Origin of the sequence: Pontiella desulfatans, from assembly GCF_900890425.1 — a bacterium.
Lineage (GTDB): Bacteria > Verrucomicrobiota > Kiritimatiellia > Kiritimatiellales > Pontiellaceae > Pontiella > Pontiella desulfatans.
The window spans coordinates 1-115,343 of the sequence record NZ_CAAHFG010000002.1 but is presented as its reverse complement, the minus strand read 5'-3'; the positions used below and the strand labels follow the sequence as shown (position 1 = coordinate 115,343).

Here is a 115,343-nt window from a genome sequence, read left to right as displayed (position 1 = left end):
GAAACCGACTCGCTCGAGGCAGAGCTCCCCGCCGCAGAAGGCGTCGAGGACGGCGGCGGCTACATTCCCGTGCGCTTCGAATCGCGTGTCACCGAACTCGGCATCTTCGAGCTTTGGTGCGTCAGCACCATCACCGACCACCGCTGGAAACTCGAATTCAGCGTCCGCGACGAGCAGGAATAATTAGAGGAGGAACCACGAAAACGGCAAGGCGAACGAATTATTTAACCGCAAAAGAACGCATAGAACGCAAAAACCGAGCAGTTGAAATCTTTGCGTTCCTTGCGTTCTTTCGCGGTCAATCCCCCTCCCGTTTATCCGTGGTTAACAAATCATGATTACTGATTCGGAAGCACGGTTTGTTGTGGGGATCGATTTGGGGACGACCAACTCGGCGGTTGCCTACATCGACATGCGGCAGGAAGATTCTGTTGCCGCCGTTTTCCCGGTGCCGCAGCTGGTGGCGCCGGGCACGGTGGAGGCGCGCGATTCGCTGCCGTCGTTCCACTACGAGCCGGCCAAGGGCGAATTCGAAAACGAGGAGCACCCGATCGTGGGCGTGCTGGCGCGCGACCATGGCGCGGCGGTGCCGGGACGGCTGGCGGTTTCGGCCAAATCGTGGCTGAGCCACGGTGGGGTCGACCGCAAGGCGGAGCTGCTGCCGTGGCACGGCGCGGACGACGTAAAGAAACTGTCGCCCTGCGAAGCGAGCCGCCGCTACCTCGAACATATTCGCCGCGCGTGGGACCATGCCCGCCCCGACGCACCGCTCGCCGAGCAGGATGTGGTGCTGACCGTGCCGGCCTCGTTCGACGAAGTGGCGCGCGAGTTAACCGTCGAGGCCGCACGCAACGCCGGCCTGCCCAAGCTCTGCCTGCTTGAAGAACCGCAGGCGGCCTTCTATGCCTGGATGCGCGAACATCGCGAGGCCGACGGCATGCAGGCCGGGCAATCCATCCTGGTGTGCGACATCGGCGGCGGCACCACCGACCTGACCCTGATCGAAACCGAAGAGGGCAAGCACGGCGAACTCGCCTACCGCCGGATTGCGGTGGGCGAACATTTGCTGCTCGGCGGCGACAACCTCGACCTGGCGCTGGCGCACCACGCGGAACAAAAGCTCGGCGGCGGAAAGCTGGCCCCCGCCGTCTGGAGCGTGCTGGTCCGGCGTTGCCAGCAGGCGAAGGAAATACTGCTCGGCACCGATGCGCCGGAGAGCTATTCCATCCAGCTGCCTGCGCGCGGGCGTAGCGTGGTGGGCGGAAGCCGGGGGGTTGAACTGGAACGCGCGGAGGCCTTGCGCCTGCTGGTCGAGGGGTTCCTTCCGCAGGTTGCGGCCAACGAAAAACCGAGCGTCCGGCAATCCGGCTTCCAGGAGTTCGGCCTGCCGTATGCGCCGGACGCCGCGATTACGCGCTACCTGACGGCCTTCCTTGCGGAGCACGGGGACGTGCGCCCGGACCATATTCTTTTCAACGGCGGTTTCTTTGAATCGGCGGTGCTGCGCGAACGCCTGCTGGAGGTGCTGGAAAAGGCGCTCGACTGGAAACCGCAAGTGCTGCGGGCCGACCGGCTGGACTTGGCCGTGGCCTGCGGCGCGGCGGAATATGGCCGCGTGCGCCGCGGCCAAGGCACGCGCATCACCGGCGGCCTGGCGCGCACCTACTATCTCGGCATCGGGGTGGATCATGGCGAGCCTTCGGCGGTCTGCCTGTTGCCGGCCGGGCTCGAGGAGGGCGAAACCGTCCAACTGCAAAAACGCACCTTCAAGCTCCGTATCCGCAAGCCGGTCGAATTCCCGCTCTATACGTCCGGAACCCGCACCACCGACCAACCGGGCGACCTGCTGCCGATCGACGAAGCAACCATGCGCCCGATGCCTTCGATCAAGACCGTCATCAATACCGGAAAGAAAAAAAAGGCGGACACGGTTGCCGTGCAGCTTCATGCGCGACTGACCGAGATCGGAACGATCGAGGTGTGGCTGGCCGAAAAGGACGGCAACCGCGAATGGCGGCTGCAGTTCGATGCGCGCGCCGCCACGCAAACGGAGCGCGCGGTGGAGGAAGACACCGCCAACCGCGCGGGTGTGATGGACGAATCGATGGCCGCTTCGAGCGCGGGCGTCATTAAATCCGTGCTGGGGCCGGGGCGCACGGCCGATCCCAACGGACTGCTAAGCCAACTCGAAGCGAATACCGGGCTGGAGCGCAGCGCATGGCCGCCCGCCCTGCTGCGCCGGTGGTTCGAGGAGGTGCTGCCGCTGGCGGATTGCCGGAAAGCCAGCCCGGCGCTGGAGGCGCGCTGGCTCAACCTGCTGGGCTATGCCCTGCGCCCGGGCTATGGCTTTGCCGCCGACGACTGGCGCGTGGCGAATGCGTGGCGGATCAAGCAGGATGCCGTGGCGAACCATCGCAACGAAATGTGCCGCGCGGAATGGTGGATCCTATGGCGGCGCATGGCCGGCGGACTGACCGAACACCAGCAGCTGGAACTGGCCAATCCGTTGATCAAGCAGTGGAGCAGCCGCATCCTCAAACCCGCCGGGCAAAAGCCGGCCAAGCTAAGCAATTTCCAGTTCGGCGATCACGAGAGCGCGGAGGTGTGGCGCCTGCTCGGTTCGCTGGAGCGCTTGCCGGCCTCCAAGAAAACAATGCTGGGCGAACTGTTGCTGACCTGGCTGGAGCGCAAGGGGGCGTCCATCTCGAACGGAGCCGCGGTCTGGGCGCTCGGCCGCATCGGCGCACGCGTCCCCAACCATGGCCCGCTGAACACGGTCGTCCCGGCGGATACGGCGGAAAACTGGGCCGGGCGGTTGATGAAGTTGCACGGGAAAAAGAAGGAGGTGGCCTTTGCCCTGATGCACCTTGCGCGCCATACGGGCGACCGCTACCGCGACGTGTCGGACGACACCCGCACCGACATCGTGACCTGGCTGAACGAACACGGTGCCTCCGGCCGTTTGACCACCCTCGTGCGCTCCGGCGGGTTGCTGGATGCCGAAGAGCAGGACCAGGCCTTCGGCGAGGCGCTCCCGCCGGGATTGCACCTGGCGGGCTGATGGCTTTTTGCCTCTTTTTTTATCATAATTATCTTCCAAAACAGACGGCATACCCCTATATCGACGCTCTTGAAAACGGATTCTACAACGTGGTCGACCGAGGAGTCGGCGGATATCTACGGCATCAAGAACTGGGGCGCGGATTATTTCAGCGTGTCCGATGCCGGCGAAGTGATCGTGCACCCGCACGGCAACGGCATCGGCGTGAGCCTGCGCAAGATTGTCGACGGGCTGACCGACCGCGGGCTCGACATGCCGGTGCTGCTGCGTTTTTCCGACATCCTCGACTCGCGCATCAAGTTGTTGCACGAGGGCTTCGGCCGGGCAATCAAGGATTTTGAATATCAGGGCCACTACCGCGGCGTCTACCCTATCAAGGTCAACCAGCAGCAGCAGGTGCTGGAGGAGATCACCGAATTCGGTGCCCGCTACCACCACGGCCTGGAGGCCGGCAGCAAGCCGGAGCTGATTGCCGCCCTCTCCTACATGCACGACCCCGAGGCCTATCTGATCTGCAACGGCTACAAGGACGAGGAGTTCGTCGAGCTCGGGCTCTATGCCTGCAAGATGGGACTCCAGTGCATCTTCGTGGTGGAGACCCCCTCGGAACTCGAGCTGATCATCGACCGCTCCAAGACGCTGGATATTGCCCCGAACATCGGCGTGCGGCTGAAGCTCTCCACCCAGGCGTCCGGCCACTGGAACCACTCCGGCGGCGAGCGCAGTGTGTTCGGGCTCAACCCCTCGCAGGTGTGCGACCTGGTCGACCGCCTGAAGGAAGTCGACATGCTCGACTGCCTGCAGCTGCTGCACTACCACGTCGGCTCCCAGATCCCCAACATCCGCGACATCCGCGAAGCGGTGGTGGAAGCCTGCCGGGTATACATCGGCCTCGTGAACGAAGGCGCACCCATGGGCATCCTCGACCTCGGCGGCGGCCTGGCGGTGGACTACGACGGGTCGCACGGCGACACCGAGGCCAGCCGCAACTACAACCTCGACGAATACTGCGTGGCCATCGTGGAAAACCTCGCGAGCACCCTGGCGGAATCCGAAGTTCCCCACCCCGACATCGTCACCGAATCCGGCCGCGCCACTGTGGCGTACTATTCCGTCCTGCTTTTCAACATTCTCGACGAAAGCCGTTTCGAGATCAGCGACCTGCCCACCGAACTACCCGAAAACGCCCATGAGTTGCTGCACAACCTGATGGCCGTGGTGAAGGTGGTCAGCCTCCGCAACGCGCAGGAATGCTTCCACGACGCCTTCTACTACCGCGACGAGATCCACGAACGCTTCAAACGCGGCACCATGACCCTGCGCGACCGCGCGCTGGCCGGAAGCATTTTTTGGCACATCATAACCCGCGTGGCGAAGCTGACCGAACAGATGGACTACATCCCCAACGAGCTGCGCAAACTTCCCGCCATGCTGGCCGATATCTACTACGGCAACTTCAGCCTCTTCCAATCGTTGCCCGATGTCTGGGCCATCGACCAACTCTTCCCGGTCATGCCGATCCACCGCCTCGATGAAAAACCGACCCGCGAAGTGGTGGTGGCGGACATCACCTGCGATTGCGATGGAAAGATCGACCGCTTCGTCGGCCAGCACACCACGCGCGACTCGCTGCCGCTGCACAACCTGACGGACGAGGAATACTACCTCGGCGTTTTCCTCGTGGGTGCCTACCAGGAAACCCTCGGCGACCTGCACAACCTGCTTGGCGACACCAACGTGATTACGGTAGAGGTCGACCGCGAAGGACACCTGAACTATTCCCGCGAGCTCGAAGGCGATTCCGTCGCCGATGTCCTCTCCTATGTGGAATACGACCCCAAGAACATGATCCGCCGCATCCGCAAGCTGGCCGAAACCGCCGTTCGCAACGACGCCATCTCCGCCAAGGATCGCCGCCACATCATGGACGCGTTCGAAAGCGGCATGCGCGGCTACACCTATTTCGAACGCTAAGCTGGGTTTGACGTTTCTCGTCCGACGCGCTACGTTTCCCGATCAATTGCCGAAAAGATGATCGGAACAATTCTGTTATGAAGTTTGATACAGCAGCCATCCACGTTGGGCAGGAGCCGGACCAGGAAACCGGCGCGGTGATTCCGCCGGTCTACCTGACCTCCACCTTTGCCCAGCTCGAGCCCGGGCAGACCCGGGGCTATGACTACACCCGCTCGGGCAACCCGGCCTTCGACCGCCTCGGCGCCACCCTCGCGCATCTCGAACAGGCTGAATACGCCACGGTCTTCGGCAGCGGCATGGGGGCCGTCACCGCCGTTATTTCCACCCTCTCCTCGGGCGACCACGTCGTGGCGGAGGAAAACATCTACGGCTGCACCTACCGCATCTACGACAAGGTCTTTAAAAAGTTCGGCGTAACGATCAGCTATGTCGACCTGAGCAACCCGGCCAACCATGCCGAAATCGAAAAGCAGAAGCCGGCCCTGGTGTGGATCGAATCACCCACCAACCCGTTGCTGAAGATCATCGATATCGAAGCCGTCGCGAAAGCCGCGCACGACGCCGGCACGGAACTACTGGTCGACAACACCTTTGCCTCTCCCTATTTCCAGAACCCGCTCGCGCTGGGAGCTGACATCAGCTTGTCGAGCACCACGAAATATATCAACGGGCACTCCGACTGCCTTGGCGGCGTGGTCTGCACCAACTCCGCAGCGTGGAACGAAAAGATGGTCTTTGCCCAGAAGGCGATCGGCCTGAATCCATCGCCGTTCGACTGCTGGCTGATCTCGCGCGGCCTCAAGACGCTTTCGGTGCGCATGAAACAACACGCCGAAAACGCACTGAAGGTTTCCGAATTCCTCGAAGGGCTGGACTGCACCCAAACCGTGCGCTACCCCTTCCTGCCCTCGCACCCGCAATTCGAACTGGCCAAGAAACAGATGCGCGGCGGAAGCGGCATCGTGACCGCGGTCTTCAACCTTCCCTTCGAATCGGTCGTGAAACTGATCTCCAACCTCAAGCTGTTTTCGCTGGCCGAAAGCCTCGGCGGCATCGAATCGCTCATCTGCCATCCGGCCTCCATGACCCATGCCTCGATCCCCAAGGCCGAACGCGAAGCCGTCGGCATCACCGACGGCCTTGTGCGCTTCTCCGTTGGCATTGAAGACGCCGGGGACTTGATCGAAGACCTCCAAACCTCGCTGGACAACGTGTAGAAGCCATGCCGCAAGAAACCCTACGCAACCACCCACTCTGGCGGGCCGAGGATTTGGGCAAACCCATCCCGGACACCAAACACGCCATCTCCATGTGCCTGCCCCGCTGGCAGGATGTGGTTGGCTACGAGGAGAAGGATCCGGCCACCATGGAAAAGCTGAAGCTCGGCTATCCGCGCTTTTTCTACCACCCCCTGGTCGAGCAGGCGTTCGACCAATTCCGCAACGAAGGGGAGCACGTCCAGATCTATGCAACGCACAAGGCGGCGGTGCGTTGCCGCGAATATCTGCTGCACCACCATCCGTATGCAAAAATCGAGTTGCGCGACAACCTGGTTTCCTACCCGGCAGCGTGCGCCGACGATGCAAAGGACTACTGGCAGCATGCCGGCGAAGGCATCTCATCCCGTTGCGCCGAAGCCCTGCTGAACCAGGAACCGCTCCCGGATGCTTCCACGGCACGCAACGAGATCATCGACCGGTTGGCCGAGTTTACGGGTGCGCACAAGGACGACATCTATCTCTTTTCATGCGGCATGTCCGCCATCAACGCCGCCTTCCTTGCCGTCCAACAGATCCATCCCGGCCGACCAACGGTTCAATATGCATTCCCCTACGGCGACACGCTGAAGTTGCAGAATAAAATGGGCCACAAGCCCGCACTCTTCTATGCGCGCGGCGATGCCGAAGATCTCCAAGCTCTGGAAACCGCCCTTCATTCCACGGCGGTCGGCGGCCTGTTCTGCGAGTTCCCGACCAATCCCCTGCTGACCTGCATTGATCTCATCAAACTACGGGAACTGGCGAACCAGCACGGTTTCCCGATCATCATCGATGAAACCCTCGGCGCATGCATCAACCAGAACACCTTGCCCCTTTCCGACGTTTCGGCCATCAGCCTCACCAAGTTTTTCTCCGGCACCAGCGATGTAATGGGCGGCGCCCTGATCATTAATCCGGAAGCTCCGTTCGCCAAACGCTTCAAGGCGGCACTCGAAGCCATCCACGAACCGGAAGCCTTCCATCCATCCGATGCCATCCAACTGGCCGAGGAGTCCCGTTGCTGCCGGGAGCGCGTGGAACAAATCAACCGGAACGCGCTCGCCGTGTGTGAGTTCCTGAATGCCCACCCGGCCGTCGAGTCGGTTTATTATCCGGCCTTCACGGACCAGGAAATGTATGACCGCTTCCGCCGCCCCGACGGCGGCTACGGCGGGTTGTTTTCCTTCGTGCTCAAGGAGGCCGAAAAACACACCGAAGCCTTCTACGATGCGCTCGAAATCACCAAAGGCCCCAACCTCGGCACCAGCTTCAGTCTCTGTTGCCCCTTCACCTTGATCGCGCACTACAACGAGCTCGAATGGGCCGAAACCGCCGGGGCCTCCCGCCACCTCATCCGCATCTCCGTCGGCCTGGAATCCAGCGAAGAACTGATCGCCCGCCTAACCCGCGCCCTCCCCAAAGCGTCTAATTAAAACTCACGGCCGTGAAATCTAATTAGACGCCCCGAGCCGTTGCCCAATGGCGGACATCATCCTGCAATGCAGTTCCCACGCCCGGCGGCCTTGGTAGTTCCGCGGAAGCAACACGGACGGCAGCAAGGGATCTTCAGCAAAGGCGCTGTGAAAGGCCTCTAGCGCCAACCGCATTAAGGCTCCCACTTCCTCATCGCTGCAACTCCCGGCCAATAGATCCAGGTTTTGCTCGGTCGTTTCGCAATAGCGCCGCTGGATATCGTATAGCCGATCCAAGTTCCAGGCCTGATCTGCCACCCTCGAATTAGGCAAACCAAGCACGGTGCGGGATTCGAAGAGGAACGCGAACGAATCCACCGCCGCCGCCTTGACCAAATCATCGAATTGCGGACGGATGTCCCGCGGCGTTACCCAGACGCTCTGTTGCAAACACCCCAGCCTTTCCTGCTTAAGGAACCGACGCAGGACATCGCGATACGGCCGGTCGGCTTCCGGAACATCGTACACCAGCATATACCAGATGGTGTTCCATTTTTTGTCCCATCGCGCCTCGGGATTGAAATAGGCCGGAAGGCTTTCCTTCGCCGCGGGCGTCAGCTCCAGCCGCGGAATCTCCGGACCTTCCTCCTTGCGGTGAACCACCAAGCCCGCCTTTCGCAGGCGATAGGTGGCGTTGCGATAGGCTTTCTTGTCCGGATAGCACGAACGGTTCAACACCGCCCACCCACCGCGCGTCATGAACAATGCCGATAGTTGCAACATCTCCATCAATTCAAGCGCAATCTTGCGACGAACCACGGGAATGCTGATATCCGGATGATGGAACCGCACCCATTTCATGCCCCGAAGCGTCTAATTAAAACTCACGGCCGTCAATTCTAATTAGACGCCTTGAAACGATCGATGGCGTCGGCTTGCAATTGGATGCTGGCTGGAATATCTGTTTGGGCTTGATTTTAGGAGGTAGTCTCATGTCGAAAGTTTTGATTATTGGCGCTGGCGGGGTCAGCGGGGTTGTGGTGCACAAGTGCGCGGCGTTGCCGGAGGTGTTTTCGGAAATCATGCTGGCGAGCCGTACGAAAGCGAAGTGCGATGCGATTGCGGCGCAGTTGGATCGCCCGATCCAGACGGCGCAGGTGGATGCGGACAATGTGCCGGAGCTGGTGGAACTGATCCGGTCGTTCGGGCCGGAGCTGGTGGTCAACGTGGCGCTGCCCTACCAGGATCTGCACATCATGGATGCGTGCCTTGAGACGGGCGTGGCCTATCTGGACACGGCAAACTATGAGCCGGAAGACACCGCGAAGTTCGAATACAAGTGGCAGTGGGCATACCACGACCGCTTCAAGGAGGCGGGCCTCATGGCCCTGCTCGGCAGCGGATTCGATCCCGGCGTGACCTCGGTCTTCTGCACCTATATCCAGAAGCACCATCTCGACGAGATCCATTACATCGACATCATCGACGTCAACGCGGGCGACCACGGCTATCCCTTCGCCACCAACTTCAATCCGGAAATCAACATACGCGAAGTGACCGCGAAAGGCCGCTATTGGGAACATGGCGAATGGATCGAAACGGATCCGCTTTCCGTCAAGCGTTCCTTCGAGGTTCCGGAAAACATCGGCACCCCCAACATCTACCTGATGTATCACGAAGAGCTTGAGTCGCTGGGCAAGCACATCCCCGGCCTGAAGCGCGCCCGGTTCTGGATGAGCTTCGGCGATTCGTACCTCAAGCACCTCGAAGTGCTCGGCAATGTCGGCATGACCCGCATCGACGAAGTGGAGTTCAACGGGCAGAAGATCGTGCCGCTGCAGTTCCTCAAGGCGCTGCTGCCCGACCCGGCCTCGCTCGGCCCGCGCACCAAGGGCAAGACGTGGATCGGCTGCCAGGTGACCGGCGTGAAGGACGGCGAAACCAAAACCGTCACCGTCTACAACACCTGCGACCACCAGGAATGCTATGCCGAGGTGCAGTCGCAGGCCATCTCCTACACCACGGGGGTTCCGGCCTTCATCGGCGCCAAGATGCTGCTGGAGAAAAAGTGGACGGGCGACGGCGTCTTCAACATGGAACAGATGGATCCCGATCCGTTCATGGAAGACCTCAACCAATATGGACTCCCCTGGAAGGTCATCGAAGGCTCGGTCGTGGAGCTCGACTAGATGAGGCTCCGCATCAACCAGGTTCAGGTTCGCCTGAACTACAACGAAGCCGATGTCGTTAAAGCGGTCTGCCGGCAGCTTCGGTGCGGCAAGGAGCAGCTCAGTAATCTGGAAATCCTGCGGCGCTCGCTGGATGCGCGGAAAAAGGACGTGCCCCCGCGCTACATCCTTGCCGTCGAGGTGGATCATCGGGGCAAGCCGCCGATGCAGAAACCGGGGCGGATAGAAAAGGCGCCGCGCCCGGAACCCGCGCCGGAATACCCTGCGGTTACCGCCTCGGCCAATCCGCCGGTCGTTATCGGCGCGGGGCCCGCCGGATTGATGGCGGCGCTGACCCTGGCCCAGGCCGGGCTCAAGCCGCTGTTGATCGAACGCGGCGCGGAGACCGCCGAACGCGAAGGGCACGTGGCCGCCTTCTGGAACGACGGAACGCTCGACACCGAGAGCAACGTGCTCTATGGCGAAGGTGGCGCCGGCCTGTTTTCCGACGGCAAGCTGACGGCACGCTCGAAGGATCGCGCACGCATCCGCCGCTTTTTCGAAACGCTTGTTGCCTGCGGCGCCACCCCCGACATCCTGATCGATGCCATGCCGCACATCGGGACGGACGACCTGACCCAGATCATTCCGGCCATCCGCAAACAGATTTGGGAGCTGGGCGGCGCCTGCGCGTTCAACACCCGGTTCGAGGGGTTGATTATCGAGGGCGGCGTCTTGCGCGGGGTACGGGCTTCCGGCAAAGAGATCCGCACCGACGCCTGTTTCCTGGCCACCGGGCATAGCGCGCGGGATGTCTACCAACAGCTGGCCGCCGATGGGGTGCCGCTCGAAGCCAAGCCGTTTGCGGTGGGCGTTCGGCTAGAAATCCCGCAGCAGCGCATCAACACCGCGCAATACGGCAAATGGGCCGACCATCCGAACCTCGGAGCGGCCAGCTTCCGGCTGACGCGCAAAGAGGAAAAGCTGGCCCGCCGGTGCTATAGCTTCTGCATGTGCCCCGGCGGGGAGGTTATCTCGTGCGCCTCGTCCGAAGGGCTGCTCACCAGCAACGGGATGAGCCTCTCGGCGCGGTCGGAACCCTTCGGCAACGCCGCCATGCTGGTGCCGGTCGAACTCTCCGATTTTCCCTCCTCGCATGTCCTTTCAGGCATCGCGTTCCAGGAAACCATGGAGCGGAAGGCCTTCGAAGCCGGCGGCTCCAGCTATGGACTGCCCGCCGCTCGCCTGGTCGATTTCCTCGCGGGCCGTCTGGGCGAGCTGCCTGGCGAACGCTCCTGCCGCCGCGCCGTGCCAGCGGTGCTTCAGGAAATCCTGCCGGACTTTGTTTCGGACACCCTGCTCTCGGCCCTGCCCGGCATGATGCGCGAGCTGAATGGAACGCCGTTGGAAGAAGCCCTGCTCTACGCCTCCGAAACCCGCAGCTCCAGCCCGGTGCGCATTTTGCGCGACCGCGACGGTCAATCCGAAATCAAAGGCCTCTATCCCTGCGGCGAAGGCGCAGGCTACGCCGGCGGCATCGTGAGCTCCGCACTTGACGGCATGAAGCTCGCCGAACAGTATGCGCTCCCATGAAAACACCCGCATTTATCGTTGATGAACAGTTGATCCGCCGGAACTGCGAAATACTCGCTTCCGTGAAAGCACGAACCGGATGCACCGTTTTGCTGGCGCTCAAGGGCTTTGCCATGTGGCCGCTGTTCCCGGTCATCCGCGAATATCTCGACGGCGTCTGCGCGAGCTCGCCGTGGGAGGCGCGGCTGGGGCGCGAGGAGTTCGGCAAAGAGGTTCACGCCTTTGCGGCCGCCTATTCCGACGCCGATTTTGCGGAGCTGCTGACGCTGTGCGATGAGATTGATTTTAATTCGTTTGCGCAGCTGGAACGTTTCCGTGCCCAGAACACCACCGGCATTAAGCTCGGCCTGCGCATCAACCCCGAATGCTCCACACAGGATCCGGCGCATGCCATCTATGATCCGTGCGCGACGGGATCGCGCCTCGGGATCCGGCGGAAGGATTTTGAAGGACAGGATCTATCTGGCATTACCGGCCTGCACTTCCACACCCTCTGCGAACAGAATTCCGATGATCTCGAAACCACGCTCAAGGCGGTCGAGGAAAAATTCGGGGATATCCTGCCGCAGATGGAATGGGTGAACTTTGGCGGCGGGCACCACATCACGCGCGCGGACTACGACATCGACCTGCTCTGCAAACTGATTAGCGACTTCAAGGAAAAGTACGGCGTGCAGGTGATCCTCGAACCCGGCGAAGCGGTGGCGCTGAATGCCGGAGTGCTGGTTGCGCGCGTGCTGGACATCATCGACAACGACGGGGCGATTGCGATTCTCGATGTTTCCTGCACCTGCCACATGCCCGATGTGCTGGAAATGCCCTACCGCCCGGAAATCGAAGGGGCGGGCCTGCCGAAGGAGAAGGGGCACACCTACAAGCTCGCGGGACTCAGCTGCCTGGCGGGGGATCAGATCGGCGACTATTCGTTCGACGAAGCACTGAAGGTCGGCGACCGGCTGGCCTTCCAGGACATGGCCCACTATTCGATGGTGAAGACCACCTTCTTTAACGGGATCCAGCATCCCGATATCGGGATCCGGCGGAACGGCACCGTCGAGATGGTCCGCGAATTCAATTATGGAGACTACAAGGGGCGCCTATCATGAAAACATTTCTGGAATCGGAAGTACCGGACATGCCGGCGGAGGATTGCCTGTTCCATGTGATTCCCGCGCCCTACGAAAAGACGGTTTCGTATGGCGGCGGCACCGCCAACGGGCCGACGGCCATTCTCGAGGCATCGTACCAGCTGGAAGCCTACGATGGCGAAAGCTGCCCCTGCGCGTTCGGCATCCACACGCGCCCGGCGCAATACAGCCTGGAGTTCATCGAACGGGAAATCGCGGAAGTCCTGAAGCTGGGCAAGATCCCGGTCATGCTTGGGGGAGAGCATACGGTTACGGTCTCCGCCCTCCGGGCGCTGAAGGAGTCCGGAGAACCGTTTGGCGTGATCCAGTTCGATGCGCATGCCGACCTTCGCCGGGAATACGAGGGCGATCCGCTCAGCCATGCCTGCGCCCTGCGCCATGCGGTCGAGCTGGGCATCCCGCTTTTCCAGATCGGCGTCCGGGCGCTCTCGCTCCCGGAAGTGGAGTTGCGGAAGGAGAAGAGCATCCCCTATCTCGATGGGTATGAAATCGGCCGCAGCGGAATCCCCGACAAGCTGTTGCCGGACGACTTTCCGGAAAAGGTGTATGTGACGTTCGACGTCGATGGACTCGATCCATCCATCATGCCGGCGACCGGCACGCCGGAACCCGGCGGACTCGATTGGTTCCAGGCGATGGAATGCCTCGAACAGATTGCGGGGCACAAGACCGTGATCGGGTTCGACGTTGTGGAACTGGCCCCGATTGAAAAGCTGCATGCGCCGGATTTCCTGGTTGCGCGGATGATCTACAATTTCATGGGGCTGATTACCCGCAAGCAGTAGACCGGAAAGCCCTGCTAGGCGCGCTGCCATTCCCGAAGCCGAGAAGAAACGGAGCAATTTTTACTTCCTCCCTCAAACGGTTAGCTTAACGACACTTCAACAGGAGAACTTTCACCATGGAACAACTCAAAGCCGCCATCCGCGATATTCCCGACTTTCCCAAACCCGGCGTCGGCTTCAAGGACATCACCCCGTTGCTCGCCGATCCCGCCACCTTCAAACTGGCCATCGACCTGTTCAAGGAGCGGCATGCCGGCAACCAGATCGACATGGTGGTGGGCATCGAAGCCCGTGGCTTCATCTTTGCCTCGGCCCTCGCCTATGCACTCGGCGCCGGCACCTGTCTGGTACGCAAACCTGGCAAATTGCCCCACGCCGTACACCAGCAGACCTATGAGCTCGAATACGGAACCGACACCGTTGAAATCCATTCCGATGCCTTCAAACCCGGCCAGCGCATTCTGATTATCGACGATGTGTTGGCCACCGGCGGAACGGTTGCGGCAACCATCGACTTGATCAGCACCAACTTCGATGTGGAGATTGTCGAAAGCGACTTCCTGATGGAGCTCGGCTTCCTGAACGGACGGGCCAGGCTGGGCAGCAATCCCATCCACGCCCTGCTGACCTATTGATTTTTTGCACCCCGAAATCCCCTTTCATTTTCCCGAACTTTATACTGTACCATTTTGGTTCTCTTTGTATAATAACGGGCGTTCAAGGAGCTTATTATGATTCGAATTTTCATGATTTCGGTTTTATGTGTGCTGACGATCGGTGCCAGCGCGGAGACCTTCACGATCGATACCGGCCATGCCGAGATCGGCTTTGCGGCCAAGCATATGATGGTGAGCAACACCAAGGGCACGTTCAACACCTTCGAGGGTACGATCGACTATGATGTTGCCAGCAAAACGCTGAAATCCGCCCAAGGCACCATTCAGGCGGCCAGCATCGACACCAACAATGAAAAGCGGGACGAGCACCTGCGCGACGAGGACTTCTTCAATGTGGCCAAGTTCCCGCAAATCACCTTCAAGAGCACCTCCATCAAAAAAACCGGCGAAAACGAATTCGAAGTCACCGGCAACCTGAACTTGCTCGGGATTGACCGGAACGTCGTGCTCCCCGTCACCATCAACGGTCCGGTGGACGGACGCCAAGGCGGGAAGATTATCGGCGTTGAATGCAACACCTCGCTCAATCGGCGCGAGCTCGGCATCGACCACGCCCCCGCAGCCGTGATAGGCGACGAAGTAAAGATCAGCATCGAAGTGGAAGCCGGCACGAAATAATTCCCGAATCTCCTCCCCCAAACAACCGGACGTCCGCCCTCCTTCCCTGGGGCGGGCGTTTTTTATAACCGATCCCTGAATCAGGAGGCGCGGCAGGTGGATGAACACCGCCAATGACATGCTTCACATTTTACTTATTTGGGTGCGGCTTTATCCTGCCATTTAATTATCCTGTCCCGCATTCACATCATTACCGAGGTCCTATGAATCAACTATTCATCAACGAAGTCACCGCCCAACTGAAGGCGCTGGTTGAAGCCGGCACGCTGACAGGCTGGAGCCTGAACGCAACTGCTTCGCGCAGTCTGCAGCGTCTATTTTCCTCCCCCGACGGTTCCGCGCTTTCCTGCCACCAGAGTCGCCGCGTCGATGGGGAGGCCTTCAAGCTTTCCATCTACATCCCGTCCGAAACCGAGGGCATGGTCGGAACCGCAATGATCGACCTCGTGGCCTACCAGCCGATCGAAGATCAACTGAGGGAGGCCATCGCCCTTGCCGTATGCGGACAGAACAAAGCCTGGAAGCTCGCCGCACCGCCGGCCGCCGAACCGGTTGCCGTTGAAACATGCGATCCGGATGTCCGCGACAACCCGGAAAGCGTCGCCGAAAAAATCGAGAACCAGTTCACGGCGGCCTTCGCCGCCACCGCAGGGTGCCACCTGAACTCGGCCGAGCTGTTCGTCAACTACAGCCTCGGAATCCAAACCAACTCCGAAGGCCTTGCCTATGAAACCGAGCTGAGCGAACTCTATTTGGAAGCGGCCATGGAAAAGGCCGGACAGAAAAACGATAAGGAAGTCCACGAGCACACCACCTCCGTCACCGTCGACGACCTGAACGTGCAGGGCTTTCTCCAGGAGTGCGCACTGCAGGTTTCCGTTCTCGGCGACAGCCAGGAGCCGGAAACCCAAGACGGTGCAACCATCCTGATCGGGAAGGATGCACTCTCGCAAATGCTCGAAGCCCTGCTGCAACAGCTCAATTGCACCAACGAATATCTCAAACTGCCTTTCCTCAAGGCCGGCGACCAACTTGGAGGCGGGGAAGGCGATGCGCTGAACCTTAGCCTCGATCCGACGATCCCCTGCATGGTGCTCTCTTCTGCCTACGCCATCGACGGCCTCCCCGCGAAAGGCGGGGCACTGATTGAAGGCAATCAAGTGAAGAACCGTGTGATCGGAAACCGGTTCGGGCAATACCTTGGTTTGGAACCCAACGGACTCAGCGGCAACCTGGTGGTTGAGCCGGGCACATTGGCCAAGGAAAACCTCACGGGATTGGAATATGTGGAAGTCATCAAGTTTTCCTCGTTGCTGATCGATTCCCAGAAACTCACCTGGAGCTCCGAAATCAAACTCGGGAAACACCATGCGGCCGATGGCACCGTCACGCTGGTGAAAGGCGGTGTGGTTTCCGGCAACCTGAAGGACAACTTTACCGGTTGCAAGCTCTCCGCAACCCTCGGCACCGTGAACGTGCCCAAGAGCAGCTATGCCCCGCCCCTGGGCTACCGCGGCCCCGATTCCATGCTCATCACCAAAGGCGTTTCCATCGCCGGCCAGACGAAAGGAGCCGAATAATGAACACCATCCCCTACCCGCTCACCGATGAACTCCGCGCCTTTTTCCCCACCCTTGAAAAGCTGGTCCACACCCTGGAGGCCGGAGCGCAAGACAAGCTCTACGCCTTCGCCGTGCTGGAGGATCTCGATCAGTTCCAGAGCCATGTCAGCCAAACCGAGGCAACCGGACTCACCATGGACCGCGGCATCGTGCTGCGTATCCTCGCCGGCCGGCGCAACTTTGAATACGCAACCAACAACTTCGATGAAGCCGCATTGCTTGCAGCCGCCGAAACGCTGAAAGCCGAAGCACTGGACTATTTCCAAACCCTGGAAAAACCGCCGGTCTACACACCGCCCAGCTGGAGCGACGAACCGCTCGAAGCATTCGCCGAACCGATCCGCGAACAGATCCTGATCGGCGGGGAACTGCCACAAGCCGGAACCCCGGTCCATTTCGGCAGCGCCTACGATCCGTCCCTCTCCGAATCGATGAGCAAGGCCGAAACCGCCGCGCGCTCCAAGGCCATCAAGGAAGCGATCATGAAGGAGGGCGGCGACAAGCTCGCCTCGGCCGGCTGCATGATCCGCCGCAAGGTGAAGACCCGTCTGTTTGCCGACCGCACGCGCATGATGTCGCAGTCGCTCTTCTCGAGCCTCTACTATCTCTACGCCATCACGCCATCCGGCAAAACCGTGCGCGACATTATCGGAGGCATGGCCGGTGCCGAGGCAGGCGCAACGATCCATGAAGAGCTGATTGCCCAACTCGTCGAGACCGCCAACAAGGTTGAACACGCGGAACGGATCCAGCCGGGCCGCTACCGCATCATCACCGGCCCCGATGTGACCGGCGTGATTGCCCACGAAGCCTTCGGCCACACGCAGGAGGGCGACACCTGCCGCCTTGGCCGCAGCTGCGCCCCCGGCCTGAAAAGAAGCGGAACACTCGTTGGAAACGAACACGCATCCATCATCAACAACGCGGGCGTCTTTGCGATGGGCAAAATACCCTACGGCGTGAACGGCACCCACTTTTTCGACGACGAAGGCTTCATTGCCCGTCCGCAGGTGATCCTCGACGAAGGCAAGTTGTCGTCACCGATGAACGATCTGATGTCGTCGCTGGTCGGCGACATCAACGGCCCGTCGCCACGCCAATCGAACGGCAAGCGCGAGAGCTGGAAACGCCCGCTGATGCCGCGCCAGACCAACACCTACTTTACCGCCGGCGACAAAACCCTCGACGAGCTGGCCGAGCTATGCGGCAACGGCTTTATTGCCGAGCACGCGCATGGCGGCATGGAGGACCCGAAGGGCATGGGCCTCACGGCGGGCACGGAATACCTGGAAGAGGTGAAGGGCGGCAAGCGCACCGGCAAGCTGTTTCTCGGCCCGCAGGGCGGACACATCGAACTCTCCGATCCCGTGCCGCGCCTGCTGGGATCGATCCTTGCGAAAAGCGTCATTTCGGAAGAAGACCCCATGAACGAAACGGGAAGCGAACCGATCAACAAATGGGGCGGTTGCGGCAAATACCACAAGGAAAGCGTCGAAGCCGGATGCGGCGGACCCTGGATCCTCTGGGCGGGCATCACCTGCGGGTAAGGGTTGCCGGAAAAGCAAAAAAGCCCGGGCGGAAGCCCGGGCCTGGTCTCTTCCACCTACGGGAAGGATCAGTAGCGTTCGCGGTTTCCACCGCCACGGCCACTGCGCTCGCGGCCGCCATGGCCACCGCCACGGCCGCCTCCATAGCCGCCGCCTCCACCTTCCCGGCGCGGGGGACGCTCTTCGCGGGGCTTGGCAATATTGACCCGCAGGTCGCGGCCATCGAGCGGCTTCTCATTGAACATTTCAACGGCCTTGTTGGCTTCTTCGTGGGTCTCCATTTCAACGAATGCAAACCCGCGCGAGCGGCTGGTGAACTTGTCGAGCATCAGCTGGCACGAAACGACGGTTCCAGCCTGCTGGAACAAGGCCTCTAGGTCATCCTCGGTAGAATTGTAGGAAAGGTTTCCCACATACAGTCTCTTTTCCATTTTCCTATCCCATCTCCCCCACCCGGCACACCACGCCTGTCCCGACTCGTTCGGCTTCCGGAAACCCCGTGGCTTCCCTGACGACCCGCGGCACGTCCTGAATGGTATGCCGAAAGCTTATAACCAAATACGGGGAAAGCAACCCTTATCCCAAGGGTTTACGAAACTCTAACGAAGCAAAAATGCAAAGACCGCCAAGGAGCGTCTTTTTGCGGTCTTTGCGAGGTTCCGAAAGAAAACTAGCTTTCCTTCTGGCGGCTGAAGCGCTTGCGCTCGTTTTCGGTGAGCATCTTCTTGCGCATGCGGATGTTGTGGGGGGTGATTTCGACCAGCTCGTCGGCGGCGATGTATTCGAGCGCCTCCTCCAGGCTCTTCACCTGCGCCGGGGCAATCTTCATGGCGCGGTCGGTGCCGGAGGCCCGGACGTTGGTGAGCTGCTTGGCCTTCTGCATGTTGACGACCAGGTCCTTGTCGAGACAATGCTCGGCAACGATCATGCCTTCGTAGCACTCCTCGCCGGGGTTCACGAAAAAGATGCCGCGCTGCTGCAGCCCATCGATCGCAAAAGCCACTGCGGCGCCCTTGCCTTGGGAGATCAGCACGCCGTTGTTGCGCTGCTGGATTGCGCCCTTGTGGGGTTCGTATTGCAGGAACCGGTGCGTCACGATCGCCTCGCCCGCCGAAGCGGTGAGCATCCTGGAACGCAGGCCGATCAGCCCTCGGGTGGGAATCTGGAAACGGATGGTCTTGCGCAGGCCGTGCTGATCCATGTCGACCATCTCGCCCTTGCGGGTTCCGGCAAGCTCGATCACCTTGCCGGCAAATTCGTCCGGCACATCAATGTGCAGGATTTCGATCGGTTCCTCCTTCTTGCCGTGCTTTTCCTTGAAGATCACCTGGGGTTGGGCAACGGACATTTCAAAGCCCTCGCGGCGCATGGTTTCAATCAGGATGGAAAGGTGCAGCACCCCGCGGCCGCTAACACGGAAGGAGTCGCCACCGGTTTCCTCGACGCGCAGCGCCACGTCGCGCTCGGTCTCCTTCAGCAGGCGCTCGCGAAGATGCCGGCTGGTCACATATTTGCCGTCCTGTCCATAGAAGGGCGAATCGTTCACGCTGAAGGTCATCGAAAGCGTCGGCTCATCGATGTGGATCGGCGGCAAGCTTTCGGGGGTTTCAAAATCGGTAATGCAGTCGCCGATGTCGATATCGGGAATCCCGACGATCGCGCAGAGGTCGCCGCAGGGGACTTCCTCGACTTCATTGCGCCCAAGCCCTTCGAAGGTAAAGAGCTTCTTGATGCGGGTTTGCTCCAGGGTTCCGTCGCGGCGGATGTGCATGAGCGGCTGCTTGGTGTTAAGCGTTCCGCGGTAGACGCGGCCCACGCCGATACGGCCGACATAGTCGTTGTAGTCGATGGAGGTCACCTGCATCTGGACGGGACCCTCGTTCACCTTCGGCGCGGGGATGTGCTCGAGCACCGCATCCATCAGCGGCAGCATCGAATCGCGCGGCCCATCAAGCACGGTATCCGCCCAGCCATCCTTGCCGGAGCAGTAAAGCATCGGGAAATCGAGCTGGTCGTCGTTGGCTTCAAGTTCAACGAAGAGGTCGAACACCAGATCGTGGATCACGTCCGGACGGGCGTCGGGCTTATCGATCTTATTAATGATCACCACCGGCTTCAGATCCAGCTCCAAGGCCTTGTCCAGCACGAAGCGGGTCTGGGGCATGGGGCCCTCGGCTGCATCGACCAGCAGGAGCACGCCGTCGGCGAGGTTTAGCACGCGCTCCACCTGCCCGCCAAAGTCGCTATGGCCGGGGGTGTCGATCACGTTGACCTTAACGCCCTTGTAGTTGACGCTGATATTCTTGGAAAGGATCGTAATACCGCGTTCGCGCTCTAGGTCGTTGCTATCGAGCAAGCATTCCTGCATATCCTCGTTGTCGCGAAATAGCTCAGCCTGCTTGATGATCTCGTCCACCAGCGTGGTTTTGCCGTGGTCGACGTGCGCAATGATCGCGATATTCCTGATTTCCTGGGCCATTCGGAGCCTCCGGCGGAGCCGCGGCTCCGGTAAATTGTTATTGGTTATTCGGTATCGGGTTATGAAATGAGGCGCGAAGATATAGCTTTCCCCCCGGAATGCAACCCTTTCCATCTCCGATTGTTCCACCCAATCCACCCTAAGCTCCACGGCAAATGTTGCAGTTATATTGACGGCCGTCAGCACAACTGCAACACTCCTGTTCATGGATTGGCAGGATTTCCATAACCCGGATATCAGTTGGCCCGTTGTGCGGCGACACGTTGGAGTCGAGTTCATGGAACTTCTGGAGCTTTCCGCGCTCTTCCTTAGCCGGGGCGGCTGGGCGCTTCTCAACCGCTCCTGCTATCCCAGCGACAAAGCCTTCCGCTCCGCGAAATCCCGCTTGCTGAAGCAGGGGCTCGTTGCGGCGCGAAGCACCGGCGGAGAAGCTCCCCGGCTTCATTTGACCGAAACCGGACAAAATGTGATTCCCATCTACTTCCATCCTGAAAAACGCTGGGGGCGTTCATGGAACAAGATTTGGTACATGCTGGTCTACGACGTCCCCGAGGTGGATAGGAAATACCGCAATGTGCTGCGGCAATTTCTTAAACGGAAACATCTCGGCCAGCTACAGCAAAGCGTTTGGATTACCCCCGACGACATCCGCCCCGACTTCGATGACCTCGCCCAGGCAACCAACATCGATGCGTTCGCTTATTTGTTTGAGTCGAGAAGCGTTCTGGGCTTGCCCAGTCGGCAAATCGTGGAAGATTCGTGGAATTTCGAGCAACTCCGCCAACGACAGGAACATTTCCGAGACGTGACGCAAAAGAATATCGCACTGCTTCAGTCGGACCTTCACGCCCCCGCCGATATCTCCCAGCTATTGCGCGCATCGCTCTCCGCCTATCATGCGGCCATGATCGACGATCCGCTGCTCCCCTCCGCGTTGCTCCCGCACGACTATGCCGGAAAGCAGGCCCACGAAGCCCATCGCGCCCTGCTGCTTGAAATCGATAAGCAGGCCGGATGTTGCAGTTAGAGTGACGGCCGTCACAACAACTGCAACATTCATGATGGCCGCGTACTGGGCATCCCTGCGGAGCGAAGTCCCAAGGATTTGAGAAAAGGCTGTATTTCACCGGTCTGTTTCTGCAACATCCCAACCATGATTACGTTTCTTGAAGGCAAACTCGACACCAAGCAGCTCGCACGCATCGAAATGAACATTGGCGGCGTGGGCTACGAGGTATTCATTCCTCTCAGCAGCTACGACCGCCTCCCGCTCGAAGGCGAACACTGCCGGATCCTGACCCACCACCACATCACCGAAGCAGACCAAAAGCTCTTTGGCTTCTGCACCGAGGACGAGCGCGACATGTTCCTGAAGTTGCTCACCATCAGCGGCGTAGGCCCCAAACTGGCGATCAGCGCGCTCTCCGGCCTGCCGGTGCGCGAGCTGAAGAATGCGCTGATCAACGGCGACATCAAACGGATCTCGTCGATCTCGGGCATCGGCAAGAAAACGGCCGAACGGATCGTTGTGGAGCTGCGCGACAAATTCGATCCTGGCGAACAGCTCGATGCCTTCGCCCCGATCGAAGCCGCCTGCGGCGACTCGCGCATGCGCGATGCCGCCCTCGCGCTCGGCGCCCTCGGCCACAAGCCCGACGATGCCGCCAAGATGATCAAGGGCGTTGCCAAAAAACTCTCGCCCGAAATGACGGTGGAAGACCTCATCCGCCTGGCGCTAACGAAATAGCCACGAAGGCCCGAAGGACTCTCCGCCCTCCCCTGCTTCGTGCCCCGTTGCGCACGCCGAGTCTTCGTGGTTATATTCCGTGACAACCGGCGTTCAACTGTGGCTACATAGATTCCAATCATGAACAACGAAATCATTACACCGGACAAGGAGTTCGAGCAGAAGCTTCGGCCGTCGCGCTTCGAGGATTTTACAGGACAGGATAAGATCCGGGAGCGGCTGGAACTCTTTGTGCAGGCCGCACGCCAGCGCGAGGATGTGCTCGACCACGTGCTCCTATCCGGCCCGCCCGGCCTGGGAAAAACAACGCTTTCCTACATTCTGGCCGATGCCATGGACGCGGGCATCAAATGCACATCCGGGCCCGTCATCGACAAACCCGCCGATCTGGCCGGCCTGCTGACCAGCCTGGAGCGCGGCGATGTGCTGTTCATCGACGAAATCCACCGCATGCAGCGCTCGGTGGAGGAATATCTCTATTCCGCCATGGAGGATTTCGTGATCGATATTGTGATCGACCAGGGGCCGAACGCCCGGTCGGTGCGCCTGAACATCCAGCCCTTTACGCTGATTGGGGCAACCACGCGTGCCGGCATGCTCTCCGCCCCCATGCGCTCGCGCTTCGGATTGGTTAACCGGCTCGACTATTACGACGCGGCAACGCTGGCCATCATCATCAAGCGCTCGGCGAAAATCCTGAATGTGGAAATCGAAAACGATGGCGCCATGGAGATTGCATCGCGGTCGCGCGGAACTCCGCGTATTGCCAACAACCTGTTGCGCCGCGCCCGCGACTATGCGCAGGTCAAGGCCGACAACATCATTACCGCCGAGCTGGCCGACAAGGCGCTGAATCTGCTGGACATCGATGACGACGGCTTGGAGGAAATGGACAAGCGCATCCTCTCCTGCATCATCAACAAGTTTGGCGGCGGGCCGGTGGGCATCAACTCGATGTCGGTCTCGGTGGGCGAGGAATCCGACACGATCGAGGAGGTATACGAGCCCTACCTGATCCAGGAGGGCTACCTCCAGAGAACGGCGCAGGGCCGTGTTGCCACGGCCCGTGCGTATGCCAAGTTTGGGCTGGTTCCACCCGAAAAATAGAACCCAACCGAGGGCCGGCGGTCTCGCCGACCGGGCACCGGAGCCGGTGCCCCTTCCCGGATTAATCCACCCGATGCGTGACTTCCACGAGATGGAAGCCGAACTGGGTCTTGACCGGCCCCTGCACTTCGCCAACGGGGGCGCTAAAGACGACTTCGTCGAATTCCTTCACCATCTGGCCGGGACCGAAGGTGCCGAGCGCGCCGCCGTCTGCGCCCGATGGGCACTTGGAGTGCGCCTTGGCCAGTTCGCCGAAATCGGAGCCTTCCTCGATCTGCTTTTTCAACGTCAGGCAATCCGCTTCCGTTGCCACCAAAATATGCCGTGCTACTGCTGAGGCCATGTTTTCTCTCCTGTGTTTTAGGTTGAACCTCGAAGAGTGCATGTTCAGCCTCCGCCACTCAAGCCGGAGCAACGACAAATACGCCGAAAACCGGAAAACCCCCTTCCTAACCGTAATTGAACCACTTTCTTATTGTCATCTTAGTACGACATAGTTTTGTATAGGCAGACAACGGAGGTTTTTTATGAAAGGCGATATTCGCAAGGCATTGGATTATCTGAACGCAAACAAGGTTCGGGCGAACTATTCGGCCGTGCAGGGCTACCTTGGATTCGGCCCGTTCGACAAGGTGGACTGGACCGAGGTGCTCGGCCCGCCGCGGCAATACACCTCTTGGGTCGTACACCGCAGAACCGGACTGCCGGACGGCCACACCCCCGCAGATCTGCATCCCGACCTGATGATTTCCGACGAAATCATCACCAAGAGCAAGCTGCTCCAGGCCGCCATCGAGGAGTTCGATGGCGTGGCCGATGACAGCCTCAGCACACTCAACGTGCACAAGGTGGAAGTGGCCGACTGCCACGGCAACAATGCCGCCGTCGTTTGCCCTTCTTGCAAAAAACCCTATGTCATTTCCGGCTTCTTGAACAAAGGCATCCGCCCCTGCCCCCACTGCGGGAAATCGAAGGCGGTTTTCGCCGATGTCAAGGCGGAGTGGGAAGCCACGCACCAGGACGACATCATCGAACCCGAACAGGTTGCCACACGACTGATGTTCAAGAAGGAATGGCTGGGCTACGATGTCTGGGTCAGCTTCACCGAAGACGACACCACCTATCGCTATCCCCACGACCAGCTGCTGCAAACCTTCATCAGCCGCCTCGGCATCATCGAAGGCACCAAGACCTGGGAGAGCGATGGCGTCTACGGCTTCCCGCGCCTTAGCGGCGAGCAGAAGAAAATGCTCAAGCGCTACATCACGGAAGTCCGCAATGCCCCGGTGGCCACCCAGGCCGCCGAAACGGGGATCATCATCCCCGAGCCCGAAACGGCCGACGATCCGGAAGAGCTGAAGGAATCCTGAACCGTCCACCGGACTGCGAATGCGGCAACCAGCCGCGGCCACGACTTCACCTTTAGCATTGAGCACACGGGGTGTGCTCTGCTATGAACCGCGGCTCGATTCAACAATTTTAAAGGAGAAACAAAAATGGCCATCCATCCAGAAGCAGGAAAACCCGTTGCAAAGGAAAAGCTGACCGACGTCGCCGAGCTGATCAGTCTCTACTACGAGACGCAGCCCGATGTAACCAATCCCGACCAGAAGGTTGCCTTCGGCACCTCCGGACACCGCGGCACCTCGCTGAACACCAGCTTCACGGAAGACCATATCATGGCGATTTCGCAGGCCATCTGCGAATACCGCGCGGGCCAGGGCATCACCGGCCCGCTCTTCATGGGCAAGGATACCCACGCGCTGTCCATCCCGGCCGAAAAAACCGCGCTCGGGGTTTTCGCCGCCAACGGCGTGACGGTGATGATTGACCAGGACGGCGGATACACCCCCACCCCGGTCATTTCCCACGCCATCCTCGCGTACAACAAAGGAAAGACCGAAGGGCTGGCCGACGGCGTGGTCATCACCCCATCGCACAATCCGCCCGACAACGGCGGCTTCAAATACAACCCGCCCAACGGCGGCCCCGCCGATACCGATGCCACCGGCTGGATCGCCGACCGCGCCAACGAGCTACTGGCCGAAAACAACGACGAAGTCGAAAGCCTCTACTATCCCGAAGCGCTCGAAGCCGACACCACCGTCGCCTACGACTTCATTACGCCCTATGTCGAAGACCTCGGCAACGTGATCGACATGGAGGCCATCAAAAACGCCGGGCTGAAAATCTGCGCCGACGCCATGGGTGGCTCCGGCCTGCGCTACTGGAAGCCGATCGCCGAGCACTACGGCCTCGACATCACCACCCGCAACGACACGGTCGACTACACCTTCAGCTTCATGACCGTCGACCGCGATGGCAAGGTGCGCATGGACTGCTCCTCGCCGTGGGCCATGGCCAGCCTCGTCGCCCTCAAGGACGATTTCGACATCGCCTTCGGCAACGACCCGGACTACGACCGCCACGGCATCGTGACCAAATCCGCCGGCCTGCTGAACCCGAACCACTATCTCGCGGTGGCCATCAACTATCTCTACGCCAATCGCGAAGGCTGGAACAAGAACGCTGCCGTTGGAAAAACGCTGGTCTCCTCCTCCATGATCGACCGCGTTGCCGCCGACCTCGGCCGTGACCTTCAGGAAGTTCCGGTTGGATTCAAGTGGTTCGTTAACGGCCTCGTCGACGGCTCCTACGGTTTCGGCGGCGAGGAATCCGCCGGCGCGTCGTTCCTGCGCAAGGACGGCACCGTCTGGACAACCGACAAGGACGGCATGATCCTCTGCCTACTGGCGTGCGAAATCCTCGCCGTCACCGGCAAGGATCCGGGCGAGCACTACCAGGAGCTCGTCGCCAAGTTCGGCGCGCCGGTCTACGACCGCGTCGATGCCCCGGCCAACCGCGAGGAAAAGGCCAAGCTGGCCGCCCTCTCGCCGGAACAGGTCAGCGCCGAAACGCTGGCCGGCGAGCCGATCACCGCCAAGCTGACGCACGCCCCCGCCAACGGCGCGGCCATCGGCGGCCTCAAGGTCTGCACCGAAAACGGCTGGTTCGCCGCCCGCCCCTCCGGCACCGAAGACGTCTACAAAATCTACGCCGAAAGCTTCAAAGGCGAAGAGCACCTGCGCCAGATCCAAAGCGAGGCGAAAGAGATTGTGAACCAGGCGCTCGCATAATGCGTGAACAATGACGGTTGAGCCGTGATTCACTTCGCATCACGCTTCTCACCTCACTTTACACGAAATTCATATCCAGCCGTAACTGCCTTTTAAAACCCACCTACGGCTGGATATAAATTATGGAAAAACCAAGCTTCATAGCCGGAAGAAGCCGGGAATAGGCGATTCTAAAGCAACTACTGGACTCGCCGGACGCCGAGCTGCTTGCCGTATACGGGCGCCGGCGCGTCGGCAAAACATTCCTCATTACCCACTTCTTCGGGAGGTTCACGGTCGAGTTTACCGGCACCAAGGATCTACCCGCAAAACAACAGCTGGCCAACTTCGCAGCCGCACTCGGCACCAAAAAGACCCCGGCCACCTGGCAGGAAGCCTTCCAGTTGCTGCGCAGAAAACTGGAACGCTCGAAGGCCTCCGAAAAACAAGTGGTCTTCTTCGACGAACTGCCGTGGATCGCGTCGCGAAAGTCGGGCTTCCTTCCCGCCTTTGAACACTTCTGGAACAGCTGGGGCTCGCGCAGGGGAAACCTGCTGATCATTGTTTGTGGATCGGCGGCGGCATGGATGATCAAACGCGTCATCCACAACAAGGGCGGACTACACGGGCGGGTTACGCGAACCATGCAGCTTTCCCCCTTCAACCTGTGCGAAGCGCATGAATATCTGCGCAGCCGCAAATTCTCCCACAACTGGTTCCAGACCCTGGAGCTCTACATGGCTCTGGGCGGCGTCCCCTTCTACCTCCACCAGGCGCAGCCCAACCTCTCCGCCGCACAAAACATCGACAAGCTCTGCTTCGAACCGGGCGCACCGCTGCGCAACGAGTTCAACGAAGTCTACGCCTCGCTCTTCGAAAACCACGAACGCCACCTGCAGATCATCAAGGCATTGGCCAAAACCCAGCAAGGCCTGACGCGTGCCGAACTACAGCAAAAAGCGAAGCTCGAAAGCGGCGGAACGCTTTCCCAGACCCTGGAAGAACTCAACCGCTCCGGCTTCATCGGCATCACCATTCCCTTCGGGCGCACCAAGCGCGACTCGCTCTTCCGGCTGACCGATGAATTCTCCCTCTTCCACCAGCGCTGGATTGAAGGCAAGCGGCTCTCGGAAGAGGCCGGCGCGCATTGGATCAAACTCCGCGCCACCCCGCGCTGGAACGCCTGGAGCGGCTTTGCCTTCGAAAACATTTGCCTCAAGCATATACGGCAAATCAAGACCTCCCTTGGCATCGCCGCCCTGCAGACCGAATCCTCGGCTTGGCGCTCCCGCCCGAAGCCAGGGGAAAAGGGAGCGCAAATCGACTTGCTGGTCGATCGCGCCGACAATGTGGTCAGCCTCTGCGAAATGAAATATTCCGCCGCGCCCTTCACCATCACAAAGAAATATGCAGAGGAGCTCCGCAACAAGATGCAGGTATTCCAAACCGCAACCAAAACCCGCAAGGCGCTGCTGCTCGCCATGGTCACCGCCAACGGGCTGGCCGACAACGCCTACAGCCAGGAACTCATCAACAACCGCATCGAAATTGCAGCGCTCTTCGAACCGTAGGCAGGAGCCACACCACAGGAATAACAAGAATGCCGTCGAAAAGGAGCGGGGCAAAACCGCGCCAAGGGAGACAGGGAAGCATGCCCCTGCATACAAGGCTGATTGCCCAAACCACGCTGGCGCCCCACTTTTCAAGATTTTATACCCAGCCGCAACTCGGTTTTTAAACCCACTTACGGCTGGATATAAATTCCGTTCGCTCTCTCGAAAACATCGCGCAAACTCAACTCCCCAGAGAATTCCTGTTGACGGAATTACGCATTACCCGTTACGCATTACCTTCCATGGGCAGACAGAAAAAAAACAGGAATGCCGACATGAGCCCCGACGAGCGGCGCACCGTCGATGCCAACCAGCCCAGTCGCACTGCCTAGGTCAGCCCTGCGCATAAAGAGAGCAACAAACCGACAGCATAGAGGATGAGCATGGTTGCGGACAATTCTGGCAACCGTTCTCGGCGGCATAGCGATACTATGGCAAGGATCGGAGAAATACATAGCGCAAGGAATGTCGGAGCCAGTCCCCATGCAAAAATCAACCAAGCTTCGTAGCCGTCATAATCGAATGTAGTCGAAAGAAAAAAAAGGCCTATTCCGACAGGCACCGACGCTACCGGAAGAACCCACGCCCAAACACCGCACACGGGTTTCTTATTCCTCGGTCGCCCGGGTTTGGGAGGCAGGGCGGGAACAGGTGCGGGAATGGGAACGGGAGCCGGTTCGGGCGCGGGCAAAGTTTCTTCCGGCTCCTCTGGCATTGCAACAGTATCGGTTGCTGGCCCGGGAGCCGCCCCGAGGTTCCGTGCCAGCCTTTTCTTTCGGTGGAATCCAAAAAACCAAATGCCCACTCCGGTGCACAGAAGCACGAGTCCGTAAACGGAGAATGCAAACCGCAGAAGGGCCAGCAACAGGGAAAAAGCCAGAACAAGAGCGAGCATGGCTACCGGCCCACCTGCAATCGCCAAGGGCACGTAGCGCGTAACATCCAAAACCCTGCCCCGCCAGCCACCCGCCGTTACTGGTGTACGTGCAATACTGACCGTCACCGGAATGGAGATCACAAGCGCTACGAGCATCGGAATCAGCATCGCATAGATTTCGCCGGCGGGGTCGGATGATGACGTTGATCCAAAGTAGGCACCGACAATCCATATGATGGTTGTGAGCAGAATTTTAGCTGTGATATTCATCAATTCCATTCATGGCTCCCTCTTCCATACCCTCCATTCAACCGATGGCCATTAGCGAGAACGCCCAATATGCGCATGCCACCGACAGGCTGGCGATGACTAGGGAAATGCCCAGCATACCCCACGCTGCGCTCTCCTTGCCTTTCCACAGCTTGTGCACAACCCCGATCAGAATGGACAGCAATGCCAGCGGAGCGAGAACATAGGAAACCAGGCTGATCCCCCCAAGCTGCATGCACACGAACAGTGATCCCATGTCATCATAAACCTCGAAACCCGAATACAGCACGACGATGGCAAGGTACATCAGGAGCGCTATGCACAACGATGCCACCGCAAAAACCAGCGCAGCCTGCGCAAACGGTGATTTTTTATGGATTATCCCGCTCCCGTCATCGATTTCGATTTTTTCATCCGCTTCCGCTAGGCATGCATTCTTCATGGAAGTAACAAAGCATTCCGCATGCCGATACCCACCCATCTTGAATTCCTGCTTGAAAGAACAAGGCCAATCCCCGATTAATTCAACCATGGGCAGACAAAAGAACAACAATAAGAATGCCGGCAAGAAGCGCGGGCGCGGGGGTGCGGGGCAAAACCGCGCCGAGACGGAAGCATTTCTGGAGAAGAACCGGAAAAAGCCGGATGTGATCGTTACGCCCAGCGGCCTGCAATATACCATCAAGGAGCCGGGCACGGGCAAATCGCCCGACGAGTGGAGCACGGTGGAGGTAAACCAGCGCATCCTGCTGGTCGATGGCACCGTCATCAAGGATACCTACCACGGCACCGAGACCGACACCTTCACAATGGCCGAGGCCATCGACGGCCTGAAGGAAGGATTGCCGCTGATGAAGGAAGGCGGAAAATTCCGATTTGTTGTCCCGCCCGATCTGGCCTGGGGCAAGCGCGGGGCCGGCGACAAGATCGGCCCCTACGCCGCGCTGATCTTCGACATCCGGCTGGAAAAAGTCGCTGAATAATTAAGCAGCCCCTTCAATCGGTATTTTTACACCCATTCAAATCCAGCTATTTACATCGAATCTTAATATATGAGTGCTTGTTTAATGTATTGAGTAAACTGGCGGTTCTGGTAAGCAATCCTCCTTCATACTTAAAACCAAACACAGGGGGAAACATGTTGCACGAACCAGCCGCGAAAGTGGAGAAGGACGCATCGTCCGATTGGAAGGCAAAGCTTGGCATCAAGCTGTTCTGGCTTTATTGCGTTATTTACATGGGCTTTGTCGGCATTGCGGTATTCGCGACCGAAACCATGAAAAAGCCGGTACTCGCCGGAACCAACCTCGCCATCATCTACGGTATGGCGCTGATCGTCTTCGCGATCATCCTCGGCCTGATCTACAACCATCTCTGCACGAAGAAGGAAGACGAGATGAATGCCAAGGAAGAGGAGGCTGCATCATGAATTATGTAGCCAACCCGATCGCCATTGCGATCTTCCTTGCCTTCGTCGGCTTCGTGCTCGGCATTTCGTTCTACTTTGCCCGCAAGGCGAAATCGGCCGAGGGCTATTTCGCCGCCGGCGGCACCATCCACTGGTTCGTCAACGGCGTCGCCTTTGCCGGCGACTATCTCTCCGCAGCGTCGTTCCTCGGCATTTGCGGCCTCATCGCCACCATGGGCTACGACGGCTTCCTCTACTCCATCGGCTACCTCGCCGGCTGGATCGTGGCGCTGTTCGTGGTTGCCGAACCAATGAAGCGCTTGGGCAAATACACCTTCACCGACGCGCTGGACTCCAAGTTCAACTCCAAGGGCATCCAGCTCATGGCGGCGATCAGCACGCTAGCGGTTTCCATGTTCTACCTGATTCCGCAGATGGTGGGCGCGGGCGTGCTCGTGACGCCGCTGCTCGGCCTGCCCCACTGGATCGGCGTCTGCATGGTCGGCGCGATCGTGATCACGATCGTGGCGACGGCGGGCATGACCTCCACCACCTATGTGCAGTTCCTCAAGGGCGGCCTGCTGATCATTTTCTCCACCGTGCTTTCGATTGCGGTGCTGAACAAGGGCCTCTCCACCGAGCCGCGCCCGGAAACCTTCAACCCGCGCACCATCGAAGCCTCCAGCGTTACCGCGGCGGCGACCGCCGAGTACCTCGACCAGACCTTCGTGAAGGTGGTTGAGGACGGCGTGGCCAACTGGTGGATTGCCCTGGAAGGCGGCAAGTTGCTCGAAGCACAGTCCAAGACGGAGACCGCCGACGGCGCCGTGCTCTACAACGGCGCACCGAAGGAAGAGAACAAGTTCAAGTCCGTCGGCCTTGTCACCAAGCTGCCGGACGGCCAGACCGAAACCGGCAAGGTGGGCGTCTTCAAATATTTCTCCACCATCCAGGAATCGGAAGTCGTCCGCTATCCCAAGAGCAAGGTGGCCAAGTTTGATGACGGCAGCGACCACGTGAAGGTCTTCTGCCCCGAGGCGACCGATGGCGCGGAACTGATGATTCCCGGCCAGAAATTCAAACTAAAAAGCGGCATCGGCAAGCTGAACTTCATCTCGCTCATGCTCGCGCTCTTCTTCGGCACGGCCTCCCTGCCGCACGTCCTCATCCGCTACTACACCGTCCCGTCGCAGCGCGATGCCCGTAAATCGACCATCGTCGCGATCGCCGGCATTGGCTTCTTCTACGTGCTGACGCTGTTCATGGGACTCGGCGCAATGACACTCGGCGTGATCGATGTGGAAAGCGGCAACATGTCCGCGCCGCTGCTGGCCAAGGCCTTCAGCCTCGTGCTCTTCTCCATCATTTCGGCCATTGCCTTCGCCACCGTACTCGGCACCGTGTCCGGCCTGATCGTCGCCACCTCCGGCGCGATCGCGCACGACCTGATGGACAACTACATGGGCATCAAGATGACCGACAACCAGAAGGTGTTGGCCGGCAAGATCGCGGCGTTCGTCGTCGGCATCATTGCCATCTGCCTCGGCATTGCCTTCAAGGGCATGAACGTAGCCTTCCTTGTGGGCTGGGCCTTCGCGGTTGCGGCTTCGGCCAACCTGCCGTCGATCATCATGTTGCTCTTCTGGAAGAAGACCACCGCCAAAGGTATTGCCTGGTCGATCGGCGTCGGCATGGTTTCCGCACTGGGCATCATCCTGACTTCCCCGAGCATGTTCGGGCAATACGGTCTCGATCCGGCCAGCGCCATCCACAGCCTCGACAATCCCGGCATCATCTCCATCCCGCTCAGCTTCATCACCCTGGTGGTTGCTTCTCTGATGACGCAGAAGGACAACGAAGGCCTGAAATACGTAGGCTAGTCCCGCCTGCTTAAAACACTATGCAGGCCGGATTATTCCGGCCTGCTTTTATTTGAAAGGAATTCGCATGAAAAAAACAACACTCGTTCTGGCAACCGCCATGATTGCATCGTTCGCATCGGCGGAAGGCGTCATCGAACAGTTCAACAACCTTGGCTACGGCACACTTTCCGGTCGCCTCCAGGCGCTGAGCATGTACCGCGACTTTGAAAACAACGCTCCGGACACCGCCCACTCGACCACTCTGGGCCTTCAGCTCAACTACCTCTCCCCCGAAAAAGAGGGATGGTCCATTGGTGCAACCTACAACGGCGCAGGCGTGCTCGACTCCCAGGACTATGGCACTGCCGCGCACCCCGGCGATGCACTCGTGGCGAATGGACGCGTCAACGTCCTGAACGAAGGCTACCTGAACTACAACATGGAAGCGCTCGGCCTGACCAACACCTCGGCAACCGTCGGCCGCAAGGTCAACAATGCGGAAGTGTTCCGCGCCGACGACTTCCGGCAAAAACCCCGCTCCATCGGCGCACTCCAGTTCGAGTCAAAGGATGTGAAGAACCATCGCATTGCCGGTGGCCACGCCTGGCGCATGAGCAACTGGATCGATGTATACGACCGATGGGACTTCAACGACTTCGGCGACGTGTTCGGCACCGGCTATGATACCGACGGCGTCACCTGGGGCGAAGTCGTAAACAACGGCATCGAAAACCTCGAGGTCGCCGCGTTCGACGCCGTTGCCTGGGATGTGGCCAACCTGTTCGGCCTGCGCGCCAAATGGGACATGGCCGAAAAGACCTCCCTGCTCGGCTACTACCGCAACGAAGTCGACGTCGGTCGCGCGGCGGATCACAAAGCCAATGTCTTCGGCCTCTCGCTGGCACAGAAGGTGGGCGAAGTGAAACTTGAAGGAGGCTACTTCGGCGTCTACGGCGACAACTTGCGTTTCCAGGAAACCACCACCGGCATCAACCATGCGCTGGGATCATCGATGATGCTCTACTCCGGACAGTTTGTTGGCGATTCCCATACGCTCTACGCCAAGGCGGTCACCACGCTCGAAAGCAGCAAGACCACGCTCTACGGCCTCTACAACGCCACCTTCCACGATCAGAGCCAAACCGGCGGTCGTTCCGGCCACGAAGTCAACGTGGTTGCCAAACAACCCATCCCGAAGCTCGACAACCTCACGGTTGCCCTCAAGATTGGCCTTGGCTATCGCGATCTCACCAACGGCACCGAAGACACCATCGCCACCGACACCCGCCTGTTCATCACCTACGCGTTCTAGGATTTACCCCCATACGCGTACCTTTTGGGGCAGATCCATGTGTCTGCCCTTTTTCGTGCCCATGGCGGTTGGGTAGCTCGTTTCCCACGGAAAGGCTACCTCCGGCTAAAGCTCATGACAATCTGGAGGACATACCAGAAGAGCAGCGCGACGGAGGCGAAGAGCTGGAGCGAGGCGGCCACGTGTTGGCCGGGGGCATAGTTGTGGATGATGCGCGAGGTGTCGTAAAGGATCGCGCCGCTGGCCAGCAGCACCATGGCGAACGAGAAGACCAGGCCCAGGTTGAAGCCGAACAGCACCGCGCAGACAATCAGCGCCAGCGCAACGATGAAGCCGATCTTCAGGATCCCGCCGAGGAACGAAAAATCCTTTTTGGTCGTGAAGACCACCAGCGTCAGGCCGCCGAAGATGCCCAGCGTCAGGATGCCCGCCGTTGGAATCACGGTCGCATCGTTCAGCATATAGGTGGCAATCCAAAGGATCGGGGCAAAGATCACCGCCTCGATGATCACATACAGCGTCAGCCCGACATACTGGATGTTCTGGCTACTGGTACTCGAAGCCAGCCCACTGGCCATACGGCCGAAAATCATAAAGCCACCCAGAATCAACAGCCAACCAAACCGCATCGACATGACGCTGAGCAGCATCTCGGCGATCGGCGAGTTGACCATGTAGGCCGTGAGGCCAACGAAGGCCAGCACCGCGCCGGCGAGGTGGGCGTAGGTTTTACGGATGAAGGCCGCCCGTTCATCGGGGGCGGACTGGGCAACGGTGGTCAACTGCTGTGCATAGGGGTTCATAATCCATTCTCCAAGGTTTGGTGCTTCAGACTAACCAAATCCCCGCCCCGCTCAAAAGAATTTTCAAAAAATTGCTCGATCGGCCCAAACCCCATGAAATTGCTCGCCGGTGGAGCCGCGTTTCGGTATAAAGACCGGCTTTAAGAACACCCAGAAAGTTGCAATGCCCCAAGCACCCGCCGAACCATCCAAAACCAAGAAACGCAAGCCGTTGACTCCCAAGGGAACAGATGCATTTTCCGCCCGCGCGGTGCGTTCGTTCATGTCGAAAATCGGCGAGGGGTTGCTGTCGGTGGCGGGCTATGAAGTGGTTGAAATCGACGACGAACCCATCGAGATACCGGTTGATCCGGTGGAGGCGGCGGCGGAAGCCGAGCGTGTTCGCCGCGAGGAGCAACTGGTTGCCTGGCGCGGCGAATTCGAGCAGGCCCTGGCAAAGCGCCGCGCAAAGCAGGAAACCTTTACCGTCGAAAAGGCCACCGCGCTCGAGCGGGTACGGAACAATGCCCAGACCGTCCGGCAGCAGCTGGCCGAGGCCAACAACGAGCCGGTTCCGGAACAGCCCATCGTGCAGCCGGAGCCGATCAAGATCGCCGAACCCGTGGAGCATGAGACGCATCAGGCGGAGCCCGTTTCGGCCGAAACCTACAACCTGCCCTCCCCCGATCTGTTCGACCAACCGAAAGACACCAATTTTATTTTCATCGACCCCGAGGAACTCGAGCGCCAGAAGCAGGCCGTCCAGGATACGCTCGACAACTTTGCGGTCGATGCCACCGTATGGGATGCGGTCGTTGGCCCGCGCGTAACGCAGCTGCGGCTAAAGCCCGGCCTCGGTGTGCGCGTCGAGGCCATCACCTCGCTCAGCAACAACCTCGCGTTGGCGCTGGCGGCGGAAAGCATCCGCATCCAGGCGCCGATCCCCGGCAAACCCTATGTCGGCGTCGAGATTCCCAACGGCAACTCGGCCCCGCTCAACCTGGGCCTCATGCTCCGCTCCGAGGACTGGAAAAAATCCAAGGCGGCCATTCCACTCATGCTCGGCATGGAGCTGGGCGGCGGCCTCTGCATCACCGACCTCGGCGCCGCGCCGCACATGCTGATTGCCGGGGCGACCGGTAGCGGCAAGTCGGTCTGCATGAACACGATTTTGATGTGCCTGGCCAGCCGCTTCACGCCGGACGAGCTGGAACTGATCCTGATCGACCCGAAGCGCGTCGAGTTCGGCGCCTACGAAAAGCTGCCGCACCTCGTGCGCCCGGTCATCACCGAAGCCAAGCTCGTCGTCCCCGCCCTGCAGTGGACGGTGCGCGAAATGGAGGAGCGCTACAAAACCATGGCCGCCGTCGGCGCCCGCAACATTGCCGGCTACAACGCCAAGATGGACGAGCTCGGCCTCAAGCGCATGCCGTTCCTCGTGGTGGTCATCGACGAGCTGGCGGACATCATGCTGACCACCGGCGCGGACGTCGAGACCGCCCTCGCCCGTATCGCGCAGCTTTCGCGCGCGGTCGGCATCCACACCATCATTGCCACGCAGCGCCCGAGCGTGAACGTCATTACCGGCATGATCAAAGCCAACTTCCCGACGCGCATCGCCTTCAAGGTTTCGTCGCAGATCGACTCGCGCACGATTCTCGATGGCCGGGGCGCCGAGACCCTGCGCGGCAAGGGCGATATGCTGTTCAGTCCGCCGGGCATCGGCGTGCTCCAGCGCGTGCAGGGGCCGTGGGTGGACGATAAGGAGATCGCCCGCGTCGTCGGGCACTGCGCCGAACAGCGCGAACAGCGCTTCAAAACCTCCATCACCGATCTTTCGCCGTGCGAGGGCGACGAAGCCTATGCCCTGCGCGATGCCGAGGAGGCCGACCCGCTGCTCGACCAGGCCATTGAAATCATTTTGCGCGACCAGCGCGCCTCGACCTCCTACCTCCAGCGTTGCCTGCGCATCGGCTACAACCGCGCCGCCAACCTCGTCGAGGAGATGGAGGCCAAGGGGATCGTCGGCCCACAGGTTGGCAGTACACCCAGAGAAATATTGATTGATTCGTACTAACCCATGCCCGCAGAGATTAAAACAGATGAATTGCTCGAGGCCATCCGGAAGGATGGGCCGCGCAAGGTTGTGCAGCAATACCGCCACAACCTGCTGCCGAGCCGCGTGCTGATCGATCTCTACAGCGAGCATCCCGAACGCGATGTGCTCCTCTTCCTGGCGCTGTACCCCACCGTGCCGAGCCAGGTGCTCGAGGATTTGGCCGAGGCGTGCCCCGATCCGGAAATCCAGGCGGCCGCCGCGAACAACCCGCGTTGCTCGCACTTGCTGCTGGTGCGCATGGCGCGCGAAGGCGGTGCGCCCGTGCGCGCCGCGCTGGCGGCCAACAAGCTCCAGAACTCCAAGATCACCGCCGAACTGCTGAACGATTCGAACCTGTTCGTTCGCGCGGCGCTGGCCGGCAACGGGGGCATCGGCGCAAACTACCGCACGGCGCTCGCGCTCGACCCGGAGCCGATGGTGCGCAATGCGCTGGCGGGCGCCACCAAACTGCCGCCAGAGCTGGCGCATGCGCTTTCGGCCGACGAGTCCGCCGTGGTGCGCGCCAACCTCTATGCCTATGGCAAGGTGGAACCGGAAACCCTTTTGGGGTGGGCGGAGAGCGACGACGCCGAAGCCCAGCGCCTGATGCTGGCGCGCAGCAAGCCGACGCCGGAAATCGTGAAGGCGCTCAGCCTCAGCCCCGATTCCGTGGTGCAGGAAGCCATCAAGGAGTTGTACGAACCGACCGGCAGCGAGCTGCTGGCCCGCGCGGAATCGGACGACGAAGCCCTGCGGCTGGAGACGGCCCGGCGGGAAGACCTGCCCGCCGAAATCCAGCACGTGCTGGCGAACGATGCGCAGGCGGAGGTGCGCGCGGCGCTGGCGGGAAATCCGTCGATCGACGAGGAGGTGGCGCTGTGCATCGCGGCCTCGAACGACCCGGTCAGCTGCGAGGCGCTGGCCCAAAACGCGGCGCTCCCCGACTCGGGCAAGGTGGAGCTTTGCCACCACGAGTCGGAAGCGGTGCGCATCCGGATGGCCTACCGCGACGACCTGACCGACGAGCTGTTCGACATCCTGGTGAACGACGACGAGCACCTCAACGTGATCGGGCATCTGGCCTTGCGCGGCATCCGGTTCGCCGGCACCAAGCCGGAACGGCTGGATAAGCTGCTGGAGCAAAAGCGCCCTTCGTTGCACCGGTTCGCGGCCGCGGCGGCGATGCTGACGCACGCGCAGGTGCGCAAGCTGATGCGCTCGCCCTGCGCGGAGGTGCGGCTGGCCCTGTGCGACAACCCGATCCTGACCCATGCGGCGGTGGAGGAGCTGACCCGCGACTGGAACAAGGCGGTGGCCACCAAGGCCCGCAAGGTGCTCGCAAAACTCCCGCCGGAAACGGACGAGGAGCCGGAAGACGATGTTGAAGAAGCGGACGGCGAACACACGCTCGTCCGGAAAATTGTGAACTTTTTTAAATAGCGAATAACCAGAGGTTAATCCCATGGCAAAAAAACTCATACCACTGACTGCGCGCGACATTATCCTGCAGGCCGATGCGGAGACGATCCGCGAAGCCTTCGAGGCGCGCGTGAAGATCGACGAGCTGCTCGTGAAGCGCGAGGAGGCCTACCGCCAGATCGAGGAGATCGAGCTGCAGGTGGAGGAACTGGTCGGCGAGGAAGGCGCATTCGTCTATCCGGAACCGCCCGTCCCGGTGGCCGGCTTCAACAAGCCCGTCCCGTCGGCGCGCCCCACCCCGCCCAAACCGAAACCGGAACCCGTTGTGAAAGAGATTCCGGAAGAGGCCGAAGCGGAAGCGGAAGAAGCAGCCGAAGAAGAAGAAACGGCGAAAGCGGACGACAAAAAGAAAAAGAAGTGATTCGTGATTCGTGATTCGTGATTCGTGATTCGTGATTCGTGATTCGTGATTCGTGATTCGTGAATAGCGATGCCCCGAACAGCTCATGCTGCAAAGGGGAAATTACGCATGACTCGTTACGCAAAACCATGTCCAACCAGATCCAGATCAACCAGAAGCTGATGGAGCGCGAGGATCGCCTGGCCGAGATATTCGAGCTGGAGCGGCAGATCCACGGCATCCTCGGTGGCGAGCCCTATCCGCTCGCGCCGCCGGATGGCCTGCCCTCGCGACAGAAGCGGATGAAGCCCAAGCGCAAGGCCGCCCGGAACCAGGCGGCTCCGGTTCGCTTGCGCAAACTGGACCCCGAAACCGAAGCGGCCTACCGTATCGTCTACCGCGAAAACCAGGCGGAAAAGAGCGAAATCCATACGGATGCCCGGCCGCTTGCCCTGCTCGCCAATACCGCCCTGCCCCGCTTCGCCATCGAGCGCATCGAAACGGTACAGGCCACCCAGGACGGCGGATGGGAACGTGTTGAAATCCTTTACACATCCTAATCTTCCATTTCCATAAGGAACCTGCTTAACTCGGTATCGCTTACAAGGAATAAGGGGACAGGCATGAAACGTTCGACGATTGGGATTCTATTGGCCATGGCACTCCTGGCCGGGTGCGCCTCCATAACGCGACTTCCTCCCCCCGCCGACTATTCCTCCCTCGCCGCCATCCCGGGCATGCACGACGTCCGCATATGGGGCGACAACGGCACACTCGCCAACCAGGAGGAAATCAGGAACATCCGGGAACAGGTCATGTCCGACCCGACCTACGACCGCAACGCCCCGGTCCATTTTCTGGCCATATCGGGCGGCGGGCAAAAGGGGGCGTTCGGTGCAGGCATCCTTTCGGGCTGGACGGCTGCCGGAACCCGTCCCGAATTCCGGATGGTGACGGGTATCAGCACGGGCTCGCTCATTGCCCCGTTCGCGTTCCTGGGATCGGACTACGACCACGTAATCCAGGAGATGTATACCAAGTTCTCCACCAAGGATGTGCTCAAGAAGCGCTTCTTCTCCGGATTGTTCACCGCCGACTCCATGGCCAACAACGCGCCGCTAAGGAAAATCGTGAAGGGCTATTTCACGCCCGCCGAAATGGAAAAGGTGGCGAAGGAATACCTGCGCGGTCGGTGGTTGCTCGTTGGCACAACCTATCTCGATGTGCAGCGGCCGGTCATCTGGGACCTTGGCGCCATCGCCGCCAGCGGGCATCCGGATGCCTACGAGTTGATCATCGACGTGCTGCTGGCCTCGGCGGCGATTCCCGGCGTCTTTCCCCCTGTCTATTTCGAAGTGGAGCACAATGGGCAGACCTTCGATGAGCTGCACGTGGATGGCGGCGTTACGACGCAGGTCTTCATCAGCCCGGTTTCGTTCAACATGGAGAATGCCCTGGAACTCGCGGGCTTCCATGGCGAGGCGCACGTCTATTTGATCCGGAACTCGCAGGTTTCCCCGGATGTCGAACACCTGAAACCCAAGACCGTGCCGATCCTTACGCAATCGCTCATCACCTTGCTGCGCGCGCAAGGGCTGGGCGACATGTACCGCATCTACCAAGACGCCGAGCTTAACGACATGCAGTACCACGCCGCCCACCTGCCGGCCAACTTCCGCGACGAGCCGGACGAGCTGTTCGACATCGAATACATGACCGAGCTATTCACCCTGGCCTACGAACAGGCCAAGAACGGATACCCGTGGGAAACCGGACCACCAGAGTTCAAAAACGGTCCGGCCAAGAAACCCCTTTGATTGAAAACATGGCTCGGGATATTTAACGCCCAAGCCTTGGCATTCTGCTCGCCAGCATCGTTTCAAGGAGCAATTCCAAAAAACCGTTCGGCGTTCGTGAAGGTCAGTTCGGCCAGTTCCTGTTTCGGAACCCGGCGCAGTTCGGCGGCCTTGGCGAGCACCAGCCGGACATTGGCGGGTTCGTTCAGCTCCCCTTCGGCCGTGGCCGGAAGAAGGTCGGGGGCATCGGTTTCGATGAGAATGCGGTCGTCCGGCACGGCGCGGATGGCGGCGCCGGCCTTCCGGGCGTTCGGCCGGGTGATGGAACCGGAAAAGGAAATATAGGCCCCGCGCTTCACCAGCTCCGTCGCCACCTCCGCCGAACCGCCGAAGCAATGGATCAGCATGCCGCGCGGCAGCTCGCCAAACCCGTCGAGCAACTCGATCAACCGCCCCCAGGCGCGACGGCAATGAATGGATACGGGGCGCTCCAGCTTGCGCGCCAGCGCGAGCTGGGCCAGGAACACCGCCTCCTGATCCGCGTCGTCGCGATCCTCGATGGCATGGTCGATCCCAACCTCGCCCACCCCGGCCTGCGGATACCGCAAAAGAAGCGCTTCAAGTTTTTCGGCCCATGCCGCCGAACGGTCGGCGATGAACCACGGATGCAACCCGAACGAAGGAACAATCCCGCCGTAGCCTTCCATCAACCCGACCACGCGCAGCCAGTCCGCCTCGCGGCAGCCCTTCACCCCCATGGCAACCACGCCGGCCCCAACCGCCCGCTCCATGACGCCTCCGATGGAGGGCATGAGCCGCTCATCCTGGATATGGTTGTGGCAATCGAAGAGTTTCACGCGGGTTCCTCCGCCAAGAAGTATATCATCCGGCACCCCCGATCGTGGGTGCTGGATGATATACTTACTGGGATCATTACCTGTGCTTGATGTAGTTGAGGGCCTGGCTGACGGGCAGTTCGTCGGAAGCGGGGCCGTTGCGGATGTAGAAGTGCGCCTACCCCCAATGTCCGACCACGGATCGGCGAATTTAAGGTGGAACCTGCGGTTCCCTGTTCCGTGTTCTGGCGGCCAACGAGCCGCCCTTCTATGATGCCGTCGCGGAGCGTAGCCCGTCCCCGAAGGGGCGGCCCGGAGGGCCGAGGGCGGAGCGCAGCGACGGCATCACTTGCGATCATGTTCTGACTGCTCCTCCCATGAATACCTCGGCGGGGGTTCGTTTGTCCAGAGCGCTGTGCTTCCTCTCGTGATTGTAATAGTCAAAGTAGCTCTCGAGTCCCCGATACAACGCATGCCCGTCGGCATAGCATGCGGGGTAGATTTTCTCGTACTTCACCGACCACCACAACCGTTCGATGAATACGTTGTCCAGCGCCCTTCCTCGCCCGTCCATGCTGATGGTGATGTTTTCGTTTAACAGGACGCCGGTAAAGGCGTTCGAGGTGAACTGGCTTCCTTGGTCGGTGTTGAATATATCCGGCTTGCCCTGCGTCAGCGCACACTCGAGCGCATCAACGCAGAACGTACTCTCCATGGTGCTTGAAAGCTCCCAGGCGAGCACATAGCGGCTGTACCAGTCGATTACAGCGCTCAGGTACATGTATCCCTGCCGCATCGGGATGTAGGTGATGTCCGTACTCCAAACCTGATTCACCCGCTCAATGTCCACATTGCGCAGCAAATACGGGTAGATCTTGTGCCCCGGGGCGGGCTTGCTTGTGTGCGGCCCCGGCGTGATGGCCTGAATCCCCATCAGCTGCATGAGGCGGGCGACCCGCTTGTGATTGACATCATAGTCTTGATCACGCAACCAGTCCGTCATGCGTGGATAGCCGAACTCCGGATGCCGCAGATACTGCTCGTCGATCAAACGCATCAAGAGCAGATTCTCCGCCGTTTCCGGGGTGGGGTCATAGTAGAAGCCCGATCTGGGGACGCCTGCGAGCCTACACTGCCGCCGAACCGAATAATCAGTGCCGGGCTCCACCCAGCTGCGGCGCGTTGAAAGGGGCAGGCTCATAGCTTTTTTTCGAGCCACTTCACGTCCATCTTCAGACGCCCGATCTCTTCGTAAAGTGGAGCCGTAAGCTCTTCTTCCGTTTGAGACTGCTTTTTTTTGCCCGATGCAAAAAGCTCCGGGGCATTCGAGAGCAACTGCTTTTTCCAATCCGAGATCTGGTTCGGATGGACCTGATATTCCGATGCCAGCTCCGCCAATGTCTTCATGCCCTTGATGGCATCAATCGCCACCTTGGCCTTAAACTTGTCCGTGAATGTTCTTCGTTTTCTTCCCATTTCCATGCGTCCTTTTGTATCATGCTAAGGCCGCAGGTTCCACTTAAGCCGGTGGTCCTAAAATCGGGGTTAAGCGCAAAGTGCTCCTTGTTGCCATCCTTGAGGAAGACCGGCTCGCCGGACCGGGCGCATCGGACAACGCCGACGGTCGTGCCATCCACCGGCACGAGGATGAAGCGGATGTATTTGGAGAGGTCGGCGCCAATGTGCTTGCCGATGAGGTTTTTGAAGTGGAGGCGGCATTTGTCTTCGTTTTCGAAGACATCGCGCTCGAGGCCGGTGATTTCGCCATCGTCGGTGACGCCGAGGAGCAGGATTCCGCCATCGGTGTTGAGGAAGCCGGCGACCCCCTTGAGCCAGGCAAGCTCGATCTCCTTGCCGGGCTTCTTGGAGTGGAGGTTCATGCGCATGGTGGACTTGAATTCGACTGCGCGGTTTTCGCCACCGGCGATCAGGCTACGAACGCTGGCCTCCGGATGCTCGGTGTCGAAGTAGGAAGCGGCCCCTTCGAAGGGCCGGCGGCCGCGGCGCACGATCCAGAAGGCCAGGGCAACGGCGCCCAGGATGGAGCCAATGCCCAGCATCAGGAGGTTGATACGGCGCCGGCCGGCATGGCCGAGGATGTCGGACTCGGGAATCATGACGCAGATCCAGGTGTTGGGGTTCCCGGGGTCCAGCGGCCGGAACCCGCACCACCAGACGATGCCGTCGTGGAAGATGGAAACCACGCGGTCTGCCAGGTTGTCTTCGCCCGTCCAGTTGGAATGCACTTTGCGAACGAGGTTGTCTTCGACCTTGCCCATGGGCAGGAACCCGGATTGCAAGCCGCCTGAACCCGGTATGTACAGCTGGTTGTCGTGGCGGAAAATAATCACACGGGAATTTTCGCTTGGAGCCAGGTTGTAGAATTCGGCGAAGGGTTCATCGAGCAAAACGTCGAAGGCAACAACCACCCTTTCGTTGCCCTCCTTGCGCACGAAGGAGGTGGAGGCCGTGATGCCCACCTTGCGGGCGGTGAAGAACGTATAGGGTTCGGTCCAGTGGATTTTTCCCGATGCCAGGGCCGGACCGAACCATGGGCGGTTGAGCGGATCGAAATCCGACCGGGCCTTGGAACGCGTTACCGGTTCATGCCCGGATGACCATTCCACCACGTCCGCATTGTCCCCTTCCACCCCCAAGGCCACCCGACGGGAACGGAACCCCGTTTCGGTGCGATAAAGATAGAAGCTATTACCATCCCGAACGGCAACGGTGACGCCATGCAGCAGCCTTTCCCGGTCAAAAACCGGCAGCAGCAGATGGGCCAGCTCGTCGCCCTTTTCAATCGAAATCCGGCCGCCGCCCCCCCAGTCGTGGATCAGGCCCAGCGTGGCTTCCATCGAAAGGGACATGGCACGGAAACCACTGACGGCCTGGTTGGCGACATTGTCGATGAACTGCTCGGAAATATCGCGGCGTGCCTGCGTGGCGAGGTAGGCCACCGGCACCACCACCGCGGTGGTGAGCACGGCGAGCACCAAGAGGACATCGCGGGTGAATCGTCTTTTTCGCTTATGCATAAAGGCTCCGGATTACATCAGGGGGCGCGCCCAACCGAAGAACGCTTTCATCAGACGCGTCTGGATGACGGTGGACGAATCGGGCACCTCTGGGAAATACCCGACATCGGTATAGTTTTGCTGGAAGTTGGGATCGCGCGGCGGTAAGGGGGCGCACCCCTCCTTCAGGTCAAAGTTCGTGGTGTAGCGGTAGGGCCAGATATCGAACACGGGCAGCGCGGTCGAGATGGCGCCGATGAACCCGCTGAAGTGCGAGATGACCGGGGTCTTCGGCCCCTTGCTAACCGTCCAGGCGTTCTGCGGTTCGCACCCATTGAGAATCACCCGCTCCAGGGCCAACGCAACCTCTTCGTCGTCGATGAAGACACCGCATTCGGTATTCAACTTTGCGGAGCGCGGATCGAAGTTATGCGACCCGATCAAGGCCACCTTGCCATCGAGCACAAGCGACTTGGCGTGGATGCAGAGCAACGGCCCCGCCCGTTCAATCCGGCCAACATCGTCCCGATCGATGCCCGCGTTCTCGATGGCCCGATCCACAATCGCATCCAGTCCGTATACATAATCATGCTGATCCCCGGGATAGGGTTTGGCTTCGTAGATGTCGATGCCTGTCCGCTTGTAGAGCTCCTTCCGGTGCTTGAACGAGAGCGCATAGACCGCCAGATGGTCGGCGGCGGCCAGGCTGTTGCTGGAAGCAATGATCCGATAGTTCGGATGGTCCTCGCGCAGTTCGGCGATGCGACGGCGGACATTGCGGCTGTAGATGAGATAGGGCGTCTGGTAGACGAGGCGATCCGTACTGCCCGTAATAAGGAATTCAAACCACTCGTCAAAATCCATGCGCCCCTTGCCGCCCTGGAACTTGCGCGGGGTATCGTAGATGAACATCACCTTGTCGGCCTCGTAGACCTTGATGCTGGTGCGGACCTTCGCCAGCGACCTTTCGTTGGCCAGCTTGTCGATCTCCCCGAACATCCAAAGATCGTCCGGATCGGAAAACGGCTCGTTGCCATTGGTCAGCTTTTCAAACTCCCGCCGTACATCGAGCAGCTGGGTCAGGAATACCGCGCTCTTGTCCTGCCAGAACAACTCGAACGAATCCTGCATATCCATCACGGCGGGGCCGGCCACGACCACATCGCGGTCGCGGAAGAGAAAGTCCGGATCGCGGTCGTAGTATTTGCCCTCGTAGTTGCGGCCTCCGGCAATCCCGACCCGGCCATCCACGAGCACCAGCTTGTTGTGCATCCGACGGTTCATGTGCTTGGTCTTCAGCACCAGGTTGCCCATGAAGCCGATCTTCCCGTATTCGATGGTTTCGCGCAGTGGCTTGTAGAGGCAGATTTCGAGGTTGCGGTGGGCGCGCGCCATGCGAGCCAGCTGCGCCGGTGTGGCCGGCGTGTTGACGGCATCGATCAGGATGCGCACCAGCACCCCGCGCTCGGCGGCCTTCACCAATTCGTCGAACACAAAGCGGCTGGTGGGATCGTCCTTCCAGATGAAGGTCTGGATATCGATCGACTCCTTGGCCGACCGGATCAGGTGGATGCGTGCCAGCAAGGCGTCATCGCCCAGCTCAAGGATGCTGACGTATTCGGAGGTTCCCCCCGCTGCCATCGTTTTCCACGCCTTGGAGGCCAAGGTCTGGTATTCGGAGGCAATCGGCTTGGCCAACTCGATGTCGTAGCGCTTCAGGCGCTGGTACTTGAAGGCATTCTCCAGCTCACGCTCCGGAATACTCGAACACCCCGCAACCAGCACACACCCCAGCACCATCAATGGTTTCATAACTACACGCATCGGGAACCACTCTATACGGATAGCGCCGCGCAATCAAACCATTCATTGACGCCCCTTCCCTCAACCCAGTAGCATTCGGGCGAGCCGCCATTCGGGCGGGACGGGGCCCGCCCCACCAGCACGGTTAGATTTCGCGGATATGGAGGTTGCGCCAGCTGACGCTCATCGGGTGCAGCTTGGCATTGATGCCGTGAACCTGCAGGCCGAGCTGCCCTTTCGGATGCGTCTTGAAGATTTCCTCGTCGGAGAGGTCGGCGATGGGCTGGCCGTTGATGAAGGTTTGGATACGCGCGCCCTTGGCCACGATGCGGTAGTGGTTCCACTCCCCGTTCTTGAAATGGCTATGCTGGTTGACCGCCGGATCCTTCGATGTGGGTTCGGGCGAAAGCCAGCCTCGACCGGTCGCCTCCCCGTAAATGTAGCCGGCCTGCCCGGGCCCCGCCTCGATCTCGACCTGCGGGCCATAGAACCGGCCAACCTTGAACTTGCCTTCATCCGCCACACGCGAGCGCGAACGGATCTGCACACCGGAGTTGAGCTTGTCGGAAACCTTCACCTCGAACTCCAGTTCAAAATCGCCATACTGCGCCTTCGTGGCGAGAAAGGTGTTGGGGCTCGGCACCGCCGTATGGCCGGTAATCACGCCATCCTTAACCTCATAGGTCGCCTGGCCATCCTCAACCGTGAATTCAGACAAATCCTTGCCATTGAAAAGCGGCTTCCAGCCTTCGCTGGCAGCGTATTCCTTCGCCATGGCCTGGAGGGCCAGCATACAGCATGCGGTTGCAACGATCGTTTTCATTCTCTCTCTCCCGGTTGGTTAAATGATGGGGCATTACCCATACAAAACGCGACCAACACCCGAAAACGGACAAGACGGCACAGATGGCTTTGCCATAAGGCTCATTCGGGTAAATTGCGATTGGCATTAGCTCGCATTCGATATGCAAGCCACGCTTCCATGCCCCAACCGACTTCCCAACCGCAACAGTACCCCAGGCATCCCGCTGGCTGTACCGCAGGCGTCCTCATGGGTGGTTCCAACGGAGCGGGGCTTTCCGGCCCCCGTCGGGGACAGGAATGTCCCCGCTCCCGCACAAGCCATTCCCGCCGGGGAAATGGAAGAGCTTCGATTCAATATGACGAATTAGGCGGCCCGACCCTTTTTCCACGACCCTTTTTCCCAAAACGAATTAAATGCGAGAGCCTGACGCGTAGCGGCTTAGTTCAACGACCGGGCTGAGTTGCCCGGCGAATAAACTTTGAAATTAAAACCGGCGTTGTCCGGGTAAACTCAAGCCCCTGGTTCGCTGGGGATTTGAGGGAGAAAAGTAGATGATGAAAGATCCAGCCAAAAACGCCAACCTTCGGGGAGATCCCGACTGCCGCGCAAGCGGGTATAAACAGGATGTCTCTCATTGTCGAGCGAATGGCCACGACGCTTTAAACTGGCTAACATTTTTGGAAGCGAACGTTACGGGTGAGCTGACACGGGAATAAACGGCAGGCATGAAAATTGTGCGTTGTACCGTGTCAGCTCAACCCGCTGGTTCTGCTAATATGCTTGAGCAGTTAATTCAGAACTACTGCTTCGCTAAGGAAATAGAGCTGGCTTCTCCTTTTGTATTGTAGCCTGTACCTGATATAGAACTGCCTGACACCAAAAGGTCTAAGTTAATTGTTGTGCCATCTACAATGAGTGCAACTATAAGTTGATTTCCATTAATACTGTAATTTCCGCCAATAATTCCATTTGAGTCATCTGTCGACCATTGAGCTGTGTTGTCAGAATTAAGAACAAGAGTGGCAGCATGTGTGCTGTTAACATGACCTGTCCATGTACCTACAATACTCGAGTTGGCTTCGCTTCCGTTGTCACCTCCATCGTCGTCTCCTCCACACCCAATAAGTGCGAGTGATGCTCCAAGAAGCAGAGCAGTCATTAGTCTTCTGGTTGGTTTTTGCATATTTCTCCTTGGTTAGTTTATTATGCAGAACGTTATTTATTTCCCCGTATGTTGAATGCGATTGTATCTACACTAGATGTGCTCACATATGCCCAAACTGAATTGGGTTCAAATTTCATAAAAGCTTGCGTAGTTTCGACATGCTTGGTGGTGTGGGGAGAGGGAGCTAGTCACTCCCCTTTACCCGTTTGTGCTCACAAATTTCGCCTATTCTTTCCGGAAAAAGGAGGAGTCACCATCATCCCAAAGAACAAATTCATTACCTGAAAAAGTGAACTGGAACTCACCACCGAGGGAGACCTCGTTGCCAGTGACGGTATAAGTAAAGTCTTCGGGAGCATCAGCATCTGGTACATACCCCTCAAAGATATCATTAAACCCATAAGAGCCCGCGAAATTGAAATATGAGGTTCCTGATCCGTCGGCATTAAACACCAACTTCCCATAATAGCCTTCTGGCGAAGGGAAGTAATATGTCTTCCCATCAATTTCTTCCTTATATAATCTCCATGTTCCTACGATGCCGGAATCCTTATCTTCTTTCCCATCATCATCTCCACATCCAACAAGTGCGAGTGACGCTCCAATAAATAGGGTTGTCATTAGTCTTCTGGTTAGTTTATGCATGTTTCTCCTTTGGTTAATATTTGTGCAGAACGTTTAGCATAAGCCGAATACTGGGCAACAAGTATCGCCTTCAAATCCGGGCGTTGTGCCGTGGCGTTTCAATGTTCTTGTTCTGCAAATGTTAAAGTTTATTCATTGTCCAGTTGCCCGCCCATTCTTCTCCGTTATTTGAACCAACAAAGCTGCCAGACATAGCGTTCCCATCAACAGCAACAATACCATTAAATGTAGTCGTAGGCATTTCGAATGTAATCGCTCCCGTTGCAGTTATTGTGCCGTTGAATGTCATATCAAGTGGAGGATCAGATTATCGCTGCCAGCCTTGGGGATATAACTGCGCCGTTTCACGCCGGGCCGGTAGCCCATCCGTTTCAACCGCCCGGAAAGATCCAGCAGGTTTTCTTCCAGTTTTGCTCCGTACTCTTCCTTTGTAACTTTATCCAGCCCCGTCGCCTTGCCCGACTTCAGCGCATGAAAACAGGCCCGCAGGTTGTCCACATCGCAGATGTGATGATACAAGCTGGTAAACACCAGCTTCGACTCCTTGCGCGCCTTCACTCCTATCTGGTTCAGGTTTGTTGCCATAATTTATGCGTCCGTTGAATGACGATTCATGTTTCTCCTTCCCCAGTTGATTATCCGCGGAAAGCTTCACTCCACGGGGATTAGCCGCTTCATCGCTAGACCATTGCAGCACACCGCTTTCCGTCACGCTATACGCGGCCATTTGGCGTTCTCTTTTCACATTGAACGACATACTCGGGTACTTCCATTGCGGTCGATTCCCCAAGAGCCTGCGTAACTCGCCTGGTTGTCCATCTATCGTTGTCTGGCTCGATGCTGTCTTGGACCCCGGGGTGGAGATGCGCACTGGTCAGATAACGTCCGCATCCCATGGCCTGCGCCCGGGACAAAGGGATCGGCTAAACCACCCAAAATTTCAATTTTCTCGGAGCTGTGTGTCAGATTCAGGGCTACACCCTTCACCTCGCCAAACTCATTACTTTGTCTTTCCACCTCATGGGTTTTCAGTCATTTCATTACCGGGTGGTTGACTAGACCTTCCCAGAGAGGCCTGCACGTTGTGCGTCCTCTTCAATGGATTTCCATTGCCAGGTTTACTATCCCTTTATTGTTCTGCGCTATTTATTTCCCCTAATATCGAGTTCAATAGTCTCCGTTCCAACAATTCTGATGTGCGCCCATACAGACTGTGGCTCGAACTGTCCTTCAATATAAAATGATGCAGGGAGAAGGCTTCCTCCTTCGTCGAGATTGTCTGTAGTATCAAACTGATATTCAGGATCTGAAGGATCATCCATGAACCCATAGCTTGTTGTGAACTCAGTCCAAAATTGGCCAGGAATCCCAAAGGACATTGTTAATTGATCCCCATTGGATTGGACGATTACTGGGTCACCAGAGTAACTACCTACTGGTAAGCTAGAGGTGCCCTTGGTTATTTCATAGGTGACAGAATAAGTGCCTGAAAAATCAAAAGAGTTCTCGGAACCAGAACTTCCACTACCTTCGTCATCATCTCCGCCACACCCAAACAATGCGAGCGATGCTCCGAGCAGCAGGGTTGTCATTAGTCTTCTAGTTATTTTTTGCATGTTTCTCCTTTGGTTAGTTGTTGTTCAGAACGATTAGGATTTTATCCCTCCTGCTTCCCCAAACGTCCTCTCTGTTGAAGCAGGTTAAAAGCAGGAGGATATGAGGGCACCCAAAAGGTGCCATCTTGATGTTGGACTGAGCCACCCCGGCACGTCCGGCCTATCTATGGGGATTGTATGGAGCGCGAGCCCCCGCCGCTATGATATTATTAATATTTCTTTCCAAGGGGCGGAACCAGTCCCTCCAAATGTGGAGCGGGCTTTCTTGCCTGCTCATCGCCGGGATGGGCAGGCTGGAAAGCCTGCCCCACGAGGCGGCGGGCGGCTCGGATGGAACCTCGCCCTCCAGTCAGTTTTTTTCACAGGACGATTTATAACAGGACTATTTCCGGTGCGGGCGCAGGGGAAATTCGTGTCCATTAGTGTTCATTCGCGGTTAAGCAAATCGTGCAATTTTTCTGCTGCAAAGCCGCTTTGATGTGAATCATACCCAATTAAACAGATTTTTTTTACCACAGAGGTCACCGAGACACAGAGCAATTGAACATTCCCGCTCCTCTGTGCCTTCGTGTCCTCTGTGGTGAGACCATTCAATTTAAGTTCATATAGAGAGCCTGGCTGTGGTCTTTGTGCTATGCGCGCAATTGCTTCTCAATTGTGTGGCCATCCCAACGCCTGCGATGCCTTGCTGGAGGGGCGCACGCCGTGCGCCCGAGCGGACAGCGTCCGCCCCTCCACGAACGGCTCGGATGGAACCTCGCGCTCCAGATGTGGAGCGGGTTTTCTTGCCTGCTCATGCCGGGATGGGCAGGCCGGAAAGCCTGCCCCACGAGGCGGCGGGCGGCACGTCCCCCGCACGCAAAAAGGCGAAGCCCGGGGGCTTCGCCTTTTCTGCTTCGGTTATGGATAACCGTTAGAGGTCTTCGTCGTTCGGCTGGTCGGCAAACGCGAGCGGGTCTCCGCCGAGTGCGTCTTCCACCGAGATTTCCTCGCCCAGCTTGACCGGCTTGATGTCGCGGTACATCGGGAAACCGGTACCGGCGGGAATCAAGCGACCCATGATGACGTTTTCCTTGAAGCCACGCAGCGAGTCGACCATGCCGAGCGTTGCGGCTTTGGTGAGAACGCGGGTGGTATCCTGGAACGACGCCGCCGAGATGAACGACTCGGTTTCGAGCGCGGCCTTGGTGATGCCGAGCAGTACCGGGGAGGCTTCCGCCGGGCGGCGGCCATCGCCGACCGCGCGTTGGTTGACTTCCTGGAAGGTCTGCTTTTCGACCTGCTCGCCCCAGAGGAACTCGGTGTCGCCGGGATCGGTAATCTTGACCTTGCGCAGCATCTGGCGAACGATCACCTCGATGTGCTTGTCGTTGATTTCCACCCCTTGCAGACGGTAGACGGCCTGGACCTCGTTCACGAGATATTCCTGCAGGTCCTGCGGTCCGCAAACCTCGAGCAGTTCCTGCGGAACAATCGGGCCTTCGGTGAGCTGCTGCCCCTTGTGGACAAAGTCGCCGGGGAACACGATGACGTGCTTGTTCATCGGGATGAGGTGCTCTTCCTCGGCACCGGTGACGGTGTCGCGAACGATGAGCTTGCGCTTGCCCTTGGCAATGCCGCCGAGTTCAACGATGCCTTCGATCTTGGCGATCTCGGCCGCTTCCTTCGGGGTACGGGCTTCGACGAGCTCGGCCACACGCGGCAGACCACCGGTGATGTCCTTCGTACGAACCGTCTTACGCGGCGTACGCGCCAGGGTGTAACCCGCGCCGATCTGCTCGCCTTCCTTGATCATCACCTGGGCTCCGGCCGGGATGGAGTAGAAGCCCTTGTTGCCGTCTTTTCCGACGATCACGATCTGCGGGTGGAGGTCTTCCTTGTGTTCCATGACCGTTAGGCCTTCAACACCGGTGGATTCGTCGACGGCCTTCTGGACCGTTACCCCCTCGATGAAGTCGTGGAACTCAAGTTTACCGTCGTGTTCGGAAAGAATCGGAACGGAGTACGGATCCCACTCAACAAACGTTTCGCCGGCTTTCACTTCGCCGCCGTCATCGACGGAAACGAGGGCGCCGATCACGAGGGCATAGCGCTCGAGTTCGCGACCTTCCTCGTCGACAATAACAATGTTGCCGTTTTTGTTGAGGATGACGTTCTTGCTATCGACCTTAACGGAACGGATGCCTTCGTACTTGGCGAAACCGCCGGACTTGGCGATTACCTTCGGCTGTTTAAATACGGACGATGCCGTACCACCGATGTGGAACGTACGCATGGTCAGCTGCGTGCCCGGCTCACCAATCGACTGCGCCGCGATGATGCCCACGGGCTGGCCGAGCTGGGCCACCTTGCCGGTGGCGAGGTTTTTGCCGTAGCATTTGGCGCAGACGCCGCGACGGGATTCGCAGGTCAGCACGGAGCGGATCACCACGGTTTCAACCCCGGCGCTTTCCACCTTGCGGGCGGAATATTTATCGATCAGCTCGCCGGCGGCCACGAGGACTTCCAGCGTGTGCGGGTTGCAGATGTCTTCCGCAGCCGTACGGCCGATGATGCGCGTTGCCAGGGAGACGAGCTCGTCGTCGCCTTCGGTGATGGCGCTGACTTCAATGCCGTTGAGCGTGTGGCAGTCTTCCTCGGTGATGATGATATCGTGCGAAACGTCGACCAGCTTACGGGTAAGGTAACCGGAGTCGGCGGTTTTCAACGCGGTATCGGCCAGACCTTTGCGGGCACCGTGCGTCGAAATGAAGTATTCGAGCACCGACAAACCTTCACGGAAGTTCGACAGAATCGGACGTTCGATAATTTCGCCGGACGGCTTGGCCATCAGGCCACGCATGCCGGCCAGCTGGCGGATCTGCTGGCGCGAACCACGGGCACCGGAATCGACCATCACGTAGACCGGGTTGAGTTCTTCCTTGGACTGCACGTTCATCGGGTCGTCGTTCTTTTCGAGCACGTCGAACAGCTTGTTGGTCAGCTTGTCGTTGGTGTCGGTCCAGATGTCGATGATCATGTTGTAGCGTTCACCCTCGGTGATGAGACCCTTGCGGTGCTTGGCTTCAACGCCCTCGATTTCCTCGCGGGCCTTGGCCACCATCTCGCCTTTGTCCTGCGGAATGATCATGTCGCAGAGGCCGATGGACATGCCGGAACGGGTGGCGTGTTCGTAGCCGAGGTTCTTGAGGGCATCCAGGACGGTGACGGTGACGTTGTGCCCGGAGATTTCGTAGCACTGCTCGATGAGGATTCCGACCACCTTCTTGGTGGCGGTCTTGTTCACGAATCCGAGTTCACTCGGCCAGACTTCGTTGAAGAAGACACGGCCCACCGTGGTGGTGATCACGGAGCGTTCCTGGTCGCCGTTGCGGGTTTCGCGCTGGTAGTCGGGATTGCGGTAGCGAATGCGGTCGTGCAACCGGACGACGCCTTCGTCGTAGGCCGTGTGCACTTCCATGATGTCATTCATCATGCGCAGATGCTCGTTGCCGGATTTCTTCTTCCCGAACTTGCGCTCCATCATGTAGGACTGCGATTCGGACGTGAGGAAGTATACCCCCAGCGCGATGTCCTGCGTCGGAGTGGTGACCGGCTTGCCGGAAGACGGCGAGAAAATGTTGTTGCTCGCCAGCATAAGGCTCTTCGACTCGACCTGCGCCTCAACGGAGAGCGGCACGTGGACGGCCATCTGGTCACCGTCGAAGTCGGCGTTGTAGGCGGTACAAACGAGCGGATGCAGCTGAATGGCTTCCCCTTCGATGAGGATCGGCTCGAACGACTGGATCGAAAGCCTGTGGAGCGTCGGTGCGCGGTTGAGCATCACCGTATGTCCGCGGGTCACTTCGTCGAGGATGTCCCAAACTTCGTCGACTTCGCGCTCGATCATCTTCTTCGCGCTACGGACGGTGTGGACCACACCGCGTTCCTTCAGGCGCCGGATGATGAAGGGCTCGAAGAGAACGAGGGCCATCTTCTTCGGAAGGCCGCACTGGTTCAGCTTGAGGGTCGGGCCCACAACAATTACGGAACGGCCGGAATAGTCGACACGTTTACCGAGCAGGTTCTGGCGGAAACGGCCTTGCTTGCCCTTGAGCATGTCGCTCAACGATTTCAGCGGGCGGTTGCCCGGCCCGGTGACGGCGCGGCCATGGCGGCCATTGTCGAACAGGGCGTCGACCGACTGCTGCAGCATGCGCTTTTCGTTGCGGATGATGACCTCGGGGGTCTTGAGCGCGAGCAACGTGCGAAGGCGGTTGTTGCGGTTGATGACGCGGCGATAGAGGTCGTTCAGGTCGGAGGTGGCGAAACGGCCGCCTTCGAGCGGAACCAGCGGGCGCAGATCCGGCGGGATGACCGGCAGCACTTCCATGATCATCCATTCCGGACGGGAGTTGGACTTGATGAAGCCCTCCATCACCTTCATCTGGTTCACCAGCTTCTTGCGGGTTTGCTTGGAGCGGGTGTTCATCATGGCTTCTTCCAAAGCCTGAAGGGTTTCAACCGGATCGATCTTGGTGAGCAGTTCGCGCACGCCTTCGGCACCGATCTTGGCCACGAAGTTGTCGACGCCATAGTTGTCCATGGCTTCGCGGTATTCTTCTTCGGAGAGCAGCTGCTTTTCCTTCAGCGGCGTATCGCCGGCATCGACCACGATGTAGTTGTCGTAGTAGAGCACGCGCTCGAGGTTGCGCATGGTCATGTCCAGGATGAGCCCCATGCGGCTCGGGGTCGCCTTGAAGAACCAGATGTGCGAGGTCGGCACGGCCAATTCGATGTGGGCCATGCGTTCGCGGCGGACGCGCGACAGGGTGACTTCCACGCCGCAACGGTCGCAGATGACGCCCTTATGCTTGATGCGCTTGTATTTGCCGCACGAGCATTCCCAGTCTTTGGTCGGCCCGAAGATGCGTTCGCAGAACAGGCCGCCCTTCTCGGGTTTGAAAGTCCGGTAGTTGATGGTTTCCGGATTCTTTACTTCGCCATGGCTCCACGAACGGATCGACTCGGGCGATGCGAGCGTAATGCTTGCAAAGTCGCTCTGTTCCTGTTGCTTGATACCGAAGATGTCGGCAACGTTTGAATTCTTTTCCACGGATGTTCCTCCTGCAGTCTAAAATGTAGATCGTTTAATGGATGGACTAGACCGAAAGGATGGGTTCGCCATCCTCGTTCTTCACCTGGAAGTTCAGGCCGAGTCCCTGCAGTTCCTTGATCAGTACGTTGAACGATTCCGGGCGTCCGGAGTCGAGGACGTTTTCGCCCTTGACGATCGCTTCGTACATGCGGGTTCGTCCGGCGATGTCGTCGGATTTGACCGTAAGGATTTCCTGCAATGCGTGCGCCGCGCCATAGGCTTCCAGCGCCCACACTTCCATTTCCCCGAAACGCTGGCCACCGTACTGGGCCTTGCCACCCAGCGGCTGCTGCGTAACGAGCGAATAGGGACCAACCGCACGGGCATGGATCTTTTCGCTGACCAAGTGGTGCAGTTTCAGCATGTAGATCACCCCCACCACGACGCGCTGCTCGAAGCGCTCGCCGGTACGGCCGTCGTAAAGATCCGTCTTGCCGTCCTCGGTCAGGCCGGCTTCGTTGAGCATGTCGCGGATCTGCTGTTCGGAGATCCCGTCGAAGATCGGGGTGGCCGCATGCATGCCGAGGTGTTTGCAGGCCCATCCCAGATGGGTTTCCAAAACCTGACCCACGTTCATGCGCGAAGGCACACCCAGCGGGTTGAGCACGATGTCCACCGGGGTTCCATCCGGCAGGAACGGCATGTCTTCCTCGGCAACGATGCGCGAAATCACACCCTTGTTACCGTGGCGACCGGCCATTTTGTCACCCACCGAAAGCTTTTTCTTTTCGGCAACGTAGACCTTAACGGACTTCACGATCCCCGCATCGACCTCTTCGCCACTACCGGCGCGGTCGAGGGAGCGGTCCTTGTCCTGCTTGGCTTCGTGGAACTTGCCGCGGTATTCATCGATGATGCCCATGATCTTGATGCGGATCGGGGACGGATCGATTTCCACGTGCTCGTAGTTGGCCGCCAGCTTGCGCAGGAGCGTCTTGGTGATCTTGCGGTTGGCCGGGATGATGACATCGCCGGAGCTGGCGTTCATGACATCCAGCGGAATCTTTTCTCCGAGCAGGATGTTGGAGAGCGCCTCGGTGAGGTCTTCCGTCAGCTGCGCCACCACGTCTTCGTGGCGTTCGGAGATTTCGTTCTGAAGCTTCTTGAGGTCGGTCGGCTTCTCCTTGCCACCGGCGCCCATGGCGTTGTTCTTGGACGAAACCTTCACATCCATCACAATACCGTGCGTACCCGAAGGTGCCTTGAGCGAGGTGTCGCGGACATCCGCCGCCTTTTCGCCAAAGATGGCGCGCAGCAGGCGTTCTTCCGGAGCCAGCTCGGTTTCGCTCTTCGGCGTAATCTTGCCGACGAGGATGTCGCCGGGTTTCACCTCGGCGCCGATCTGGATGATGCCGTCGTGGGAGAGGTTCTTGAGCGCCTCTTCGCCGACGTTGGGGATATCGCGGGTGATTTCTTCCGGCCCCAGCTTGGTGTCGCGGGCGCCGCATTCGAATTCCTCGATGTGGACCGACGTGTATACGTCTTCGCGCACCAACTTCTGGTTGATCAGGATGGCGTCCTCGAAGTTGTATCCGCCCCACGGCATGAACGCGACAACCACGTTCTTACCCAGGGCCAGTTCGCCCTGGTCGGTGCCGGAGCCGTCGGCCAACACGTCGCCGGCCTTGATCTTCTGGCCGACTTTCACGAGCGGGCGCTGGTTGAGGCAGGTTCCTGCGTTCGAGCGCATGAATTTGCGGAGCTTGTAATCCTGGACGCCGCTCGCTGATTTCTTGGCGGGCATCTGCCCGTCCGGCGTAATCACGATGCGGTCGGCGGAGGCATAGGCCACCTTGCCGTCTTCGTTCGCGGTGATGAGCACGCGGGAGTCGCGGGCCAGGCGGCCTTCGATTCCGGTACCCACGAACGGGCGTTCCGACTTCATCAGCGGAACCGCCTGGCGTTGCATGTTCGAGCCCATCAGTGCGCGGTTGGCGTCGTCGTGCTCGAGGAACGGGATCAAGCCGGCGGCAATGGACACCACCTGCTTCGGCGATACGTCCATGTATTCAACCTTTTCCGGGGCAACTTCGATGAAGTCGCCACGGACACGGACCATGACGCGGTCGTTGACGAAACAGTTCTTCTCGTTTAACGGGGCGTTGGCCTGGGCGATGACGTAGCGTTCTTCTTCGTCGGCGGTCAGCCAATCGATGTTCTTACTAACCTTGCCCTTGGCGCACTTGAGGTAGGGCGTCACGATGAAGCCATACTCGTTCACCTTCGCGAAGGTGGAGAGCGAGGAGATCAGGCCGATGTTCGGGCCTTCCGGCGTTTCAATCGGGCAGATGCGGCCGTAGTGCGACGAATGGACGTCGCGGACTTCGAAGCCGGCGCGGTCGCGGTTCAGGCCGCCCGGGCCGAGCGCGGAAAGACGGCGCTTGTGCGTGAGTTCCGAAAGCGGGTTGGTCTGGTCCATGAATTGCGACAACTGCGACCGGCCGAAGAAATCCTTGATGACGGCCGAGAGGGCCTTCGGATTGATGAGCTTCTGCGAAGAGAGGCGGTCGACCGTCGTATCGAAGATCGTCATGCGCTCCTTCACGAGGCGCTGGATGCGGGCCAGGCCGACGCGGCATTGGCCTTCGAGCAATTCGCCAACCGTACGGATGCGGCGGCTGCCCAGGTGGTCGATATCGTCCAGCGAGCCCTCGCCCATGCGAACCATGAGGAGATAGCGCAGCGCTTCAACCACGTCTTCCACTTCCAGCGTGAGGGACGTGCTGTCGATGCCCAGCTTCTGCTGGATCTTATAGCGGCCAACGCGGCTCAGGCTGAAGCGGGCTTCATCGAAGAAGAGGCGCTTGATCATCTGGCGCGCGGAGGCGGTGGTGGGCGGATCGCCCGGGCGCAGCTTCTGGTAGAGATCCTTCAGGGCTTCGTCCACGGTGCGGGTGGTGTCGGCCTGTACGGATTTCAGGAAGAGCCCCTGGTCCCAGGAAACATCGACGACGGATACCTTCTTGTATCCGGCCAGCTTCATGCGCTGGATCATGTCGACCGTCAGCGTGTCGTAGCGACGACCAATGACGGATTCCGAATCGGCATCAACGATATCGTCGCTGAGCACGAGGTTTTCAAGTTCCTCTTCCTTGTAGGTTTTCTTGGAGAGCGAGAACTCGGCGAACTTGTAGTAGAGATTCAGGATCTCTTCATCCTTCTCGTAGCCCAGGGCACGGAGGAAGGTCGACGCCAGGAATTTCCGGCGGCGGCGCTTGCGGTCGAGATAGATGTAGATCAGGTCGCTGGTATCGAACTGCGCCTCGATCCACGAACCATGGTCCGGGATGATGCGGAACGAATGCAGGATGGACCCGTTCGCATGCTGGGATGATTCGAAACAGATGCCCGGCGAACGGTGCAGCTGGCTGACGATAACCCGCTCGGCGCCGTTGATCACAAAGCTTCCGCTCTGCGTCATCAACGGGATTTCACCCATGAACAGCGTGTCCTCGCGAAGGTCTTCGCCTTCGCGCAGCTTGAACGTCACATAGAGCGGCGCCGAGAAGGTTTCCCCTTCGCGCAGCGATTCCATGTGGTCAAGTTTAGGCGTCTTGATCTCGTAACTTACGAAATCTAGCGCAATCTGTCCGTCGTAGCTCTCAATCGGAAACGCTTCGCCCAATACAGCTTGCAGACCCATCTTCTTCCGTTTGGAAGGAGACAGGTCCGTTTGGAGGAAGTCCCGGTAGGAGTTAAGTTGGATTTCAATCAAGTCAGGCGCATCAAGCGCATCGGTGAGCTTGCCAAAGTTTTTTCTCTCAGCCATCCCGCACCTTCAGGTTTATGTTGGAATATAACGCTTGTTCCCCTTTGGGTCTCAAAGGGGAACAATACAATGCCACGTCAAGCGTGACGCAATCTGTCAAAAATCGAGAAAACGGGAGGTTTACTTGATTTCGATAGTTGCTCCAACACCTTCGAGCTTTTCTTTCATGGCGTCAGCGTCTTCTTTGGAAAGACCGGTCTTGATGCTGGAAGGAGCACCGTCAACCAGTTCCTTGGCTTCTTTCAGACCGAGACCTGTGATGCCGCGGAGTTCCTTGATGACCTGGATCTTGGATCCGCCGGCAACCGTGAGAACAACTTCGAATTCAGTCTGCGCAGCAGCGCCGCCTTCATCGTCGCCACCGGCCGGAGCGGCCACGGCAACTGCTGCCGGAGCGGCTGCGGTTACGCCGAGACGATCTTCGAGCGCCTTAACGAGCTTGGAAAGTTCGAGAACCGAGATGGTTTCGACCCAATCAACGAATTCTGCCATTTTACCTTCGAGTACTACTTCTTCTTTTGTTTCTTCGGACATTTTTTTGCCTCCTAATGAACTGCTTCTAATTCAAATTTATGGTTATGCTTCTTGTTCTTTTTTGTCTTTTGCCGCACTCAGCACGTAGACCAAACTTGCGATCTTCTGATCCATTACGCCCACCAGCTGGCTGCACGGTGCCTGCAAGGTACCAAGCAACATCGCTCGCATGACATCCTTGGGAGGAAGCTTGGCGAGTTCGACCACATCCTTGGCGGAAATGGCCTTGCCTTCGACAAATCCACCCTTGATGACGGGCTTCTTTTTCGCTGCGGTAAACTTCTTGATGACCTTCGCCACTTCAACCACGTCGCCATCGCCGTAGATCATCGCGGTCTGCCCCTTGAGCAGCGCGGATGCGTCTTCAGGCAGCGCCCGGTTGAGCATGCGGTTTTTCACAACGTTGTACGCTGCGCCGTTTTCGCGGAGCGAGTTCTTCAGCTCGTTGGTGCTGGGCATATCCATGCCGTTATAGTCGGCAAGGATCATGTACAGCGCCCCCGAAATGCGCGCATCGATCTCGTTCGCTTCAGCGATTTTTTCCGGTCTCAGACCTTTTTCTGTAGGTTTCATCTAAATACCAACCCTTCCCTATGCGGAGATTTCCTTGAGGGCGACCCGAAGGCCCGGACCCATTGTACTGGAAATGGTGCAACGTTTGATGTAGGTGCCCTTCGCAGTGGCCGGCTTGGCGCCATTGATCGCGTCAACGACCGCCTTGGCGTTTTCAAGCAGGGCCGTCTTCTCGAAGGAGCGCTTGCCGAACGGAACCGCGATGTTGCCATTGCGGTCCATGCGGAACTCGACTCGGCCGGCCTTGAGCTGGTTCACAGCAGAGGCGGTGTCGTCGGTAACGGTTCCAGTCTTCGGGTTCGGCATCAGGCCACGCGGGCCAAGCACACGAGCCACCTTGCGGACTTCCTTCATCGCGTCGGGCGTGGCCACGGCGGCGTCGAAGTCGGTCCAGCCATCCTGGATCTTCTTGATCAGGTCTTCGAAGCCAACTTCGGCGGCACCGGCTGAGCGGGCTGCTTCGGCGGCATCGCCGGTTGCGAACACAATGACGCGAACGTCTTTACCGGTACCGTGCGGCAACGCAACGGTGGAGCGGATCGCCTGGTCGGATTTTGTCGGGTCTACACCCATCCGGAAGGCGAACTCAAACGTTTCGTCGAATTTTGCGGTCGGGTTTTCCTGCAGGAAGGCCACGGCGCTTTCAACGCTGTAGTCCGATTCCTTGGTTACCTTCTCCGCAACTGCGGAGTATTTTTTTCCGTGAGTAGCCATCTTTATTCCACCTCGATTCCCATGCTGCGCGCAGTGCCTTCGATAATACGAACGGCGGCATCGAGGCTATTGGCGTTGAGATCGTCTTTCTTGGTCTCAACGATTTCCTCGATTTGCGCGCGGGTTACCTTCCCGACCTTGTCGCGGTTCGGGACTCCAGATCCCTTTGCGAGTCCGGCGGCCTTCTTGAGCAGCACCGCTGCGGGCGGGCTCTTCGTGACAAACGAGAAGCTTCGGTCGCTATATACGGTGATGACCACCGGAATAACCAATCCCGCCTGGCTCTGCGTGGCGGCGTTGTACGCCTTGCAGAACTCCATGATGTTAACGCCGTGCTGACCCAACGCGGGGCCGACCGGCGGCGCAGGGTTTGCTGCCCCCGCGGGGATTTGCAACTTGATGTACCCTGTGATTTCCTTAGCCATAACAATCCTCAATAAATTTATTCAGCCGAACGCTCGACCTGCCAGTATTCGAGCTCCACCGGAGCCGAACGCCCGAAGATCGAAACAGAGATCTTCAGTTTGCCGCGTTCCGGATCGACTTCCTCGATCACTCCGCTGAAGTTCATGAACGGGCCGTCGGTAACCTTTACGGTTTCGCCGGGCTCGAACATCACCTTCGGCGCGACAGCTTCCTTCTTTTCCTCGATCTGGTTGACGATGCTGTTTACTTCGTCGTCGCTCATGGGCGCGGGACGTTCCCCGCCGAGGAAACCGATTACGCCTGGCGTGTTCTGGATGAACGTCCACGCACTGGCGTTTACTGACTTGTCGTCGTTGAACAGGTTGATGTTGATCAACAGGTAGCCCGGGAAAAATTTCCGGGTCACCGTGGTCTTCCGTCCCTGTTTCACTTCGGAGACCTTTTCGGAGGGGATTAGCACCTCTCCGATGATCTCTTCCATTTCCTCTTGCTGCACCCGGCTGGCGATGTTCTTTTGAACCTTCAGCTCGTGCCCGGAAAGCGCGTGTAGGATGAACCATTGTTTTGGCATTTCGTAATGTCCCTACGGAATAAACTAGCGGATGATGAAGCGAAGGAGGTTCATGTTGACCACATCGCAAAGCCCCACGAAAGCGCCGAGAATGATGACCGAAATGATGACCACCACGGACTGACCGAACAGTTCCTTGCGGGTGGGCCAGGTGCATTTCAGCAGTTCCACCTTCACCTCTTCGAGGAAGGTTTTCAGGCTACCGACGTTTAGTTTATTCATTGTGCTTTCCAGTTTCAAGTAAGTGGCAGGACGGAAGGGACTCGAACCCCTAACAGCCGGTTTTGGAAACCGGTGCTCTACCAATTGAACTACCGTCCTGTCGTCAAAAATCGAATCAACTACTTCGTTTCGCGATGAAGGGTATGCCGCTTATCCCGCGGGCAATACTTCTTGATCTCGCGACGACTCGTTTCCAGCTTTTTATTGCGGGTTCCGGTGTAGTTGCGCTCTTTGCACTCGGTGCAGGCCAGAGTGATAATATCTCTTGGCATGGTATTATCCTATTAGAGTTTAAACGCGGGCGCGGGCAGGATCGCCTGCCCGTCCCGGTTACTCGCTGGTTTTACGCAACGATTTCGATTACGCGGCCTGCACCAACGGTACGGCCACCTTCGCGGATGGCGAAACGCATGTGCTGCTCCATCGCGATCGGAGTGATGAGTTCAACGTCCATGGTGACGTTGTCACCCGGCATGACCATCTCAACGCCTTCCGGCAGCTGGATGTCGCCGGTTACGTCGGTGGTACGGAAGTAGAACTGCGGACGGTAGCCCTTGAAGAAAGGCGTGTGGCGTCCACCTTCGTCCTTGGACAGAACATAGACTTCGCCCTTGAACTTGGTGTGCGGCTTGATGGAACCCGGCTTGGCCAGAACCTGGCCGCGCTGAACTTCTTCTTTCTTCGTGCCGCGGAGCAGAACACCAACGTTATCGCCGGCCTGTCCTTCGTCGAGGATCTTGCGGAACATTTCCACACCGGTGCAGGTGGTGGTGGCCGTATCCTTGATGCCGATGATTTCAACGGGGTCGCCGGTGTGGATCACACCACGCTCGACACGGCCGGTAACCACCGTGCCACGTCCTTCGATGGAGAATACGTCCTCGATCGGAAGCAGGAACGGAAGATCCGTTACGCGTTCCGGTTCCGGGATCCAGGTGTCAAGCGCGTCCATCAGATCCTGGATGCACTGTGCTTCGGGGCCGGTCGGGTTCTGGATGGCAGGAAGAGCGGCGCCACGGATGATGGGGCTGTCTTCTTCGAACTCGTACTTGGCGAGGAGTTCCTGGATTTCCATTTCGACGAGCTCAATCAGCTCTTCGTCATCAACCAGGTCGCACTTGTTGAGGAACACAACGATTTTCGGAACACCAACCTGGCGGGCCAGGAGGATGTGCTCGCGGGTCTGCGGCATCGGGCCGGAAGGGGCTTCAACCACGAGGATCGCGCCGTCCATCTGGGCAGCACCGGTGATCATGTTCTTGACGTAGTCGGCGTGGCCGGGGCAGTCAACGTGGGCGTAGTGGCGATTTTCCGACTCGTACTCAACGTGCGAGGTCGCGATCGTCAGAATCTTGGTGGAGTCGCGGCGACCCTGGGATTCCGATGCTTTTGCAACGCTATCGTATGCAATGTATTCAGCCAAACCCTTGGCTGCCTGTACGCAAGTGATACATGCGGTTACAGTGGTTTTACCATGGTCAACGTGACCAATCGTACCCACATTCACGTGGGGCTTGTTACGTTCGAACTTATCCTTAGCCATTTTGTTTACCTCCTGAATCTTCTCAGTTAACAATCTTACAACAAATCGAATAAATGGAGCCCATGAGCAGATTTGAACTGCTGACCTCATCCTTACCAAGGATGCGCTCTACCAACTGAGCTACATGGGCCTGTTTATCCAAAAAAACAGACAAACAAGCCCGCTGCACACCGGTAAAAAATGTACTCGCTGGGCTTGTTCCTACAAAAATATTCCTACCTGCCGCCTAGGCATATCTGGCAAATAAGACGGCGCAATATATAGAACCGGACGGAAGAGTCAACCCCCAAGCCAAAAAAAGTTTGGCAAATCCATTTCCCCGCAAAAACCGCCCCACACCCGTTTCCTCGGAGGAGAACCGGACGGCTACGCGTTTCCTTTCGCCCGGTATTCGGCGACGTCCTCTTTAACAACATAGACGCTTTCGCCGGACTCCGGCAGCGGCCCCAGCACAGCCTCCAGATCGAGTTCCAGCTCCGGGAAGCTTGGCGATGCAAACCTGTCCGAACCCTGGTAGTTCCCCATTCGGCGATATGTTGCCCCGTCCAACAAGAACACTTCGATGTACGGCGGAACGGGGGAAACCAGCCAAACCTCCTTCACGCCGGCACGCGCATACAGCTCCATCTTGCGCCTGCGGTCGTGCACCTCCGTTGAAGGCGACAGGATTTCGACCACCAGGGCCGGCGCCCCCTCCACGTGGGAATCCGTGATCTGCCCCTCGTCGCAAACCACCATCAGGTCGGACTGGACAACATCCTCGTCCGACAGCTTCAGGTCGGTCGGGGCGGCATAGGGCTTGCAGGGCTTCCCTTCAAGAAAACCCCTTAAACGGTAGCCCAGTTCCATGGAAATTTCCTGGTGGCGCGTGGTCGGCGCGGGCGACATGTTGAAAACCTCGCCGTCGATGATCTCGTAGCGCTTGTCGTCCGGGAACGACTGGTAGTCCTCCCAAGTATACCGCCTGTCTTTGAATGCCGGTTCGCCCATGGCCAATCCTCCTGCGAATTCGAAACATAGTGGCGACCAGACTGGAAGTCACGCACCGAAACAACAAGCGTCCTCGGCAAGGTTTCAAGAAACGGGCGCAGCACTATTCCGTGCAGTACTTTAAGCGACAATCATCAAACCTCTCAAATTCAACAAACCCCCTTGCATTCCGCACTCACTTCACATAACTTAACCAAGCATATGTAGAGTTGCATACATCACACATAACCAATGGAGATAAGAACATGGAAGTGAAGTCGAAATGGTGGAAAATGACCAAAAGCTTAGCAATTGGCAGTATCGGAATCTGCTGCATGATGGCATTTTCCGGGTGCCTGGGGGACGATGACGATAGTTCATCTAGCGGCGGAAACGGCGGAGGAATGAATGCTCCGAGCCAGCTATCGGTCGGCGATGTCATCAAGGTTTATGAAGACTCGGATCCACTCGTCTTCACCATTACGGGCTCTTCTTCCCTGAGCAAAACAGGCGGGCATTTTGGCAGTCAGGTATTCTCCGGAACCTATACTTATCAAACAACCTCGGACGTCACGGCTGAATTCAATGTCGCTGTAACCGCAAGCGACAACCACGATATGATACTGAATTTTAATTCGGGACAAACCCACCTGAAAATCTATTACGGTAGCACCGTCTATGAAGACGACAACTACTCCTTCGATTATATCCAGGGGAACTAATCCCGAACCAAATTGAAAACGGACAATGCGGCCATATGGCCGCATTGTTGCTTTTATTGAATGTCATGGAAAACACACCTTCAATGCAGAACGCGCAACCACGGGGCTCCGAACTCGAGCTAGATATGCGAAAGGTTGCCATGGCAGTCCTCAAAGTGGCGCTCCTTCTTGAACTGCTCTTCGTTGTGGGCGATCTTGTGTTTAACTCAATGGATCTTTGCGACGATTTGTCGATCCGTCGCATCTGGAACATTGCCCGCGAACAATCGTTGCCCACGTGGTTTTCATCCTTTCAGGCACAGCTAGTTGGCCTGACCGCCTTATTAATTGCAATGGCGGCCAAACGGCAGGCGACAAAAAAGGCCTGTTGGGCCTGGATAGGCATCGCCCTCTTCTTTTTCTACGTCGGCCTCGACGACTTCGTTGAATTGCACGAACGCCTTGGAGGAGTCGTTGATCGATCCATCACCCAATTTTCCGGCACCGCACCAGCCAAGCATCAATCCATCTTCAAGCAATCCTACTCCTGGCATACCTACCTGGCACCGCTCTACAGCATCGTAGTCGCAGCCATTGCCCTCTTTTCCTGGAAGCCCCTGAAAAAGGCCGGAGCCCTGCTCTATTTCCTCCTCGGCCTAACCTGCTGGGCAACCTCGCAGGCACTCGACTACCTAGAAGGACTTCGTGGTGCCCGAGATGCCTACATCGCCATCGGCAATGCACTCCACTTTTCCCACCCCTCCTATGTGAGCCATCTGTCAAAGCTAGTCGAAGAGGTACTGGAAATGCTCGGCACCACCTTGATCTGGGTCGCCTTTCTTCACTACCTCGGGCTGGTGGCACAAGGCAAGACCATCCGGATCGCCTACGATGGAAAGCCCCAGACGCTCAACAATGATGACCCAATAGTTAGCTAGAGACAAATGGCAAGAAAAGTGCTCAGTCAACATTGTGCATATTGCTCAACATTCAAAACCCATGGAGGTAGTATCATGAAACTATGGCTAAAAACAACCGGGCTGCTTACAATCGGCATTTGCCTTATACTCAACTTGAACGGCTGTCTAAATTCCGGAGACGATGATTCATCTTCGGGCTCATACTATCCGCCGGAGGATTCGGGGGGCTCGGATGGAGGTTCCTCGGGAGGATCTTCAGGCGGTTCCACCGGGGGAGGCGGCTCGGAAACCCTCATCTACCGCACCGTTAAGATTTACATGACAGATGGCGACACCGGCCAACCGCTGGATAACGGGACTTGCATCCTACAAGCAATGGATGACAACTACATGCATGCAGGCTCAACCGACCTGAGTGGGGAATACCAAAAAACGTTTAGCTGCAACGGGACAGCGAATGCTTATCGAGTGGTCGCCAAGAAAACCCATTATATCACTCGGCATTCGGACTACATCCACTTTGCCCAAGGCGAAGGAGGCACCAAGCAAATCCAAGTGCGCATGCAACCAGAATGATCCCAAAGGTAGGGCCGAAAGAAAATCTGTCCCATATTTGGAACAACTCGCTCGGCTCAGCTATAGGTCTCTCCGCAAGAATCAGCAAATCCGCGGCAGGGGGTCGGAGGCGAGGATGCCGAGGGTGCGGAGGGTGCCCATTTCCGTGTTGAGCACGGTTTTGCCGGGATAGTCGGCCACGATGGAACCTACGACCGCGGCATCTCGGCCGTAGGGGGATTGCTTCAGCACATCCAGCACGGCAGCGGCGGCGGAGGCCGAAACCACCAGCACGGCCTTGCCCTCGTTGGCACTATATAAAGGATCGAGGCCCAGCAGCTCCGACACCCCGGCAACGGCATCCGACAGCGGAATGTCGTTTTCCTGGAGCAGTACGCCCCATGGCCGGTTTTCGGCCAGCTCGTTGAGCACGGTGGCCACCCCGCCGCGGGTGGCGTCGCGCATCCATTTAACATCGGCCCCCTCTTGCGCCGCGGCAAGCATGTGGTTGAGCGGCGCGCAGTCGCTCTTGAGATCCGACTTCAGAGGAAATCCCTTGCGCATGGTCAGCAAGGCCATGCCGTGGTCGCCGACGGTTCCGGTCACAATGATTTTGTCGCCCGGCTCGATGGTTTCAGGTACGAGCGGATGCTCCAGCACGCCGATCCCGGAGGTATTGATGAAAATGCCGTCGCCCTTCCCCTTTTCCACGACCTTGGTGTCGCCGCAGACAATCTTGACGCCGGCCTCGCGCGCCTTGGTGGCGATCGACCTCACGATCCGCTCCAGCAGATCCAGCTCGATCCCGGCCTCCAGAATTACGCCAAGCGAAAGCCAGAGCGGCCGCGCGCCCATCACCGCGACATCGTTCACCGTGCCGCAAACCGCCAGCGTGCCGATATCGCCGCCCGGAAACTCCAACGGACTTACGACATACGAATCGGTTGTGAACACGATTTTCCCGTCCGCAGACAGAATGGCACCGTCATCCATCGAGTCGGGCGCAACATCGCCCAGCTGCCTGCAAAACAGATCCCGCACCAGCTCGCGCGTCATGCGCCCGCCGGAACCGTGGCCAAGGAGAATCTTGTCAGGCATCGTCCTTCACCTGGTATTCCGCAAAGGGCTCCTTCACTACGCGAACGGTTTCTTCGAATCCAAACGGGAAATCAAAAACCGCCTCAAGATCGATTTCCAATCCGTCGAAACCGGGCGACACAAGGACATCCCCTGTCGTGAAGCTTCCCTGGAGCCGATAGGAATCCCCGTCCAAAACAAAGACCTCAATCCCGGAAGGCACGGCCGAAACCAGCCAAACCTCCTTCACACCAGCACGCGCATACAGTTCCATCTTGATTTTGCGGTCATGCCAATAGGTCGTGGGCGACAACACCTCAACCACCAACGACGGTGCACCTTCCACATGCGAATCCGTAACCTGATCCTTGTCGCACACCACCAGCAAATCCGGCTGAACCACATCTTCGTCCGAGAGTTTAACATCGGTCGGCCCCGTGAAGGGCTTGCAGGATTTTCCCCGAAAAAAAACACAGAACTGAAAGAACAACTCTCCAACAATGTGCTGGTGTCGCGTGGATGGTGCGGCGGACATGTCGAACATCTCGCCGCCAATGATTTCAACACGCTTGTCGTCGGGCAACGCCTGGTAGTCGTCCCACGTGTATCGTTTATCATATACTGGTTCGCCCATGGCCAATCCTCTGTCTGGAAACCCGAAACTACCCCCCGGCGCCCTTTAAGTCACGCCCCCATTCTTTTCCTCATTCCGCCGCCCGGATAAAGCACGGCCTCCACCTCGAACAAACCGCATCAGTCACGATATGGTCGGAAGATGGTTTCATGGCATGCAGGACTACAGTCCGACCTTCTCCTTTGCATAATCCAGAAACTTCTCGTCAGTCGGCAACAAAATCCCCTGCTCTTTCATTCCCGCAAGCTGTCCGTAGGTCTTTCTCCACCATGATAAGGATTCAGCCGATCCCCAAGGTTTCACCGTGGCAAGGTTCATATAGGCCACAAACAAACCCCTTTGCCCCACGGCATTTCCGGGGTTTATACCTGCCAATTCCCGATATATTTTTTCCCCAGAAAGGTAGTGTCGCTCGGCATCGGGAAGATCCCCCTTCTTCTTGGCAACATCGCCCAACTTACCGTGCAAGACCGCAAGATCGCACATCCATACCACATTTTTCGGCTCACTTTCCACCAGCTCGGTAGCCATCTCAAAAGCCTCCATGTAATACCTTGTTGCCCCGCTCAAATCTCCAGCTTCCTTTTGTACGATCCCCATTCGCGTCAAGGTGATTACCAATCCCCGCTTCCAGATAGAATTTGAAGGATCTTTGGCCGCCAATCCCTCTCGGATTTCATACGATCCGAGGTATAGCTCCTTTGCCTCCCCATACTCCTTATTTTCCATCGCAAGGTCGCCCAGCATGGAAAAGGCGACGGCAAGATCCCGTTGCCAAACAACATTATCGCCCCCCCGTTCCATCAGAAGCAGAGCGATATCCAACGCGCACCCGAAATCTTTGCCGGCTTCCTCCAACTTACCCTCACTCTTCGATATCCCTCCCAGTTTGGTATGCATCAGGAACAAACCTCTCTGCCAGTTTGAATTCAGAGGTTCCGTCTCCACTAGCATCTCGTCAATCTGCAAAGAAATTCCAAACTGCTTTCGGGCACCAATCAAATCACCCTGCCCCAACATTAGGTCGCCCAACCGTTCATGGCAGATGGAAAGATTCTTTTGCCATAGCATATCAGCAGGGAATTCCTTTGAAAAACGTTCGGCAATCTTCATCGCGGCACGATAGTTTTGTTCGGCCTCATCCATGCTGCCCGTCAACATCATCAAGTCCGCCAAATTATTATGGCTGAAACAAAGCGACTGCCACCAATCCAAATGGTCTGGCTCCAACAACACCAGTTGATTTCGTCCCGCCAGGCAATCACGAGTATACTGGATGGCATGCTTCAGGCTTCCCTTCTCTTTCATGCACAAACTCAATTGCTCCTGGCTGACGGTTTGCGAATGAAGCCAACGTGTGTTCGCGGCATTGACCTCCAACAAACCAGTCCGGATCTCCAAGCAATCCTTGAAGTGTTTCTCTGCACCGATCAAATCGCCGGATTCCTTTAGCGCATCCCCCAACCGCTCAAGGGTTACAGACAAATTATATTGGTGATTAGCATTGTATGGATCCTCTTGCACGAGAAGCCGGTCATACCGCAAAGCCTCCAAATAGTCCCCTCTGCCTTCCACAGCCCCCCCGGTCATCCTGCTGAGATCCCCCTGATTCATGCTGCTCCCGGAAAGCAATATCTGCTGGGTCTCCGAAACAGCCTCCCCATAACCAGGTTCCTTGGCTCGTTCGGCATGGTATCCCTCGACGGCGGCCTGCACCTCTTCCATTAAATCAAGCCGTCCTATGGGCTTCAGTTTTTCGTGGAGGGAATACGTCATGAAATCGACCAGTTCCTCTGCTTGATCCCGCCGTTTATCGGCCAGAATCCGTTGCCTAACCGCAATGTTTTTCTGATCTACGGCATAGATATAAAGGCTGGCGAATGTTGCAACCAACACAAAGGCAAAGAGCGCCCATGCCATGCGTTTTTTGGCCATGGCCCGTTCATGCCGCCGATAAAGATCATCGAATCCCACCTGGGCAACGCCCGCCAAAATCTTAAGGAATCCCCTGGATTTCCCATCACCATCTTTACGCAAATCGCCAGCAAGGGGCTCCGCCGGATAACGAAGCGCCGGGGGAAAGCATTCTTCATCAGGGTGTTCAGCATTGGGTTCCCCATTAAGAATGAGGGCCAGAATGCGATCCCCCTTTCCTTGCGCCTGGAAATCCTCGATCTCTTGATTAACCCACTTGGATTTTGCGGAGTTTTTTGAGCAGAGAATGATTAGAAACCGTGATGCAACGAGTGCCTGGTGAATGGCTTCCCCTAGATCAGAACTCCCCGAGAGTTCTTCACGATCACGGAAAACCGGCCGCATCTTTTTTTCGAGAACCAATCCCTCTTCAAGCTCCTGCCCTCGGAACAGGGCTGGAATGGGATAGTTTTCCAAACGGCGATGCAACCAGCGCCCCCAGGCTTTATCTTTCGAGGAATACGATACAAAGGCAAAGTACGGATTGCCCTGCTGCTTATACTTATCCATCCAACCGTCCCTAAGTGAAACCTCCACAACAAGGACAATCGGATACCAGCCCTGCAACAGAGTATTCACATTTAGGTAGAGCATAATGCGAGCCAACCTCAATCACGCATTGTTCATACCCCGCAATCACCACACATTGAAAACTGGCAAACGATCGCTCCGCCCATTCGGGCAGGGTTAAAGAAATCAGCCTTGGAGTCATGGTTCCCCTTCCCGGCCTTGCCCACCAAGGCCGTTGATAAGGAAGAAGCTAAACAGACTCCTCGAAACGGCCTATTACAAACGGGTGGGCATTCTATAAAGGGGAACTAGGCGTAGAGGAAGGCGGCATTGCAGGCGCCTTCGTTGCTGACCATGCAGGCGCCTACGGGGGAGTCGGGGGTGCAGGTTTTTCCGAAGAGGGGGCAGTCGGTGGGTTGCTGGGTTCCGCAGAGGATTTCGCCGCAGATGCAACCGGGCGGTTCGCGGCTGTCGGTAACGATGTCGAACGTGCGGTCGGCATCGAATTCGGCATAGGCCTCGCGGATGCCGTAGCCGGCGTTGGCGATGGTGCCGAGCCCGCGCAGCTCGGCATCCTTTTCCTCGAAGAGTTCTTCGAGCACCGCCTGCGCCTTGAGGTTGCCTTCGTGCGAAACAACGCGGGAATAGGCGTTGCGGTTGCCGCTCCCGTTGGTGACCATTTCGAGCGACAGCAGATGGATGGCCGCGAGCAGGTCGAGCGGCTCGAAACCGCCAACGACCATGGGTACGTTGTAGCGCTTGCACAGGTTGTCGTAGGCCTTGGTTCCAATGATCGCCGTCACGTGGCCGGGCGTGATGAAGCCATCGATCCCGGCCTTGCCGCCGGCCAGCAATGCATCGAGCACGGGCGGCACGCGCTTGGCGGAGAGCAGCACGGAAAAGTTTTTCAGCCCGGACTTCCGCGCCTCCTGGATGACGAGGCCAATGCCCGGCAGCGTGGTCTCGAAACCAATGCCCAGGAAGACGACCTGCCGATCGGGGTTTTCCTTGGCGGCGATGATGGCCTGGAACGGGGAATAGACGGGCTGGATATCCGCGCCTTCGGCCGCCGCCTGCTCGAGGTTCATGGCCGTGCCGGGCACGCGAACCAGATCCCCAAAGGTATGGATGCTCGCGCCTTTTTCAAGACCGAGAAAGACCGCCTTGTCGATATATTCAATGGGCGTGACGCAAACCGGGCACCCGGGCCCCGACACCAGCCTCAGGTTCGGCGGAAGCATTTCGCGCAGCCTGTATTTATAGATCGTGTGCGTCTGCCCGCCGCAGACTTCCATGATGCTGAACGTCCAATCGCCCACCACATCGGCGATGGCCGCGGCCAGCTTTTGGGCCAGCGCCGGGTCCTTGAAATTTTTCAAGAGGTTCATGCATCGCCCCCCGCATTGAGTTCGTTCCAGATGGCGAGGGTTTCCCGGGCATCGGCTTCGTCGAGCGTTTCGATGGCAATGCCGGTGTGGACAATGACATAGGCACCGATCTTCACCTCTTCGAGCAACGCCGTGGAAAACTCGACCTGCACCCCGAGCTGCTCCCCGATGGCCATCTGGCCTTCGAGCAACTCAACCACTTTGATGGGAACCGCAAGACACATGATCTACTCCTTGATACGCACCGCCATGTCGAACATGAGGTCGGAGCTGGTTGGGGATTGCTGGTGCACCCGCACTTCAATTTCGTTCGCGCCGGGTTTGAGATGTTTCGGATCGACGGGAAAGGGAATTCCACTTTTGAATTTCCAGCCCACCATCTTCATCGAAGCCCGCGTTTGCGGCGTGGTTTCCCCGTCCGGCAAATTATACCGGACCACTTCCTGGCCATTGAGTTTGATGAGGCAGCCATCATCGACTTTCACATCGAAAAACAACCGGGAGACCTCCGCCGGGTCCGCCACGCCGAACGTTTTCCGGAACCGCACGGAGATGGGTTTTTCGCCATCGGGAAGATCGATGGGGTTCACCTTTTCGTCGCCATAGCCGAGCGGCGCAACGCCGGTGCTCCAGCCGGTTCCGTCCAGGCTCCATTCCCATTCCGAACCGTTCGCCAGAATGGTGCGCGGTTCAATCGGCGTTGAGTAGGACGGATGACTGGCATCGAACGGGAGCCGCAGCACCTTGCCGCTTTCCGGTTCCCAGAACACCATGCTTTCCGGCTCGTCGAACAGGTTGCCTTCCGTGAGCGGCTCGACGGCATCGACGTTCTCGAACTTCACCGTCCGGATCAGCAGCTCGTGGGGGAAAGCCTGGATCCATTTGAATTGGTAGAAGGACTCGCTGGCCATCGTCCACGGCTTATCGTCGTTGGGCGGCCGCTTCGGCGCCCCCCAGCTGCCCTCGCCAATGAAGACGAATCCGTTTTGGTCGTCGCGGATGAAGCCCTCGTAGCTCCCCTCGCCTTCGGAGGGGCGCACCGGATAGCTGCGCTTGGTCATGTGGGTGTCGGACTCGACAACCAGGTCGACGCCCTGCGCGTGGAACAGCCGGGCCCACCAGTCGATGCGGTTCAGCCCCTCGCTTTTGTGCGCGGTGTGCGGGCGCATGGGGCGATGGTAGGTGGCGAGTTTCCATTGGACGCCCGGATGCTTCGGAAGGTCGGAGCGGATCCATTCATTCTGCTCCGGCACCTTGTCGGCATCCTTGTATTCCAGCTCGGAGTTGAGCACCCAGATGCGCATCATGTCGCCGCCGATGCCCAGGGAGTAGTATTGGTCCGGATGGGGCGTATCGAACAGATGCTCCATCATCTGCATGTCGGCATTCTCGTGGTTGCCGTGGGTGGCGATGATGGGAGGGATCCGCCCGTCTTCGCCAATCGTCAACTGCCAATCCTCGAACCATTCGGCCCATTGCGGGGCGGTTCCGGAACCGGAATAGTCGCCACCGAACAAAACAAACAACGGGCGCAGTTTCGCCACCAGCTTGTTGCCCTCGCGCCGCGGATCGCGGTTGGTGCGCGAATCGCCGCCCGCAACAAACGTGAACGGTTGCGGCTTGTCCGGCGCGGTCTTGAACCAAAGGCGCCGCCCCACCCCTTCGGAATCGCAGACCACGAAATAATAGGCGGTGTCGGGCTTCAGGTTTTCCAGCCGCACGAAATGATTGTTCATCCCCCGGTATTCAAGGGTGCGGCTTGGCGCCTGGCGATGCCGGTAGGCAATGGCCTTCCGGTCGTGGTCCACCGTATCGAAACAGACCTCCGGGTTTTCACCGGAAACCTGGTTCCAGCAGATTACCGCCGTCGTGGCCGGATCCGAGCGCCAGGCCACGCGGTAGAAATCCGCCTTGCCCAAACAAAGCAGGGGAAACAGGGCCATCAGGCCAATCGCTTTTGTTCTCACAACGTACATCCTCCGGTTGATCCAGCCCACGGCGCGCGGGCAACAGCAAGCATCCTAGCACGCCTCGGCAAAATTGCCATCGGGAACTAGTACTCCGACAGGGATTAAATGACGGGTGTCTTCGCGGTCAAAAAAATACGAGTTGGGATCCTGCCAGACAGGACAACTATTTAATGACTGGGTACTAGGCGGCAAAACGAGGCTGGCCATTTTCGCCAAAAAGGCGTTTTCGCGCATGTTTTTTGCGGAAATAGGCCTATTGGAACCGGGGGTGAACGATTACCTTTTTTGTCCATTGATCCTAGGCGGGAGTGAACATCGATATGAAACGTAGAAGCTTTTTCAAGACATCGGCCGGCACCGTGGGAGCCGTGGGGTTCGTGGCCATGAACGGCGAGGCCGCCGCGCCGGTCAATGCCAAGGGGGAGCGCACCGCCGACCAATGGATGCAGGTGGGCACCGGCCGGACCGGGTTGCCGAACCGCAGGAAGACCGTCCACTGCGAGGTCGCCGTGATCGGCGCGGGGATGTCGGGCATCGCGGCCGCGGTGGCCGCCGCGCGCAACGGCGCCAAGACGGTGCTGGTGCAGGACCGCCCGGTGCTCGGCGGAAACGCCTCCTCCGAAATGCGCGTGACGGTCAACGGCGTTCATGGTTTGCGCGACAAGAAAAAACCCACGGTTGAGCGGGAGACCGGGATCATCGAGGAAATCATGATCGAAAACTGGCACTACAACCCGCAGGAATCCTACCCCGTCTGGGACCATGTGCTCTACGCCTACGTGAACCGCGAACCGAACCTGACGCTGATGCTCAACACGCAGGCGACCGAGGCCATCATGGAGGGCAACAAAATCAAATCCGCCGTCTGCTGGGGCTACACCAACGAAACGGAATACACCCTCCATGCCCAGCAGTTCATCGACTGCTCGGGCGACGGCCTGCTGGCCGCCACCGCGGGGGCGGAATACCGCACCGGCCGCGAAGGCAAGGCCGAGTTCAACGAATCGTATGCCCCCGACCTGCCCGACGGTTGGACGATGGGCGACTGCATCATGATGATCACCAAGGATGTGGGCAAACCCGTCCCGTTCTTCCCGCCGGAATACGCCATGCCGTTCGACCACGAAAAGGCCTTCCAAGACAAACACCGCAAGATCAAACAGGTGAAGGAAGGATTCTGGTGGATCGAGGTCGGCAACGATTTCGACATCATCGCCGACCGCGAAAACATTCGCCACAAGCTGATGGCCTACTTCTACGGCGTCTGGGACTACGTCAAGAATTCAGGCGACTATCCCGAAGCCGAAAACCTGGCGCTCGATTGGGTGGGTTCCATCCCGGGCCGCCGCGAGTCGCGCCGCTTCATGGGCGACCACATCCTGACCCAGAACGACCTGCTCGGATACACACACTTCGAAGATGCGGTGGCCTATGGCGGCTGGTCGCTGGATGAGCACAACCCTGGCGGCATCGAAAACCTCGACGAACCGGCGAGCTATTTCCACAAGGGCTTCGAGAAGCTCTACGAGATTCCCTACCGTAGCCTCTACTCCAAAAACATTCCCAACCTGCAGCTTTCCGGCCGCAACGCCAGCCTCACGCATATCGCCCTCTCGTCCACGCGCATCATCAGCACCTGCGCCATGATGGGCCAGGCCACCGGCACGGCCGCCGCCCTGTGCGTGCGCAAGGGCATCATGCCGCGCGAGCTGGGGCAAAAGCACATCAACGAACTCCAGGAACAACTCATCCGCGACGACACGTTCATCCCGAACCGCCCGGCCAACGACCCGACCGACCTTGTGCGCAACGGCGGGAAGCTCTTTGCCTCCCCGGCCAAGAGCGGCGATGCCAAGTTGCTGGCCGACGGCATCGGGCGCGACATCTACGGTGAGCTGCACCATTGGGAATCGACCGGCCTGCCGGCCGAGGTTCAGGTGGTCTGGGAAACGCCGGTCGAACTTTCCACGGTTGAACTCAAGGCCGATACCGAGCTGCACAAGAAGATCGCCATGCACAAGAATCCGGCCAAGAATTCCGGGCAGCATACGACCGTGCCACCCGAGCTCATCAAGACCATGACGATCGATGCGCAGGTGAACGGCGACTGGATAACCGTGGCCACGGTCGAGAACAACCTCGTCCGCCGGATCAAGACCGCGTTTCCATCGGTCAAGGCCACCGCCATCCGCCTCAACATCACCGAAACCTGGGGCAAGCCGACCGCGAAAATCTTCGAAGTGCGCGCCTACGCATCCTGAACAACCAACCACGAAATACACTAACGCGGCTCCGCAGCAGGGAATAGGTGGCAACGAATGTATGAAAAACAACGAATCCGAACATCCGAAGCATTCGTTGCTTTTCATGAATTCGTTGCTTGAAAATCTGTGCCATTGACTGGAAGCAAACAGGTAAAGGGTCATTCATTATGACACGCAAGATGGTAGGAAGTTTGGATGTAAGGAACTAAATACACGGAAACATCTTCCTTTCGTTTCGTGTATTTAGTGTATTTAGTGTATTTCGTGGTTCACTCCGTTTCGCCATGAGGATCTGTTTTGTAAATAGCAGGAAATATTTTGAGGTGATGATGAAAAAACTATTTCTGGTCGGTCTGTGCTGTGCGTGGTCGGCTGTTGCGGCCCCAAAACCCAATATTGTTTTTATCCTGGTCGATGACCTGGGGCATGGCGACGTGGGCTTCAATGGCTCGGTGTATTATGAAACACCCAACATCGACCAGCTGGCCAACAACGGGCTGGTAATCGAAAACGCCTACATGTATCCGACCTGCTCGCCATCACGCACGGCGATCGCCACCGGCAAGCAGTCGTTCCGCACCGGCGTCTACACCGTGCCCGTGCTGGAAAAGGGCAACGACCGGAACAATCTTTTCTCGCGCTGGACGGTGGGCGAGGAGCACACCATGTATAGCCAACCGCTCGCCGAAGCCGGCTACAAATCGATCCACCTGGGCAAGTGGCACCTCGTTGGCCCCTATCCCGAATTCGAACTCGGCGCCCAATGGCCCATCAAGGCCAAGCTCAAGCAACCCAACCCGTGGGACTACAGCTGGGCGGAAAAACATAAGACGGACTATGTGAAGTATTATCCCGAGGGCCGCGGCTACTTGAAGAATGTCGGCGGCACCTACCGCGGCGACCCGGCACTGGAAATCGGTGGCTACAAAAGCAAGACCGGCGGCTATTGGGCCCCGTTCAACAACCCGTTCATGCCCGAGAAAAACCCGAAGGATAAATGGCTCACCGACCACCTCACCACCGAAGCCATCCACTTCATGGACGAACACAAGGATGGCCCCTTCTTCATCAACCTCCACTACTACACCGTCCACCGCCCCATCGTTGAGCGCAGCAAGGCGCTCACCGAAAAATACATGAACAAACCCGGCGACCCGATCTCCGGACAGGGAACGGAGAACCCAAAGCAAAAGCTGACCACCGCGCAATACGCCACCATGATCGAATCGCTCGACGACAACATTGGGCGCATCACCGAATTCCTCGACCAAAGCGGCCTGCGCGAAAACACGCTGATCGTCTTCACGTCCGACAACGGGCAGAACATTGGCCTCAACCACCGGCTGCGCGGAAAGAAAGGCTTTGTCTACGAAGGCGGCATCCGCGTTCCAACCTTCCTGAACTGGCCGGGCAGGATCGATGCCCGCCGCACCCAGACCGCCGTTTCCGGTCTCGACCTCTTCCCGACCTTCATGGAACTCGCGGGCATTGAATACAACGGCGTCCTTGATGGCGATTCGGTTGCAGGCCTCTTCAAGGGCGAACCCAAACCGTTGAAGGAGCGCCCGCTCTTCTGGCACCTTGCCAGCGAATACCGCAACCCCACCTGCTCGATCATCCGCAAGAACGACATGAAGCTGATCCAGTTCCTCGCCTCCGGCGACCTGGAGCTGTATGACCTCAAGAAGGATCCGAAGGAAGCGAACAACCTGGCCCAAAAAAATCCAGAAACCGCCCAGCAGCTGCTCGCCGAACTCGTCGCTTGGCGCAAGGCCAACAACGTCCCGCTTCCGCCCAATGCCGCAATGGAATTCTAGGGCCAGCACCGCAAGCATTCCAACATCAACAGAATGGAGAGAAGATGAACCGACTGATCCTGACCGTCCTGCTTACCGCGGCATTAAGCCACGCCGCGAAAAACGGGAACGCCGATCCCTATGTCGAACTCGATGTTCCGCGCGACCAAGTGATTGCCGCCGCGCTCTACACGGTTCACGACAACGCGCTGAAGCTCAATGCGCAACTCTTCCCGCTCAAACCCGAGGAAGCGCGCGACGTCCGGCTGGAGCTGCAAACGGACGCCGGATGGAAGGAAGTCTCGCGCGTCAAGATTCGTGAAAACCCGTATGGCAACCAACGCGGCGACCTGAGCTGGACGGCACTCTTCCGCATCGAGGACTGGGACGATTCCAAGGATGCCGCCTACCGCGTGCGCCACGGCAAGAACGCCATCTTCGAAGGCCTTATCCGCAAAAACCCGATCGACCAGGAAGAGATCGTGGTGGCGGGTTTCACGGGCAACTCGGTCAAGGCCGGGCATGGCGGCGACATTTCCCGGCAGGACCTCGTCGACAACGTGAAGGCCGCCGACGCCGACCTGCTCTTCTTTTCCGGAGACCAGGTCTACAACCACACCCGGCATTATGAATTCTGGATCAAGTTCTGCACCGATTTCGCGGACATCCTCAAAGACCGCCCAACCGTCTCGATCCCCGACGACCACGATGTCGGCCAACCCAACATGTGGGGGCAAAACGGGAAGGTATCCACCGCGCCCGGCGCCGTGGATGGCGGCTACCATATGCCGGCCAGCTACGTGAAGGAAGTTGAATGGGCCCAGACCGCCAACCTGCCCGACCCGTATGATCCCACGCCCATCGAGCAGGGCATCGGCGTCTACTACACCGAGTTGAACTGGGGCCGTGTCAGCTTCGCCATCCTCGAAGACCGCAAATTCAAGAGCGGACCCAACGAAGTGCGCGTCGTCGAAAAAGGCCGCGCCGACCATGTTCCCAACGCCGAATTCGATGTGACGTCGATCGACAAACCCGGCCTGAAATTGCTCGGCGACCGTCAGCTTGAATTTCTGGATGCCTGGGGGCAGGACTGGACGGACGCCGACTTCAAGGTGGCCCTCTCCCAAACCATCTTCTGCGGCGGCGCGCACATCCACGGCAAGGTCGGCGGACGGCTCTTCGGCGACCTCGACTCCAACGGCTGGCCGCAAACCGGCCGCAACAAGGCGGTCGATGCCCTGCGCAAGGCCCATGCGTTCCACTATGCCGGCGACCAGCATCTCGCCACCGTGTTCCACCACGGCGTGGAAACGTTCGGCGATGCCAACTATTCCTTCTGCGTCCCGTCCATCGCCAACCTCTATCTGCGCTGGTGGGAACCGATGGAACCCAAAGGCGGCTGGAAGCCCGGGCAAGACCCGATCCTGGGGAACCACCTCGACACCTTCGGCAATCCCGTCACTTGCCTGGCGGTCGCGAATCCGGACAAGGCACCCAACGGCGGCGACAAGCTGACCACCCGCGCCGCCGGTTTCGGCATCGTGCGCCTCAACAAAAAGACGCGCAGGATTACGATGGAATGCTGGCCGCGCAACGTCGACATCAAAAAGGACAAGCCCTACCCCGGATGGCCCATCACGATCGACCAAACCGACAACTATGGCCGCAAGGCCGCCGCCCACCTGCCGACGCTCAAGATCAAAGGCACGCGCAATCCCGTCATCAAGCTGATCGACGAAGCGACCGGCGAGTGGATCTACTGCCTGCGCATCCAAGGCGACACCTTCCAACCCAAGGTGTTCAAGAAGGGCACCTACACGGTCGAGGTGGATGGAAAAGCGTTCAAGGGAATGGAAGCCAACCAGCTGAATGAGACCAAGGTGGTCGAGCTCGCATTATAATCCGGGGCCGAGGCCCCGCTTTCTTTGCGCCGGACCAAGTCGATCCGGTTGTCTAATACGTTGCGCCGGGCACGTCATTTGTAGGAACCATTCAATTCCAGGGGAACCATGAAAACCAAACTGCTACTACTTCTATGCGCTGCCCTCGTAGGCTCGGCCAGCGCGAAACCCAACGTAATCTACATCCTGGCCGACGACCTCGGCATGGGGGATTTGGGCATCTATGGCCAGGAAAAGCTGAAGACGCCGAACATCGACCGCATCGGCACCGAGGGCATGCGCTTTACCGACCACTATTCGGGCAACACCGTCTGCTCGCCGTCGCGCGCGGTGCTGATGACCGGCCAGCATCCGGGGCATGTGCACTGCCGCGGCAACGGCGACGAAAACGCGTTTGCGCTCGATCCCGGCATGACCACCCTGCCCCGCCTCTTCAAGAATGCGGGCTATGCCACCGGTGCCTTCGGCAAATGGGGGCTCGGCCATACCGATCTCGAAGGCAACCCGAACCCGATGACCCACGGGTTCGATCGTTACAGCGGCTGGAAAAGCCAGATGATCGCCCACACCTACTATCCCAACTTCATCGTCCGCAACGGCAAGGCCGAACCGCTCGACGGCAAGACCTTCGTGCACGACCTGATCATGCAGGACGCGTTCGACTTCATCTCGACCAACGCCAAGGCGGGCAAGCCCTTCTTCGCCTACATCCCCACCGCCGTGCCGCACGCCGCCATGCACGCGCCGCCGGAGCTGCACGAAAAATGGCGCAAGGTCTATCCGCAGTTCGATTCGAAGATCGGCAAATACGGCGCCGGAAAAGACGACCCGTGCCCGCCGGTCACCAACCCCATCGCCGGTTTCGCGGCGATGATGGAAAACCTCGACAACCAGGTCGGCACATTGCTCGACATGCTCAAGGAGCTGGGCATCGACAACAACACCATCGTCCTGTTCGCCAGCGACAACGGCTGCCACCACGAAGGCGGGCACAATCCGGAATTCTGGGATTCCAACGGCCCCTTGCGCGGCATCAAGCGCGATCTCTACGAAGGCGGCATCCGCACCCCGTTCCTCGTGCGCTGGCCGGGCACGGTCAAGGCCGGCTCGACCAGCGACCACCTCAGCGCCTTCCAGGACATCCTGCCAACCATGGCGGAGCTGACCGGCCAGCCGGTTCCCGGCCAGGCCGACGGTAAATCCATTGCCCCGCTCCTGCAGGGCGGGAAGCAACCGGAACACGACCACCTCTACTTCGAGTTCATCCGCGGCAAGTCCGGCCCATACTCCGCCCGCGCCCTGCGCCAGGGCAACTGGAAGGCGGTTCAGCTCTCGGTGAAAAACCAGGGCAAGCAAATGCTGCCCATCGAGCTCTACAACCTGGAGACCGACCTCGGCGAAGAAAACAATGTGGCCGCCCAGCATCCGGAGATCGTCGAACGGATGGCGCGCTTGATGGACGAAGCGCACACGCCGCTTAAACCGGCAAAATCAAAATAACGGTGCTCGAGCATCGGAACGCAACAGCACAGCTGAAGAAGGAGACGGCATGAAATCCCTACTCATCTCGCTTTTACTCACGACCGCGGCCTTTGCTGCCGACAAGCCCAACGTGATTCTGATCATGGCCGACGACGTGAGTTGGGAGTGTTTCGGTTGCTATGGCGCGGAGGATTATCAAACGCCGAACATCGATGCGCTCGCGGCCAAGGGCATCCGGTTCAAGCACGCCTATTCGGCACCGATCTGCACGCCATCGCGCGTGAAGATCATGACGGGGCAGTACAACTTCCGCAACTACACCCATTTCGGCTACCTCAACCCGAACGATAAAACTTTCGGCCATATGATGCAGGCCGCGGGCTACAAGACCGCGGTGGCCGGCAAGTGGCAGCTCAACGGGTTGTACCACCAGGCCGAAGACTGCATGGACAACACCCGCCCCTTCAAGGCGGGGTTCAATGAATATTGCCTTTGGCAGCTCACCGAGGGCAAAGGCGCCAAGGGGCGCGGCGGCGAACGCTTCTGGTGTCCGCCGCTGGAGCACAACGGCAAGTTCCTGACGAAGGAGGACAATGCCGGGAAATATGGCCCCGACATGATGTCGGACTTCGTTTGCGACTTTATCGAGCGCAACCAGGATGTTCCGTTTTTCGTCTACTATCCCACCGTGCTGGTTCACGATCCGTTCGTACCCACGCCCGACACCATCGGCGACACCCCCCGGACGCACGACGCCAACAAAAGCACCAAGGGGGCCGCCAAACAAAACTTCGTTGCCATGGTCAACTACTTGGACAAGCTCGTCGGCAAGATTGTGGCGAAGGTGGAAGAGGTTGGGCAGCTCGAGAACACCATCATCATGTTCACCGCCGACAACGGCACGAACAAAGGCATTACCTCGCGCTGGGATGGCCGCAAGATCCAGGGCGGAAAAGGCGGCACCACCGACATGGGCACGCATGTCCCGTTCGTCGCCTACTGGAAGGGCCACACGCCCAAGGGTGCGGTGCTCGACGACCTGATCGACTTTACCGATTTCTACACCACCATCGCCGACGCGGCCGGAGTCGGGCTCGGCGCGGACGACCCGATCGACGGCCGCAGCTTCCTGCCGCAACTCAAGGGCGAAAAGGGAAATCCGCGCGACTGGACACTCTGCCACTACCAACCCTACTGGGGCAGCTTCAAGGGGCAGCAGTTTGTGCGCGACCAGCAGTTCAAGCTCTACCGCGACGGAGGCTTCTACAACGTACCCGAGGATCTTGAACAGCGGAACAACCTCGCCGTCGGCCAAGCCGGTGAGCGTGGCGAAACCGCCCGCCGTCAACTTGGGGAAGTGCTCGAAACCGCGCCGCCCGCACCGCCCGTTCAAGGCGGCAAAGCCGCAAAGGTTCGTCCAACAAATCCCGACTGGAAAAACATCGTCGACCCCAACGACTAACGCGGCTCCGCAGCAGGGAATAGTGGCAACGAATGTATGAAAAGCAACGAATCCGAACATTCGAAGCATTCGTTGCTTGAAAATCTATGCTATTGACTGGAAGCAAACAGTAAAGGGTCATTCATTATGACACGCAAGATGGTAAGAAGTTTGGATGTAAGGAACTAAAGGCCCCCATGAAACCACTGCGCTCGATACTCGTCCTCGCCAGCTGCATGGCAACCGTTGCGGCAACGGCGACCGCCCCCAACTTTGTCTTCTTTCTGGCGGACGATGTTTCGCAGGAGGACATCGGTTGCTATGGGCATCCCACCATCCAGACGCCGAACATCGACCGGCTGGCCGGCAACGGGCTTCGGTTCGACAACGCCTACCTGACGATCAGTAGCTGCAGCCCGAGCCGCTGCAGCATGGTGTCCGGCCGCTATCCGCACAACACCGGCGCCCCCGAGCTGCACACCGCGCTCCCGGAGGGAACCGTCCTGTTCCCCAAACTCCTGAAGGAAGCGGGCTACCACACCCTGCTTTCCGGCAAGCACCACATGGGCAAATGGGCCGACACCGGCTTCGATCTCGTCTCCAAGGGCAAGGGTCCGGGCAAGGAGGAGGACTGGGTGCAGCTGCTGCAGGAGCGCCCGAAGGACAAGCCGTTCTTTTGCTGGTTTGCCTCCACCGATGCGCACCGCGACTGGGCGCTCAACACCGATGCACCGCTCTACACCCCCGACCAAACCGTCGTGCCGCCCTATCTGGTGGACGGCCCCGAGACCCGCGAGGATCTGACCGGCTACTACCACGAGGTTAGCCGCTTCGACCATTTTATCGGCGAAGTGGTGAACGAACTCGAACAACAAGGCGTGCTCGACAACACGGTGATCATCGTCACCGCCGACAACGGGCGCCCCTTCCCGCGCTGCAAGACGCGGCTCTACGACTCCGGCATCAAGCCGCCGTTTGTCGTCCACTATCCCAACGCCGTCAAGCCCGGCACGACGGACAGCCTGGTGAGCTCCATCGATATCGCCCCGACGGTGTTTGAACTGGCCGGCGTGCCAAAGGACGGGCGCATCCAGGGCCTCAGCTTTGCGCCCGTTTTGAACGATCCCTCCGCCACCGTTCGCGACGTGGTTTTCGCCGAGCACAACTGGCATGTCTTCAAGAACCACGAGCGCATGGTGCGCTTCGGCGACTGGCTTTACATCCGGAACAATTTCCCGAACCAGCAAAATCTCTGCATGGAAGCCTCCGGAGGTGGGGCCGGCGCAGAGCTTTGGGCGGCGCATAAGGCCGGCACCCTGACCGACGCCCAGCAAAACGTATTCTGGAATCCCTGCCCGGAGGAGGAACTCTACCACCTGGCAAAGGATCCCAACCAGTTGACCAATGTGGCATCCAACCCCGAAAACAAGCCCGCCCTGGAAAAGGCGCGTGGCTTGCTGGCGCAGTGGACGGAACTGACGGGCGATACCCTCCCGGAAAACCCGACACCCGACCGCAATGCCCGCCCCGGGCAACCCAATCCCGAAGGAAAGCACCAGCACCTGGAAATGCCGGGGGACGCCACCGGAGCGCAACAGATCAACCACCCCGGCCCCATACGTGAATCGTAGGATAGGTTTGCGCATATTCACGGTTCATTTCCGCCAGCGACCCTGCTAGCCTTGGCTTTCACTTTTTTAACCCAGAGGAACAGATGAAACCAACACTCGTAATCATGGCCGCCGGCATGGGCAGCCGCTACGGCGGACTGAAACAGATGGATCCGCTCGGGCCCCACGGCGAAACCCTGCTGGAATATTCCATCCACGATGCCATCCAGGCCGGATTCGGCAAAGTGGTCTTTGTGATCCGCTCCGACTTCGAAACCGAGTTCAAGGAACAGGTGGGTAGCAAGTTTGCCGATCGGATCGAGGTTCAATATGCCTTCCAGGCGCTGGAAAACCTTCCGGAAGGATTCAGCGTTCCGGAAGGGCGCACCAAGCCCTGGGGCACCGGACAGGCCGTGCTGGCCTGCAAGGATTTGGTGAACGAACCGTTCTGCGTCCAGAACGCCGACGACTTCTACGGCGCAGCGGCCTACAGAACCATTGCGGAAGGGTTCCAGCAACTGGCGGACGGGGAAAGCTGCATGGTGGGCTATCTCCTGAAAAACACGCTCTCGCCCCATGGCTCGGTTTCGCGCGGCGTTTGCGCAACGGCGAATGGCTATCTGACCGAAGTGGTGGAACGCACGCACATCGAAACCACCCAAACCGGTTCGGTCCGGTTCATTGAAAACGGGGTGGCCGTCGATATGACCGGCGACGAACTTGTGTCGATGAACTTCTGGGGATTCGCACCGGCCATGCTCAACACGCTGGAGGAAAAGTTCATCGCCTTCCTGAAGGAAAAAGGCGGGGAGCTGAAATCGGAATGGTATATCCCGAACATTGTGACCGACATGATGGACGGCGGGGAAACCCGCGTGAAAATGCTGAGCTGCGATAGCCAGTGGTTCGGCGTCACCTACCCCGAAGACCGCCCCACGGTCGTTGCCGCCCTCAAGGCCATGCACGACGCGGGGGAATATCCCGCAAAGCTTTGGGACTAAAGTGGAGGGCCCGGTTCCACCCGGGCCGCCGCGCGAAAGGGATCGGTCGGGGTGGAACCCGACCCTCCAATTACTTCAAGAACCCCATCTCGCGCATCCAGGTTTCGCAGAGCTTCGGCCATTGCGAAACGGGGTGGTTCGACGGCCGCATGCCGTAGCCGTGCCCCCCCTTGGCAAAGAGATGGCACTCGACCTCGACGCCGGCGGCGTCGAGCGCGGCGGTGTAGGCCAGCGTGCTGCGATAATGGTTCTTGTCGTCCTTGGTTTGCACCACGAAAGCCGGCGGGGTGTCGGCATCCACATGAATGTCTTCGCTGAGTTCGATGGAACCCTTCTTGAACAGGTAGGCCGGATAGACGAGCACGGAAAAGTCGGGCCGGTCTTCCGAATTGCTGCAGGCGGCGGTAAGATGCCCGCCGGCCGAAAACCCGAGCATGCCGACCCGCGCGGGATCGAGGTTCCACTCGCCCGCTTTTTCGCGGGCCATGCGCACGGCGCGGCGTGCGTCCTGCAAGGCGCCTTCGCGGTTTTTCGGGCAGCGGTATTTCAGCACGGCGGCGGACACGCCGATCGAGTTGAGCCATTCGGCGATCTCGGTTCCCTCCTTGTCCATGCTCAGAATGTTGTAGCCGCCCCCGGGGCATACGATGATGAACGGCGCCGGCGCGGCCGCACCGTTTACGGGATACAAAGCCAGCGTCGGCTCGCTGACATGGGTCAGGCGGATCACGCCGTCGCCCTGGTCGGGCTTGAGGCCTTCGGCCTCCGTTGCGCCTTTTCCGGGCATGTTGCCCTCCCACAACTTGATTTCGTTTTGTGCCATTGCCACGGAAGCCCCCATCAAACATACAAGCAATATTGTTTTCATGCCGGGCATGGTATGCAAGCCGCCGGCCAAAGTCCATTCCCCGAGGGTTATTGTTTCGTTTGCTTGTTTACGATCCCGTTTCGGGGTAGGTTCCGGCATCATGTTGAAGGCAGGGATTCCCATGGCGCATGGCATACGAAGAGGAGGCGACGCCGCATGAAAGGAGAGGCATGGAAAGGCTATCTTTTCATCAGCCCCTGGCTGGTTGGATTCGCCCTGCTGGTGGCGGTGCCGTTTGTCGCAAGCATCTATCTCGCCTTCACCCGCTACAACATCATCTCGGCGCCGGAATGGATTGGCCTGGCCAACTACAAGCGGCTTTTCACGGAAGATCCGCTCTTCTGGAAATCGCTGGTCGTAACGCTTAAATATGCCGTGATCGCCGTGCCGCTGGGCATTGTGGTGGGGGTTGGGCTGGCCCTGCTACTGAACCTGGATATCCGGGGCATCCGGCTCTACCGCACGGTGTTCTATCTGCCCTCGATCGTTCCGACGGTGGCTTCGTGCGCGGTGTTCTCGTGGGTACTCAATCCGCAGATCGGACTGATGAACAGCCTGCTGCGCCGGGTCGGGGTGGAGGGGCCGGCCTGGCTGACGGCGGAACCCTGGGCGTTTTATTCGCTGGTGCTCATGTCGCTCTGGTCGATCGGCGGCAGCATGATCATCTACCTTGCCGGATTGAAGAATGTTCCGGCCGAGCTCTACGAAGCCGCCGTGGTGGACGGCGCCAACGCCTGGCAGCGCACGGTGCACATTACGCTGCCGATGCTCACGCCGGTGATTTTCTTCAACCTGGTGATGGGCGTCATCAACGCCTTCCAATACTTCACGCAGGCCTACATCATGACGCAGGGCGGGCCCGAGGATAGCACGAGTTTCTATGCGCTCTACCTGTTCAAACGGTCGTGGCGCTATCTCGATATGGGCTATGCCAGTGCCATGGCCTGGATCCTGTTCGTCCTCATCATGGCCATCACCGGTATCCTGTTCAAAACGCACAAACGATGGGTGCACTATGGACGGTGAGCGGCGCAGAACCTTCAAACGGGTGAGCAACGTGGTGCTGGTGTTCGGGCTGCTGGCGTTCCTGCTGGGCTGGATTTTCGAGAACCCGCAGAAGCGGCTCTATCCGGAGCGCGAGCCCGTCTATTTCTGGCATATGTGGACGGCGCAGTGGAAGGTGATTGTCGACGATATCTGCACCAGCTTCAACGAGAGCCAGGAGGTCTACGAAGTCATCCCCCTCTCCCTGCCGAAAAACGCGGCCGATTCGAAGTTCCTGCTCTCCGTGGTCGGAGGCGAACCGCCGGACTGCATGGCCCAGTGGCACCAGGTGGTCCCGCAGTTTGCCGACAGCGATCTGATCCAGCCCATCGATCAACTCATGAACGACGACGAGCTGGCCTTTTTCCAAAGCCGCACCTATCCCATTGCCCAGAAAATCGCGATGTACGAAGGACGCCCCTACTGCATGCCGCTCGCGCTGGATGTGCGGGCTTGCTACTACCGGCTCGACCATCTCCACAAGGCCGGCCTCCTCCCGGCCGGAACCCCGGAGAAAATCACCACCGAAGCGGAGTTCCAACGGGTGCGCGAAGCCTTGCCGGACACCCTGGAGGAGCTGATCGACTGGGGCAACCGGCTGCACGTCTTCGATGAAAAAGGCCGGCTGGTCCGGCTGGGGTTCATTCCGCAATGGTTCCGCATGTTCGCCCCGGTTTTCGGTGGAGGATTCTATGACTGGGAGCGGAACCAGCTGACCCTCGACACCCCCGAAAACCTGCGGGCACTGACCTATCTGGTCGAGGAGCAAAAAAAGATTGGCTACGACCGGATGCAGCGCTTCGCGTCTTCGCTCACCGGCCGGCACGGCGCGGACTGGCCCTTTGCCGCCGGCAAGCGTTCCATCACGCTCGACGGCCAATGGCGCGTGCAGCAACTGAGCAAATTTGTGCCAGACCTGGCCTATGCCACCTCCCCCATCCCCCCGCCGGCGACAGGCGGCAAGGAAAAGGCGGGCTGGGTGCACGCCAACTTCATGATCATCCCGACCGGGGCCAGGAATCCCGCAGGCGCCTGGGCCTTCATCAAATTCTGGACGGGGCAGGACAACCCCGACCGCGCGGCGGAATTCTACACCCGCTCCGGCTGGCTCCCGCCCAACCCGCGAATCGCTGAAACCGAACGCTACCACGACTATGTCCGCGAACACCCCCAGTTCCAAACCTTCATCGACATCCTCGACAGCCCGAACATCGACCCCACCCCGCCGGTGCCCTTCCAGCTTCTTTTCTTCGACCTGGTGAAACGGGTGGACGAATCCGCCATGCGCGGAACCCTCACCCCGAAACAGGCGCTCATCGAGCTGGAAAAGAATATTGCCGAAATCCAGGAACGGCGGAAGGAGACCGGGCATGAAAAGTAGGTCGCCCCTCTCCATGAACCGCCGGCAAAAGGCGATCACCCACGTCGTGCTGGCGGGGTTGTGCATCCCCTTCCTGATGCCCATCCTCTGGATGGTCTCCACCTCCCTCAAGGCAGACACCGAAATCTTCCCCGATGAAAACGAGGCGGCCATCACGTTCAACCTTTCGAACATGCTGCCCGAGCAACCGCAGTGGCAGAACTACCGCGCCGCGCTCGACACCGGACCATTCGTACTCTACCTGCGCAACTCGCTCTTGCTCGGCACGCTCAACGTGATCGGCGCCGTATTCTCCAGCGCGCTCGTGGCCTATGGCTTCGCGCGGCTGCAATTCCCCGGCAAGAATGCGCTCTTCATTCTCGTGGTCGCCACCATGGCCCTGCCCCGCCACGTCACCATGATTCCCGTCTTCACGATCTTCAAGACGCTGGGCTGGTATGGCACGCTGCTGCCCCTGATCGTACCCGCCTTTTTCGGCAATCCGTTTTTCATTTTCCTGCTGCACCAATTCTTCCAGACCATTCCGCGCAACCTCACCGAAGCCGCCACCATCGATGGGGCCAGCGAGCTCCGCATCTTTTCCACCATCATGCTGCCGCTGGCCAAACCCGCGCTCGCCACCTGTGCCCTGTTCCAATTCCTCGCCACCTGGAACGACTTTTTCGGGCCGCTGCTCTACATCAACAATCCAGACCACTACACGGTGGCCTACGGGCTCCAGCAATTCATGGGCAGCCACGATACGGAATGGTCGCAGCTCATGGCGGTGGCCACCCTCTTCACCCTCCCCATCGTCATCCTGTTCTTCCGCGCCCAGAAGGTCTTCATCCAAGGCATCTCCACCACCGGCGCCAAAGGCTGAGCCCGCACCAGATCGGACACGTGGGGTTCCTGTTTTTTGCAGAACAATCTGTACACAACTCCATGCGGATGGAGGTTATACAGGACGATTGATAACAGGACGATTTTACGGTGCGGATGTAGAAATCATTAGCGTCCATTCGCGGTCAAGAAAATGATCCTGTCATTCCATTATCCTCTCTTGTGAATTTTTGCGGCCAACAAGAAGCGGCGACACGGTCGCAGCAGGGCGGCTGGGCCGCTCAATCCACCCGAGCTTCCATGAAACACGCAGACACACCGCCGGCGTACCGCTTGCCATACCGCAGGCGGCCCGTCTGCCCCGCCGAACGGGCAAACACCGCACGCCCCGGTAACGGCATCTCGGAATGGAAGCCTCAAAGCGGTAGCTGTGAGACGGTTTGCCACAGCCCTGGCGAAACATGGCGTGAACCGTTTTCATGATATTCCTGTTGCGCGTGATAACGAAGCACTGAAGCGCAATATCATGCAGATTCCTGGACAGAGATCCGGTGTTTCGTGGAGCTACTTCATGATGCTTAAGGAATTTTTACAGGCTCAAAATTCCTTTTTGCACAAAATCCAAATTGGAGGGCTTGGCAACTGCTAAACGGGGTCGATATGACGAGAAAAGCGTTCTGACCCTTTGCAAGGGGTGAACTTTGGGCATCGTTCAAAAAAGAAAACGACGCGGATTACTAGATTACGGGACCGACCCCTTCGCCGACCCCTTCGCCGCGGAAAACATTTCTCTATTTAAAGTACGGGAATCAAACGGGGGCGTGACACAGAGGACGGAGGTCAGACGACAGCGGACAGCAGGAGGCGCAAAGACTTTGTTTTAAAGGGATTTTTCTTCACGAAACCACGGCACCAAATACGAATTTAAATACCTATTCTATGACGCGGATTTTACTCTTGCATACCTACACGATCGGCGTATATCTCCGGCTAGGAGTTTCAGAGAACTGGAGGTAGAGATGAAAAATCACATTCGTGAAGTCATTAAACGCCACTCCGGTGCGTGGCGACAGTCTGCAGGACTGCTTCTCATCCCGTTATTGATGGTATCCCATAAGGCAAACGCCATCAGCAGAATGGATGTTCACGGTGGCAGCCTTTTTGTCGGGGCATCACTTTCCGTTGACGAACTGCATGTTGACGCGGGCGCAATACTTGGAGGCCCGGGCATGATTGACGGCAATGTAACCGTGGAGGGAACGGTCAATCCTGCGGTCTCGACACCTAGCCCAACCACGTTGACCATTGCTGGAAATGTGGACTTCCTGGCAGGTTCCACCTTCCGCTGCCATGCGACCAGCCACACACAATGCGACAAGTTGGATATCACCGGCTTCGTCGGAGGCACCTGCACCGTCGATCCGAGTAAAAGCAGCAGCGCCATACCGGTCAACCAATGGATCATTGATGCCAGCGATGGTTTCTATCTGCTGTTCTCCCTGACCCCAGCTGATGAAGCGGACTGGGCGATATCAACCGGCGACAGCATCGACCTGCTACTAACCCACACCACGGGAGACTCCGACAGCAACGGTCTGCCCGATTGGTACGAGCTTGAATATTTCTCTGTGCGCACGGGAACCGATCCTGACGGGCATGGGGATGACGATGGCATGACCAACGGGGAAGAACTCGTTGCGGGAACCGATCCGACGGACGGATCGTCAACCTTTGCACTGAAACTGGTTTATCTGGGTGACGACGATTTCAGGGTTGAGTGGCCCAGCGTTGCAGGGAGGACCTACAGCATTTATTTCGGCGAGGATGTTTCGCTGCGCACCACACCGGTTTTCGAAGATATGTCGGCGCAGCCACCAACCAACTATCTGGGTCTTTCCAATTGGAGTGTTCTGATTGATACAACGTTCATACACGGAACCGTTGAACGCACAGAATAGAGCAGGAAGAGTGAACAACCTAGTATGGTCGGTTTGAGGGAAGATAACGCAAGCATCTCAACAGGAGGAATACCATGAATGCCCAACACAGAATATTACTATCAGCAACAGCAGCGTTTTGCCTGTTGCAGCCCGTTCGGGCCGAAGATGTCACCGTCACGCTCGATTCCAACAACGGATCCAGCTCATTCAATGTTCTGGACTCCAGCTTAGGACCTCGTTTCAAGGTGCAATCCGATGGGAAAGTCGGTATCGGAACAGGGGGAAGCCCCCTGGATAAGCTGGAGGTCGCCGGAGACATCTCTATGAATGTCGCCACCAATCAGGCGCAGGGATTATATTTAAGAAAAGGCGGTGCAAAGTATTGGAGCCTGTTTACGGCTCCATGGCTCAATGACGATGACCTGTGGCTTCGAAGGGAATCAGACGCAGGCTTAGGCTATGGCAACATAAATGTTATGGCATTCGACAGGGCGACAGGCTACATCGGCATTCACACGACCACGCCCGAAGCAACACTGCATGTAAACGGCAACCTGAAAGTGAATGGAAGCATTACATATAATACTCCTCAAACGGGGTATGCCTCTGTGTCGGCCGCGGCTTTTCATCCATCCGCCAGTTCCACGGGGTACAACAATGACGGCACCTGGATTTATCCGTCTGTTAACAATGCGTGGTTTTATGCGGGAGTTTCCCTGCCTCACGGAGCGACTGTAACCAGCGTCGAATGGAATGCGGTTACAGCGGGGGAAGGAGACTATGCCAGATTGAGGCTCGTTCGTCGTACGCTTGCCGGATCTGCCGCCTATATGGCAGAGTGTTACTCCCAGTCCGGTGCAACAGCCGTACTGACTGATAGCACCATCTCCAACAGCACTGTGGATAATTCCCAGTATGTATACTATTTGGATATGTTTCTCACTGCACCCAGCACCTTGGCCCACGGTGGTGCGGCCATTATCACCTACACCTATCCCGGCCCCTAATTGAGATGACGGAGTGGATCATGACGTCGGATCGCTCCATGTAATAATAGAGCCATTGCAGGTCGGCATACTGGCCGCGCTCGCCCGCTTCCTGTAGGGCGGTAAGGCGGGACAAGTTCAGCCCGCGAAGCGGATTGTAGGCGTCGCGCCAGCCGTGGTTTTTCTGGAGATAAATTGGTCGCATGATTTCCTCACCCAAAGGTGAAAAATCAAATGGCGGTTAACCACAAAGGCACTGCGAGTGCGGGGATCGCGTCTCCCCTCACGAGCCACGGCCTCCTTGTGGATCGCCTTGCGCAGTCTGCGGAAAGCGCCGCCGACAAGCCGCCCATTCCGAAGCTTGCCCATTAGATGCTGCTGCACCGTTTGCTGGGTGATTCCGAGCTTTTCCGCGATTTCCACCTGCGTGAGACCATCGAGACAATAAAGCCGCACCACCTGTTGCTGGCGGCGGGAAAGAAGCACCAGAAAATGAACCGCCACCAACCGCACGATGTGTTCACCCTCCAGCCGTTCCTTCACCTCCTCCGGCGACTCCGCCGATTGCCACAACCGATAAGCCTCCCGCTCCCATTGCTCCGGCGTAAGATGCTTTTCTTTATAGGGATCTTCAAAGTCATGTGCCATGCACCTTTATAAAGGGCACGATCTTCGGTTAGGCAGCGATTTGATCGGTGAGAGAGCGGAGTCGTTCGAGCAACTCGGATTTATCCAGGTTAGGTGCCTCCCGAGCAAGACGCTCGAGCTCCTGCAGGGGCTGCCGCTCAACAAGGCCGGCTCCCTGTGTCAGCAATCCGGGCATCGAGGATTCCAGGGCATTGCGGAAAGCTTCGCGGTCGGGCCGGAAATAGTATTTCAGCACCACCTCAACCGTGGAGTGGCCTGTGACGCGGCGTACCAGTTCCATAGGCACCCCGGCACTAAGCGCCATGGTGATCCAGGTGGTTCGAAGCGAGTGGAATCCTTTGACGGTGGCATTCTGGATGCGATCTTCGCATTCGAGGTCGGTTTTAATGCTGGCGGCCTTGAGCACCTGTTTGACCCGCCAGGAGATACTGAAGTTTTTGCTTTGGTAGAACTTTGCCGCTTCGGGGAATACATATTCGCTGGTATGGGGCTACCGTTCGATCTCTTCGCGCAGGGCCGGAAATAGCGGGATCTCCGCCGTCTCGCCGGTCTTGGAGGTTTTAACGGAGATGAAGGCTCCCAGCAGATCGACGTCCTCCCACTTGAGCTGGCAGCAGTCGCCCTGCCGCATGGCGGTTCACATGCCGACAATGAAGATGGAGCGCATGACCCCGTCGGCGTGTTTCAGGATTCGATTGAGCTCATCGAGCGTGAAGGGCTGGTGGTGCACCGTGGTCTTGAGTTTGGTTGGGCATCCCGCAAACGGATTGCGGCCAACGCCGGCATCGTGCCCAATCCGGTCGAAAAAGCCTTTGAGCAGGTGCAGCTTGTCGTTGTAGGTGGCGGCGGCATAGCCGAGCTCGTCGAGGTGCCGCAGCCATTCCTGCGCCATCCTGGGGGTGATCTGTGAAACATATTTTACCTGCGGGTGCCGCGCTTGGATCAACTTGCGGAATTTGCGGAGCGTGGTGCACTGGTTTTTCTCCCAGAGCTCCGTGCGCCGCTTCCGGCTGGGCAGGTTCAGCCAGCAGGATTCAATATCGGCCAAAGGAATCTGCTCGATGGAAGAGCCCGCTTTTAGCTCATAGAGCTCTTCGAGGTGCTTTTCGGCAACTTTTTGACTCCGGGCTTCGCGAATCAAACCGTCGAGTTTCGCCTGGGCTAGGGAGCGGGAGCATTCAAAATCCATATCCCCGGTCTTGCGGAGACTCTTGGGCGGATTGCCCTGCACTTGGATCCCTAGGTTTACGCAATGGCGCTTTCCATTTATGTCGTATCGGCCATACCACCACTTCGAGCGAAGTGCCTTGTTTTTATTCCTTCTCAGTTCCAGTCCCATGATCCGTCTCCTTGTTAAGCGCAATGCGCGATGTTGAAACAAGGCGGGAAATCAAACGGCGAAAAACCAAACTTTCCACCAAACTTCCCGCGAATCAGAGGAATGGCAGAAACAGGCGACTTGCATAAGGCATTGAATGCCAAGAGGAAAGAATGGTCGGGGCGACTGGATTCGAACCAGCGACTTCTACGTCCCGAAAACAGTCTTTCAAACACATTATGTTTCATGCTGATTCAGTTATCAGCCTCAACACAAGTATGTTACCAAATGAAATGCGGGGAGCAAGGGGAAATGAAAAAAGATGAAACTGGATGGTTTTTGATGGCCTCAATACGAAGTTTCCCCCGAAGCTTTCAGAGTGTCTTCATACTGATTGATAGCAGCTACAAAAAAAGGGAGCGCGTGAACGCTCCCCTCCCCGCCGATTATGAATCCCTCTATGGAAGTTGTGCTTCGAGTTCCTTGGCGGAATCGCCTTTGCTCCAGGTTTGGAGAATTTCAAGGCGCGTCTGGTTGACGTGGTCGTACATGGAACGGGCCTCGTCGCCGGTGACGGCCTGATCGTCAAGCATCGGCTCGATGAGGGCGGTCAGTTCATTTAGGTGGGTTACGGTTTTGCGGACACGGTCGACCAACTTGGTGGCCCGGCGGGACGCCAGCAGCTTCTGGATGACTCCGGTCAGCAGCTTGGCGACGATCTGCTCCAGCGGCAGATAGCGGAACAGGCTGATTCCGATTTTGGCTAGTATGACTTTAAGCATGGCTATTACCTCCTTACTTAAAGTCGGGAAATCAAATCGGCCTACCCATTGTGCTCATTGAAAAAAGTCTCGTTCATATTTCGAGGACTTGGCCATCAGATCCTTGTAGTGTTCCTTATCTGCGAGAACGGACTCCAAAATACCGCGGCGGCAAAGTGAAACATAAAGGGCTGCGGCATGGGCTTGGCAATTTAATGATTTTTTTGGATTAAACTCTATATCTGTAAAAGTATTGAACTTTAAAATTTCAGACGATAAATCCGAATTCCTGTGCAACACATTTAGGTAAAGCCAATCGTAGAATATGGTTCTGGGTTGTAACGGCCACTCCTCCCCAAAAAACGAGAACCGCACAAGTGCCCCCAAATCCTTCTCTTTAAAAAATTTCTTAGCTTCGCGCGATGTCATTCCATAAATCTCTCTATAAGGCCCCCCTTTCTCAAAACATTTACTGCCCTGAAACGCTGTTTCAACGGTTAGCGCATACTGCTTGTGTTTAAAGCCTAAGTTAAATGCACTAAGGGCAACCCCAAGCGGGTTGAGTGATTTGCTAGAAATTTCAAGTATTTCTGATTCAGGCGATACCTGAAGAATTGCGGAATGCATGGACGAGATGCATTTTTGTTTTTGTGAAACGGCCATGCCGGGAACCCACTGAAAATCAACATCCTCAATGAGCACATAAACTTGGGATTCCAAAGAAACACTGAAAGCAGGTCTAAATGCCATTTAAAGCCTCCTGCGCGCGTGCGCGCCCAAATAATTCTGCATTGGCAATAAAGGGTATGCTTGACGTATCCCCAAAAATACCGGCCGCAGCTCTATATCGTCCCGCCAATTCTGCCGACTGAAAAACAATTGATGTAATGCATTCATTTGGGATTCTAGTTTTCACCAGGACTTCGGCTTGAATAGATGTTGGATAGCATTCCGCCAAACCTGTTCTCATCTCGACCCATGATGATGACTGGTTATAGAGGGATAAATTATTTTTGAACATTTGCTGAAAATGCTGGAATGAGCCCCCGATCCCCTGGTCCTTGGCGCAACGAGAGGCAGCGTTATAGACAGAAAAAAGAGTATCATTCCACTGAATGCATACGGGCTTGATGAGGATTATCGCCCAGGCATCGACATCATCTCTATGCTTTTGCCGGAAACGTTCAAAAAGCCTGAAATTGGGAAATTGAACCGAGAGATTGATGTAATCTGGACGACCATCTAAGCGAATCGCGTCATTCAACTCAACATAGTCATCTAAATGTAATTGGGGGGCATCTTTTCTGAGCAAATCCAAACGTTGCCTACTTATAATTTCTCCACCCTCAAAAATGCTCGTTAGATTGAGAGCGGGCGTAAAATGAACTAGAGAAGTAATTTTCCTTCTCAGGATCTCATCCGCAAACTTTTGGGCATCGGGTTTAAGGTTCATTTTATGTAACCGTGATGATTTTTTTTGGATCAATATCGCTTACAAAACGGCTCGGAACTGCGTCTGAGGAGATGAAATAGAGCTCATTTTTTGCACGTGTCATTGATGTATAGAGTAGCCGACGTTCTGTATTTAGGTGCTCTTCATCGTCCGGATCCGAAAAGCCAGGAGGGTGAGGGAAAAAGCAATCGTTAAAATCAATCAGTATGACCGTGTCGAATTCAAGACCCTTAGCGGAGGGCATCGGACAAAAATACAGCCCTGTATCACCGATCCAATCATTAGCCTCTTGAATGATGAGCCCCTCTAAGCCTAAATAATCACGAGCCCAATCACGGTATTGTGCCAACCCCCTTCGCTGCCGATGAAGTATAGCAGTTGAAATTTTGGTTAAATCAATACCTTTCAGAATTTCTGCAAGTAGAGAGAATTGTAAGGCTGTGGATCCCAAGAGGTGTAATTCCGGCAACCGACCAGGGCGATCTGGCAGCTCAGCTACAGTTAGTTCATCGGGACGCAAATCATGCTGGAGAACGGAATAAGCGGCCTCCGCAATTTCCCGCGTATTGCGATAGTTTTTCTTGAATTCAATGGTACGACCCCCGCGGACATTGATCCCAACTTCTGTCCAAGTAAATCCACTCTTATAGATTTTCTGCGCCGCATCGGCTACGATTGTAATACTGTTCGTGTCAGAGCTCACGAGTTTCGCTATTACTGAAATCTGCATCTTTGTTAAGTCTTGGGCCTCATCAATTACTATATGCGTATATGGGGCCTCAAAACTCTCTGAAGATGAAATTACATCAGCAACCAATAGAGCGAAGTCGGCAAAGTCGATTAAACTGCGCCTCTTTAGCTCTTCCCGATAATGGTAAAACATAAACCAAATCACTTGGCGGTTGTGCTGTGTTAAACGGTCCGTTGCGCCACGGCCAACACGTTGGGCCTCGAGATATTCAGAGGAAACCTTCAATCCCTTCCCCTTCATCCATTCAAACTCATCTAGAAAAAATTGATCCGTTTTTTGGAACAACTTCAATTGACTGAACCTATCTACAGCCTTGGCTCGGACAACACGAATAATACTGTCTCGATCTTGCCAGCGAGACAATACTTCCATGCCATCTAGCCGACCTTTGCTTCGCAGGAAGCGGTACGCCCATTGATGGAAGGTCGACACTTCAATTTCCGTGTTATGAAGTGAATCCCTCAAAATACTCTTAATGAAGGAAACAAGGCTTTTGGTATAGGAAAACACTAGAACCCTTGACGCTTTGAAAAGCTCACGCTCTGTATCAAGCAAATGCTTTGCCCGATAGATGGAAACTGTGGTTTTTCCACTGCCAGCAACTCCCTTGATCTGAATAGGGTTGTTGGGAGGGAGCGTAAGCACTCTCCTCTGTTCCCCGGTAAGTTGAACAGGCATTACCCACCATCCTTTTCATTAATTAAGAGTCGGTTACAGTATGCAACTGAACCACTATGAAAGAAGTCTGGTGTTTAATCAATTGGTATCAGTTTATCAAAACCATTTGGAAAGTATGGTCATAAGACGCAAAGCCCCATCCGGATTCGTTGAAAGAAAAACAATGAGTGCTGTAATAAATACGAGTGACCACCGTTCGAGTTTGGTGACACGGCCATTGGTTTTTACGGCGTGGGTGTGGATTTCCTCGAGCTTTTCGTCGATGCGGTCAAAGCGCTGTTGGCAGCCGTCCGGTAGCGAGCTGCCGCAGGTGTCAGGTGTCGGGTGTCGGGTGTCAGGGGGAGGTTTCATGAAAGATTCTCTGCTGGATTTAACGGACTAACCGCGTGATGCTATGCAAACGCGGGCTGCGCCGGAAGAGGCGGCGCGCTGGGACAGCCCGCCCTACCCGCTGCGGATGAAACGAAGCTGGAAGCATCGTCCACAGGTGGTGCGGTCGGGGTGACGCGGAGCGAGCCCACGGCACACCCCGACTCTCCAGAAGACGGGGGCAGGCCAGCGGCCTGCGGTACGGTTGGTGGATCGGGGATGCGATGGTGTTGGATGTAGCTGCGGAGACGGTTCTTTAGTGTCCGGTTGTTTTGTTTCCGGGCGCGCTCTTCGCCGAGTTGTTCGTCGCGGAGAATGGCGGAGAGGGTGCGCGCGGAGATGAGCGATAAATCGGAGGGGGCCACGGACAAACACGGACGGGAACGGGCAGGCTGTGCGGACGTGGCAGGCGGGCCGCCTGCGGTACGTTGCAGTGCGGGTGAAGACAATCTGGACGTGCAGCGAGTCTGAGCTTCCGCAAGACAACCATGTCCTACATTCGATGGGTTCACGGGGTGGCCTCGGTTTCGAAGAGGACGCGGAAGAATTTGTAGTCGGTGCGGGATTTGAATACGACGGGCTCAAACCAGTCGCCAGAGTCGAGGCGGTCACGCACCTGGATGCGGATGACGGTGTTGGATGGGATGATGTAGACGGTGTTGGTGACGTAGACCACGGGTGTTGGTGAGGCCAGGATTAGGCCGTCGGCTTCGTTGGTTTCCACGATGGATGTTGGGAACGGCGGTGGCGTGATGCCTTGCTCGACGGGTGTTGGGGGTTCGGTTGTTGAGGCCGGGGCCACTACAGGAATGATGATTACCACGAAGAGGCAGAGAGCGGAGAGGAGCTGGATGCTGGATACTGGATGCTTGGATGCTGCTTTCTTTACCACGGAGGGCACGGAGAGACGGAGGCGGTGCGGGATATTTTTGATGGCCACAAAGGGGCGCAAGAAGCACGAAGACAAGAGCCGGTGCGGGCGAGGTTTGGAACCACTAAATACACGAAGTACACGAAAACGGTGCGGGCGGGATTTATTTGCCGCGAAGGAACGCATAGACCTCAAAGAGAAAAGATTCATTGGGCGAACTCCTGGAATTCGTGCGGGCCGGCATAGGACGGGGTCTGAGTAACGGCGGCTGAACCGGCGGGGATGGATTCCATCCAGATGCCGCGAAGGAAGACGTCGGCGCGAATGGCGGCGGCGTTTTCGGCCTCGGTCAGGGTTTGATCCATCTCCCCTTTCAACTGGAAGATGATGATGTTGGATGCGTGGCGCAGGCAGGACGGGGGTAAGGTGCCCTCGGTGGTATCCATCACGGTTTCCGGGTTGGATGCAAGAGCCGCGCGAAATTCCCCCACTACCATAGAGGCAATCTCACCCAGCCGCCCGGCCTTGTCGGGGTTAGACGCGAGCCATTGTTGATAGTCCGCGGCCAAGCCCGGGCTGAAGGCGGAAACCACATAATCAGATGTTATCAATGACCAGGACATGGTTAATCGTTGAAACCGTTAAAGGTTGAAAAGTTGAACGAAAAGAGAGGGGCAACCACGAGGATTGCCCCTACCCTTATGCGGTGGCGATGTTGAGGCGGTGGGCGGCGGCGTTGTTGCACACCTTGACGTCCTCGGACCAGTCGAACTTGGCGACTTCGACGCGGCCGTCGTCACGCATGTAGGACCCCGGCACCATGAACTGGTTCATGAGGCGGAAGGTTTTCATGAACGACGGGTCACGCCGGGAAGGCTGCGCCTTACGGGCGAATACGAGCACGGCGGAGTCGAGCAGGAAGTTGATATCCTCGTCGATGCCTTCGGGCGCGTCGTCGTACACCATGTAACTGGTGCGGACTTCCGGCGAGCCGATGAACATCTGGCCGGCATTGGCCTGGGTGGGCACGGCGAGACCGACGCCGGTACGGGCACCGGAACCGACGACGAAACGTCCGCGTACCTTGGCCTGGTTCTTGAAGACGTTCCATGCGCTGGCACCGAACAGTACGCCTACACCCATCAGCGAGCCGTACTTGCAGGCCTTGATCACATCGAGGATAGCGTCGTCAATGTCGGCCACCGGATCGGCGGCGTCATTCCACGTAAGGTCGCTGCCGGGCCCCACGGCTTCGACCGCGAGATCGATCACCGATTTTTCGTGAGCGAGCGCGGCGACTTCGGCCACGGCGACGGCGCCTTCGCGCAGCATGTTTTCCAGCCCCTGGGCTTCGAGCTGTTCCAGGTTGTCGACCGGGTAGTCGAGGGCATGGGGCTCACAGTTGTAGGTTTCGTCGTTTACTTCAAAGCGAAGTTCGGACGCGCGGCCACCGAGGGTGCGAAGCGTCTTCGGAATATGGAAGCGGTTCTTCTCGGTGTATTTCTTGTAGCGCCCGGTCGAGGTGGGCACCTCGATGGTCGGGGCGATGAAGTCGGCCACGGGCATGATGGCGCTTTGCGCAGCGCCCTGGGCGAACTGGCGAAGCATGGGGTTGGTACTGATTTCGGATAAACGGGACATGAGAAACCTCCGGTTTCGGTTGTTAAGTGTTAAGTTGTTAGGTTGTTAAGTTCATGGGCGGACGGGGACGGCTGGAAGCCGGCGGTACGTTAGGTGACGGGGTTAGATTGTTCCGTAGCGCGGGCTGATCGGGCGCATCAAAACAAGCTGACCATCCACCCCCGCTTCTTCGGCGATGCCGACTTCAGTCCAGTCCTCTTCGGTATCGACCACCTTCACGGCTCCGAAGGAAGTGTTGCTCAAAATGAGAGTGTTGCCGGGCGAACAGGTTCCCTCAAGCTGGATACGGACATTCTGCAGTGGTGAAAGCGGAAGGAATGAGCCAGTTTCGCCTGCGGCAGCACCCTCGAGAACGAGATAGTGCGGAAGGTCATCGTATTGAGGCAGGGCCATCCCTGTCGTAGTCAGCTTTACCAGTCGATCTTTTGCAGCGGACAGGTCGGTGGCGCATCGGTATGGGATTTGGCCAGTTCTTACATTGGTCTGGGACATGGTTTTCTCCTTTTAGTAGGTAAAAAATGTATTGGGCTTAGGCAGAGAGTTCCTGCTCGGCGCGGCGGAAGGCATCGGTATAACCCACGCCTTCGGTTTTCATGATTTCGCTGGCGCGGTTGCGGATTTTGACGGCCTGGGCTTCGCCGGGCTGGGCGTCGCGATTATGCGTCGCCTTGATTTTGGATTCCCGGTTATGCAACGGGCGGCGGGTATCCGCTGCCGGTTTCTTTACCGGTTCCGGGGTTTTGAGGTTTTTGAATACCGCCTCGGTAAGCTGGCGGTTTTCAATAAACTGCGCACGGACTTCGTCGCGGTTTTCGATGACATCGGAGTGCTCTTCAAGGAAAGCATCGGCATCGGCTTCAAGCTGCGCCTTTTCGAGATCGGCGATTTTGGATTCGGCGGACTCCGCGCGGTTAAGCAGTGCTTCGACTTCGCCGGACGGGGTAATATTCGCAATGGCGGACTGAATTACCTCGGTATCGGCTTCCGGCGGCAGATCCAGCTTCTTGAGCAAGGCATCGACAATGGCTTTCATTAATTCCTCCTGAGTTAGGTTGGGGTCCTTATAAGTAGATGAATTTTCAAACGAGGCATCTTTGGCGCGATTGGAAAGGGGCAAAATTCCCTTCAGATTGGGGTCGTTGGTGACTGCGGCATTAAGCAGGCGAACCGGACGGAGGCGGTTGTCGCCAAGATCCTCGCAGTCGGTGCGGGCCCAGACGGGCGAAAGAAAGCGATAGCGCCCTCCCCGGACGGCGGCTTCGCCGACATCGCTCCAGCGGATCGCGGCCCAGAGGCCGCTTCCAGAGGACGGAGAACAGAGGTCAGCGGACGGCGAGGAATTACGGAAAGTCAAATCGGTGATCCAGCCCGCCGCTTCGGAGTGCTTTTCCGCATCGAGCGAAAAATGATCAAAGTCGATCAGCAGTCCGGGAAAGTTTTCCGACTGGCCGCGCGCGTTTTCAAACGCGGACACCATGCGGGTGCAGGCGGCAGCGTCGATCAACTGAGTTATTCCGGCAGCGTTGTGCGGAAACTCGCCCAGCGGTGCTAGTTGGTACCAACCATCATCGGGCAGTTCAAAATTGCGATTGAGGATTAAATTCATCTCACCCTAAGGTGAAAAATCAAACGGAACCGCTAATGGACGCCAATAGACGCGAATGGGAATTAACCGCTAAGACACAAAGGACTCTAAGGCGGTGCGGACGAGAATTGGGGCCACGGATGGACACCGAGTAACACGGATTTTAAGGCGCGGAGGACTCAGAGAGCGGTGCGGACGAGGATTGGAAAACCGCGAATCCACCTACGCCAAGGTTGCGGCGGACAAGTGGACGCTAATTGGGAGAGATTGCAGGACTGCTACGGCATATTAAGGCGGTAAAAACGAGTGGGGTGGTTTGTGTAGTCGTGATCACTAAAACTAACCGTACCACCGGTCAGGTTTGTGATGGCAACTGGCTCCCAAACGAAATCTGTTAGATTGGTGCACGCTTCGACTTTAATGTGCTCACTACCTGCACCATCAACGGACAACATAAAGCTGTTGTAATGAATGCCTATGGTGCCATTACTGGCATTTATCAATGGATTCCACAATACAGTTGGGTGCCCAGAAAAACTTGTACTCCACCCTGAACTGTCTAGTGAATAATAGACGGTTGTGTCATAAGATAATGCAAATATTGAGGAGCCAACTGAAGGTGCATCTCCTCTAAAGTAGATGCCAGTTAAGTTGTAGCAGTGCCAAAATGCGAAGCTCTCTATGGTAGTCACGCTAGCTGGAACGGAAAGGGTAGATAGTACTTTACAATATCCAAATGCCTTTCTGCCAATTATCATTGTGCCGTCGGGGATGGTGCAAGAACCATCTCTACTTCCAGGAAATTTGACCAAGGTTGTTTTGTCCTTATCGAAAAGAACACCGTCCACACTGCAATAGACTGAATTACCAGCAGCGACCGAAAAAGAATATAAATACGAAGACATTAGTCCATCATGGTTAATAGAAGTAACGCTTGCCGGAATCTCACATAACCCAGCTATGCCACCGCCATATTGAATCAGTCTGGTCTTGCTCTTGTTGTACAAAATCCCATTAGCACTGCAATAGTTGGGATTGGCTGGATCTACAGTGATTGATCGGAGATTTTCGCTATACTGAAAGCTCCACTCATGAATGCTACTTACAGTTCCTATCACGACATTGGTCAAATTAGGACACGATCCAAAGGCGTACGAGGCAATGCTGACAACATTATCAGGGATCACAACGCTGGCAAGGTTTGCAGCGTATCGAAATGCATATTCATTAATACTAATGACAGTTTCTGGAACAGTATATTCCCCAGCTTTTCCACACGGGTACTGAGTCAACTGAGTTTGGTCGAAAGTCAGTAACACGCCATCAATACTGCTATAGAAGCCATTATTCTGATCTACAGAAATCATTTGCAGTCCAATGCACTCCTGAAAGGGCGCACTCCCAATGCTAGAAACATTGCTTGATATTGTGACAGTTGTAAGATTTGGGCAGTCAGCGAATGCCTGAGTTCCTATATTCGTTACTGTATTTGGCATAATAAGCGTTGACATGGGAGCCCCCCAAAACGCGCGATAATCTAGCACACTTACAGGCAAGCTACTGATCGTGTCAGGAATAACCAGAACGTCACTGGAACCATAATAATCTGTAATCGTAATCGTATCATCCGAGTTAGTTGTATAGGCAAAATTAGATGAATCCTCATACGCAACAATAACATGCACGGTTTGAGTATCGGAGATGCCCGATGGATAGGTCTGGTTGAAGGCTGTTAGAACAACGTCATAAGCTCCGGCGGATTCCCATACATGGACAGGGAAAGGATTATTTGTTTCGGTTGTTCCATCGCCAAAATCCCAAACATGGCCATTTACATTCCCACTGATATTGGCCACAAGCATTGCAGGCTTATATATCTCCGCATCCAGCGTTCCGCCAATAACAACAGACACTTCTCCAGTAACGCTCTCGGAACCGTGGTATTCATCGCAACCGATCGAGGGTGGATTAAGCCAAGGCTCCCCGTCGATGTCTGTTCCCGTCGCATAAGTCATATTACCAGCCCCAATACAGGGAGAGTTTGAGGCAATGTGCGATGCGGACACGAGCACTGGAACGTTGGTGATATTGCCGGAAATACCGTGCTGCACATCCGGCGAACAGGAATTGGTCGCAGTGACAGAACCATATAGATTCGCACCGTATCCATCTGATTGATTATACCAAATTATGGAATTTTGTGCCGTGCCGTTTCGCATACCGCCACCGTATACAGAAGCGGAATTCCCGACGATTGTACTGTTATTCGCAGGTGATCTATATGCTCCACCGCCATATTTTGCTGAATTACCAATTATGGTGCAGTTGTTCGCAGCGCCGTAATACATTCCCCCGCCGTAATGTGTGGCTGAATTTTCACTAATGGTGCAGTTGTTCGCCACAACACCACCACCTATACCCCCTCCATACGCTGCAGAATTACCCGTGATTACGCAGTTAGTAGCCGTGGCAGGCGAAGATAAGAGGTATCCGTGATAGATTCCACCCCCCCGACTGGTAGTCGAGCCGTTCATAATGGTAAGGCCACTGATGGTACAGGCAGTACTGCCAAGGTTGAAGCAACGGTTAGAACCGCCTCCGTCAACAATCGTCACAGCCGGCCCATTGACGCTTTGAATCGTAATATCCTGAGAAACCTTAATTTCAGATGACAGCAGATAAACCCCATTACTCACAAAGACCGTATCGCCATCCCGCGCGAGGACTACCCCGTATTGGAAATTAGACGTGGCAGTTTCTGGCGTAGAAAAAGGATATTCGTTCGCACCATCGAATGAAATATAGTGAGTTGGTGTAATATGTGGCATCGCATGAGTGTTAACACCACTGGAATAGTTTCCGTATGCATCGTAAGAATATGCTGTATAATAATATTCGATATCGTTACTGAGATCATCATCAACAATTATCAAGCCAGACTGATATGTGAACGGATAAGTCACTCCAGTAGAACCATCATAATACCCCGCATCACTCCCCGTTCCATTATACACCTCGTCACCATCATTTGGATCATCGGGATAACCATCCGTTTTCCGGATTATTTTAACTCCCTGAAAATTTGGGTCATCAGGATTCCTCCAAGCAACTAAAGCTGCGAAATCCATTCCTAAAGCAGAAATTCCTAAGACATTTTCAGGAGGTTTGCGGACTACCGTAAAAGGACCGTAAGCTTTGGTGTTGTTGGATTCATTGGATTCATCAAAATCCTCAAGATAATCGGCTTTGCAGATCACGTAGCGGGTTCCAACGTCCGCCTCTGTAAACGTATAGGAGTCTTGTGCCCCGTCTGATTCACCAAACTCTAGAGCATCAATTGTGTCACGATCAAATCGGCTGGATAAGTCGGACGAACTTGTACCAATATAATAACCAACCTTGCTACTTGGAGCTGGGCCAGAACCTACGTTTTTAACAGTAGTATTCCAGTCAACGCTTTGACCCACATAAAACGTTCCTTCTTGTGGTGGTTCATCCGGGCTGACCTCTGTAACAATAAGGTCTGGAGGAGCTGGCGGGGTAAAGTTAACTGTGAGTGAAGGCTTAGATCCTGCCGCGTTTTCACGCGACCGAAATTCATAAGCAGTATAGGATTTGTTTGCCCTAACAACCAGTCCATGATTGCTATTATTTATTTGATCAGCAATCAAATCATCTAAGATATCATTATTAATTGTTACCAAGCTATTGGCAGAAACATCCTCCTGAATAATTATAAAGTCATAGCCCTGTCCTGAATAGTTGTTCCAGGTTGCGCTAGTCTCATTCCAAGCGGTATCACATTCGGTAATATAAATGGAATTATCGGCTTCAGACACATACTCACAGTATAAGGTCAATTCTGCATCGTTAACGGTGCTGCCTTCTGGAATCTCACTAAGGTCGAACTTCATAAGTATGTGGCTGTTTTCTCCAAGGCCGCCCGTCCAATTATACTTTGTCTGAAGGTAGGTCAAACTGCCGAAATTACCATCTGGATTAAACTCATCGAGTATCGTGTCAGCAATGGCCTCTTCAACTATTTCCTGGCTACCGGGAATATCTGGTTGGTTCAAAAGCTCTAGTATCGGCTGAGCGTAAAGATAGCGTGCGTGATGGGTATCCTGAATTTTTGCATAAACATACGCTTCTGGATCATCTGCCATCCCGGATGTATTCCACGTGGCCGTGTGGGATACCCCATTCTTTCCTGTGCTGGTTTTGGTCGTTGCAAGGGCACTTATTTCACCGCTATTCCCGTTGTAGGGATTCGTATCATCATCGCGGTAAAAATTGATGGACACATTGCTGTCATAATCCTGATAGGTGTACTTTATCGAAAGTACGTCGCCAATGGCCACATGTCGCCGTTCTTTGGATAGTTTATCCCCATCATGTGTAATTTCCAGTTCCAGTAAGTTAGGCCAAGTTGCGTGGCTCCAGTCCAAATCAACTCGCGCCCCCCCTCCACTACTTACATAAGCGTTATGATACCCATCCTTTACTGTTGGCGTACTGGTTTGGAGACGGGAACCTACGCCGGATATACGACTGAAATAGAATCCGGCAGTAGCTCCACTTCCTTCACCAGTGCCATACCACGATTCTCGCATTGTTGAGTAAAGAGTCTTGTTACCAGCAACAGCATCACCTACATGATCAACAGTACCATGATACCACAAATGAATATCTGAGTGGTTGTTGAGATACCCATTAAGTAACAAAGGTAACTCACGATTATAGGCACCGCTAACTGTCTCCCCGCGAGGGAAGTCCACTTCCTGCCAATAATTATCACAAAAGAGAACGTTTTCATAAGCCTCCGCATCAGCATCATTTGCCAACCCAGCTTCGACAGGATGGGGGTCGAGTAATGTTAATTGGTCTACGTAGAGACCATAGTATCCAAGCGCTTGAGACATTCCGCACATCATTGAGGCACCTCTGCTATGGCCGATGAGATGAATGGGTTGTTCCGCAAGATATTTCCCACTGAACAGATCCATAAAAATTTCATGAATAAAATAATCTGCTATTTCACCGGTCTTAAGTGCTGGGGTGAGATCCGAAAAATCTCTCCAATCAAGAATTATAATAGTCTCGCCATTGTGTGCAGAACCGCCCAACCAAGGCCCCGCTGTCTCAACATCTCCAAGAGATATTACTTTTGTGAATTCATTATATTCTAGTGTATACGTAATTCTGAATACTGAAGAGGGGTTGCCCGTACGGTTGGCGATTTCATCCCCTAGACGATGCATCCATTGATGATCAATTATCTGATCATCTAAAATGGTATACCCATGCGTAATAATGGTCACGCCACCAGCAAATACCCCCAACGACATGCATAAAGAAGCAAATATCAATAGAACCCATTTTGTTCGCATAGTATATCCCCATCTCGAGAGCGGATGTAACTCCGCCTCAAACGGAAATTACGCTTTTGATGCGCCTGATCAAACTGATTGATTCGCAAAGCTTAATTTATACAAAATATACACAAGCAATGCTTTAGTATTTTTTACTAGAGGCAGCTCAAAAAAAGTGCCCATTTAATAGTAAGTACGCATCAGGGGATGGAATCTTATGCAGCTTGTGCAAAAAGTTGATCGTTGATGAATGTTGGTTTTAGGGAAAAGCGTGCGGGATTACGGGCAGGATGCCCGTTCTACGGATCGGCGGTCTCGGCGAGGCCGCCCTACCGTTCGGGAGACTGGGTAAGCGAATAGCCGGTCTTTTCGGAAATTTCCTCGGGTTTGACTTCTAGTCCGGCGGCCTTCAGCAGCAGGGCGTCCTGCACGACCTGGCGGGTTTCCTGCGTGAGGTTGGGCGAGAATTCAAAATAGGCCTGCACGGGCTGGCCGGGGAAGTGTTGCTGCAGCAGGGGCACGTCGATGGCGTTTTGTAGCACTCCGGCCAGCGTGACGGCGTCGGATTTGGCGATTTGCAGAAAGGTATCCTGATGGGCACCGCCGGCCAGGGTTCCGCTGCCGGCTTCGGCGAGCATGGTCAAGAGCCCGCCGGTGGCGGCGATGGTGATCTGCTCGTCTAGGTACTTGATTTGGTCGTGAAACGGCGGTTTGTCACCGCCCCCATTCACAAATTTGATGTCGCTTTCATGCGGCAGGAATCCACGGCCATCGGAGAGGATCTGCTCGGCGATGGTTTGATATTCCTTCTGCTTGTCTTCGGGCACGTTGGGCGGCCCCACCAGAAAGATAGCTGGAATGCCATAGACTGACAGAAAGGAATCCCAGTCGCGCTGGGAGAGATTTTTGCGCAAATAGAGAACGCTGAGGATGCGGTCGAGAGCGGCGGTCTCGTGGATGATGAAGTCGGCGGACTCAATGGGTTCCCCGCGCAGGGTGCCGGGATTGGCCCCGGCGTTGTATTCCCAATCGCCGAAGAGTCCATCGCGCAGCCAAAACCATTGTTCGACTGGCTCAAGGCGTTCAATCAGGCCGTTCGCCGCCCAATGCTTTTCGAGATGGGCAAAGCCCCGGAAGAAACCGGTAAAGAGAAACGACACCGCTTCGCGGAAGTTGTCGATGTTGTCGTAGGCCATGCGGAGGAAGTCGGCTTGTTGCTGCGCGCGCGGATCGTGCTGCGCCTGGGAAACTATGCGGATATCCCAATCCAGAGACAGCAACGCGGCCCGGCGCCGCTGGATAACGGAGTGGATCATCGCGTCGGAGCGCTCCATGTAATAGTAGAGCCATTGCAGGTCGGCATACTGCCCGCGTTCGCCGGCTTCCTGCAGGGCGGTTAAACGCGAGAGGTTGAGTCCGCGCAGCGGATTGTAGGCGTCGCGCCAGCCGTGGTTTTTCTGTAAAGCAATCATTTTCATTGTTGATAGATTGAACCGTTCCCTTCGGTCTCTATTTGCTAACGCAAATTATTGGTCGCTGCGCTCGCGGGTCGCATAGCCCCTCATATATAGAGGGAAAATCAAATGGGACCGGAAACGACGCCTTAGTATTTCTTACTAAATCAAACGACGGAAACAAGTTGCAGTCGTCCGGATCATCAGTAAAATGCCTCATTTATTTTTGGAGGAAAAATATGGCAACTAATCCTATTGGAAAGAACACGAAGACGATCGGCATCAACATGAGCAAAAAGATGGCTGACGAACTGGAAAAACGGGCCAACTCGATGCACCTGTCGACCAGCAAATACTGCAAGGTCATTCTGACGGAATGGCTCAAGTCCGGCGGTAAGCTCAAGCTACAGGAAAAATAGCGAATCGACTCAGTGCTAGAACTGGGCACTTGGGTAGGCTGTTGGCAGAAAAAACGGCAGTATGCTCAAGAACCATGTTAGAATGAGAAATCTATGAACGAAATCATGGAAGAAATGAAAGATCGCTATGAGTTTTTTGAAGCGAACTACATCCCCATTGTAGACATTAATTTACTCGATGAAAAAGTAGTCCTCGGAGAGAGGACTGATTCATGCCGATTTTGTGGTAAAACTAGAGAAGAAGTTTCTTTTAAGAAAATTGCCCATGCATTCCCTGAGTTGATTGGAAATAAATTGCTGTACTCGGAATACGAATGTGATGAGTGTAATGAAAAATTTAGTAGCTCCATTGAAGATCATCTTGCCAAATATCTAAGTGTTTATAGAACGCTTTGCCGTGTCTCTGGGAAAAAAGGAGTTCCCTCTTTTAAGACTAAAGCCAAGACAGCACGAATAGACCACACAAACGGGATTCTTCAACTCCAAGAAAGTATTGATGATTTAATCACCGAACTAGATGAAGAAAATAACTCTCTTATCATCAAAACAACTAGAGAACCCTATATCCCTAATGCCGTGTATAAATGTTTCGTCAAAATGGCAATTACTATTATGCCAGAAGCTGAATTGAAAAATTTTATCAATGCAAAATATTGGCTACAGGTAACAGATTACGAAAACACTCCATCCATAATAAAACCGGCGATTTGCCTGTTTTCATTTACTCCGGGAAATAATCCATACAAATTCATTAAGGCCATGCTGTTAAAAAGGAAGGAAGGATCAGAAAAGGTTCCATACATGATCTTGATCGTCGCCTTCCAAAACTTCTTTTTTCAGACGATAATTCCATCCGAAAAAGATTTGTCCCTTGCAGGTGAATCACTACAGCTATCATTTTTTCCAATACCTTTTAGCGAGGCTCATCAGTTTGGGAAAACCACATACCGAGAGATGGACTTCACCTCAAACCTTGTTGTCAGAGATGATCCTGTTCACCTAAACATGAAATTCGACACGATAGAAAAAATGGATCCTAACAATATTGAATTAATTGATTCTAATAAGAAATTGGAGCCTACCGTGAAAACGCCGGTCGAGTAGGTCGAAGTTTATGTGCACGGCGACTCACTTTTAACGTGGGGTAGCAAAAATGAAGGGATCTGATGTCTGAAACACTGCTAGCCGTCATCGCGGATATTGGAAGCATCTGCTCCATAATCGGCCTTCTCTTAACGCTTGGAGTTCTCTTTAGCGTGAGACATATTACACGGCATTTCGTATTTAAAGCTAGAGTTCCTCAACTGCTTAAAGCAGTAGGCAAACATGCTAAGGACCTCAACTCACTGTTGGTTAATGCAAAGGTGTTTAGCGACAATCGTAATCAGGTGCATGTAGTACTTTCAGAATCGGAAATTACGATAGCACACCTGCTCCCTCGTCTCCAAAAAGACATACGTAAGCGTACTAAACTTACAGGGAAAGGTATTCGAAAGATTAAACGTCAAATTAATACCGCATCTCATTCTGACATATATGAGATTTACTCGGCATTACGCGCACTTGAATCGGATCTTAAGAACGAAATTGAAAATTCAAATTGGAGCTATAACCATGCCTGACAAACAGCGTGATTTTGAAACAGTTGTCAAACGGATAAATCGTCTGACCCAGGAAGGTAAATTAGAGTGGAAAACAGTTCCAGCAAACCTTGAGTATTTTGCTGGTGCCGACCGTAAGGTCGAGGTGTTCTACTATACCTCATTCAACGGCAGACAGCTTCGTCTCTATAAAGAAACTACAAAAATATATCATGATGAAGTTCGATTTACTTGGGAGGATTTTGCTGAGTTAGAATTTATTGATGACGAGGAACGAACTCTCTGGGAGTTCCCTCGATGCGCTGCGATATGGGATTTACTGGAAACGGTATCCTATCAACTAGCTGACGTAGATGCTGCAATTGATGAGATTATGTCTGATGATTTTGATGCATTCTTAGATAAAGATTAAACCCCAACAGAATTCACAGGTAATAGTTAAACACGGAAAAAATAATTAATAAATTAGAGTTTATTGCTCGTTTAACTGTCCAGTGATTCTGGTCGTTAATCCAGAGCACGAGGGTGTGGGAACCAACGGCAGCGGAGACCGTGCACGGGCGGTATGGGAAGCAACGGCCCGCAGGATTCGGTCTGCCAGCGGCGGTGGTTTGCAAGTGCGAGCGCGATGACGCAGTCGTCATGGAATCCGGATGGCGCGTTGTAGGAGAGATGGCCGCGGGGCGAGATTTCATACTCGTAGCGCTGCAGTTCGTTGGTGAGCACTTTCCATTCTTCGGGCCATCCAACTTTTTGCTGTTCGATCGCGACAATCAAACGTTGGATCACCTCCACCTTTGAAACCGACGTAAACTTGAAGGGTTCGATATTGCCGTAGCGCCGGGCCAGATCATCGTAGATAGGATCGCCGGCGCCGGTGGCGTCGAGGATCAGGCGGCCGCGCCACTTGCGCGCGAAGGCCAGAATCCGATCCTTCTGCACCGGCCAGTCGAGCTGATTAAACCGCTCCATCTCCAGGCACCGTCCATTGCGGGAGTTCATGGCAATCAGGACCGTGAAGTCGGTATGCTTTGCGCCTACCCCCAATCTTAAACCACGGATCGGTGAACTTAAGGTGGAACCTGCGGTTCCCTGTTCCGTGTTCTGGCGGCCAACGAGCCGCCCTTCCATGATGCCGTCGCGGAGCGGAGCCCGTCCCCGAAGGGGCGGCCCGGAGGGCCGAGGGCGGAGCGCAGCGACGGCATCACTTGCGATCATGTTCTGACTGCTCCTTCCATGAATACCTCGGCGGGGGTGCGTTTGTCCAGAGCGCTGTGCTTCCTCTCGTGGTTGTAATATTTAAAATAGCTGTCAAGGCCCCGATGCAACGCATGCCCGTCGGCATAGCATGCGGGATAGATTTTCTCATACTTCACCGACCACCACAGTCGTTCGATGAATACGTTGTCCAACGCCCGGCCTCGCCCGTCCATGCTGATGGTGATGTTCTCGTTTAACAGGACACCGGTGAAGGCGTTCGAGGTGAACTGGCTTCCTTGGTCGGTGTTGAATATCTCCGGATTCCCCTGCGTCAGCGCACGCTCCAGCGCATCAACGCAGAACGTGCTCTCCATGGTGCTTGAGAGCTCCCAGGCGAGCACATAGCGGCTGTACCAGTCGATTACGGCGGTCAGGTACATGTATCCATGCCGCATCGGGATGTAGGTGATGTCCGTACTCCAAACCTGGTTCACCCGTTCGATGTCCACATTGCGCAGCAAATAAGGGTAGATCTTGTGCCTCGGGGCGGGCTTGCTCGTGTGCGGACCGGGCGTGATGGCCTGAATCCCCATCAGCTGCATGAGGCGGGCGACCCGCTTGTGATTGACATCATAGTCTTGATCACGCAACCAGTCCGTCATGCGTGGATAGCCGAACTCCGGATGCCGGAGATACTGCTCGTCGATCAAACGCATCAGAAGCAGGTTCTCCGGCGTTTCCGGGGCGGGGTCGTAGTAGAAGCCCGATCTGGGGACGCCTGCGAGCCTACACTGCCGCCGAACCGAATAATCGGTGCCGGGCTCCACCCAGCTGCGGCGCGTTGAAAGCGGCAGGCTCATAGCTTTTTTTCGAGCCACTTCACGTCCATCTTCAGACGCCCGATCTCTTCGTAAAGTGGAGCCGTAAGCTCTTCTTCCGTTTGAGCCTGCTTCTTTTTCCCCGATGCAAAAAGATCCGGCGCATTCGAAAGCAACTGCTTCTTCCAATCCGAAATCTGGTTCGGATGGACCTGATATTCCGATGCCAGCTCCGCCAATGTCTTCACGCCCTTGATGGCCTCAATCGCCACCTTGGCCTTGAACTTGTCCGTGAATGTTCTTCGTTTTCTTCCCATTTCCATGCGTCCTTTTGTACCATGTTGAGGACGCAGGTTCCACTTAAGCCGGTGGTCCGAAAATCGGGGTTAAGCGCACTTGGCCACGTCGCATCCGATCACCACCGGCCCCGCGCGGTCATCGCGGGTAATAGCCGATTCGGGGATCAGGCAGGACGATACCTTGCGGAAGACCCCGGCGGAATCTTCGAGGAATTCGGCTTCGTACTCCTGCTTGAAGACATCGGCCGGAAGCGTCCGCTGTGCTTCATCCCATTCTTCAGCCGGGAAGTATTTACTCTCGTTACTTCGAAAATGAAACGACTCGAAGTCAGGTTCTTCCGGATCGTTGCCACGGGTGTACATGTCGTAGAACCAGTTGCGCCCCTTGGGGGTGGAAATGAACACCGCCCAGCCCAGGGTTTGGGCAATGGTGGGCCGCAGGATGTAGTTCCAGACATCGAGCGGCACCAGCGCCGCCTCATCGATAACGAGACCGCGGAATCCGTAGCCCCGGATGTTTTCGGGATTATCGGCGGAGAGGAACCAGACGCGGACCAGCTCATCATTCTCCGAAAGAAACTCCACCCGCGTCGGGGTTCGGCCCACAGAGCGGCAAGCACCGGGCAGTAGCGAGCAGAGTGCTTCGCGCCCGCGTTCCGCTACGTTGTAGGTGGGTGCTACCCAGCCATAGTCTCCCGGCACCAGACCACCACGATCGATTATCTCTCCGGCAAGGCAGAGGGTTTTTCCAAAACGGCGCCCGGTGCAGACGACCCGGAAGCGGGATTTAGATCGATGGATGGTGAGCTGTCCGGGAAAGGGATGGTAGATAGGCGCACCCATTGGATGGCTCCTTTTTTATCAAATTGAACCGTTGCGTCCTTGGGAAGCAGCGGCATGATGATGCGGCGGAAAAACCAGACTGGATCGCGTTCGAGCGATTTTTGAAGACCTTCACGGAGGGTCTCCAACGCACCTTCATCCCTGAGCAGGTCGTCGAGCACGCCGAGCGCAAGCACTCGCCCGCTCTTAACACCCTTCGGGCGACCATCGGGGTTTCCTGATTGTCCGGATTCAAATGGCATAAAGCCTCCTTATCTATAGAGCGGAAATCAAACGGGGGGCGGGTCGTGTTCCAAATCGTTTCAAACCATTGTTAATATCAATGGGAAACAGGGGCGCGGCGCGCACGCGCAGCGCTGGAAGGGGGGTCCCTCCGGGGGGAAACCATCCGGCGGGCGCCGCCGGAATATCGAATACCGAATGGCGAATTCTGAATGAGGATTGATTGCGAGGCTGAAACGATGTGAAACGTCGTTTGGGGCCCCACTCCCCCCTACCC

The 115,343-nt window shown here is 57.0% G+C and carries 104 protein-coding genes and 2 tRNA genes (1 of these 106 running past the window's edge); 48 read left to right on the top strand and 58 right to left on the bottom strand.

The genetic code is table 11. The features are described from left to right. The 5 genes from E9954_RS16215 to E9954_RS16195 all read left to right on the top strand — a co-directional run. Window positions 1-183, top strand: partial view of an Hsp70 family protein gene (locus tag E9954_RS16215; RefSeq protein ID WP_136080354.1) — the final stretch only. The gene continues 1,566 nt to the left of window position 1, outside the view; 183 of the gene's 1,749 nt are visible here — the last part of the coding sequence; its start codon lies off the left edge, out of view; the stop codon is at window positions 181-183. A 151-nt stretch (window positions 184-334) separates the two neighbouring features. After that, window positions 335-3,061: a hsp70 family protein gene (locus E9954_RS16210; protein ID WP_136080353.1), complete on the top strand. Its 2,727-nt coding sequence runs from the start codon at window positions 335-337 to the stop codon at window positions 3,059-3,061. Window positions 3,062-3,130: 69 nt separating this feature from the next. Then, window positions 3,131-5,035: a biosynthetic arginine decarboxylase gene (gene speA, locus E9954_RS16205; RefSeq protein WP_136080352.1), complete on the top strand. Its 1,905-nt coding sequence runs from the start codon at window positions 3,131-3,133 to the stop codon at window positions 5,033-5,035. Between the two features lie 77 nt (window positions 5,036-5,112). Next, window positions 5,113-6,255 carry a trans-sulfuration enzyme family protein gene (locus E9954_RS16200; RefSeq protein ID WP_136080351.1) on the top strand — a complete coding sequence of 381 codons (1,143 nt, stop codon included), beginning with the start codon at window positions 5,113-5,115 and terminating at the stop codon, window positions 6,253-6,255. Window positions 6,256-6,260: 5 nt separating this feature from the next. Beyond that, entirely contained in the window at window positions 6,261-7,730 is a 1,470-nt protein-coding gene (locus E9954_RS16195; RefSeq protein ID WP_136080350.1) for a PLP-dependent transferase, read from the top strand. Window positions 7,731-7,748: 18 nt separating this feature from the next. Here E9954_RS16195 and E9954_RS16190 read toward each other — a convergent pair whose 3' ends face one another. Next, on the bottom strand, window positions 7,749-8,570 hold the full coding sequence (locus E9954_RS16190) for a PaaX family transcriptional regulator C-terminal domain-containing protein (RefSeq protein ID WP_136080349.1): 822 nt from the start codon (window positions 8,568-8,570) through the stop codon (window positions 7,749-7,751). A gap of 131 nt (window positions 8,571-8,701) precedes the next feature. On the opposite strand from E9954_RS16190, the gene E9954_RS16185 reads away from it, so the two are divergent. The 8 genes from E9954_RS16185 (at window position 8,702) to E9954_RS16150 (ending at window position 17,867) form a co-directional block, all read left to right on the top strand. After that, window positions 8,702-9,898 carry a saccharopine dehydrogenase family protein gene (locus tag E9954_RS16185; RefSeq protein WP_136080348.1) on the top strand — a complete coding sequence of 399 codons (1,197 nt, stop codon included), beginning with the start codon at window positions 8,702-8,704 and terminating at the stop codon, window positions 9,896-9,898. After that, on the top strand, window positions 9,899-11,470 hold the full coding sequence (locus E9954_RS16180; RefSeq protein ID WP_136080347.1) for an NAD(P)/FAD-dependent oxidoreductase: 1,572 nt from the start codon (window positions 9,899-9,901) through the stop codon (window positions 11,468-11,470). Beyond that, a complete protein-coding gene (gene nspC / locus E9954_RS16175; RefSeq protein ID WP_136080346.1) occupies window positions 11,467-12,576 on the top strand; it encodes a carboxynorspermidine decarboxylase in 1,110 nt (369 codons plus the stop codon). The genes E9954_RS16180 and nspC overlap by 4 nt, the downstream gene beginning before the upstream one ends. Beyond that, window positions 12,573-13,403: an agmatinase gene (speB, locus tag E9954_RS16170; protein ID WP_136080345.1), complete on the top strand. Its 831-nt coding sequence runs from the start codon at window positions 12,573-12,575 to the stop codon at window positions 13,401-13,403. Before nspC ends, speB begins: the two co-directional genes overlap by 4 nt. A 116-nt stretch (window positions 13,404-13,519) precedes the next feature. After that, the gene (locus E9954_RS16165) at window positions 13,520-14,038 is read left to right on the top strand and encodes an adenine phosphoribosyltransferase (RefSeq protein WP_136080344.1); all 519 of its coding nucleotides are present in this window, start codon (window positions 13,520-13,522) and stop codon (window positions 14,036-14,038) included. A gap of 96 nt (window positions 14,039-14,134) precedes the next feature. Beyond that, window positions 14,135-14,698, top strand: coding sequence for a YceI family protein (locus E9954_RS16160; protein WP_136080343.1), 564 nt, complete (start codon window positions 14,135-14,137; stop codon window positions 14,696-14,698). A gap of 203 nt (window positions 14,699-14,901) precedes the next feature. Next, complete coding sequence (locus tag E9954_RS16155) at window positions 14,902-16,278, top strand: metallopeptidase TldD-related protein (RefSeq protein ID WP_136080342.1); 1,377 nt, start codon at window positions 14,902-14,904, stop codon at window positions 16,276-16,278. Further along, window positions 16,278-17,867 (top strand): metallopeptidase TldD-related protein, encoded by a 1,590-nt coding sequence (locus E9954_RS16150; RefSeq protein ID WP_136080341.1) that lies wholly within the window; start codon window positions 16,278-16,280, stop codon window positions 17,865-17,867. Before E9954_RS16155 ends, E9954_RS16150 begins: the two co-directional genes overlap by 1 nt. 68 nt (window positions 17,868-17,935) lie before the next feature. Here the strand turns inward: E9954_RS16150 and E9954_RS16145 are convergent, their stop codons facing one another. Both E9954_RS16145 and typA read right to left on the bottom strand, forming a co-directional pair. Then, window positions 17,936-18,298: an RNA recognition motif domain-containing protein gene (locus E9954_RS16145; RefSeq protein ID WP_136080340.1), complete on the bottom strand. Its 363-nt coding sequence runs from the start codon at window positions 18,296-18,298 to the stop codon at window positions 17,936-17,938. 239 nt (window positions 18,299-18,537) lie between these two features. Beyond that, a complete protein-coding gene (typA, locus tag E9954_RS16140) occupies window positions 18,538-20,346 on the bottom strand; it encodes a translational GTPase TypA (protein ID WP_136080339.1) in 1,809 nt (602 codons plus the stop codon). A 277-nt stretch (window positions 20,347-20,623) separates the two neighbouring features. Between typA and E9954_RS16135 the strand changes: the two genes are divergently transcribed. The 3 genes from E9954_RS16135 to ruvB all read left to right on the top strand — a co-directional run bounded on the left by E9954_RS16135 (window position 20,624) and on the right by ruvB (window position 23,200). Next, the gene (locus E9954_RS16135; RefSeq protein ID WP_168442327.1) at window positions 20,624-21,373 is read left to right on the top strand and encodes a PaaX family transcriptional regulator C-terminal domain-containing protein; all 750 of its coding nucleotides are present in this window, start codon (window positions 20,624-20,626) and stop codon (window positions 21,371-21,373) included. A gap of 126 nt (window positions 21,374-21,499) precedes the next feature. Continuing rightward, window positions 21,500-22,093 (top strand): Holliday junction branch migration protein RuvA, encoded by a 594-nt coding sequence (ruvA, locus tag E9954_RS16130; protein ID WP_136080337.1) that lies wholly within the window; start codon window positions 21,500-21,502, stop codon window positions 22,091-22,093. Between the two features lie 120 nt (window positions 22,094-22,213). Continuing rightward, window positions 22,214-23,200: a Holliday junction branch migration DNA helicase RuvB gene (gene ruvB / locus E9954_RS16125; RefSeq protein ID WP_136080336.1), complete on the top strand. Its 987-nt coding sequence runs from the start codon at window positions 22,214-22,216 to the stop codon at window positions 23,198-23,200. A gap of 61 nt (window positions 23,201-23,261) precedes the next feature. Here the strand turns inward: ruvB and E9954_RS16120 are convergent, their stop codons facing one another. Beyond that, window positions 23,262-23,543 (bottom strand): peptidylprolyl isomerase, encoded by a 282-nt coding sequence (locus E9954_RS16120; RefSeq protein WP_136080335.1) that lies wholly within the window; start codon window positions 23,541-23,543, stop codon window positions 23,262-23,264. Between the two features lie 184 nt (window positions 23,544-23,727). Here E9954_RS16120 and E9954_RS16115 point away from each other — a divergent pair, with 184 nt between their 5' ends. The 3 genes from E9954_RS16115 (at window position 23,728) to E9954_RS16105 (ending at window position 27,887) form a co-directional block, all read left to right on the top strand. Beyond that, window positions 23,728-24,570: a hypothetical protein gene (locus E9954_RS16115; RefSeq protein WP_136080334.1), complete on the top strand. Its 843-nt coding sequence runs from the start codon at window positions 23,728-23,730 to the stop codon at window positions 24,568-24,570. 126 nt (window positions 24,571-24,696) lie between these two features. Further along, entirely contained in the window at window positions 24,697-26,337 is a 1,641-nt protein-coding gene (gene pgm, locus E9954_RS16110; protein ID WP_136080333.1) for a phosphoglucomutase (alpha-D-glucose-1,6-bisphosphate-dependent), read from the top strand. Between the two features lie 167 nt (window positions 26,338-26,504). Further along, complete coding sequence (locus tag E9954_RS16105; RefSeq protein WP_136080332.1) at window positions 26,505-27,887, top strand: AAA family ATPase; 1,383 nt, start codon at window positions 26,505-26,507, stop codon at window positions 27,885-27,887. A 370-nt stretch (window positions 27,888-28,257) separates the two neighbouring features. On the opposite strand, the gene E9954_RS16100 is transcribed toward E9954_RS16105, so the two are convergent. After that, complete coding sequence (locus E9954_RS16100) at window positions 28,258-29,085, bottom strand: hypothetical protein (protein WP_136080331.1); 828 nt, start codon at window positions 29,083-29,085, stop codon at window positions 28,258-28,260. Window positions 29,086-29,113: 28 nt separating this feature from the next. Next, the gene (locus E9954_RS16095; RefSeq protein WP_168442326.1) at window positions 29,114-29,518 is read right to left on the bottom strand and encodes a hypothetical protein; all 405 of its coding nucleotides are present in this window, start codon (window positions 29,516-29,518) and stop codon (window positions 29,114-29,116) included. Window positions 29,519-29,606: 88 nt separating this feature from the next. On the opposite strand from E9954_RS16095, the gene E9954_RS16090 reads away from it, so the two are divergent. From E9954_RS16090 to E9954_RS16075, 4 genes are all read left to right on the top strand, one after another. Continuing rightward, a complete protein-coding gene (locus tag E9954_RS16090) occupies window positions 29,607-30,059 on the top strand; it encodes an FKBP-type peptidyl-prolyl cis-trans isomerase (RefSeq protein WP_136080329.1) in 453 nt (150 codons plus the stop codon). A 155-nt stretch (window positions 30,060-30,214) separates the two neighbouring features. Further along, window positions 30,215-30,505 (top strand): DUF485 domain-containing protein, encoded by a 291-nt coding sequence (locus tag E9954_RS16085; protein WP_136080328.1) that lies wholly within the window; start codon window positions 30,215-30,217, stop codon window positions 30,503-30,505. Beyond that, window positions 30,502-32,364: a solute symporter family protein gene (locus tag E9954_RS16080; RefSeq protein ID WP_136080327.1), complete on the top strand. Its 1,863-nt coding sequence runs from the start codon at window positions 30,502-30,504 to the stop codon at window positions 32,362-32,364. Before E9954_RS16085 ends, E9954_RS16080 begins: the two co-directional genes overlap by 4 nt. A gap of 67 nt (window positions 32,365-32,431) precedes the next feature. Then, a complete protein-coding gene (locus tag E9954_RS16075; RefSeq protein ID WP_136080326.1) occupies window positions 32,432-33,658 on the top strand; it encodes an OprD family porin in 1,227 nt (408 codons plus the stop codon). A gap of 95 nt (window positions 33,659-33,753) precedes the next feature. Here the strand turns inward: E9954_RS16075 and E9954_RS16070 are convergent, their stop codons facing one another. Continuing rightward, window positions 33,754-34,461 (bottom strand): Bax inhibitor-1/YccA family protein, encoded by a 708-nt coding sequence (locus E9954_RS16070; RefSeq protein ID WP_222847207.1) that lies wholly within the window; start codon window positions 34,459-34,461, stop codon window positions 33,754-33,756. Window positions 34,462-34,524: 63 nt separating this feature from the next. Beyond that, window positions 34,525-34,725 carry a hypothetical protein gene (locus E9954_RS32565; protein WP_168442325.1) on the bottom strand — a complete coding sequence of 67 codons (201 nt, stop codon included), beginning with the start codon at window positions 34,723-34,725 and terminating at the stop codon, window positions 34,525-34,527. Between E9954_RS32565 and E9954_RS16065 the strand changes: the two genes are divergently transcribed. The 5 genes from E9954_RS16065 to E9954_RS16045 all read left to right on the top strand — a co-directional run bounded on the left by E9954_RS16065 (window position 34,724) and on the right by E9954_RS16045 (window position 40,174). Next, entirely contained in the window at window positions 34,724-36,517 is a 1,794-nt protein-coding gene (locus tag E9954_RS16065; protein WP_168442324.1) for a DNA translocase FtsK, read from the top strand. The two genes, E9954_RS32565 and E9954_RS16065, sit on opposite strands and share 2 nt — an antisense overlap. Window positions 36,518-36,520: 3 nt before the next feature. Further along, window positions 36,521-37,978, top strand: coding sequence for a hypothetical protein (locus E9954_RS16060; protein WP_136080324.1), 1,458 nt, complete (start codon window positions 36,521-36,523; stop codon window positions 37,976-37,978). 22 nt (window positions 37,979-38,000) lie between these two features. Next, on the top strand, window positions 38,001-38,378 hold the full coding sequence (locus tag E9954_RS16055) for a hypothetical protein (RefSeq protein WP_136080323.1): 378 nt from the start codon (window positions 38,001-38,003) through the stop codon (window positions 38,376-38,378). A gap of 128 nt (window positions 38,379-38,506) precedes the next feature. Next, on the top strand, window positions 38,507-38,917 hold the full coding sequence (locus tag E9954_RS16050) for a hypothetical protein (protein ID WP_136080322.1): 411 nt from the start codon (window positions 38,507-38,509) through the stop codon (window positions 38,915-38,917). Between the two features lie 63 nt (window positions 38,918-38,980). Next, window positions 38,981-40,174, top strand: coding sequence for a patatin-like phospholipase family protein (locus E9954_RS16045; protein ID WP_136080321.1), 1,194 nt, complete (start codon window positions 38,981-38,983; stop codon window positions 40,172-40,174). A 62-nt stretch (window positions 40,175-40,236) separates the two neighbouring features. Here the strand turns inward: E9954_RS16045 and E9954_RS16040 are convergent, their stop codons facing one another. The 22 genes from E9954_RS16040 to E9954_RS15935 all read right to left on the bottom strand — a co-directional run bounded on the left by E9954_RS16040 (window position 40,237) and on the right by E9954_RS15935 (window position 64,519). After that, complete coding sequence (locus E9954_RS16040; protein WP_136080320.1) at window positions 40,237-41,010, bottom strand: TatD family hydrolase; 774 nt, start codon at window positions 41,008-41,010, stop codon at window positions 40,237-40,239. A gap of 334 nt (window positions 41,011-41,344) precedes the next feature. Next, window positions 41,345-42,465, bottom strand: a protein-coding gene (locus E9954_RS16035; RefSeq protein WP_407947725.1) for an IS3 family transposase whose coding sequence is annotated in 2 segments (ribosomal slippage) — window positions 41,345-42,199 and window positions 42,202-42,465 — 1,119 coding nt in all. Because the reading frame shifts where the segments join, the coding sequence is not laid out codon by codon here. Further along, window positions 42,393-44,027: an RNA-binding domain-containing protein gene (locus E9954_RS16030; RefSeq protein ID WP_136080319.1), complete on the bottom strand. Its 1,635-nt coding sequence runs from the start codon at window positions 44,025-44,027 to the stop codon at window positions 42,393-42,395. Before E9954_RS16030 ends, E9954_RS16035 begins: the two co-directional genes overlap by 73 nt. A gap of 12 nt (window positions 44,028-44,039) precedes the next feature. Continuing rightward, entirely contained in the window at window positions 44,040-45,818 is a 1,779-nt protein-coding gene (locus E9954_RS16025; protein WP_168442323.1) for a phospholipase D-like domain-containing protein, read from the bottom strand. Between the two features lie 136 nt (window positions 45,819-45,954). Beyond that, on the bottom strand, window positions 45,955-46,632 hold the full coding sequence (locus E9954_RS16020; protein ID WP_136080317.1) for a 3-keto-disaccharide hydrolase: 678 nt from the start codon (window positions 46,630-46,632) through the stop codon (window positions 45,955-45,957). 781 nt (window positions 46,633-47,413) lie between these two features. Further along, window positions 47,414-47,797 carry a hypothetical protein gene (locus E9954_RS16015; protein ID WP_136080316.1) on the bottom strand — a complete coding sequence of 128 codons (384 nt, stop codon included), beginning with the start codon at window positions 47,795-47,797 and terminating at the stop codon, window positions 47,414-47,416. 207 nt (window positions 47,798-48,004) lie between these two features. Then, a complete protein-coding gene (locus E9954_RS16010) occupies window positions 48,005-48,424 on the bottom strand; it encodes a lipocalin-like domain-containing protein (RefSeq protein WP_136080315.1) in 420 nt (139 codons plus the stop codon). Between the two features lie 285 nt (window positions 48,425-48,709). Continuing rightward, window positions 48,710-49,009 (bottom strand): RNA-directed DNA polymerase, encoded by a 300-nt coding sequence (locus E9954_RS16005; protein ID WP_136080314.1) that lies wholly within the window; start codon window positions 49,007-49,009, stop codon window positions 48,710-48,712. 557 nt (window positions 49,010-49,566) lie between these two features. Beyond that, window positions 49,567-50,040 (bottom strand): hypothetical protein, encoded by a 474-nt coding sequence (locus E9954_RS16000; RefSeq protein WP_136080313.1) that lies wholly within the window; start codon window positions 50,038-50,040, stop codon window positions 49,567-49,569. 913 nt (window positions 50,041-50,953) lie between these two features. Then, complete coding sequence (gene rpoC, locus E9954_RS15995) at window positions 50,954-55,135, bottom strand: DNA-directed RNA polymerase subunit beta' (RefSeq protein WP_136080312.1); 4,182 nt, start codon at window positions 55,133-55,135, stop codon at window positions 50,954-50,956. Between the two features lie 46 nt (window positions 55,136-55,181). Continuing rightward, entirely contained in the window at window positions 55,182-58,946 is a 3,765-nt protein-coding gene (gene rpoB, locus E9954_RS15990) for a DNA-directed RNA polymerase subunit beta (protein ID WP_136080311.1), read from the bottom strand. Between the two features lie 120 nt (window positions 58,947-59,066). After that, the gene (gene rplL, locus E9954_RS15985; protein ID WP_136080310.1) at window positions 59,067-59,480 is read right to left on the bottom strand and encodes a 50S ribosomal protein L7/L12; all 414 of its coding nucleotides are present in this window, start codon (window positions 59,478-59,480) and stop codon (window positions 59,067-59,069) included. Between the two features lie 42 nt (window positions 59,481-59,522). Then, window positions 59,523-60,053, bottom strand: coding sequence for a 50S ribosomal protein L10 (gene rplJ, locus E9954_RS15980; RefSeq protein ID WP_136080309.1), 531 nt, complete (start codon window positions 60,051-60,053; stop codon window positions 59,523-59,525). Between the two features lie 18 nt (window positions 60,054-60,071). Continuing rightward, window positions 60,072-60,767, bottom strand: a complete 696-nt coding sequence (gene rplA, locus E9954_RS15975) for a 50S ribosomal protein L1 (protein ID WP_136080308.1) — start codon at window positions 60,765-60,767, stop codon at window positions 60,072-60,074. A 2-nt stretch (window positions 60,768-60,769) separates the two neighbouring features. Continuing rightward, the gene (gene rplK / locus E9954_RS15970) at window positions 60,770-61,192 is read right to left on the bottom strand and encodes a 50S ribosomal protein L11 (protein ID WP_136080307.1); all 423 of its coding nucleotides are present in this window, start codon (window positions 61,190-61,192) and stop codon (window positions 60,770-60,772) included. A gap of 17 nt (window positions 61,193-61,209) precedes the next feature. Then, window positions 61,210-61,764, bottom strand: a complete 555-nt coding sequence (gene nusG, locus E9954_RS15965) for a transcription termination/antitermination protein NusG (protein ID WP_136080306.1) — start codon at window positions 61,762-61,764, stop codon at window positions 61,210-61,212. A 24-nt stretch (window positions 61,765-61,788) separates the two neighbouring features. Continuing rightward, window positions 61,789-61,986: a preprotein translocase subunit SecE gene (gene secE / locus E9954_RS15960; protein WP_136080305.1), complete on the bottom strand. Its 198-nt coding sequence runs from the start codon at window positions 61,984-61,986 to the stop codon at window positions 61,789-61,791. 23 nt (window positions 61,987-62,009) lie between these two features. After that, a tRNA-Trp gene (locus E9954_RS15955) sits at window positions 62,010-62,085 on the bottom strand. A 20-nt stretch (window positions 62,086-62,105) separates the two neighbouring features. Next, entirely contained in the window at window positions 62,106-62,258 is a 153-nt protein-coding gene (rpmG, locus tag E9954_RS15950; RefSeq protein ID WP_136080304.1) for a 50S ribosomal protein L33, read from the bottom strand. A 71-nt stretch (window positions 62,259-62,329) separates the two neighbouring features. Next, window positions 62,330-63,529, bottom strand: coding sequence for an elongation factor Tu (tuf, locus tag E9954_RS15945; RefSeq protein WP_136080303.1), 1,200 nt, complete (start codon window positions 63,527-63,529; stop codon window positions 62,330-62,332). 54 nt (window positions 63,530-63,583) lie between these two features. Next, window positions 63,584-63,659, bottom strand: a tRNA-Thr gene (locus tag E9954_RS15940). A gap of 236 nt (window positions 63,660-63,895) precedes the next feature. Then, window positions 63,896-64,519: a Uma2 family endonuclease gene (locus E9954_RS15935; RefSeq protein WP_136080302.1), complete on the bottom strand. Its 624-nt coding sequence runs from the start codon at window positions 64,517-64,519 to the stop codon at window positions 63,896-63,898. A 314-nt stretch (window positions 64,520-64,833) separates the two neighbouring features. Between E9954_RS15935 and E9954_RS15930 the strand changes: the two genes are divergently transcribed. The 3 genes from E9954_RS15930 to E9954_RS15920 all read left to right on the top strand — a co-directional run bounded on the left by E9954_RS15930 (window position 64,834) and on the right by E9954_RS15920 (window position 66,695). After that, window positions 64,834-65,220 carry a hypothetical protein gene (locus E9954_RS15930; RefSeq protein WP_136080301.1) on the top strand — a complete coding sequence of 129 codons (387 nt, stop codon included), beginning with the start codon at window positions 64,834-64,836 and terminating at the stop codon, window positions 65,218-65,220. Between the two features lie 140 nt (window positions 65,221-65,360). Then, complete coding sequence (locus E9954_RS15925; RefSeq protein ID WP_136080300.1) at window positions 65,361-66,137, top strand: hypothetical protein; 777 nt, start codon at window positions 65,361-65,363, stop codon at window positions 66,135-66,137. A gap of 75 nt (window positions 66,138-66,212) precedes the next feature. Continuing rightward, window positions 66,213-66,695: a hypothetical protein gene (locus E9954_RS15920; RefSeq protein WP_136080299.1), complete on the top strand. Its 483-nt coding sequence runs from the start codon at window positions 66,213-66,215 to the stop codon at window positions 66,693-66,695. An 81-nt stretch (window positions 66,696-66,776) separates the two neighbouring features. Here E9954_RS15920 and hypE read toward each other — a convergent pair whose 3' ends face one another. The 6 genes from hypE to E9954_RS15890 form a co-directional block, all read right to left on the bottom strand. Beyond that, the gene (gene hypE / locus E9954_RS15915; RefSeq protein ID WP_136080298.1) at window positions 66,777-67,772 is read right to left on the bottom strand and encodes a hydrogenase expression/formation protein HypE; all 996 of its coding nucleotides are present in this window, start codon (window positions 67,770-67,772) and stop codon (window positions 66,777-66,779) included. Beyond that, the gene (locus tag E9954_RS15910) at window positions 67,765-68,385 is read right to left on the bottom strand and encodes a Uma2 family endonuclease (RefSeq protein ID WP_136080297.1); all 621 of its coding nucleotides are present in this window, start codon (window positions 68,383-68,385) and stop codon (window positions 67,765-67,767) included. The genes hypE and E9954_RS15910 overlap by 8 nt, the downstream gene beginning before the upstream one ends. A gap of 162 nt (window positions 68,386-68,547) precedes the next feature. Beyond that, complete coding sequence (locus E9954_RS15905) at window positions 68,548-70,869, bottom strand: TIR domain-containing protein (RefSeq protein ID WP_168442322.1); 2,322 nt, start codon at window positions 70,867-70,869, stop codon at window positions 68,548-68,550. Between the two features lie 308 nt (window positions 70,870-71,177). Further along, on the bottom strand, window positions 71,178-72,257 hold the full coding sequence (gene hypD, locus E9954_RS15900; protein ID WP_136080295.1) for a hydrogenase formation protein HypD: 1,080 nt from the start codon (window positions 72,255-72,257) through the stop codon (window positions 71,178-71,180). Continuing rightward, window positions 72,254-72,481 carry a HypC/HybG/HupF family hydrogenase formation chaperone gene (locus E9954_RS15895; RefSeq protein ID WP_136080294.1) on the bottom strand — a complete coding sequence of 76 codons (228 nt, stop codon included), beginning with the start codon at window positions 72,479-72,481 and terminating at the stop codon, window positions 72,254-72,256. The genes hypD and E9954_RS15895 overlap by 4 nt, the downstream gene beginning before the upstream one ends. Before the next feature lie 3 nt (window positions 72,482-72,484). Then, window positions 72,485-74,224 (bottom strand): purple acid phosphatase family protein, encoded by a 1,740-nt coding sequence (locus tag E9954_RS15890; protein WP_168442321.1) that lies wholly within the window; start codon window positions 74,222-74,224, stop codon window positions 72,485-72,487. A gap of 323 nt (window positions 74,225-74,547) precedes the next feature. Between E9954_RS15890 and E9954_RS15885 the strand changes: the two genes are divergently transcribed. The 7 genes from E9954_RS15885 to E9954_RS15855 all read left to right on the top strand — a co-directional run bounded on the left by E9954_RS15885 (window position 74,548) and on the right by E9954_RS15855 (window position 85,722). After that, on the top strand, window positions 74,548-76,488 hold the full coding sequence (locus E9954_RS15885; RefSeq protein ID WP_136080292.1) for an FAD-dependent oxidoreductase: 1,941 nt from the start codon (window positions 74,548-74,550) through the stop codon (window positions 76,486-76,488). A gap of 329 nt (window positions 76,489-76,817) precedes the next feature. Further along, the gene (locus E9954_RS15880; RefSeq protein ID WP_222847206.1) at window positions 76,818-78,308 is read left to right on the top strand and encodes a sulfatase; all 1,491 of its coding nucleotides are present in this window, start codon (window positions 76,818-76,820) and stop codon (window positions 78,306-78,308) included. 44 nt (window positions 78,309-78,352) lie between these two features. After that, complete coding sequence (locus E9954_RS15875; protein ID WP_136080291.1) at window positions 78,353-80,188, top strand: hypothetical protein; 1,836 nt, start codon at window positions 78,353-78,355, stop codon at window positions 80,186-80,188. Between the two features lie 108 nt (window positions 80,189-80,296). Next, window positions 80,297-81,688, top strand: a complete 1,392-nt coding sequence (locus tag E9954_RS15870; protein ID WP_136080290.1) for an arylsulfatase — start codon at window positions 80,297-80,299, stop codon at window positions 81,686-81,688. A gap of 49 nt (window positions 81,689-81,737) precedes the next feature. Beyond that, entirely contained in the window at window positions 81,738-83,132 is a 1,395-nt protein-coding gene (locus E9954_RS15865) for a sulfatase-like hydrolase/transferase (RefSeq protein WP_136080289.1), read from the top strand. Between the two features lie 176 nt (window positions 83,133-83,308). Further along, complete coding sequence (locus E9954_RS15860) at window positions 83,309-84,742, top strand: sulfatase family protein (RefSeq protein ID WP_136080288.1); 1,434 nt, start codon at window positions 83,309-83,311, stop codon at window positions 84,740-84,742. 83 nt (window positions 84,743-84,825) lie between these two features. Beyond that, the gene (locus E9954_RS15855; protein ID WP_136080287.1) at window positions 84,826-85,722 is read left to right on the top strand and encodes a nucleotidyltransferase family protein; all 897 of its coding nucleotides are present in this window, start codon (window positions 84,826-84,828) and stop codon (window positions 85,720-85,722) included. A 70-nt stretch (window positions 85,723-85,792) separates the two neighbouring features. Here E9954_RS15855 and E9954_RS15850 read toward each other — a convergent pair whose 3' ends face one another. Then, window positions 85,793-86,545 carry an alpha/beta hydrolase gene (locus E9954_RS15850; RefSeq protein ID WP_246046733.1) on the bottom strand — a complete coding sequence of 251 codons (753 nt, stop codon included), beginning with the start codon at window positions 86,543-86,545 and terminating at the stop codon, window positions 85,793-85,795. Between the two features lie 201 nt (window positions 86,546-86,746). Here E9954_RS15850 and E9954_RS15845 point away from each other — a divergent pair, with 201 nt between their 5' ends. The 6 genes from E9954_RS15845 to E9954_RS15820 all read left to right on the top strand — a co-directional run bounded on the left by E9954_RS15845 (window position 86,747) and on the right by E9954_RS15820 (window position 92,784). Beyond that, window positions 86,747-87,616, top strand: coding sequence for a carbohydrate ABC transporter permease (locus E9954_RS15845; RefSeq protein WP_136080285.1), 870 nt, complete (start codon window positions 86,747-86,749; stop codon window positions 87,614-87,616). Next, the gene (locus E9954_RS15840; protein WP_168442320.1) at window positions 87,606-89,015 is read left to right on the top strand and encodes an extracellular solute-binding protein; all 1,410 of its coding nucleotides are present in this window, start codon (window positions 87,606-87,608) and stop codon (window positions 89,013-89,015) included. Before E9954_RS15845 ends, E9954_RS15840 begins: the two co-directional genes overlap by 11 nt. Continuing rightward, window positions 89,005-89,877, top strand: coding sequence for a carbohydrate ABC transporter permease (locus E9954_RS15835; RefSeq protein ID WP_136080283.1), 873 nt, complete (start codon window positions 89,005-89,007; stop codon window positions 89,875-89,877). Before E9954_RS15840 ends, E9954_RS15835 begins: the two co-directional genes overlap by 11 nt. Before the next feature lie 390 nt (window positions 89,878-90,267). Next, window positions 90,268-90,486 carry a hypothetical protein gene (locus E9954_RS15830; protein ID WP_136080282.1) on the top strand — a complete coding sequence of 73 codons (219 nt, stop codon included), beginning with the start codon at window positions 90,268-90,270 and terminating at the stop codon, window positions 90,484-90,486. Window positions 90,487-90,856: 370 nt separating this feature from the next. Beyond that, a complete protein-coding gene (locus E9954_RS15825) occupies window positions 90,857-91,795 on the top strand; it encodes a hypothetical protein (protein WP_136080281.1) in 939 nt (312 codons plus the stop codon). 74 nt (window positions 91,796-91,869) lie between these two features. Further along, a complete protein-coding gene (locus tag E9954_RS15820; RefSeq protein ID WP_136080280.1) occupies window positions 91,870-92,784 on the top strand; it encodes a hypothetical protein in 915 nt (304 codons plus the stop codon). Between the two features lie 117 nt (window positions 92,785-92,901). Here E9954_RS15820 and E9954_RS15815 read toward each other — a convergent pair whose 3' ends face one another. The 17 genes from E9954_RS15815 to E9954_RS15740 all read right to left on the bottom strand — a co-directional run bounded on the left by E9954_RS15815 (window position 92,902) and on the right by E9954_RS15740 (window position 109,682). Then, window positions 92,902-93,411 carry a sigma-70 family RNA polymerase sigma factor gene (locus E9954_RS15815; RefSeq protein WP_136080279.1) on the bottom strand — a complete coding sequence of 170 codons (510 nt, stop codon included), beginning with the start codon at window positions 93,409-93,411 and terminating at the stop codon, window positions 92,902-92,904. 28 nt (window positions 93,412-93,439) lie between these two features. After that, window positions 93,440-93,817 (bottom strand): hypothetical protein, encoded by a 378-nt coding sequence (locus tag E9954_RS15810; RefSeq protein ID WP_136080278.1) that lies wholly within the window; start codon window positions 93,815-93,817, stop codon window positions 93,440-93,442. 84 nt (window positions 93,818-93,901) lie between these two features. Next, the gene (locus E9954_RS32560) at window positions 93,902-94,042 is read right to left on the bottom strand and encodes a hypothetical protein (RefSeq protein ID WP_168442319.1); all 141 of its coding nucleotides are present in this window, start codon (window positions 94,040-94,042) and stop codon (window positions 93,902-93,904) included. Between the two features lie 6 nt (window positions 94,043-94,048). Further along, window positions 94,049-94,750, bottom strand: coding sequence for a hypothetical protein (locus E9954_RS15805; protein ID WP_136080277.1), 702 nt, complete (start codon window positions 94,748-94,750; stop codon window positions 94,049-94,051). 437 nt (window positions 94,751-95,187) lie between these two features. Beyond that, entirely contained in the window at window positions 95,188-95,511 is a 324-nt protein-coding gene (locus E9954_RS15800) for a hypothetical protein (protein ID WP_136080276.1), read from the bottom strand. 54 nt (window positions 95,512-95,565) lie between these two features. Continuing rightward, a complete protein-coding gene (locus E9954_RS15795) occupies window positions 95,566-96,240 on the bottom strand; it encodes a DarT1-associated NADAR antitoxin family protein (RefSeq protein ID WP_136080275.1) in 675 nt (224 codons plus the stop codon). After that, on the bottom strand, window positions 96,230-96,943 hold the full coding sequence (locus E9954_RS15790) for a DarT ssDNA thymidine ADP-ribosyltransferase family protein (protein ID WP_136080274.1): 714 nt from the start codon (window positions 96,941-96,943) through the stop codon (window positions 96,230-96,232). Before E9954_RS15790 ends, E9954_RS15795 begins: the two co-directional genes overlap by 11 nt. Before the next feature lies 1 nt (window position 96,944). After that, window positions 96,945-98,372 (bottom strand): UvrD-helicase domain-containing protein, encoded by a 1,428-nt coding sequence (locus E9954_RS15785; RefSeq protein ID WP_136080273.1) that lies wholly within the window; start codon window positions 98,370-98,372, stop codon window positions 96,945-96,947. Window positions 98,373-98,468: 96 nt separating this feature from the next. Next, window positions 98,469-98,723: a hypothetical protein gene (locus tag E9954_RS15780; protein ID WP_136080272.1), complete on the bottom strand. Its 255-nt coding sequence runs from the start codon at window positions 98,721-98,723 to the stop codon at window positions 98,469-98,471. Window positions 98,724-98,764: 41 nt separating this feature from the next. Further along, window positions 98,765-99,106 (bottom strand): hypothetical protein, encoded by a 342-nt coding sequence (locus E9954_RS15775; RefSeq protein WP_136080271.1) that lies wholly within the window; start codon window positions 99,104-99,106, stop codon window positions 98,765-98,767. A 143-nt stretch (window positions 99,107-99,249) separates the two neighbouring features. Next, window positions 99,250-99,633: a hypothetical protein gene (locus tag E9954_RS15770; protein ID WP_136080270.1), complete on the bottom strand. Its 384-nt coding sequence runs from the start codon at window positions 99,631-99,633 to the stop codon at window positions 99,250-99,252. Between the two features lie 185 nt (window positions 99,634-99,818). After that, window positions 99,819-100,235 carry a hypothetical protein gene (locus E9954_RS15765; protein WP_136080269.1) on the bottom strand — a complete coding sequence of 139 codons (417 nt, stop codon included), beginning with the start codon at window positions 100,233-100,235 and terminating at the stop codon, window positions 99,819-99,821. A 76-nt stretch (window positions 100,236-100,311) separates the two neighbouring features. Then, window positions 100,312-101,253, bottom strand: a complete 942-nt coding sequence (locus tag E9954_RS15760) for a hypothetical protein (protein ID WP_136080268.1) — start codon at window positions 101,251-101,253, stop codon at window positions 100,312-100,314. A gap of 102 nt (window positions 101,254-101,355) precedes the next feature. Continuing rightward, window positions 101,356-101,745, bottom strand: a complete 390-nt coding sequence (locus tag E9954_RS15755; protein ID WP_136080267.1) for a hypothetical protein — start codon at window positions 101,743-101,745, stop codon at window positions 101,356-101,358. Window positions 101,746-101,782: 37 nt separating this feature from the next. Continuing rightward, window positions 101,783-102,859 (bottom strand): phage protease, encoded by a 1,077-nt coding sequence (locus E9954_RS15750; RefSeq protein ID WP_136080266.1) that lies wholly within the window; start codon window positions 102,857-102,859, stop codon window positions 101,783-101,785. Window positions 102,860-103,116: 257 nt separating this feature from the next. After that, window positions 103,117-108,228, bottom strand: coding sequence for a leucine-rich repeat protein (locus tag E9954_RS15745; protein WP_136080265.1), 5,112 nt, complete (start codon window positions 108,226-108,228; stop codon window positions 103,117-103,119). Between the two features lie 311 nt (window positions 108,229-108,539). Then, complete coding sequence (locus E9954_RS15740; RefSeq protein ID WP_168442318.1) at window positions 108,540-109,682, bottom strand: phage portal protein family protein; 1,143 nt, start codon at window positions 109,680-109,682, stop codon at window positions 108,540-108,542. A gap of 221 nt (window positions 109,683-109,903) precedes the next feature. Here E9954_RS15740 and E9954_RS15735 point away from each other — a divergent pair, with 221 nt between their 5' ends. From E9954_RS15735 to E9954_RS15720, 4 genes are all read left to right on the top strand, one after another. After that, a complete protein-coding gene (locus tag E9954_RS15735) occupies window positions 109,904-110,083 on the top strand; it encodes a hypothetical protein (RefSeq protein WP_136080263.1) in 180 nt (59 codons plus the stop codon). A gap of 93 nt (window positions 110,084-110,176) precedes the next feature. Then, window positions 110,177-111,187 carry an HNH endonuclease gene (locus E9954_RS15730; protein WP_136080262.1) on the top strand — a complete coding sequence of 337 codons (1,011 nt, stop codon included), beginning with the start codon at window positions 110,177-110,179 and terminating at the stop codon, window positions 111,185-111,187. Between the two features lie 62 nt (window positions 111,188-111,249). Next, a complete protein-coding gene (locus tag E9954_RS15725; RefSeq protein WP_136080261.1) occupies window positions 111,250-111,705 on the top strand; it encodes a hypothetical protein in 456 nt (151 codons plus the stop codon). Then, window positions 111,698-112,096: a hypothetical protein gene (locus E9954_RS15720; protein ID WP_136080260.1), complete on the top strand. Its 399-nt coding sequence runs from the start codon at window positions 111,698-111,700 to the stop codon at window positions 112,094-112,096. Before E9954_RS15725 ends, E9954_RS15720 begins: the two co-directional genes overlap by 8 nt. A gap of 95 nt (window positions 112,097-112,191) precedes the next feature. On the opposite strand, the gene E9954_RS15715 is transcribed toward E9954_RS15720, so the two are convergent. From E9954_RS15715 to E9954_RS32555, 4 genes are all read right to left on the bottom strand, one after another. Beyond that, window positions 112,192-112,902, bottom strand: a complete 711-nt coding sequence (locus tag E9954_RS15715; RefSeq protein ID WP_136080259.1) for a hypothetical protein — start codon at window positions 112,900-112,902, stop codon at window positions 112,192-112,194. Then, window positions 112,899-114,019, bottom strand: a protein-coding gene (locus E9954_RS15710) for an IS3 family transposase (protein ID WP_407947718.1) whose coding sequence is annotated in 2 segments (ribosomal slippage) — window positions 112,899-113,753 and window positions 113,756-114,019 — 1,119 coding nt in all. Because the reading frame shifts where the segments join, the coding sequence is not laid out codon by codon here. The genes E9954_RS15715 and E9954_RS15710 overlap by 4 nt, the downstream gene beginning before the upstream one ends. A 69-nt stretch (window positions 114,020-114,088) precedes the next feature. After that, window positions 114,089-114,703: a terminase large subunit domain-containing protein gene (locus E9954_RS15705; RefSeq protein ID WP_168442317.1), complete on the bottom strand. Its 615-nt coding sequence runs from the start codon at window positions 114,701-114,703 to the stop codon at window positions 114,089-114,091. A gap of 17 nt (window positions 114,704-114,720) precedes the next feature. Next, on the bottom strand, window positions 114,721-115,086 hold the full coding sequence (locus tag E9954_RS32555) for a hypothetical protein (protein ID WP_168442316.1): 366 nt from the start codon (window positions 115,084-115,086) through the stop codon (window positions 114,721-114,723). Window positions 115,087-115,343: the final 257 nt, after the last annotated feature.

Coding starts and splice junctions, on each gene's coding strand:
- E9954_RS16210 (WP_136080353.1), top strand. CDS start 335: ATGATTACTGATTCGGAAGCACGGTTTGTTGTGGGGATCGATTTGGGG.
- E9954_RS16200 (WP_136080351.1), top strand. CDS start 5,113: ATGAAGTTTGATACAGCAGCCATCCACGTTGGGCAGGAGCCGGACCAG.
- E9954_RS16195 (WP_136080350.1), top strand. CDS start 6,261: ATGCCGCAAGAAACCCTACGCAACCACCCACTCTGGCGGGCCGAGGAT.
- E9954_RS16190 (WP_136080349.1), bottom strand. CDS start 8,570: ATGAAATGGGTGCGGTTCCATCATCCGGATATCAGCATTCCCGTGGTT.
- E9954_RS16185 (WP_136080348.1), top strand. CDS start 8,702: ATGTCGAAAGTTTTGATTATTGGCGCTGGCGGGGTCAGCGGGGTTGTG.
- E9954_RS16180 (WP_136080347.1), top strand. CDS start 9,899: ATGAGGCTCCGCATCAACCAGGTTCAGGTTCGCCTGAACTACAACGAA.
- nspC (WP_136080346.1), top strand. CDS start 11,467: ATGAAAACACCCGCATTTATCGTTGATGAACAGTTGATCCGCCGGAAC.
- speB (WP_136080345.1), top strand. CDS start 12,573: ATGAAAACATTTCTGGAATCGGAAGTACCGGACATGCCGGCGGAGGAT.
- E9954_RS16165 (WP_136080344.1), top strand. CDS start 13,520: ATGGAACAACTCAAAGCCGCCATCCGCGATATTCCCGACTTTCCCAAA.
- E9954_RS16160 (WP_136080343.1), top strand. CDS start 14,135: ATGATTCGAATTTTCATGATTTCGGTTTTATGTGTGCTGACGATCGGT.
- E9954_RS16155 (WP_136080342.1), top strand. CDS start 14,902: ATGAATCAACTATTCATCAACGAAGTCACCGCCCAACTGAAGGCGCTG.
- E9954_RS16150 (WP_136080341.1), top strand. CDS start 16,278: ATGAACACCATCCCCTACCCGCTCACCGATGAACTCCGCGCCTTTTTC.
- E9954_RS16145 (WP_136080340.1), bottom strand. CDS start 18,298: ATGGAAAAGAGACTGTATGTGGGAAACCTTTCCTACAATTCTACCGAG.
- typA (WP_136080339.1), bottom strand. CDS start 20,346: ATGGCCCAGGAAATCAGGAATATCGCGATCATTGCGCACGTCGACCAC.
- E9954_RS16135 (WP_168442327.1), top strand. CDS start 20,624: ATGGAACTTCTGGAGCTTTCCGCGCTCTTCCTTAGCCGGGGCGGCTGG.
- ruvA (WP_136080337.1), top strand. CDS start 21,500: ATGATTACGTTTCTTGAAGGCAAACTCGACACCAAGCAGCTCGCACGC.
- ruvB (WP_136080336.1), top strand. CDS start 22,214: ATGAACAACGAAATCATTACACCGGACAAGGAGTTCGAGCAGAAGCTT.
- E9954_RS16120 (WP_136080335.1), bottom strand. CDS start 23,543: ATGGCCTCAGCAGTAGCACGGCATATTTTGGTGGCAACGGAAGCGGAT.
- E9954_RS16115 (WP_136080334.1), top strand. CDS start 23,728: ATGAAAGGCGATATTCGCAAGGCATTGGATTATCTGAACGCAAACAAG.
- pgm (WP_136080333.1), top strand. CDS start 24,697: ATGGCCATCCATCCAGAAGCAGGAAAACCCGTTGCAAAGGAAAAGCTG.
- E9954_RS16100 (WP_136080331.1), bottom strand. CDS start 29,085: ATGGAATTGATGAATATCACAGCTAAAATTCTGCTCACAACCATCATA.
- E9954_RS16095 (WP_168442326.1), bottom strand. CDS start 29,518: ATGAAGAATGCATGCCTAGCGGAAGCGGATGAAAAAATCGAAATCGAT.
- E9954_RS16090 (WP_136080329.1), top strand. CDS start 29,607: ATGGGCAGACAAAAGAACAACAATAAGAATGCCGGCAAGAAGCGCGGG.
- E9954_RS16085 (WP_136080328.1), top strand. CDS start 30,215: ATGTTGCACGAACCAGCCGCGAAAGTGGAGAAGGACGCATCGTCCGAT.
- E9954_RS16080 (WP_136080327.1), top strand. CDS start 30,502: ATGAATTATGTAGCCAACCCGATCGCCATTGCGATCTTCCTTGCCTTC.
- E9954_RS16075 (WP_136080326.1), top strand. CDS start 32,432: ATGAAAAAAACAACACTCGTTCTGGCAACCGCCATGATTGCATCGTTC.
- E9954_RS16070 (WP_222847207.1), bottom strand. CDS start 34,461: ATGAACCCCTATGCACAGCAGTTGACCACCGTTGCCCAGTCCGCCCCC.
- E9954_RS16065 (WP_168442324.1), top strand. CDS start 34,724: ATGTCGAAAATCGGCGAGGGGTTGCTGTCGGTGGCGGGCTATGAAGTG.
- E9954_RS32565 (WP_168442325.1), bottom strand. CDS start 34,725: ATGAACGAACGCACCGCGCGGGCGGAAAATGCATCTGTTCCCTTGGGA.
- E9954_RS16060 (WP_136080324.1), top strand. CDS start 36,521: ATGCCCGCAGAGATTAAAACAGATGAATTGCTCGAGGCCATCCGGAAG.
- E9954_RS16055 (WP_136080323.1), top strand. CDS start 38,001: ATGGCAAAAAAACTCATACCACTGACTGCGCGCGACATTATCCTGCAG.
- E9954_RS16050 (WP_136080322.1), top strand. CDS start 38,507: ATGTCCAACCAGATCCAGATCAACCAGAAGCTGATGGAGCGCGAGGAT.
- E9954_RS16045 (WP_136080321.1), top strand. CDS start 38,981: ATGAAACGTTCGACGATTGGGATTCTATTGGCCATGGCACTCCTGGCC.
- E9954_RS16030 (WP_136080319.1), bottom strand. CDS start 44,027: ATGCATAAGCGAAAAAGACGATTCACCCGCGATGTCCTCTTGGTGCTC.
- E9954_RS16025 (WP_168442323.1), bottom strand. CDS start 45,818: ATGAAACCATTGATGGTGCTGGGGTGTGTGCTGGTTGCGGGGTGTTCG.
- E9954_RS16020 (WP_136080317.1), bottom strand. CDS start 46,632: ATGAAAACGATCGTTGCAACCGCATGCTGTATGCTGGCCCTCCAGGCC.
- E9954_RS16015 (WP_136080316.1), bottom strand. CDS start 47,797: ATGCAAAAACCAACCAGAAGACTAATGACTGCTCTGCTTCTTGGAGCA.
- E9954_RS16010 (WP_136080315.1), bottom strand. CDS start 48,424: ATGCATAAACTAACCAGAAGACTAATGACAACCCTATTTATTGGAGCG.
- E9954_RS16005 (WP_136080314.1), bottom strand. CDS start 49,009: ATGGCAACAAACCTGAACCAGATAGGAGTGAAGGCGCGCAAGGAGTCG.
- E9954_RS16000 (WP_136080313.1), bottom strand. CDS start 50,040: ATGCAAAAAATAACTAGAAGACTAATGACAACCCTGCTGCTCGGAGCA.
- rpoB (WP_136080311.1), bottom strand. CDS start 58,946: ATGGCTGAGAGAAAAAACTTTGGCAAGCTCACCGATGCGCTTGATGCG.
- rplL (WP_136080310.1), bottom strand. CDS start 59,480: ATGTCCGAAGAAACAAAAGAAGAAGTAGTACTCGAAGGTAAAATGGCA.
- rplJ (WP_136080309.1), bottom strand. CDS start 60,053: ATGAAACCTACAGAAAAAGGTCTGAGACCGGAAAAAATCGCTGAAGCG.
- rplA (WP_136080308.1), bottom strand. CDS start 60,767: ATGGCTACTCACGGAAAAAAATACTCCGCAGTTGCGGAGAAGGTAACC.
- rplK (WP_136080307.1), bottom strand. CDS start 61,192: ATGGCTAAGGAAATCACAGGGTACATCAAGTTGCAAATCCCCGCGGGG.
- nusG (WP_136080306.1), bottom strand. CDS start 61,764: ATGCCAAAACAATGGTTCATCCTACACGCGCTTTCCGGGCACGAGCTG.
- secE (WP_136080305.1), bottom strand. CDS start 61,986: ATGAATAAACTAAACGTCGGTAGCCTGAAAACCTTCCTCGAAGAGGTG.
- rpmG (WP_136080304.1), bottom strand. CDS start 62,258: ATGCCAAGAGATATTATCACTCTGGCCTGCACCGAGTGCAAAGAGCGC.
- tuf (WP_136080303.1), bottom strand. CDS start 63,529: ATGGCTAAGGATAAGTTCGAACGTAACAAGCCCCACGTGAATGTGGGT.
- E9954_RS15935 (WP_136080302.1), bottom strand. CDS start 64,519: ATGGGCGAACCGGCATTCAAAGACAGGCGGTATACTTGGGAGGACTAC.
- E9954_RS15930 (WP_136080301.1), top strand. CDS start 64,834: ATGATGGCATTTTCCGGGTGCCTGGGGGACGATGACGATAGTTCATCT.
- E9954_RS15925 (WP_136080300.1), top strand. CDS start 65,361: ATGGCAGTCCTCAAAGTGGCGCTCCTTCTTGAACTGCTCTTCGTTGTG.
- E9954_RS15920 (WP_136080299.1), top strand. CDS start 66,213: ATGAAACTATGGCTAAAAACAACCGGGCTGCTTACAATCGGCATTTGC.
- hypE (WP_136080298.1), bottom strand. CDS start 67,772: ATGCCTGACAAGATTCTCCTTGGCCACGGTTCCGGCGGGCGCATGACG.
- E9954_RS15910 (WP_136080297.1), bottom strand. CDS start 68,385: ATGGGCGAACCAGTATATGATAAACGATACACGTGGGACGACTACCAG.
- E9954_RS15905 (WP_168442322.1), bottom strand. CDS start 70,869: ATGGATAAGTATAAGCAGCAGGGCAATCCGTACTTTGCCTTTGTATCG.
- hypD (WP_136080295.1), bottom strand. CDS start 72,257: ATGAACCTCTTGAAAAATTTCAAGGACCCGGCGCTGGCCCAAAAGCTG.
- E9954_RS15895 (WP_136080294.1), bottom strand. CDS start 72,481: ATGTGTCTTGCGGTTCCCATCAAAGTGGTTGAGTTGCTCGAAGGCCAG.
- E9954_RS15885 (WP_136080292.1), top strand. CDS start 74,548: ATGAAACGTAGAAGCTTTTTCAAGACATCGGCCGGCACCGTGGGAGCC.
- E9954_RS15880 (WP_222847206.1), top strand. CDS start 76,818: ATGATGAAAAAACTATTTCTGGTCGGTCTGTGCTGTGCGTGGTCGGCT.
- E9954_RS15875 (WP_136080291.1), top strand. CDS start 78,353: ATGAACCGACTGATCCTGACCGTCCTGCTTACCGCGGCATTAAGCCAC.
- E9954_RS15870 (WP_136080290.1), top strand. CDS start 80,297: ATGAAAACCAAACTGCTACTACTTCTATGCGCTGCCCTCGTAGGCTCG.
- E9954_RS15865 (WP_136080289.1), top strand. CDS start 81,738: ATGAAATCCCTACTCATCTCGCTTTTACTCACGACCGCGGCCTTTGCT.
- E9954_RS15860 (WP_136080288.1), top strand. CDS start 83,309: ATGAAACCACTGCGCTCGATACTCGTCCTCGCCAGCTGCATGGCAACC.
- E9954_RS15855 (WP_136080287.1), top strand. CDS start 84,826: ATGAAACCAACACTCGTAATCATGGCCGCCGGCATGGGCAGCCGCTAC.
- E9954_RS15850 (WP_246046733.1), bottom strand. CDS start 86,545: ATGGCACAAAACGAAATCAAGTTGTGGGAGGGCAACATGCCCGGAAAA.
- E9954_RS15845 (WP_136080285.1), top strand. CDS start 86,747: ATGAAAGGAGAGGCATGGAAAGGCTATCTTTTCATCAGCCCCTGGCTG.
- E9954_RS15840 (WP_168442320.1), top strand. CDS start 87,606: ATGGACGGTGAGCGGCGCAGAACCTTCAAACGGGTGAGCAACGTGGTG.
- E9954_RS15835 (WP_136080283.1), top strand. CDS start 89,005: ATGAAAAGTAGGTCGCCCCTCTCCATGAACCGCCGGCAAAAGGCGATC.
- E9954_RS15825 (WP_136080281.1), top strand. CDS start 90,857: ATGAAAAATCACATTCGTGAAGTCATTAAACGCCACTCCGGTGCGTGG.
- E9954_RS15820 (WP_136080280.1), top strand. CDS start 91,870: ATGAATGCCCAACACAGAATATTACTATCAGCAACAGCAGCGTTTTGC.
- E9954_RS15815 (WP_136080279.1), bottom strand. CDS start 93,411: ATGGCACATGACTTTGAAGATCCCTATAAAGAAAAGCATCTTACGCCG.
- E9954_RS32560 (WP_168442319.1), bottom strand. CDS start 94,042: ATGCGGCAGGGCGACTGCTGCCAGCTCAAGTGGGAGGACGTCGATCTG.
- E9954_RS15805 (WP_136080277.1), bottom strand. CDS start 94,750: ATGGGACTGGAACTGAGAAGGAATAAAAACAAGGCACTTCGCTCGAAG.
- E9954_RS15800 (WP_136080276.1), bottom strand. CDS start 95,511: ATGCTTAAAGTCATACTAGCCAAAATCGGAATCAGCCTGTTCCGCTAT.
- E9954_RS15795 (WP_136080275.1), bottom strand. CDS start 96,240: ATGGCATTTAGACCTGCTTTCAGTGTTTCTTTGGAATCCCAAGTTTAT.
- E9954_RS15790 (WP_136080274.1), bottom strand. CDS start 96,943: ATGAACCTTAAACCCGATGCCCAAAAGTTTGCGGATGAGATCCTGAGA.
- E9954_RS15785 (WP_136080273.1), bottom strand. CDS start 98,372: ATGCCTGTTCAACTTACCGGGGAACAGAGGAGAGTGCTTACGCTCCCT.
- E9954_RS15780 (WP_136080272.1), bottom strand. CDS start 98,723: ATGAAACCTCCCCCTGACACCCGACACCCGACACCTGACACCTGCGGC.
- E9954_RS15765 (WP_136080269.1), bottom strand. CDS start 100,235: ATGTCCTGGTCATTGATAACATCTGATTATGTGGTTTCCGCCTTCAGC.
- E9954_RS15760 (WP_136080268.1), bottom strand. CDS start 101,253: ATGTCCCGTTTATCCGAAATCAGTACCAACCCCATGCTTCGCCAGTTC.
- E9954_RS15755 (WP_136080267.1), bottom strand. CDS start 101,745: ATGTCCCAGACCAATGTAAGAACTGGCCAAATCCCATACCGATGCGCC.
- E9954_RS15750 (WP_136080266.1), bottom strand. CDS start 102,859: ATGAATTTAATCCTCAATCGCAATTTTGAACTGCCCGATGATGGTTGG.
- E9954_RS15745 (WP_136080265.1), bottom strand. CDS start 108,228: ATGCGAACAAAATGGGTTCTATTGATATTTGCTTCTTTATGCATGTCG.
- E9954_RS15740 (WP_168442318.1), bottom strand. CDS start 109,682: ATGATTGCTTTACAGAAAAACCACGGCTGGCGCGACGCCTACAATCCG.
- E9954_RS15735 (WP_136080263.1), top strand. CDS start 109,904: ATGGCAACTAATCCTATTGGAAAGAACACGAAGACGATCGGCATCAAC.
- E9954_RS15730 (WP_136080262.1), top strand. CDS start 110,177: ATGAACGAAATCATGGAAGAAATGAAAGATCGCTATGAGTTTTTTGAA.
- E9954_RS15725 (WP_136080261.1), top strand. CDS start 111,250: ATGTCTGAAACACTGCTAGCCGTCATCGCGGATATTGGAAGCATCTGC.
- E9954_RS15720 (WP_136080260.1), top strand. CDS start 111,698: ATGCCTGACAAACAGCGTGATTTTGAAACAGTTGTCAAACGGATAAAT.
- E9954_RS15715 (WP_136080259.1), bottom strand. CDS start 112,902: ATGATCGCAAGTGATGCCGTCGCTGCGCTCCGCCCTCGGCCCTCCGGG.
- E9954_RS32555 (WP_168442316.1), bottom strand. CDS start 115,086: ATGCCATTTGAATCCGGACAATCAGGAAACCCCGATGGTCGCCCGAAG.